A 115343-nucleotide genomic window follows, 5' to 3' on the forward strand; every position below is an offset into this window, starting at 1 on the left:
GGTTAAGCAAGAAGTAAAGAGCTACATGATCTATTACAACCATTATCGAGGTCAATGGAACTTAAACAAGCTGCCGCCTGCACGATACAGACGACAGCTTGAAGCAGCCTAACCTTTTTTAATTTGTCCTTTACAAGGGGTACATTTTACAGGCGCTACGTCCTTTTTCTATCAGTAGGAAAGTAACTCAGATCTTTGAGTACAGATGTCACCTTATATTCTGATCGGCAAAAACAGCCATGGCATGACACATGAATTGTGCTAGCCCCTCCCCAAACTGATCAATATTCCGCGTGAAACGCTCGTCATCGACATACATTTGGCCAAGTCCTTTGAAGGCTTCTGGAGAATAGCTCCCCAATTGATTCAGATACATGTACCACTGTTTAATCTCGGCCTGTGTTTCGGCAGATTCGGGTGCTGTGTGGCGAATGGCTGCCAATCTTCTGAAGATATCATTCATCTGATTAGACAGTTCTTTTTGTTTGTCAGCAGGCTGATCCTTTAATTGCTGGTTTGCCTCATTGACGACATGGTCACCCCAGCGCTGACGGGCTTCCTGTTCGTACGGATTTTGACTAAAATCAAAGCCCTGAAATTGTTCTTTAGGGGTCATTTCAATCTCTCCTCTCAGATATAGTACGGTTTTGTCGATGGTGGCAATCATTTGATCCAGACGCTGGCGTTTCTCCAGCAAAATGAGCTTATGCATATGCAGTGCTTCCTCCGCATCAAAGGCGGGGTCATCTAAAATGGTTTTGATTTCTTTCAGCGAGAAACCGAGTTCTTTGAAAAATAAAATCTGCTGAAGTCGTTCCAGATTGGCATCCGAATACATTCGATATCCGGCAGGAGTGATCTCATCTGGAACAAGCAGCCCGATCTCGTCATAGTGATGCAGTGTGCGCACACTGATCGAAGCAAGTTCGGAGACTTCTTTTACTTTCATGGCCATGGGTGAAACCTCCTTACACCATGAATTGTACAATGTCACGTTACGTGAGAGTCAATAAGTTAATTATGTGAGGAAGGGGGAAGGCAGGCAAGGTGAATGAATATTTTACGTTAAGGTAAAGCCAATTTAATCATACATGGGTGAAAAAGGAGGATCATTGAAATTCAAAGCAAAGCTTGTGAAAAATAAGGTTTTTCTTCGTTAACAAGCTTAAGTACCTTTAATGCTGTATGCAAAACCCCTACTCATTTCTGTAAGCTTATTAAAGATAGTAAGTGTACATTCTAGCTATCCAAAATACAGAATAAAGGGGATTTCATTGTGATTTCAAACGAGATGTATTCCATTAAAAATGATACATATGCCCAAAAACAAAGTCTTCCATGGGCGGCTCTACTGGCGTTAGCTATGGCTGGATTTATCTGCATACTTACTGAAAGCCTGCCTGCTGGACTACTCCCCCAGATTGCCATTGGTCTTGGCATAACGCAGGCAAAAGCCGGACAACTTGTTACGCTGTATGCTGCAGGCTCTCTGGCAGCTGCAATTCCGCTGACTGTGGCAACACGCGGGTGGAGGCGTAGACCTCTTTTGCTGTTATGTATTATAGGCTTTCTTCTATTTAACACGGTAACTGCTTTATCTTCGGTATATGTTATAACGTTAATTGCACGTTTTTGTGCAGGAGTAGCAGCGGGGGTGTTATGGGGAATGACCGCGGGATATGCACGTCGCATGGTGCCCGAGTCATTAAAAGGAAAAGCCATAGCTGTTGCTATGGCAGGTACACCTTTGGCATTAGCGCTTGGTGTTCCGATCGGTACTTTTTTGGGGACGTATGTAGGCTGGCGTTTAATCTTCGGAACGATATCCATATTGACGCTCGCGCTTATCGTATGGGTGTTCTGGAAAGTTCCAGATTATGAAGGCGAGGTCAAGCAGAACCAACTCTCACTGCATAAAATCCTGTTTCTTCCTGGAATCCGGCCTATTTTACTTGTGGTGCTTGCCTGGGTGCTAGCTCACAATATTTTGTATACTTACATTTCTCCTTTTCTGGCAAATACAGCACTGGCCCATAGAGTTGATCTGATTTTGCTCCTATTTGGCGTAACTTCAGTGATGGGCATTTGGATTATTGGGCTGCTGATTGATCGTTACTTAAGGATACTGGTTCTATTAAGTATTGCGATATTTGCTTTTGCCTCAGCGGCGATGGGAATCTGGAGCAATCAGCCGGCTGTTATCATTACAGGAGTGATTGCATGGGGATTGACCTTTGGGGGAGCGGCAACGTTACTCCAAACAGCTATTGCACATGCAGGAGGCCGCAGTGCCGATATTGCCCAATCGATGTTGGTAACGGCATGGAATCTAGGGATCGGCGCGGGAGGTATGGTTGGTGCTATTATGCTTCATTGGATCGGGGCTAGATTCCTGCCGGGTTCATTGGTGCTATTGTTGTTTATTGCTCTTCTTATTACGTTGTGCTCTAAAAAACACGGATTTCCTAGTTCACCTTCAAATGGCGATATCTAAATTAGAAAAGATGAACGGTTAGGATTCCTTAGAGATCAGGAACTGGGGTTCTTCAATTAGGTTTTTGGATGCAATAGGCGAGGACATTGCGATAAGTGTAGTATAGGTTCCGTATTTGTCACATCGATTTCCGAATGCCTCTAAGTCTGCGATAGAATCTGTCATGATTTTTAATAAATAATTGTGTTCTCCACTGACGCGATAACATTCTACAACTTCGGGCGAAACACGGCAGAAATCAAGGAAAGCAGTGCATTCTCTAGTTTGAAATAGGAGATAGGATGTACTTTGTTTTCCTAATTTTTGCGGATTAAGGATGGTGCGATACCCTTCAATAACTCCACTTTCCTCCAGTCGTTTTACACGTTCTGTGACGGCTGGCTGTGAAAGTCCCACCAATTTTCCTAATTCGGTCATAGACAATCTGGCTTGGTTTTCCATATGAAACAAGATGTTTCTATCGATCTGATCCATAAATTCACTCCCTTTTATTGTATAGGTTATTTCGCCAATATAGTTTTATATTCATAGTAATTAAAAGATAATGTTTTGTAAATGTGAAGCTTTATAACAGAAATGATTTATATATTAAATATGTTCGGGATGGAAGGGAGGGGATGAAATGGTTATGTGCGTGATGCAAGGGGAGAAAGGTGAAAGGATATAAAGGATGAAGAAGGATGTAACAGGTGCAACAGGATGCATAGGTCGTGGAAGGATAAGGAAAATAAAAGATGTAAATGCTGCGGAAGGATAAGGCTGAAAAAGGATGCAGGAGGATGTATAGGTTGCAGAAGGAGTCAAAGGAGCTAAAGAATGCGAAGAATAAAATAAGAATGCAAGGGATGCAGAGCAAGTGGCTGCATCCTTTGCATAGCGGGCGGGGAGCATGGCTATGCCTGCTCCCTGCGGGTGATCGCAGCGAGCTGTGCAGTAGCTGCGTGCATATCGGCCGCACCCGCGATGGCGGAGATGACGGCTACGCCGTCGGCTCCAGCCGCCATCACGGCGGCCGCGGTATCGGGCGTAATGCCGCCGATACCAACTACCGGAACTGCGATGCCTGCGGCGCGCAGTTCCGCAACCCCTGCGGGGCCCAGCACAGCGTGGGCATCCGCTTTGGAGCGCGTCGGGTACATCGGCCCGACGCCAAGATAGTCTGCGCCCGCCTGCACCGCACGGCGGGCTTCAAGGGCGGAGTGGGCGGATACGCCAAGCATCCGCCCTTCGCCGATGCGGGCGCGTACCAGCGCCGCGTCCGCATCGTCCTGGCCGACGTGCACACCGTCGGCCTCTACGGCCACAGCCAGCTCCACATCATCGTTCACGATGAACGGTATCCCGTGCTGGCTGCACACCTCGCGAAGCCGCAGCGCAAGCGCTAAGCGGGCTTCGCCTGCAAGGGCACCAGTTCCCTTCTCGCGGAACTGGAACAGCGTGATGCCGCCAGTAATCGCCTGGCGGAGCACCTCCACCGGGTCACGCGTCGTATTGACGCTGCCCATCACCAAATACAACTGCAGCGCGCGGCGCACCGCTTCCGTATCCCATCTACGCATCAGCGTTCACCTCGCTGTCTGCGCTGGTACGCAAAGTGATTCGTTGGCCCGTGCCCGGCCCCGATTCCCAGCTCATCTTCTATGGCTGCCTGAATGAATGCTCGCGCGGTCGTAACGGCAGCCAGAATAGGGGAACCTTTCGCCAATTCCGCCGTAATGGCAGCAGAGAACGTGCAGCCGGTTCCGTGGGTATGACGTGTCATTACTCGAAGATTCTTCAAATATTGAAAGGAATGCCCGTCATACAGGACATCGACAACCATACCGCTTCCCGTATCATGTCCTCCCTTGATCAAGGCATACGTTGAACCCATCTGCACCAATTGCTTGGCGGCTTCCTCACGCTCGCTCAGGTTCCGGATTGATTTCCCGATTAGCAGTTCGGCTTCCGGGATGTTAGGTGTGATAAGCAAGGCATGAGGGAGCAGATCCTGAATGAGTGCTTGCACAGCCTCCTGCTGAAGCAGAGGCGCACCGCCTTTGGCAACCATCACGGGATCAATCACCAGATTAGACCAGCCGTACTGCTTACATTTTGCCGCAACAAGACGAATAATCTCGGCACTATATAACATACCTGTTTTAATGGCACGCGGCTGAAAGTCGGCTCCCGTTGAATCAAGTTGCTGGGCAATACCATCGAAATCAATCGGAAACACGCCTTGAACCCCTGTTGTGTTCTGCGCGGCGATTGCAGTAATGACCGTCATGCCGTATACACCAAGTTCCTGAAAGGTTTTGAGGTCCGCCTGAATTCCTGCACCGCCGCCGTTATCAGACCCGGCAATCGTTAACGCTTGAGCAATATTCATCACACACCTCCACGAATCTGACGGATTTGTGCATGCTCCGAGAACAGTGAAGGTGTGACCTGCGCCAGTTGATTTAACAATTCAATCTGGAAGCTGCCCGGCCCCTGATGAGCCGTTCGTGCTGCAGCCTGTTCAGCGGCTATACCATAGGTTGAGACAGCCTCCACCACACTGTTCAGCAAGTCGCGCCCCGGCTCGGCAATCGCAGTAAAAGCACCAATGACCGAGCTGAGCAGACAGCCTGCCCCGGTAACCTGGGTGAGTAATGCATGTCCGTTGCTTGTGAGGAAAGTATGATATCCGTCTGTAATAATATCGTACTGGCCTGTAATGACAACAATACAGTCAAGCTGTTGCGCTGCCCGCTCGGCAATGCCTATTCGGTCTCCCTCGCCAGCCCCGGCATCTACACCTTTGATATTCCATGGTACACCAATGACATGAGCGACTTCGGCGACATTGCCTCGCAATACCGTAAGGCGAAGCTCACGAACCAGCATCTGTACTGTATCCGTGCGATATGTTGTGGCTCCTGCACCGACAGGATCAAGTACAACAGGCACATGATGTGCATTAGCCGATTGTCCGGCTAGACGTATCGCTTGAACGACCTTTTTATCCAATGTGCCGATGTTCAGAACCACCGCGCCAGCCATTCGAGCGACGTCAGCGACTTCTTCGTGAGCATAGGCCATAAACGGTGAGGCTCCGAGGGCAAGCAGACCATTTGCCGTAAAAGGGGCAACCACAAGATTGGTAATATTATGAACCAAAGGATTGAGTGATCGTACACGTTCCAGATAAGACATCGTCATTTCCTCCTTGATTTCGAATGATCTTGATGGTGATGAGAGTGAATAACACCCAGATATCGACAAGAAGAGCATTTTGCATCATGCTCCAAATAACTGCTTTCTTCTCACGGGATGACAGAGATTGTATATTCGGAACATTTGAATCCATACTCGGAAGAGGAATTTTCCTTGTTTCGAAATTTATATTTTGAACGGCAAGTGTCTCGGTCACCAAGCAACCAGCACACAACTACCACATCGCCAAAAAACAAAAAAGCCCCGCCCATTTCCGGAGAAATGAGCAGAGCTATACGTTTTAATTGAGGTTGATCCCATCAAGGATAGAAATCATCCACTGCCAATAAAAGCCGCTCCACTTCCCTCCGCTGGTATAATCCAGATCAGGTTCAAAGGGTCCGAATCGTCGTATTCGTCTCAGCCGCAAGGCTCCCCCAGTGCAAATGTAAAAGATATGCAGTTATGTCCTCAGCATATATCCAACTTGGCTTAATGTAAATAGGGAGGGGATGTGTGTCTTGAAATTATGGTGAAAATATACTGGACTTTTGTAGGGATCCTCTGATTACGATTTACCTAGGCTCGTTAACCCGATATAATGGGGATTGGCTCATATGGCCGTACTACGAATGAGGGCAGGACTGTTGTTCCTCCCGGCAGAATGGGGACCCTGAGTTGAAAACGTTCAAGAAAGTATATATTGAAATTACAAGCATCTGTAATCTGGCATGCAGTTTTTGCCCGCAAACGAAGCGAGCCAAAGGATTCATCGACCCTGAAGTCTTTAATAATATATTGGATCAGATCAAACCACATACGAAACATATCTACTTGCACGTCAAAGGAGAACCGCTCCTTCATCCCAAAATTGACTTGCTGCTGGATATGGCTCATGCCAAGGGATTTAAAGTTAACATTACGACCAACGGTACGCTGCTGCCGAAGACACAGCATAAATTATTAGGTAAACCTGCCCTGAGACAGATGAATTTTTCGTTGCACAGCTTTGACGGTCATGAAGGTTCTACGGATCGTGACGGATACTTACGTAACATTTTGTCTTTTGTGCGTGAAGCGGTGAAACACAATGTCATTGTCTCGTTCCGATTATGGAATCTGACACAGGATAACTTCACCAATGCTCAGATGAATCGAAATCGGGAGACGCTTGAGGTGCTGGAACGGGAATTTAATCTCGACTTCCGGATTGAGGAAAAAGTCCTTCCAGGTAGCGGTGTGAAAATTGCACCCAACGTATATCTGAATCAGGATCATGAATTCCAGTGGCCAAGTCTGGATGCACCTGAAGATGATGGCAAAGGGTTTTGCCATGCACTGCGCAGTCAGGCAGCTGTGCTTGTCGATGGAACCGTGGTTCCATGCTGTCTGGATGGAGAAGGTGTCATCAACCTTGGGAACATCCATGAGAAGTCTTTTTCCGACATTGTGGATGGAGAGCGTGCAAACAATCTGGTGTACGGTTTTTCCAAACGGGAAGCCGTGGAAGAACTTTGCCGCAAATGCGGATACCGTCAGCGGTTCGGAGCAGGAGCTTGAGAAGGTTGGAGTATCGTAGGAAAAATAGTAACAAAGCAGGACTTGTTTTTTGAGATATAGATTAAGGTTCCTTAAGCCCCTAATGTCTTCATCAGACTATAGGGGCTTTTTTGATGAAATGGGACGGTAAAAGCAGCATATCACGAGTTAATATCGGTACATATCAAAAATACGATATTCAAATAACAAGGCATTACCATCTGAATTTATGCTAAAAAATGTAAATCTGATCTCATGATTATTCCTGTAATCTCTCTTTTTTTGTAGGATGAAGACAGGTTCCGAGCGGTGTTCTCTTCTGCGGTTCTTTTGGACAAGCCAGCGTGCTTGGAGACGAAATCACTCATAATTAAGGGAGGATGTTCATGATGAAAAAAATGTTAACGCTGTTGTTGTCCGCCGGTCTGGTCGCTTCCATATTTGGTGTTATGCCCGTTGCGGCTGCACCAACGGTTGTAAACTCAACAATTGTTGTACCTAAGGGCACGACGTATGATGGACAGGGGAAAACCTTTGTTGCCAATCCGTCCACTTTGGGTGACGGTTCTCAAGCAGAGAATCAGAAGCCGGTCTTCCGGCTGGAAGCAGGCGCTACACTGAAAAATGTCATCATTGGTGCGCCAGCGGCAGACGGTGTGCATTGTTATGGAAACTGTAATATCTCCAATGTTGTATGGCAGGATGTAGGCGAGGACGCGTTGACGCTGAAATCATCAGGAACGGTGAACATTACAGGTGGTGCAGCATACAAAGCGTACGATAAGGTGTTCCAGATCAATGCGGCAGGCACAATTAACATTAAAAACTTCCGTGCCGATGATATCGGCAAGCTGGTGCGGCAAAATGGAGGCACAACATTCACTGTCAACATGACTCTTGATAATTCCAATATCTCGAACGTAAAAGATGCCATTATGCGTACAGACAGCAGTAGCTCCCAAGGCAAAATTACGAATACACGTTATTCCAAAGTGCCAACACTATTCAAAGGATTTGCTTCGGGTAAAACGAGCCAGTCCGGTAATACGCAGTATTAAACTACACTGAGCGAAATGCTCCAAACCATGTGGAGTGGATGCATTAACGTGGATGTAACTGTCGTAGAATAGTCGCTAAAGTCACGAATCTAATCATTCAAGGGTTTAACTATTCATCATTTTAATACGCATGTGGCTTATATAATTAAGTCATATGCACCATACAGGGTGAAGCAGAGGATATCTGCTTCACCCTGTTTTTTTATGCTCATAGCCATACGACAACATGTAGCCAATATGATTTGCATATGGGCAATAGGAAGCATCTTGTGATAACATGTGCACTAACTGTACCAATCGCATGGTTAAGAGGGGATACCTATGTCAATTCGCATCAAAATGCTACTTTCGTTTACAGGTATGCTTGTTATCAGTCTCCTGTTTATTTTGCTTACAGCAAGTCTGTATACTATTGCGGCAACGGGGGATTTGCAAAGTTTTCGGGATATATACAAAGTACATTATCAGATCAATCCACTGACGGAACAGGGAGAGACGATCTTTCAAGAGATGAAGTTTATGGCGAAAAGTAATCCGGACGAGCTGCAGGACAAGGTATTGCTCCGTGACTTTGATATGAAGCTTCGAGCCGAGAAATCCGGGCTCTACGTCAGACGTGAGGATCATCCGATCTTTGAATCACGGACGTTCCACCAACCCGGACTGGCACAGGCGCTGCCTGAATATGATCTAAACAACAACCAGATCCGAAGTACGTTTAATATCGGTGAGCGTTTCTATGCGTACGCCAAGTTTGATTTCCAATATTCAGATGGAGAACGAGGCAGCATCTTTGTTATTCGGGAGAGAAGCCCCTTTGCAGAACTGACGCGCAAGCTGTTACCTGTGATGTCTCTCCTGTTGATTGGTGTCCTGATCATCGCTAACCTACTTTTGTTCCGCTGGATCACACGCAGTTTCATTCAACCGTTACATCAGCTGCGAAGTTCGGCCGAACAGATCAAAAACGGTAATTTGTCTTTCAAGCTTGAGCCTTCCTCCAATGATGAAGTAGGACAGCTTAGTGAGGCATTTGAGAGTATGCGGAATCAGTTGCAACGATCCAATGAGCTAAGGCAGCAAGATGAGATTAACCGCAGAGAGCTGATCTCCAACATCTCGCATGATCTTCGCACGCCGATTACTAACATAAAGGGATACATTGAGGGCATTCGGGATGGGGTAGCGAATACACCGGAGAAAATGGACACTTACGTCAACATCATTCATTCCAAAGCCGTTAGCATGGATAAACTGGTAGATGAATTGTTCTTGTACTCCAAACTGGATTTGAACCAGGAACCCTTTGTATTCAATCCGATAGATCTGGTTGATTTTATAGAGGATAGCATTGAGGAATTGCGATATGATCTGGAGGATAAGGGCGTATCACTCGAATGGCATAACCGAGCATCAGGCGCCGTAGTGTCTGCTGTTGATCTTGATAAATTGCAACGCACAGTGGTTAACATCGTAGAGAATGCACTGAAATACATGAATGATGACGACAAACGACTCCGCATTATTCTTGAAGCCGATCAGGAGTGGAATACCATTACATTCGAGGATAATGGGAAAGGCATATCAGAGGAAGATCTGCCTCATATATTTGAGCGTTTCTACCGAGCCGAGCAGTCACGTAACTCGTCTACGGGCGGAAGCGGTCTTGGGCTGGCTATTGCCCACCAGATTGTAGCTGGACATGATGGTCTAATCTGGGCGGAAAGCAAGCTGGGTGAAGGCACAAGCATCCATATTCAATTGAAACGCCTCATGGAAGAAAGGGGGGAAAGCCATGACTGATATTCTGATCATTGAGGATGAGACGACCATTGCCGAACTGGAGCGGGACTATTTCGAACTCCACGGATTTACGGTAGAGATGTGTCATAACGGGGATGAAGGTTTGCGCCGTGCTCTGGACGAGAACTATCGACTAGTCATCGTAGATTTGATGCTTCCTGGTATGGACGGCTTTGAATTATGCAGACTCATTCGTGAGCAGAAGGAAGTACCGATCCTTGTTGTTTCCGCGAAAAAAGAGGAGATCGATAAAATCCGCACGTTTAATCTCGGTGTCGATGATTTTATTACGAAGCCGTTCAGCCCAAGCGAACTGGTAGCAAGAGCCAAGGCTCACTTGACCCGGTATGAGAGATTGCTCGGCAAGAGCAAACCTGCCGAACAGGATGAGATCCACATTCGCGGACTTCACATCGACAAGGGATCACGCCGTGTATTCATGAACGGAGAAGAGGTGGGTATCACTACCAAAGAATTTGATCTGCTTGTATTTTTGGCAAGTCATCCGAACCGCGTTTTCAGCAAATCCGATCTGTTCGAACGAATCTGGGGCATGGAATCAAATGGCGATATTGCAACGGTGACGGTGCATGTTCGCAAGCTGCGCGGGAAACTGGAGAGTGATCCAAAACATCCCGAGTATATCGAAACGGTCTGGGGTGCGGGTTATCGTTTCACCATATAAGTTTAGAGAAAGATTCGTTGCAGTTTATATTTTGTTAATATATTTGTCCTTCGGAGTTTCTTTTTATCCCCTACGCTATAGATAGATGTAATAACTACCTACAGAGGGGAAGAACATTTCATGAATCTTACAGCTCGTAAACTAGTAGCACTGTTAACCATAACCGCAATGGGAACAGCGGCACTCCCATTCACAGCACCTCAAGCTCAGGCAGCTGGCTTCACAACTTCTCTTTCCGCTACGGCGACGCAACTTACCAATCAGCAGGTACAGGCGGCCATCAAGGAACTGAACCGTCTGGGGATCATGAACGGATACAGCGATCAATCGATGGGTGAGCTTCGGTCGATCACACGTGCAGAGTTAGCTTCATTGATGTATAGAACATTTGATTTGCAGAGCAAGACAGGAGACATTGTAGCAACGATAGCGGATGTCCAGGATAATGCCTGGTATGCACCTTATGCTCTGAAGGTGGTGGAGATGGRGATCATGCAGTCCGTAGATGGCGAGTTTCATCCTCAACGTCTGGTAACCGATGCGGAGCTGGAAGAGGTCGTATCAAAAGCATTAAAACGTGATGTGAAGTCTGTACATCATTGGATGAGTGCGTTCTATGAAGAAACGGGCTCTGTGACACGGGGCGAAACCGCAGTTTTGCTGCAAAAGGCGTATCAAGCCATTCCTTCGGATCAAGCCCGCATTGAGAGTATCAAACCGTTGAATAACATGACGCTTGTGATCACCTTCGACAAGCCGCTTACGGCAGAAGATGAAGTGTTTGCCAAATCCCGAACAGACTTTGCATTCAGCGGGGGAGTGACTCTGACCAATATGCCTCGTTTGAAAACAGGTTCTGTTGCTACATATATCGTGCCGACATCCGTTCAACAAGCTGGAGAAGCGTACACTCTGACATATAAAGGTCAAGATGCCGGTTCATTCAAAGGCAGTGGCGTTAAAGTAAATATGACACAAGTGCGTCAGGTCACGAATGATACGTTTGAGATTGAAGCTTTAAAGGAAAATGGAGTAGTGGATTATGGTTATATTATTTCGGCATACAGCGCCGGTCGGGGAGCTAATGCTTTCATTTTGAACGATCAGGAGCAGGCAGACGGCAAAACATATCAGATTATTTCGTCCATGCAAGCCAGACAAGTTATAATTACGCCGGAAAATGGCGCACCGATCATTGCCAAATATGTTCCGTTTACTCAATCGACAGATGGCAGACAAGAACCCAAATTCCGATTGCCAGAAGGCCAGATTCTGAAACCAAGGGTATCTTACACCGTGACTTCCGAATGGGCTAATATTGAACATGCTTCCTTTAGGGCACAATCATTTGAATCATTAGTCATTGAGAGTGCCAAAGGTGCAAGTGAAACTGCAATTGAGGTGACACTTGCACAAGATCCGGGAGATGAACTGTTTTCTGGACGGAGTGTTACCCTGACAGCGCCAGATGGGCATGTCCTGACAGCGACGTATAAATATTCGAGCCGTAAAGGTGCAACAGGTGTATTTGAACTTACGAATGGAGAAAAGCTGATTTCCGGCACAGTCTATACGCTGAACCCGGTTGGTGAATGGAGTGTCGCATCATCGGTAACGGTGGTACAGCAGTAAGGAGGACCTATGAACAAATCCCTGATGCTGATCATCTTGATCAGCAGTGTGCTGTTCGTTCAAGGCTGTATGCTTAACGAAGAAAATAACTCAAAGGAGGGAAGCCTTATGGCCTCACTAAATCAGCAGTTATTCAGTGCAGCTGAAGCAAAAGATACCGGGAGTATCGAAAAGCTCATTCAGGAGGGAGCCGATGTTCAGGCTCAAGATCAGAGCGGAAGAACGGCCCTGATGATTGCAACGTACAATCAGGATACCGCATCCGTGCAAAAGCTGATTGAAGCAGGTGCGGATGTTAACCAGCAGGATGACATGTTGAATAGTCCGTTTTTATATGCGGGTGCTGAAGGGTATTTGGATATTTTGAAGCTTACTATTCAGGCAGGAGCAGACCCTGCTATCACCAACCGTTACGGTGGAACAGCGCTCATCCCCGCTTCGGAGCATGGATACGTCGATGTGGTTCAAGAGTTGCTAACGAATACCACGGTAGATGTGAACCATGTGAATAAATTAGGATGGACAGCATTGCTAGAGGCGATCATTCTAAATGATGGCAATGAACGGCAACAGGAGACCATTGAATTGCTTATTCATCATGGGGCTGATGTTAATCTGGCTGATGGCGATGGTGTGACTCCCCTCCGTCATGCTAGAGCAAAAGGCTTTAAGGAAATTGAAGCTATTTTGTTGCAAGCAGGTGCAAAGTAGTGAACACGCTAGTGCTACGGGGTAAGCTGGCATCTGCCAGGGAGTAACTGAAGAAACAAGGAAAAACGGGATGGAGCAGCTTTGGCTGCCTCATCCCGTTTTTCTTGTTGTGAATTATATTTTTTAGTGGGAACAGAACATCCCTTTATTAGCCTTCTTTATATGCAAACTACTTTTCCTCAGGCACTTCAACCATAATCTTGCCTTTGGCTGGAGCAGCAGAGCCGCTTGCAATAGAGCCTGACTTGTTTGATATCTCGTAGGTAGTTTCCTCCAGCATGAGGGAGTACTTGAAGGATACGAGTGTTTTACCAGCCACAGAAGGACGGGTCCCTGCTTCGGAAACGGACTTGGTTTTAATAAAGAACAAATCGCCCAGAGTTCCCGCTTGTTTACCCAGATTAGCCTGCCATTTCAGCATGGCATTTCCGTTCGTGATCGTATAATAACTGACCAGATCGTTATCCTCAATCATGAAGAAGCGGTCTTTTTGGCCTTGTTCAAAAATATAAACTGTTGATGAATCTACTGGCCCGAGCGAATTTTTCACCTGTAGGCGCGGTTGGCCGAAATTTGAAAGCCGCGGCAGTTGCAACGCTGCTTCACGGGCTGCCGTCAAATCAGAACCGTTGTAATCCTTCACTACGGAAGCATTGGTGGTGTAAATATAAGCTTCCTTGGCAGCCTGATTCCAGCGCACTTGTGCGCCAAACGTTTCACCAATGGCACGAAGTGGCAGCATCGCTTTTCCTTTTACCAGAATTGGAGCCGAGGATAGGGTGGCATTCTGTCCATTCTTTTTCATCGTTTTACTATTGGGTGTCAGCACGTATTGGTCACTGCCTGTTTTGATACTGATTTGTTTGCTCTTATTATCATAACCGAAGGTATAATCTCCGAGAAATTGCAGTTCAGTCAGGGCAATGTACGTGACTCCCTGGCGGATGACCACATCGTATTCTGCAGGCACATTGTTAATGTAAGCCGTAGGTTTTGTTGTAGCGGCTGCTTCAGCCACCGTAGGCGTGAACAGTGCAGGAGCTGTTCCTGCAGTCAGAATGGAGGCGGCCAGCAGCATTTTCCATTTTTTTTGCGTCCATCGTGCGTTGTGTGTTTGTGTTTTGTTTGTCATGATCATTCTCCTTTCAAGACTCTAGACGGATCAGTTATCCCAAAAGTTGCATATTAATGGAACATCCATAAAATATTAACCTAATTACTGTATATTAAACTACTAAGAAATCTACTAAGTTAGGGCATATAATGGAACGAAAAGAATATAATTTTTTCCAAACCGGTTTGGGAAACAGGTAACTTTTTGAAAGGCAGAGCGTCTTATATGGAAATAACTTCTATTGGGGGATGAATGCATGTGAAGAAGGGGCCTGAACGAAACATATGGGGTTATACTCAATGCGTTACTTTGACAGGAATCACCGCACTGTTACTAACAGGCTGTATGATGACAGAGACACTGACAGATGCATCTGGCGGACAGGCTCAGAATTCAAAGCATCAGATGCTGGATCAGGAGTTTCAGATTCAAATTGCGAATGCGGATTTAAACACATCCACATTATCTCAGCCTCTGACCCCGCTCTCATCGCAACAAACTTCGGTCAAAGTCCCTTATAAGAAGGGAGAAAGTATAACTTTAAGAAAGGGCTTGCCACTTTTCGGTGGACGCAAAGATAACCGCATCGCTGTAGATCAAATGAAGATTACATATCTTACAACATCATCGGATAAGTACACTCTGGCCGCGGTTCAGGGGGAGTGGATAAAGGTCAAGACCAAGGATCCTTATAGCTACTGGCTTCCTGGCTGGTATGCACTCAAACAGAGTAACATCATGACAGAGACTGAACCACGCACGTTCACGATCAAAACCGGTGGCAAGCTGTATCTAACTCCAGATAGTACTGTTACATGGCCCTCCAATGAGGCTCTATCGGACCAGGCACTCATCGTGTCAGAGTGGAAGGATTGGTATGGCGTTTCTATTGCACCGCGCATCTGGAGTAGGGAGTCGACAGGTTATCACCATGTAATACTCTGGATCAAGAAAAAAGATATCGCGAGTCAAACTCCTGTTCCGGATGGATGGTTTACAAATGAATCATCGTTGCCTGCCTCGTTGCTCCGCCATTTGGTGGATACGAAGCTGGATCAGACAACGACCGCCAGACAGACCGTCAATTGGTTAGGGGAGCCGGACTGGAAGGAACAATCCAGAAATATGAATGAAACCGGAGATCCGATGCGGATTGGACAGACGTGGAGATATGAACGGAACGATGCACAGTTGTTGTTAACGTTTGATAAAAATATGAAGCTGACCGAGATTCGCTGGAATCTGCTAGCGGATCAACAGAACGAAGCGGCTAGCGGAAGCTACAGTCGTTTGGATCGGTTTGTTTATACAACGCAAGTTGCTACGGGCAAGTTTATTCCGCAAACGCTACCATGGAAACCTGAATGGGTGAATCAGGGGGACTTGAACTACACCTTTTTGCAAGCTGGCACAGAGGATGTACTCCTGATGAAAGGGGATGATGGCGGCTTTAGCGGTATGCATTATGATGATTCCTTCTACGCACTGGATCGACATACAGGGAAAATGCTCTGGAGAGTGCATACAGGATTTGGGCCTGCTCAAGCCATTTTAAATACGAATCGGGATGCCGTTACGTTATTCACAAGTTATGACACGGATCGCAAACAATATGTGGATCGAGTGCGCCATATCAACCTGAAAGACGGAAAGCTTTTATGGGAATACAGACCTGAGGGACAAGATCAGCGGAATGACAGTACTAACAAGAAGAATGCGGCTAATGACAGAGTACGGTTGAACGGCATTAAGGCTGCCCAAGATGTAGTTATTATAAACACCCCTGTCGCTGAAGGCTCCAGTAATGGGTGGCTTCATGTGCTGAATAGCTCAAACGGTAAACGGTTATGGAGCAAGAAGTTAACGAAAGGATATCAATTAGTTAATCGAAGCGCCGATGAGCCCTATGTTCTGTATCGGGAGAAAAATCAGCTTGTTGCCGCAGATCCTTCAACGGGACGCACGGTTTGGCAGGTTGAATCTGAACCGTCTGCGATAGATCATATCGAGAATGATCCCTATTTTGACGGCATCCATCGTTATGATCCGTTTGCCGCAGCCCCCCTTGGGCGCTGGATGTTGCTGGATGATCAGTGGGTGCTGCTTGATCTGACTTCTGGTAAGAAACGATCTCTAATTCCTGCACGTATAGGTCAGCAAATAGAAGTGCTGAATGATGGTATGGTGTTGATTCGTCAGAATCAAAAAGGAAATATGTACGGTGATTACGACGAATATACAACCTCCTTATTTGATCTAGGTTCAGGAAAAATCCGCTGGACGGTTAATGCGAAAATTGAACGTGGGCTTCTCGAGGCAGATCAACTATATGTCATTAAAAACGGATATCCTGCCTCTGTCGATTACCGAAACGGAGAGACAAGGTGGGATGCCAAGGAATCTGTTGGAGCAAACCAACATTCGACTAATCAGGGCAGTTACCTCATTATCGGAGATCGTTTGCTGCTTCCCCGAAATGAAGACTTGCTTGTGATGGATAAAAAGGATGGGACTCTGCTAGGACGTGTGCATGATGTAGTCATGGGGACGCCAGATCATCGGGATCGGGATGCAAAGAATGGTACGATCAACCGAATTGACGATGAAGTGTATGTCGGATCAGCTAACGGACGTTTCCGTGTCTTCCCAGCTGATCTGCTGGAAGAAGAGATCTCTTTTTAAAAGCTTGTCTGAGTCGCCATGTTGTTTTATTATAAATGAACAGGATTGCTCGCGCTCCGGTTATCGGCTGTGCGGGCTTTCTTCATGTGTTCTTGAAAGATTCTTGAAAGATACTTGAGGGAACCATACACGATCATTCACGGGAGGAATCTCCATGATTTCATTATATGGTGTGGGCAAGCGGTTCAACGAGCGCGGTTCCCGTGCGGATCAGGGATTCGAGGCCTTGCGATCCGTCTCGCTTGAAATAGGTAAAGGTGAGATTCATGGCATTATTGGTTCCAGTGGGGCAGGAAAGTCGACCTTGCTACGGATGATCAACGGTTTGGAACATCCTGATGACGGGGAAGTTACCGTCAATGGTCAGCGCCTAACCGGAATTAACGAGCGAGACTTACGTCAGGCACGCAGGTCTATCGGTATGATCTTCCAGCATTTTAATCTGGTCAGCAATCGTACGGTGTTGAGCAATGTGAGTATGCCGCTGGAACTGGCGGGTAAATCACGTTCACAGCGGCGAGAGCGAGGGCTAGAAGTGCTGCGATTCGTAGGACTGGAGGACAAAGCGAACCAGTATCCGGCACAGCTGAGCGGAGGACAGAAGCAGCGAGTTGCCATCGCCAGAGCGCTTGCCAGTCATCCAGCTGTATTACTCTGCGACGAACCAACATCTTCACTTGATCCGCAGACAACAGACGGAATATTGGATGTGTTGCGCCATGTAAACAAGACAATGGGTGTAACCATTGTTGTTGTTACCCATGAGATGGAAGTGGCTCGTCGATTATGTCACCGTATTACAGTGATGAAAGAGGGACAGATTGTGCGTACCTTATCTGAATCGGAAGTACGCAGTATCCCGGCTCCACAGCCGGATATACTTACTTCACTGCTTGCAGACGACACCTTCGGTGGAACAGGAACGGAAACAGGAACGACAGCCCAGCATCTGGTGGAACGGGAGGACAAGCGATGATGTTACCCGAGTCCGTGCTTAAATACCAGCACGAAATCTGGCAAGCTATCGGAGAGACGTTTGTAATGGTGGGGATTTCTATCGCAGCGGCTGTTCTGGTCGGATTGCCTCTTGGTACACTATTGTACCTGTTCCGCAGAGGGCAAAGATACCAACATCGAGCTTTATTTACGGTGCTGGGTAGTCTTGTGAATATCATTCGCTCCTTTCCATTCCTTTTGCTGGTCGTATTTATGATCCCATTCACTCGGTTGGTAGTAGGTACATCGATTGGTACGCTCGCTGCTACGGTACCTCTATCGGTCATTGCTATCGCTTATTATGCCCGCCTGGTCGAACAGGCTCTGCTTGATGTACCTAAGGGTGTCATCGAGGCGGCCTCTTCTATGGGAGCTTCAACAGTGCAACTTGTCGTTAAATTCCTGTATGTGGAGGCACGATCCAGTCTTGTGCTCGGACTTACTACAGCAACGATCAGTTTTGTTTCCTATTCCACAGTAATGGGGATCGTCGGCGGTGGTGGTGTTGGTGATTTTGCCATTCGCTACGGTTATCAACGCTTCGAAACGGAAATTATGATATTTACGGTTATTATCATGATTGTGCTGGTGCAGATCATTCAATTTACGGGTAGCCGATTATCACGCTGGTTGGATCGGAGATCCTGAAGACGCTAGCAGAGTACAGACAAGTGGAAGCAATACTGGAATCAGAAGGACAGGAAAGACAACTGCAGTAATGAACTGCAAAAAATGACTACAGATTGTACAGAGAAGGGGTAAACATTCAATGAAAGCAAAATTGATGCTCATGCTGCTCGCGGTTATGCTGGTTGTATCCGCCTGCGGGAAAAAAGAAGCAACACCGTCTAGTGAAGGTACGAAGCAAGAATCACAAGCCGGACAGGAAGTCACACTGAAAGTAGCCACATTGATTCCGCCAATGACGGATGTGCTGGATATCGTCAAACCGCTTCTTAAAGAGGATGGCGTAAATCTGGAAATTGTGGTGCTGTCGGATAACGTACAGCCGAATACGGCACTGGCGAACAAAGAAGTGGACGCTAACTTCTTTCAACATGTACCGTATATGAAACAGTATAATGAGGCGAACAATGCCAATCTGGTTCCTGTGCAGCCCATCTACAATGCGATTTATGGCGGATACTCCAAAACCTACAAATCTATCGATGAATTGCCGGAAGGTGCAACGGTTGCAATTGCTAATGATCCTTCCAACATCGGGCGCTCCCTCGTTATGATGGAGCAAAATGGTCTGATCAAACTCAAAGAAGGTGTGGGCTTTAACGCCACGCAAGCGGATATCACTGAGAATAAAAAGAACTTCAAGTTCAAAGAAGTGGACCTGCTGATGCTTGCCCGCATGATGGATGATGCGGATATGGTAGCAATGACACCAGCCTATGCTAGTCCGCTCGGCTTGACACCAAAGAAGGATGCTTTGCTGACTGAGAAGGACGATTCTCATTTTGCAATCACCTTGGTAGCTCGTGAGGACAACAAAGACTCGGATGCCATTCAAAAGTTGGCTAAACATATGGCCGGCCCTGAAGTGAAAGCCTTTTTTGAAAAAAACTATGCAGATATTGCTATCCCGGCATTCTAAGGTATAGCTTTCTGGAGATCCGAGCCAAAGTGCTCGGGTCTTTTTTTGTCCAACTTCTGTTAACAACTGTTTAGAAACTTAATAAACATGATGCTCAATTGATTTAATTTGCTTAATAACTTTTTTGTATGTTAGTGTTAATATCAATTTAATATGGAAGAGGTAGAGTGAATTGTCGTTAAACAACAAAGAATCAGGGTGGTTAGGAAAGATATTAACCGATTTTAAAGTCAAACTGATTATGTCCTTCATTATCTTTTTGGCGGCCCCTTCCATCACAATAGGTGTATTGTCATATAACAATGCCAAAGAAGAAGTAAAGAAACAAATTCTACATAGTGCAGAGGAAAATGTGAATTTAGCTAATAGTACGATTGATTTAATAGTCAATGTGAAACGAAAGCAGGCTGAATATTACGCAAAGGTTTTTAATGCAGACACAATGGAAAATTCAGAAGCGAATATGTTGGAAGAAATAAAGGGATTCATCGGGCAGAACCCGGATGTGGTTCTCGTCAGTGTAGGTGATCAAAATGGCAAATATTTGTCTTCTTCGGATACAGCCACCCCAGAAGATTATGATCCGCGAACCAGACCCTGGTATACAGAAGCGATGAGTCAACCTGATCAGGTTATCGTAACAGACCCGTATATCTCCACAGCTACCAATTCAGTCACGGTTTCCATTGCAAAGGCATTGGAAGACCGCTCTGGTGTGGTCAGTCTTGATCTGGATTTGAACGACATCAGCAGTGCAATAAGCAAGATCAAGGTGGGGGAGCAAGGATATATGGTCTTGCTTGATCGTACCAAAAAGTATATCTATCACCCGAGCAGCCCGGCGGGTTCTGAGGCGAAAGAGTCATTTTGGACAGAGATGTTTGATAACGAATCAGGCACATTTGATTATGTCTATAATGATGAACCCAAGGTTATGTATTATTTAACGAATGGTTCAACCAATTGGAAAATCGCAGGTACGATGTTCTTCACCGAAGTAGATGAAGCAACAGCTTCGATTCTGCATCGTATGATGATTGTGCTGTTATCTTGTCTGGGTATCGGAGCTGTAATCATCTGGCTTGTCATGCGCTCTATTATTAGACCCATCAGAGAATTGAAAAATCAAGCGATACAAGTGAGCGAAGGAGATCTGACACAGACCATTGTAAGTAAAAGTTCGGATGAACTTGGTGAACTTAGTGACGCTTTTGGCAAAATGCAGATCAATCTGCGCTTGCTGATCCAGAATGTAGAGCATAGCGCGGGACAGGTCGTTTCTTCATCAGAAGAGATGACTCAGAGTGCAGAAATGACCAGTGCTGCGAGTGAACAGGTTGCCAGAGCGATTCAGGAAATTACGTTGGGTGCTGAGAAGCAAATGCATGGAATTGAGCATAACCACGAGGCTATGCGCGAAATTACGTCAGGTGTTTCCAATATTGCCGAGAGATCCGTACATGTGTCCGAGTTAGCCAAACAGACTACGTTACAGGCTGAGGAAGGCGGCAACACGGTTAAGCAGACGGTAGATCAGATGAAATCGATTCAAGAGACAGTGACGCAGATGAGTCGTATCATTCAGGCGTTGGATGAACGATCGGAGCAAATCTCGGCAATTACCGAATTGATGGGGAATATGGCGAAACAAACGAATTTACTGGCCCTGAATGCATCGATTGAAGCGGCACGTGCAGGTGCACACGGGAACGGATTTGCCGTAGTGGCAGGAGAAGTTCGCAAGCTCGCAGAGCAATCGCAGCAGTCTGCTCAAGATATTACGACGCTGACGTCTGCCGTCCAGAAAGATACATTGGAATCCGTTGATATGATGAAGAAAGTGGCATTAGAGGTCGAACAGGGGATGGAGATTTCCACTGAAGCTATTCAGAAGTTCGAACGTATTTTGGAGAGTATGCGGGAGACTACACCTCAGATTGAAGAGATTGCAGCTACTTCACAGCAGATTACTGCCGGAGTGCAGGAGGTTGGTGCTGTATCTAGTGAACTGGCAAGCATTGCTTCAGCCAATGCAACAACGTCTGAGGAGGTTGCAGCCTCATCGGAAGAACAGCTTGCTTCGATGGAGGAGGTTTCAGCTTCTGCAAGAAGCTTGTCAAGTATGGCAGAACATCTGCAACGTCTGATCCAGCAGTTCAAATACTAGGGAGCCGAGAGGCTCCTTTTTACATTTAGTGTGGTAACTTCGAGGAAGTTTTTGGAATGTGTATCGAAGGATAAATGTTATAAGAAAGTAGGAGAAGTAGGGGAGAAATAGGGCAATATCCGCAATTGAATAAGGAGGGTTCGCGTAATATGATTTGATTATTGCGGAGATACAATTGGTCAATCCGGCCTGTTTCTTCGTATGTGAAATAACGCAAAAGTCGTAACTTGGATGGTGAACTTTGCTACGCGATCTCGTTTTGAATTTTACATTAATTTTAATTATGGTCTTCCTTGTTCATCACTATCTGAATCAATCGAGTAATCGGCAGAAGCCATCATTTACCTCTCGATTGATCATTGGGATAGCGATGAGCATGTTAGGGACAGCATTATACTACTTCTCCATTATTTTGGATGATGGCACGATGTTAAACTTTAGATCCATCGCTTATCTGCTTGCTGCTTATTATGGCGGAGGCGGAACGGCGTTTATCACCTTTGCAGGTTTGTGGATATTTAGAATCAATGCAGGATTTTGGCCGTCTATTGAAAACCTGGATTATGCACTGTATGAACTTATTTTTGTGCTGGCCATATCCTTGAATTTCAGGTATATTCGCAGATTCGTATACCGATGGTTATCTGGTTCACTGGTGTTGCTTGTTGCTTATCAGTTCACGATGTTTTGGACATATCCAACAACTCTCTTCAATCATGGAATGACCTTGCTTTCTCAAATTATGTGTATGTTGCTAGTTATATTGTTCATCTATTTCCTGAATCAGAATCATCAGTACAGACATCTGGTGATTCAAAAAGAGCGGGAGATGCTGGAGATGCTGCGCAGACAGCCCGGGTTTACGTTTAAACTCCGCAAGCTGAACGGAAAATTTGAATTTCTCTTGCTCGAGGGAGAGATGCTGTCTCATCTGGGGATGGATATGCGAAGCCTGGAGGAGAGCTTCCAGTTGGGAAATATTAAGGCTCTGCCCCCAGATAAAATCCAATTTCTGAAGACACAATTCAATCGGGCCTGGAGGGGCGAATTCTTTTTTTTTGAGATCGAACACAAAGGGAATTATGCGCTGGTCAAGTTGGGGCCTTTTCTGGAAGACGGGGTGGTTAAGTATGTGATAGGATACGGGCTTGATATTACAGAACACCGGGCTGTCAGACGAAGGATTCAGGAAAGTGAAGAGCGCTATCGGTTGCTGGAGCGGGTATCTGCCGATTGGGTAGCAGGATTGGACAGTGATGGAAACATCGTCTCGATTAATCAGAAGTTTCTGAATGTTCTTCAGGCAGACAGGCACCAGGTTATTGGTCGTGCACTTGTAGACTTGCTCGTGATGGAAAAATCAGAGTGTTGGGTTAAGGTTCTACAAGAGGTGATGTCTACCAAAACCATTCATGACACGGAGCTGATCTTTCGGATCGGAGAAAGTGATGAATTGCATGTTCGTGTTCATCTTTATCCGCTCAGATCCTCGGGATCCAGTGAGCAGATTAAAGCTGTCTTTCAAGATGTCACAGACCAGTACAGACGTGTGAAGGCGGATAAAGCCAGTCAGGCGAAGAGTGAGTTCTTGGCCTTGATGAGCCATGAGTTGCGGACGCCACTGAACAGCATTACCAGTTTTAGCTCTTTGCTCCAACGAACACCTCTAACTCCTCAGCAGCAGGATTATATAAGCAAGATCACCGTATCCTCACAATCCTTATTAACGCTGGTCAACGATATTTTAGATTTTTCAAAAATAGAAGCAGGCATGTTTAATGTCGAGAATGTTCCCTTTTCTCTAGAGGATGTATTTAAGCGAGTGGCCGATCAGATCAGTACTACGATTGGGAACAAGGACGTCAAGATCATTTTTCATACCGGTTCCGAGCTGCCTTTAACGATAATCGGTGATCCGTTCCGATTGGAGCAGATTCTGATTAATCTGCTTAATAACGCTATCAAATTTACGGATGAAGGCTATGTCATATTTCACGCAGAAGTACTTACACTTGAGGATCAACGTGTTGAAGTTCGTTTTGAGGTGGAGGATACCGGGATTGGCATCTCCCCTGAACAGATGGAGCGTTTATTTGTGCCTTTCAGTCAGGCCGAACCCTCAACCTATCGGAAGTACGGAGGATCTGGCTTGGGTTTAGTCATTTGTTATCTTCTAATCACCTCTTTGGGCGGCAGTTTGCAAGTGGAAAGTGTACTTGGTGAATACAGCATGTTTACATTTGAACTGGTATATGATTTGACAGAAACGGAGGAACGTTCATTCCTTCCAACCTACCCTTTGTTATATGCTGTAAATAATGTGATGATTGTAGAAAGGGACAGAAGAGTTGCAGAGAATCTGGAACAGATGCTGCGTTCATTCGGTCTCAGGCCTGAACTCTATGATTCTTTACAAGAGGTGCTGGTTGACCAAAAATATAATCATGATGGTGATGAATCGTCTTCTCTTTTGATCATGTTTGATATGGATGCAGAACATGTATACGAAGATCCGGATTGGGATCGTTTAATGGACAGGTTCAAGGATATCCGGATTCAAGTGTTAGGGTATACACGTGCAGTCAGCGAGGATACTCTTGTGAGTGAGCGATACCACAGTGATCCGAGGGCAATCCTGTTTAAGCCGATCACCCGTGTCGGGTTATTTGAAGCACTGCTGGCACTGCAAGATGGAGAAGTACAGAATTTGAACCAGAATTTAAAAAAGCAACCGTCTACTGGCCAGATGTATCAGGGATCCATTTTGGTTGCAGAGGATCATGAGATTAATCAGATTGCGATTCGGGTGCTGCTTCAGCAGCTGGGCTTTGAAGTAACAGTAGTAAATGATGGAAGAGAAGTGCTGGAGAAGCTGCACATAAAGCAGTGGAAGTTAATATTAATGGACTTGTACATGCCTGAAATGAACGGACTGGAGGCCGTTAAACACATCCGCCAGATGAGGCAGTATGATCACTTGCCCGTGATTGCACTTACGGCGAACAATGCGAAGAGAGATCATAAACTCTATTTAGAGTCAGGGATGAATGCCGTTCTGACCAAACCGATAGATGAAGAGCAGCTCAAGGACATATTGACAACCTGGATTGATCTAAGAGGAATGCATCAAATCAGAGGAATTGATACAGACAAGGCGCTGAAACAGATGGATGACAAACTCCACATTTTACAGTATGCGCTGAATAAGTTTTCTCTGGAATACGGTGGGTTTGAGCAAAAAATACTGACCTATCTAGGTCATCAAAAGATGGAGGACATTATAAGAAGTACTCATTCTCTCAAAGGCGTTGCTGCCCATCTGCATGCTGTGAGTCTGCTGCAAACCGTTCTACATTTGGAATCCATTCTGTCTGTTTCATTTTCCGAAGATGAACTGATCTCCAGTCTGCAGAAGGTGCAGCAAGAAATTAATCACATTACGGAATCATTCCCGTGGTAAACGCTATTAGAAGAGCAATCTTGTGATGCTTAAGGTGTAAATTTATATCCGACCCCCCAGATGGTTTGAATATATTGGGGGGTTTTGGGGTTATCTTCGATTTTCTTGCGGAGTTTTGTGATATGCACATCGATGGTGCGATCATTGATATAGGCATCTATTCCGCGTATAGCTTCGATCAGAGCGTAACGACTGAACACTTTTCCAGGATTTAGTACAAACAGCTTCATGATTTCGAATTCGGAAAACGTCGTTTCGACTCTGCGATTATTCAGCAGGATGGTTCGGCGTGCCAGATCAAGGGTTAACCCCGTTTCCGTTTCGCTTACTAAGGAGTTTTCTAATAAAGCATAACGTCGTAGAACAGCCTCCATACGTGCTTTTAATTCCTGCATGCTAAAAGGTTTACAGACAAAATCATCTGCGCCGTCGGTTAATGAACGAATACGTTCGGACACCTCGGTTAACGAAGAAATGACAATCATTGGAAGGGAGGTGTGTTCACGCATGATTGCACATGGATTTTTTCCTCCCGAATCAGGTAACATCAGGTCTATTAGAATGATATCTGGTCTGGTCTCAAGCTGCAAAAGTGCACTCCCGATGGTATCTACACGAGATACTTCGTATCCTTCACCTTGTAAATACAAGGATAAAGTGTCGCCCAGCATGTTGTCGTCCTCGATAATAAGCACTTTGGTCATGGTGTCCCTTTCTGAATCCACGTTATGATAGTATGTTAGGTTATGGATGTCGCTTTCCTCGGCTAGCAGTTCAGGATTCATTCCTTCGTTCAAGCAGTTGCATGAGTTTATGCTCCGTTGCCGTTTCTGGTGCGGGTGTATAAATGCTGCATCGCAAATCGGAATTGCCTTGAACCTGTAATGAGGTGAGGTCAAACAACATTTTGCCTGCTTTGGAATGTCTGAATTCGATCCATACATCAGGAGCACTGCTTACGCTGCTTTGTTTCCATAATGTTTGAAAATCAGGATGGCGATTCATCATGTCATCCAAAAATAAATTATACCATTCATCGTCGACATAACGACCATAATAGCCACGAAAAATGGATAAAAATCCACTGACGAAGTCCTCCCAGTTCACCGCAAGCCGTCGCAACTCTTTTCGATCAAACACCAGACTGATCATATTACGCTGCTCTAAGGGAATCTGCTCAAAGTTCATAAAGACTTGTGCGGCAGCCTCATTCCAACCCACAATGTAACAACGCCGATCGGAAATGATAGTAGGACAATATCGAAGTTCCTGCAAAATCTTCTGTAATGAAGGGTGAAGCTGAAGCGTGTCTGGTTCCGGTACGGGCAGATCTGAATAATGCTCCATCGCCAGTGAAAACAAATATTTGCGTTCATCTGCAGTAAGTCGGAGTGCTGAAGCCACATTATCTAAGACGGAGTGTGATACCTGGATACTGCGCCCTTGTTCCAGCCAGGTGTACCAGGTTGTGCTCACACCGGCCAATTGTGCCACTTCTTCTCTTCTCAAACCAGGTGTTCTTCGCCGCCCAACAGCAGGTAAACCGACCATTTCGGGAGAGAGCCTAGAACGCTGTGTTTTCAAAAAAGCAGACAGGGCTTGTAATCGAATTGTTTCACTCAATGCTTCACCTTCAATCTGTTTATCATGGTAGTCATTATACTATGATAAATGCCAACTTGTAATAGGATATACAGAAATGGCACTATGAATGCATAAGCAACAGGAAACCAAACGAAGAACGTTACAGGGAGGACACACTGGTATGAGTATGGAACGTGTTGTGATTACAGGAATGGGTGTGATCTCTCCACTCGGCAATGATGTAGATACATTCTGGAACGCACTAAAAGAAGGCAGGTCGGGCGTTTCCCCAATTGAATATCTGGACAGCACATTGTATAAAACGAGAATGGGCGGATTGATTCGTGATTTTGATGGTGAAGCAAGATTTGGACGTAAAGAAGCTAGGCGTATGGATCGGTTTGTACAATTTGCTGTTGCGGCAGCAGATCAGGCGTTAGCGGATTCCGGGCTTGTGTTGGAGTCGCTAGACCGGGAGAGGATCGGTGTATATATTGGCTCGGGCATTGGAGGCATTCGAACCTTAATGGATCAGGGTAGCGTTTTATCGGAACGTGGGGCATCGCGAGTTAGTCCAACCCTTGTACCCATGATGATATCCAATATGGCGGCAGCCACTGTTAGTATGAGATTTGGCTGCTGGGGGCCAACGCTCTCTCCGGTAACGGCTTGTTCTATAGGTAACACAGCCATTGGTGAAGCGTTCCGGCTGATTCGTCACGGAGGAGCAGATGTTATTTTTGCTGGAGGAACCGAAGCGGCGGTCACCGAGATATCACTAGCCAGTTTCGGCAATGCAACAGCGTTATCGACCAGGAATGAAGCTTATACAGCGGCAAGCCGACCATTTGATGCAGGCAGAGACGGGTTTGTTATGGCTGAGGGAGCAGGTATTCTGATTGTGGAAGCCCTGTCTCATGCACAGGCAAGAGGTGCGAATATCCTCGCCGAGGTTATCGGATATGGGGCTACTTCCGATGCATATCATATGGTAGCCACTCACCCCGAAGGTCGGGGTGCCTATCTGGCTATGAAGGCAGCGCTGCGAGATGCGCAACTGGAACCAGAAAATATCGATGTGATCAACGCTCATGCCACCAGCACAGAGGCAGGTGATCTTTCTGAAACGAGAGCGATCAAACAGCTTTTTGGCGAAATGGCCTATCGTGTTCCGATTACTGCGAACAAATCCATGACAGGTCATATGCTTGGTGCTGCAGGGGGAGCAGAAGCTATATCTCTTATTCAAACACTGCGGCATGGTATTATTCCGCCAACAATCAATCAGGAGCAGCGCGATCCTGAATGTGATCTGGATTACGTCCCCAATGTAGCAAGAGAAGCCAACTTGCAGATTGGCATGTCCAATTCTTTCGGGTTTGGCGGACATAATGCAGTCATTATTCTTCAAAAATATTTGCCCTGAGTATTACGGCTTGAATAGTTAAGGTTGGAACATAACAGACAGCGCTGCCATATTGGCAGCGCTGTCTGTTATGTAGGTAAGGGATCAGGACGTCAGTGTCGTTGAATCGGCAATCCCCTTGCCACTTCTGTTCAGCCAGCTCACCCGCCAGCGGGATTGCATGAATAGAACAAGACACATGGATACAGCGGCGATAAGACTAAGAATAACAAAGCCTGGCGTGTAAGACTGATACGTACTATACAGTTGTCCCAGAATGAGCGGCAACGTGTAACCACCCAAACCTCCGGCAGCACCTACGATACCTGTCATCAGACCAATTTCGTTGCCAAAACGTTGTGGAACGAGTTGGAATACAGAACCATTCCCGGCTCCAAGGCACATCATGCCGAGGAACAACATTACAATGACGACCGGAAGAGGGGGCAGGAAAGATACACCGAGTAGCATAATACAGGCACCGGAGTAGAGAAAGGTCAACATTCGGGTTCCGCCAATTTTATCTGCCAGGAAACCGCCAACAGGACGGAAGAAGCTACCTGCAATGACACAGAATGTCGTAATGTCAGCGGCATGAACCGCAGACAGGCCATATTGGGTATTAAAGAAAATGGTCAGATAATTACAAAGTCCAACGAAACCGCCAAAGGTAACACAATAGAAAGCACAGAATACCCATGCATCTTTTTGCTTAAGCAATGTTCCGTATTGAGACAGCTTTTTGGGTTCCGGGCGATTCGGACTGTTTTTGGCGAAGATCGAAAAGAGGATAAAGACGATAACAATCGGGATGATCGCAAGCCCAAAAACAACTTCCCAACTGCCAAAATGAGTGGCAAGACGGTTGGCGAACAATGTAGCAAGCACTGTTCCACTATTACCTGCCCCGGCTATACCCATGGCAAGCCCTTGATGTTCTTTAGGATACCACTGACCTGCAAGCGGTAGTGCAGCTGCGAATGAAGCGCCTGCTACGCCGAGTAAAAGTGCTACGACATACAGTTGGCTGAGAGAATCCACCCATAGCCAGCCTAGCAACAATGGAACGAGGGTGAATACCATACCGATCTGAGCGGTTAATTTGGGACCCATATAATCGGACATGAAGCCAAGCACCAGGCGCAGGATAGAACCCCCTAGAATGGGCAGGGCAACCAGATTTGCTTTTTCCAAGGGGGTCATCGGATAATCCATGGCAATAATAACAGCAAGCGGACCGAGCATACCCCAGATCATAAAACTGATGTCAAAATACATAAATGCCCCGAACAGCGTGGGCTTATGCCCGCTTTTCCAAAAACTTTTGCTCTCTACCATTCCTCATCGCTCCTCATCCAAGTAGGTTCTTTGTTATGTCTCTATGTTTGGTTCGGGCAGAAAAAGGCCGCAAGCCGTCCTGAATTAGAACGATTTGCGGCCCCGTTGCCGACAGGCGGTACACGTCTTTGTGTTCCCGCTTCTGAGATGATCACATCGCTGTGATTTTGATTCAAATTATAAAAAGAGAAAAATGTAATGTCAACAAAAATAACATTAAATTTTGAAATAATTATTTTTAACCTGTTTTTCATTATTTAATGTCAATTTAGTTGACATATGTTATGGATTCAATTAATCTGAATTTATTAAGAATCTACACAATGGCGTGTAGAGCTCGGAGGCAATGGTGCCCCTTTTCCCCATAAGGAAAAGGGGTTATTGTGTTTTAAATCAGGAAAAGGCAGTTCTGTTTAGTTTGCAGATGTGAAAGGGATAGGGGGCGGCCCATGAGTAGAAAGAAACTGGTGGTTATCGGCAATGGCATGGCTGGAGTGAAATGTGTAGAAGAAATTGTTAACTTGGCGCCAGATACGTATGAGATTGTCATCTACGGGACTGAACCTCGGCCTAACTACAATCGCATTATGTTATCCAAAGTACTTCAGGGTGAACATTCCATACAGGACATCATCATCAACGACTGGACCTGGTACGCAGAGCGTAATATCCGGTTGTGCACAGGTGAGACCGTGCATCGGATTGATCCTCGTACCAAGTTTATCGAGACGGAATCTGGCAAAAAAGAAACATACGACATATTGATCCTCGCGACAGGTTCTTCTCCGTTCATTCCACCCATTCCGGGAATCGATAAGGAACGTGTCATGTCCTTCCGAACAATTGATGATTGTACCCGTATGGCAGATTACTCGAAAACGTACCGTAAAGCGGCTGTTATCGGGGGAGGTTTGCTTGGGCTGGAGGCAGCACGGGGGCTGCTGCATCTGGGTATGGATGCGGTGGTGGTTCATAATGCGCCTTATATTATGAATCGACAACTCGATTATGAGGCTGCATCGATGCTTCAACGTGAGCTTGAAGATCAGGGCATGTCCTTTCTTTTGAATAAAAATACGCAGAAGATTACCGGACGTTCACAAGCTCAGGGGCTGCTGTTCACAGATGGATCGAAGCTTGAGGCACAGGTGATCATTGTCGCTGTTGGGATTCGGCCAAATGTGGATCTGGCCAGGAGAAGTGGCATTGCCACACAGCGTGCTGTCGTGGTCGACGATCATATGCGTACCAGTGTGCCGGATGTATATGCTGTAGGAGAATGTGCAGAGCATCGGGGGATCAGTTATGGTCTGGTAGCACCGCTGTATGAGCAGGGGAAGGTGCTTGCGCGTACATTGTGCGGACAGGAGGTACCGGGGTATACAGGTTCTGTTCCGTATTCACAGCTGAAAGTGTCGGGGGTGGATGTTTTCTCGGCAGGAGAGATCAGCGGTGATCGAATGCAAACGGCGATTCAGCATTTGGATGGCGTTCGGGGCACGTACAAAAAAGTGCTTATGCAAGCTGGTAGGGTTAGAGGTGCCATTTTGTTTGGCAATACGGCCGAGGGCACAGCCCTGCTTGGTTTGGTGCAGCGTGGAGCAGATGTGGCTGAGCTTGCCCCCAAGGAAGGAGCACCAGATCCAGCAGAGATGGCTGCTGCTGCGCTTCCGAGCCGGGAGACAGTCTGTGCCTGCAATAATGTAACGAAAGCAGCAATCTTAAAAGTCATTCAGGAGCAAGGTCTGGAGACCGAGGAACAAGTGAAACAGCACACGAAAGCTTCAGGTTCATGCGGTGGCTGTAAACCCATGGTGGCTGCACTGCTACAACACGCAAAACGTGTAGAGGTTGATGAAAGTGTCGGTACAAGTACAGAATTTGGCGGTACGGAGAAGAAGGCTGATATCCTGTCTGTATGTCACTGCACGGAAATGAGTCATGAAGAGCTGAAGGATCAGGTGAGCGTAATCCTGGAGAGAAATTCCAAAGAAGTTGGCATCACGAACCTTGGATCTCCAGTCGTTCCATTAGAAGATGCACAGATCACTTCACTGTTGAAGCAGCTGAACTGGCATTCGGAACACGGGTGTCCGGTATGCCTTCCTGCAATTCGCTATTACGTTTATGTTTCAGGATTGATACTGTCCTCTACAGAACAGCACCAGTATCAGGGGATTTACATTTATTCGGGGCAAAACCTATCTCCATTGGCTTCTAGTATTACCGCTAGTGATCTGGAGAATCGGCTACGTGCCGATTGGGAAGCTGCAGCGATGCCTTCCGAAGTGAAAATAGCGATTGCTTCGGGTTCCCGATCCCTAGTGAGTGTGCTGGTTGCAGATTTAGGACTGCAAGCTTCTCCGGCCGGATGGGAAATTTACGTTGGGGGTCATGCTGGGCATCCCGTGAAGGAGAGCTACCTGCTTGGGGCAACTGAATCAGAGGAGCAAGCAGTAAGTCTCGCATCGGCCTGTTTGCAATGGTATCGACAAACGGCTTGGTTTGATGAACCAGTATGGATGTGGACGGAACGACTCGGAATCATGTCGATTCGGGAAACGCTTTTGGATACACAGTTACAGCAGGAACTTACATTTAATCGCACACAGGAGCGCGGAACTGAAGCTGATCGTGGAACGGGGACACTTTCTGAAGTGCCCATTGTCCAGGCGAGAGCATGATCTTAATGATAGGAAGGAGTGGCTGATGATGGAAGTGGTAGATATGGAACAAGCTACGTTTAAGCTATATGTAAAAGAGACCCAATGTCCTTATTGCAGCGTGCAATGCAAGATGTCCGTAGAAGAGCTTACTGCTCCCGTTGCAGGTCAGAGACTGGCTGAGTACGCGGTTCAGGGCTTGCCTAATAAAGCTTCGCAGGGTCGCCTCTGTGTGAAGGGCATGAATGCTCACCAGCAAGTGTTTAGTTCCGAGCGTCTAATGTATCCGCTCATTCGCCGCCAGGGAGAACTGGAGCCATGTTCATGGGATGAAGCGATACAGACGATTGCTGATCGTCTGCAACAGCTCCAAGCGACTTATGGGTCAGATACCGTAGGAGTGTATGGCGGCGGTTCGTTGACCAATGAAACCGCGTATCTGCTTGGGAAATTTACGCGGGTGGCACTCCGTAGTAAATACATCGATTATAACGGTCGCTTCTGCATGTCAGCAGCAGCTTCTGCGGGCAGCAAAGTTTTCGGAATGGATCGCGGCTTAACGTTTCCGCTCCCGGATATTCCCAAAGCCGGATGTATTATTCTGGCAGGGACGAATATAGCGGAGTGCCAGCCAACGTTGTTACCGTATTTCAATGAAGCGAAGGAAAATGGAACGTTTATGATTGTGATCGATCCTCGCAAGACGGCAACAGCAGCCATTGCTGATCTTCACCTTCAGGTAAAGCCAGGTATGGATTCAATTCTGGCTGATGCGATGCTGAAGATCATTATGGATGCTGGGTTGGCTGATCCTAGCTTTATTCAGGAACGGACAACCGGATACGAGGAACTTGTGCGAGAGATGGGGATTTTAGAGCTTGAACAGGCCGCGGAAGCATGCGGAGTTGAACTGGACTTGATTCGTCAGGCAGCCTTGGCTTATGGTAAAGCGCAAACGGGTATGATTATGACGGCACGCGGGGTGGAGCAGCAGACGGATGGACATATGGCTGTTCGGCATTTTTTGAATCTGGTGCTCGCGACTGGCAAAATCGGAAGAACAGGCTGTGGGTATGGTGCCATTACCGGGCAGGGAAACGGACAAGGTGGACGAGAACACGGGCAAAAGGCAGATCAGCTTCCAGGTTATCGTTCCATTGAAAAAGAGGAAGATCGTGCATATGTAGCATCGGTCTGGGGGATAGACCCGGCTCTTTTGCCGGGCAAAGGTGTATCGGCTTATGAGATGATGGAACGAATCTATGAGCAGGAGATTCGCGCATTACTTGTGATGGGCTCTAATCCGGTCGTTTCGAATCCAAATGTACGTTTGGTGGAGGAGGGACTGCGCAAGCTTGATTTTCTGGTCGTAGCCGATATGTTTCTGTCGGAAACGGCCAGAATGGCGGATCTTGTGCTGCCAGTCACAGCGTATATGGAGAATGAAGGCACACTTACCAATCTGGAGGGGCGAGTTCTTCTGCGAGAAAAGGGAAGGGCTGCACCCGGAGAGACATTAGATGATTGGGACATTTTGTGCCGGATTGCTGAGAAACTGGGGAAAGGTTCGTTGTTCCAATATATGAATGCTGAAGATATATTCGACGAATTGCGGATTGCAAGTCGCGGCGGGGTAGCAGATTATCACGGAATCACGTATGAACGTCTCCGTAAGGAACAAGGGGTATACTGGCCTTGTCCTTCCGTGGATGATCCGGGCGAAGGCATGCTGTTTCATGATCGATTTGCTCATGCTGACGGTAAGGCTACGTTTACTTTGGGATCGAGCCAGGGCTGGGATGATGTCTCGGACGCTTTTCCCCTGATTCTAACCAATGGCCGAATTCTTCCTCATTATCTAACCGGTGTGCAGACGCGTAGAAGTCCGGCACTAGCAGCGCGGGAGTTAGAAAACTTCGTTGAGCTTCACCCGTCAACGGCAGCTCGTCATCGTATTCGTGACGGTGAGTGGATAGAGGTTCAGTCGGCTTATGGCAGTTTTACTGTTCGTTCACGAATCAAAACATCCATTCGGGAGGATACGCTATTTGTGCCTATGCACTGGGGTGGAATCCAGAATGTGAACCGGGCGACAAGACCTGATCTGGACCCCTTCTGCCGAATGCCTGGATTCAAGACAGCGGCGGTGAAGATTCAGCCTTTGCGACTGGTCTAATATATTTTATTTACGTACCACTAAAAGATTGAATAGCTGCACATCTCATGATGTTTCGTGTGGTGGAGCGGCTTTTTGCGTTTTATGTGCAAATGGGCTTTAGGGGGTGTCCGAAAACTCTGAAGGGAGCAGATTTTGCCGGATTTTCGTTCCAAGCCAGGAAGTTTACCGCAGGCGTGCCGGGGCACGTCAAGGGAAAGTGACGCAGCAGGGGGCGAAAAGACTGTAAAAGATGCACTTCAGAGGGTTTCGAGACACGCCCTAGTTCGCTGGTTCGATGGAAACATGAATATTGGCCCATGAAAGAGACGAACAATTTAGTTATGATGTTCATGAGGGGTACATATGTACGTATTTGGTTTGTTTTGCAATCTATCGCTTTCGGGTATTAACTCTTGATTGAATGGGATTTAGCCATTTGTAATAAACTGTTTTTTTTGTGATTGAAGTTATGAATGAAGTTCTGAAAAAAGCAATGAAAGGAGGCGCGATGCATTGAAATTATGGATTACGGTGAAAAGTCTGGGCAAACGCAAGCCGGCTCTCGCCAAACAAGCAGTGGAACTTCCGGAAACAACCCGCACGCTTCGACTGCTTATCGAGAATATGGTTGAACAGCAGGTGCAATCTTTTCGAGAGAGGAAAGATGCGGCGGCGATGCTTGTCTATCTTATGCCCGAAGAGATCGATGCGCAGGGGGCTAAGGGGAAAGTGGGTTTTGGCACGGTGCATGGTGAGGGCATTCCCAATCTTGGGGAAGCGAAGGAAGCCGCGATACTTGCCTATGAAGACGGGTTATACAAAGTATTTCTGAATGATGAAGAGTTGGCAGAGCTGGATGAAGAGATAAGCATTAAGGACGGAGCTTATGTGACATTTATCCGCTTCACAATGTTAGCCGGACGTCTGTGGTAGGGAGAAGCAGGATGATGAGGAGGAGAACAGGATGAATCAGGAAGATCAGGTACAAGCTTATATTGAGGGATTACAGGAGAGAGCAGGTGCGCTTACAGGCACTAAGCTGGAAATAGCGAAATACATGGTAACGTTGGCAGAGTCAACTTACTTGCGTGGGGATGAAGGGGACTATTTTAATATAGAAAGACAGCTTATCAGCCTTGCGTTGGAGACGCAGCAGCCATTATTCCAGCCGATCCTTGAGGTGCTTGAGCACCTGACCTCTGAAGGGTTTGTTGCCAGATTCCGTTATATCGCTGAAGGTGCGACGCTGTATCCATATAGTACAAGCTATGAACGCAGACCTTTCCGGACATCCGATCCAAGACAACATGTCGTTCATGTGCTGCGCAAACTGCTCGGATTATTCCGGATGGAGGCTAGAGGATTCAGTTTGATGGAGTATCTGACCGTTCGTGAGCCAAACATGCTTAACCAGCATGAATTCCGCTCGGTACTGCCGGACTGTATTGCCTATGAACTGGATCATTCGAACGTTGAAGTCAAGCAGGCACTGCACGATATTATCTATGGGGATAATCAGGCTGCGTTACTGACAAACGAGATGATTAAAGGCATTTTTATGAGTGAACAGGCGGATGCCTATCAGATGATTGGTGAGCTACTGATTGCAGCAAGATTGCAGGAAGGGCTTCGTCAGAGCATTGTAGAACGAATGGACGAGGGTACGCTTGAAGCGTATATTTACATATTGAAAATTATCCTGGACAACAATCTGATTCGGTTCAGTTCGGTTGTAAGAGCCTTGGGGGTATGGACAGGGATCGGGATTGAAGCGGCTAACCAGCGTGTGGCGACACAATTAATTGAACAGGCCTATGAGGCCCTGGTGAATGAGGATGTTCGTGAGGCGTGGCAACACGAGAAGAATGCCAATAAACTCTACATCAGCCTGTGGGCAACAGCAGTCATTGAAGAAAATGATTTGCAGCATAAGATTGTAGAGATTATGGATCAAGGTGAGTTGTATCAGCAGATCGTAGCCCAGTACGTTCTGGCCAACAGTCAGTATCTGGGGCTTCGTCTTGCTATGGCGCGCAATCATCTGGATGTGCAACATCCGGAACTAATGCACTGGGTTGTGCAAAATTATACGGCGGCGTATTCGCATAATTGGAGCTTTGAAGAGGGAGAGCACCAACGTAGTGTCTATGTGCCTCGCTGGGATGTGCTTGAAGATAAACAGGCACGCCGTCATGACTTTGATCAATTTAAACGGATGTTGGATTACATTCCCAAGGGCGGTTCAGGCGGGCCTTCAGGTGTGCTGGATTTTGTGCATTATCGGATCGACGGTGATGACGTCATCAAAAAAATGTTGTATTTGGCCGCATATGATATGGATGCCGAATGGATTAGTGAAGTAATCGCGTTCAAAGATCGATTAAGCCCGGAGCTGCGCGGGGAGCTATTGTCCCAGTTTGTGCAAGAGCCTGATCACGAGGTACAGCGTCAGTTTGTATTTGAAAGTTTATCCGACAAAAGCATGAGCAACCGTGAAAGTGCTCTGCAAAAAGTAAAGAAGTTGACGTTAACCGCAGATGAGCTGCAACAGATGGAGGTACTGCTGAAACTCAAAACGGGATCGCTCCGGCAAAAGGTAATTCAAGTCTTGTTGTTGCAATCTGTTGAGAAATTGAAGGATTCGGTTCAGCGTTTGCTGAAGTCGAGGAGTGAGCTACAGCGTCTGGGTGCGCTTGAGCTGTTAACGGAGATCAAAACGGATGCAGAACGAGCAGGACAGCTGGAACAGCTCAAGCCATTCGCAGAAGAACTGGAGAAGCCTACGGCCAAGGAACAGAAGCTGCTGGACAAACTGCTGGATGAAGGAAGCCTTTACACTTCCGTTAATGGATATGGTTTATTTGATCCGAATCAACGGCAACCGCTGTTGGATGAGGAACGTGACCTTGCCGGGAACAAGCCAAAGGATATATTCCAGTTAACTCTGGATAAAATCAGTGCTTTTCTGCAAGGATTGAATGAACTGGTTCATGAGCACAGGGATCATGAATATGTTGTGGAGTATTATGCAGGTTACAAAGATACGCTGCTTGTGGGAACAAGCCTTCGTTCCAAAGTTCCTTATGGAGAGCGGTCAAACATGAAACAGCTGGATCAATTTCCACTGGATGAAGTATGGAAGCAATATTTCGAGCAGAGCGGACTTAGCGACGTTGAACTGATGCAGCTGTATGTTGAACTGCAATTAGGCAAGCTGAACGGCAAACTGGACGAACATTACTCTTTTTATCGAGAGCAGTACGAATATGATGAATTAAGAAAGATTCCGTTACTGGAGGGATGGCGCAAAACATTTGCCGAACAGACCTATCCGTTGAAGGACATGGTGAAGCTRCATGAGATGATGCAGGCTCTTCCTTATAAGGATCAGGTTCATGCCTTGATCTCGGCTGCTTTCTTGGATTGTGATTCGGCTGAAATCTTTGAGGTTGCAGAGAAAGCATGGGCTTCGATTATTTTAAGTATGCCAGCAGAGCAGCTGGAGAAGGAAACGGGTATGCTTCAGATTCTGACAGATCCGTGGAAATATGTTGTCCGGAATGCGGTGTATGACAATGAGAGCTTCAAGCGATACTTCCAGACCGCATATCAATTCTCTCATCTTGTAGAGCCTTATCTCCCGCTGTCTCTCCTGTCACTGGATGATTTCTTGCGAGCCTATCAGTTAGACCTGATCGATGATCAAGAGATTTACCGTCAACTGATGGTTGGACAGTATCGTTATCTGTTTATCCGCGATATGACCTCGGCTCGTACAGAGCGAATGAAAGATGACGCAAAGCTGATTCATCTGCGTGACACGGTCGTGGATCGTATTCTGGAGATTGAGCTGACCCGGGGAGAATTGTCCACCGAAGTTAGTACGCTATCCATGAAGCTGGAACGCATTGAGGGCATGGAACATTGGGTACATCTGGTCTCTGCCATGGATCAGGATACTTTTGTACGAGGTTATATCTATAGCTATGGTGAAGGCAATACGACCCGTAAAGAAACGTTTAGCTATCTAATTAAGCATTGTCATCCTCGGGCCAGGGAGGATGAACAGCTGCTGGCAGAGTTGCTCCAGAAGTATCCAGTCAAGGAGAAAAAGCTTCTGGAGGCCGCCATGTATGCGCCGCAATGGATGGAACTTGTGGCGAAGCATCTGGGCTGGGATGGTCTTCGGAGTGCGGCTTGGTACTTCCATGCGCATATCAATGAACAGTTTAGTGCAGAGAAGGAAACCATCGTGGCGCATTACTCCCCAATTACACCGCAGGACTTTAATGATGGAGCCTTCGATATCGCTTGGTTCGAGGAGGCTTATGCTGCGGTTGGAGAAGAACGATTCAACCTGTTGTACGATTGTGCCAAGTACATCTCCGGTGGAGCCAATCATCGCAGATCACAATTGTTTGCTGATGCGGCACTTGGCAAACTCAGCCTGAAGGATATGTATGATTCTGTTGCAGACAAGCGCAACAAGGATCACTTACTGACCTACAGTCTGATTCCACTGTCAGAGGAACGGGATCAGGACGTAAGAGAACGCTACGACTTCATCCAGAAGTTCCAGCTTCAGAGCAAGCAGTTTGGAGCGCAGCGACGTGCTAGTGAAGGACTGGCATCCCAGATTGCACTGGGTAATCTTGCAAGGAACGCAGGGTATGCCGATGTAACACGTCTGATGTGGGACATGGAGGCGCGCAAGCTGGATGAAGTAAAGTCCTACTTCGAACCACATGCTCTGGATGAAGATACGACGGCTCATCTTGTGATTGATGAGGAGGGGCAGTCCAATCTGGTTATTGTCAGCAAAGGCAAAGTGCTGAAATCTGTACCAGCTCGTCTCAAAAAGGACGGATATATTGCAGAGTTGAAAGAGTTGAAATCCGATCTTGTGGATCAGTATCGACGGGCTAGACAGGAATTGGAGCGCTCCATGATCGCAGGCACGTCCTTCACACGTCAGGAGATTGCTAGTCTGATGAACAATCCGGTTATCCGTCCGTTGTTGAACACATTGATTTTCAAATCGGGTGAACAGTTGGGAAGATTCGATGCCGCATCCGGTGGACTTATTGCTCCGGGAGATGAAGAAGTTATTTACGCCTTGAAGGAAGAGGATCAGCTGTTGATTGCACACCCGCTGCATCTGTATCAGAGCAGCAAGTGGAGCGAATTCCAGCGGGATCTGTTCAATCGTCAGGAGCGTCAGCCGTTCAAGCAAGTTTTCCGCGAACTGTATCTGCCTAATGAGGATGAGCTTGCTCAAGGTACGGTATCACGCCGTTACGCAGGCTATCAGATTCAACCGAATAAAACGGTAAGCTTGCTGAAAGGGCGTCAGTGGACAGTAAGTTATGAAGAGGGACTGCAAAAGGTTAGTTATGAACATAACTTAATAGCCAATCTGTATGCGATGGCTGACTGGTTCTCACCGGCAGATACCGAAGCACCTACGCTGGAGACGGTTCAATTCTATGATCGTCGTACCTATAAACCAGTGGAGTTGAAGGATGTACCGGAAGTGTTCTTCTCCGAAGTTATGCGTGATGTTGATCTGGTGGTTAGCATTGCCCACGTTGGCGGAGTTGACCCAGAGGCAAGTCTTACAACCATAGAGATGCGACATGTTATTGTGAATGAGTCACTGCGTTTGCTCAAAATCGATAATGTGCGGCTGGATGGGAATTACGCACGAATTGATGGTGAGCTAGGTGAATATGCCGTTCATTTGGGAAGCGGCAATGTCTTCAAGCAGGCCGCTGGTGCGCTGTATATTGTGCCCGTGCATAGCCAGCATCGTGGACGGATCTTCCTACCGTTTCTGGATGAAGATCCAAGAACCGCCGAGATCCTGTCCAAGATTGCACTGCTTGCTGAGGATAAGAAAATCAAAGATCCACAGATTCTTGCACAGTTGCAGCACTAACCACATATGTACAGATGAATGACAACAGATCGCCTCATTTTTGGAGGCGGTCTGTTGGTTATACCGTTCTTATATACAATAGTGACATGATCTGCGTGTTGGTTTGTTGTGATGCTGTTCGCAGGTGTCGAGGGGAATCGAATATGCTAAGATATACGCAGGAATTGGGTGTAAGCCTACCGGAAAATAAAGCTGTTCGGGTTATATGCCTACATTATTACATCATGTTTTATGACAAAGGAGAGTGAATTGAACATGTTAATGGTACCTTATCGGGAGCAGGATCATGCCAAGTTGGTTAAGATCTGGGAGCGTGCTGTTCGAGCAACACATACCTTTCTGGAGGAGCATCACATTTTATTTTATAAAAAAATGGTGAGTGAAGCTCTGGAACAGAAGCAAGTAGAGGTCTGGGAAGCGCTGGATAATGAGCAGGAACCGATCGCTTTTATCGGTCTGGACAATAGCTTTATTGAGATGTTATTTGTAGACGAATATTTTCAGGGACAAGGGGTAGGACGATTTCTGATTCATCAAACGATGAAAATCAAAGGTACAGAACTTAGAGTAGATGTGAACGAGCAGAATGAGGATGCAGCGAGGTTTTATGAAAAGCTGGGATTTGTGCAGACAGGCCGATCCGAACTGGACAGCTCGGGTAATCCGTTTCCGTTGCTGCATCTGGAGATGAAGCGATCAGGGGCCTAAATTAGGGTGAATCATCTGTTATATCAGTAGATAATCAAGCAATTTGTACAGGGAAATTGGATGATCGAACAACCTGGATCAGCCTTTATCTCTGGATGGATTGCGGGTAAAGTAAGACCCCTGGTGGTATCTCCAGACTAGGAGAGAGAAATACCATCGGGGGTTTTGGGTTTCCCTCTTGCCTTGGGCCGCTGTCGTTAGGCTGGGCAGAAAGGGGAGCTTTTTTTCGAAAATTAATGTGTCTCTTCATCGTCCAGGAATGGTTTGTTGACCGCATAATACATAAAGCCCATCAGCAGCACGCCGCCCACCAGATTGCCCAGCGTCACCGGTACGAGGTTGTGAATCACACCGCCAAAGGAGATCGTGCCCGGGTGGTTTAGCACCAGCGCAATCGCAAACGTACACATATTCGCAATGCTGTGCTCATATCCCGAGATAAAAAAGCAGAATACAAAGAGCATCATGGCAAACATTTTAGCACCATTTTCCTTCATAAACATCGGAACGAAGAACGCCAGGCACACGAGCCAGTTACAGAGAATGCCGCGGAAAAAGAGTTGCATCGCTGGCGCTTCCATCTTATGCTCGACCACACTAAGCAGAAAACCGTTCACTTGTGCCGAATCGAATAGTCCCGTCAGATAAATCAACAGGGCAAATACCGCCGCGCCCATCAAGTTTCCACTGTAGCTCGCAATCCATAGCTTAATCACTTCAAACCAGCGCAGTTTTTTGCGTAATGCCGCATAGGTGTAATAGAACGTATTTCCTGTAAATAGGTCACCGCCGCCATAGGCAATCAGAATAATTGCCGCACCGAACGTAATGGCTGCCATAGGGTATGTAAACGGGGAATCTTCCATGTAGAAGAAATTACCTGTCTTAAATGCCACAATTACGCCGAAGCCAATGAACATGCTGGCCAGCATGGAACGCGCCAGATATCGAATCAGGCTCTGTTTGTAAATCTTATGTTTCTTGAGAGCAAGCTGCTCGACACCACGTAAACCTTCCGTTTCCATAATTCGCCTCCTGTATGTAATGGATCAACTGGAACGTGTCTTGAAATCCGCTGAAGTGCATCTTTTACCGCCTTTTCGCCCCCTGCTGCGTCACTTTCCCTTGACGTGCCCCGGCACGCCTGCGATAAACTTCCTGGCTTGGAACAAAAAATCAGTAAAATCTGCTTCCTTCAGCGTTTTCAGACACGCCCTAACTTTTCTACATTATACCTGTAATTTGCTTCAATAGTTGATCGAAATGAAAGAATTTAAACTATTGCCAATAACGGGGGAAGAACTTTAAATTATTTTGGATCAGAGTCTTGTTTGTAGGGGGTTGCAGGAAAAGGGAACATGCAACTCCGCCAAATTTCATTCAGCTGTGCTTCTGTCCGTTCATGCGGAACATGCTCTTCGGCATAGGAACGCTCTAGCTTATCACGCATAAACGTTTCCGCATGAGGATTAGGGCGAGAGTGGAACTGTTTGGAAAATTTGCTGTGAATGTCTGCTTCTCTCAGCTTGCTAAGAGAACTATTTAATAAGGGACTGCCCGCGTACAACAAAGAGGCGGCCTCTTCACATTCGAATTTGAGAAAAAGCAGTGCCTTCTGGATGGCATGAAGCTCGCCTTGAGTAAGATGCACCACCTGAGTCGTTTCCTCTGTTAAATGTTCACCAGCTTGTTCTGGTGACTGCGGTTTGTCGTTTGAGCTCATTGAGTATCACGTCCCGAGAGAGATTGAAGTTCCCGTGCTGCCGAAGTACCGAACTCGGGATGCGTTTGGAGTGATTCCAGTGCGAGTACAGCATGTGGCAGATGTTTGTTTGCTTTTACAATAGCGAAAGCGGAACTCTGCACCAGTATGTAGGCATCCGATTGAATGACATCCAGAGCCAGCTGAATTTCGGCTTCAGTAACGGGGAGCAGGCTTAGCGCCTGTAAAGCATAAATTTGCACATCCTCGTCTTCCTCCGAATTACGTACAAGTTGTGCTGCTGCTCCAAAAATTTCATTAAGAAGGGGAGAAGTTTCCGCCATACCTAGGGCTCGCCATGCTTCAATACGTACCAAATCGTGCTCCTGTGTATTCATACCAAGAGCAAGGACTTGCGCAGTGAGTTCCGGATCATGTAATTCGATGATCTGACGGAGTGCTTCCTGTTTTTCCTCTGAAGTGGCTGAGGCGAAATCAAGAGTCCCAATTGCATAATCCTTTTCTTCATTAGACATGTATATTATTTACCTCCTGAATAAGTTCAAGGTTGGGGCGGGAGTTGAATTGGGCGGGCTTGAAGTGCTTCTTCTACGATCTGCTCCGCAGTTAACTCACGTTCATCCCAGAAAATCAGATTACTAACCTCTGCATAAGGAAGAGCCTTCTGCACTTCTGTCAGCATATCATCCAGCTCTTGCTCAGTTCCTTCCGCGTTCATGATTTTGCGAACTAATACGACGAGGTGTTCCTGATTGGACATTACTGTACCTCCTGAATATTGAAATGGATTAAATGCATAAGGTGGTGCAGGCCCGTTTAGTCTAAAATAGGCTCACTCCATGGATCATATTTCACGAAAATGGGTAGCATTTTTGGTGCTAATGTGAGATGTAGCGCATCTGACTTTTGAGTCTGATAAGAAATGATATAGTCCCCAAAGTGCGGCTCATATTCAAAGTGTTCAAATGTGATCGTTTGATCTGGATATTTGACAGCTGCGTATAAAGTTGTAGCTCCTCTAGCCAGCAATTCCTTCACCAGAGGGATCTGAGCAGCGAGCAAAAATACAATCAGCACAATGATAGCGCGTTTCATGTGACGTTTAAGAAAACGAGTCAAAAACAAATCCCCCTATCTGATAACCATGCCTAAGCATTAGTCTATCATTGATAAGGGGAAAGTTCATGGTAAAAAAGGTCGTTGTTTATTCCATCGTAATAGCGATATTGCCGAACTGCTCGCCTTTTTCCAACCGTTCAAATGCCTGTGTCGTATTTTGCAGTGGATAGATACTGTCTACGACAGGACGAATCTCATGTTTTTCTACCCACTCCAACATCTGCATAAACTCTTCACGACTACCCATGGAGGTGCCAATCAAGCTGATTTGCGGGAAAAAGATCGAACGAATCGGCACATGCAAGTCATCGCCGGAGCTTGCACCAAACATCACAATTCGCCCGCCAGGTCGGATGACACTTTCGTATTTGGGGAACATCGCTTGTCCAATGCTGTCCAGAATGATATCTACAGGCTCATCACTATTCATCGTACTCTTCCAATCGGCGTGACTGTCCAAAGCTTGATATGCCCCGAGACGTAATGCCTCAGCTCGTTTAACCTCACTTCTGGATGTTACGGTAACCTTCGCTCCTGCAGCTAAAGCCATAAGTAGGGCATACGTAGCGACGCCACCTCCAATGCCAGGAATCAGAAGATGTTCGCCTGCTTTCAGCCCACCACGAGTGAACAGGGCTCGATAAGCCGTTAGCGCGGACAGTGATAACACACCAGCTTCGATCCAGGAGAGATGAGTAGGCTTGGGCAGCACGTTGCTTGCAGGCAGTGCGATATATTGTGCCAGCGTTCCATCCGAAGGACCGCCAACAATGCCCGGAACCACTGGCACATCTGCGGTATGTTCCCAGCCGAGCGTAGGATGGATAATTACCTCGTCACCTACGGAAATATGCTGCACACCTTCCCCAACCTCTACCACAATGCCTGCGCCGTCCGATCCGGGAATGAGAGAAGTGTCTTGAGACGTTCGATCTGACATAATGAAGAGATCACGATGATTAAGCCCGGCGGCGCGAAGCTCTATAACAACGTGGTCTTGTACTGCACCAGGCACCGTACAGGTTGAATATTGAAGACCTTCAAGGCCGCTATGACCCGAATGTATGATGGCGTTCATCGTTTTGGTTACGTTCATGAATGTTACCTCCCTGTATAATATAGGTTAAGTTGTCATCGTAGTGTTCTTGTGAAATAGATAGAAGACTCATTACGGTGTCATTGTACAGGCGAGATGGAAACACGTAAAATAAACAAAAATGAAGGTCAGTATCAAGAATAATGATAGATAAGAATACGTGAAGAAATGAAGAGCGTTTAGCCTGATGTACGACATCTCAATAGGGCGGAATGCTCTGATATAAAGACAAGCAGGTGAGAAGAAATGGATGCAGGGGATTTGAAAATATTCCAGGCGGTTGCCCGCGAAGGCAGTATCAGCAAAGCCGCAACCGCACTTAATTATGTGCAGTCCAACGTAACTACACGAATCAAACAACTGGAAGCCCAGTTGCAGGTGCCTCTGTTTCATCGCTCCAATCGGGGGATGTTACTCACTCCGGCAGGGGAGAATCTGCTAGGATATGCAGATCGAATATTGGAATTATTATCTGAAGCAGAGCAGGCTGCACAGGATGGAAGCCCACCAGCTGGCAATCTTCGTATAGGCTCAATCGAGACCGCAGCCTCCCGTTTCCTGACGCCACTACTGGCGGAGTATTGCGCCAGTTATCCAAATGTACATTATTCCCTTGTGACAGGGGGGACACACGAACTGAACCAGAAGGTTATCGAGCATGAATTACATGGTGCTCTGGTGTATGGCCCGGTCGATCATGCCAAACTCAATTATATGAAAATGTACGATGATGAACTGGTGCTGATCGTTAAACCGGGTGAACATGACATGTCTGTGTTACTCAGCAGACCGATGTTATTTTTTGAGGTTGGATGCACGCATCGAACTCAGGCGGAGGAATTTTTGAAAACCCAAGGGGTGCGTTCATTAAATGTCATGGAATATGGAACATTGGGCACGATTATCGATGGTGTTACTGCGGGTTTAGGCGCGTCCTTGCTGCCCCGTTCTTCGGTGGCTCAAGCAGCAGCCAGGGGTGAGGTAGACATTATATCACTGCCTGATCCGTATTCTCGTCTGGAAGTAGGATTTGTATATGCTCACGGTGAACATGTATCTAACGCGCTTCGGGCGTTGGTGGAGATCATGACCGTACCGGAATAATGAAAGGAGTGATTGATTATGTATAAACGTACAGGCACTCAAAAAGATAATGATGTAGAACAAAATAACAAAGTAACACTTGCGGATGCATTCGGTCAGGCGAAGTACATTGTAAGCGGGCATGGTAGCCGCAAAGTGAAAGTGCTACAGGAGGCGCTGGAGCAGGTGGATGGAGAGACGTTCAGTGACCACTATGGGAATGGCTCAATCATTGATGAGTTTCAGCAGGAAATGGCCACGGTGCTGGGTAAGGAATCAGCGGTGTTTTTCCCAAGTGGTACCATGGCACAGCAGATTGCCCTTCGTATCTGGTGTGACCGGGCAGGCATCAAGCGAGTTGCGTATCATCCGCTGTCTCACCTGGAGATTCATGAAGAAGATGGACTAAAGGAGCTGCATCAGATCGAAAGCATTTTGCTGGGCGAAGCGGATCGTTTGATTACACTTGATGATGTGAGAGGAATTAAGGAAAAATACGCCTGTTTGTTACTTGAGTTACCACAGCGAGAGATAGGTGGGCAATTGCCGGCTTATGAGGAACTGGAGGCGATCTCGGCATACTGCCGTGAGCACGGGATCAAGTTACATCTGGACGGAGCGCGCCTGTTTGAGATCACGCCTTATTACGAGAAAACACCAGCGGAGATCTGCGGTTTGTTTGATAGTGTGTACATCTCTTTTTACAAAGGCATTGGCGGCATTGCAGGTGCGATTCTGGCTGGGAATACGGATATGATGCAGGAATCCAAGGTATGGAAACGGCGGCATGGCGGTGATCTCATAGGGCTGTACCCTTATATTCTCAGCTCCCGGTATTATTACAATGAACGTGTTGGCAAAATGGGACATTATTACGAGCAGGCCAAGGAACTGGCCCCACTGTTTAATGCATGCCACGGGATTTGCACGGTTCCCGAAATTCCCGTGTCCAATATGTTTCACGTTCACTTTGCGCTCGCGGCTTCCGAGGTTGAACCCTTGCTCGTGCAGATGGCGCAGAAGTTTGATATCGCCATTACATCGTATCTGAACAAAACCGGAGGTAACAGTTGCTCATTCGAAGTGTCGACAGGGGATCGATACGATACGGTGCCGCAGGACAAGCTGCGAGCCGCATTAACTTGGCTCAGCGGGGAGTTGCAAAACAGATGAAATCCGTAGAACTAGACCCAATTCGAGATTTGTTGGTGCAGGCATATGGTACAACGATGGGGAGTGGCAGTAAACCTGAAACCGTGCAGGACATCGAGAGTTTCGAGCAAAAATACCAAGTGAAGCTTCCAGCGGTATATCGCGCGCTGCTGCTTGAATTTGGAGCATGTAACTTCGGTGATCCTGCCTTATATTCTGCCAAAGAGCTGGACTGGGCGTATCCTGAGTTTCTGGATGCATATCGAGAGTGCGAGCAAGAATACGACCTGCCCGGCGGGCTTCAGCTTTTTCCCATCGGCGGATTTGGTGAGGGCAGCATAGCCGTTCTGGATGAGATTTCTGGCAAAGTGATGATGCTCATTCATGACAGCGGGGAGGATGTTCCGTTAGTAGAGATCGAGTCTGATTTTTGTGCACTCATGACGATGCATGCAGAGTCTGCAATCTGGGTGGAGGAGCAGATGAAGTAACGGGGAGAGGGGAGGGGTATCAGGTGTAATGGATATTCGAAAGTTACGCTACTTTATCGCCGTGGCGGAGGAACTTCATTTCCATCGTGCGGCCGAAAGATTAAATATGACTCAGCCGCCGCTGAGTCAACAGATCCAAAATCTAGAAGAAGAACTAGGTGTTAAGCTGTTGGAACGTACGAAAAAGATGGTTAGGCTAACACCTGCGGGAGCCGTATTTCTAGATCAGGCAAGACTAATTTTGGCTCAGCTTGAACGATCTATCCATCTCACACAGAAGGTTGACCAAGGCATCGTTGGTCATATAACGGTAGCTTTTGTGGATTCGGCTTCAGGCAGTATGATGGTCGATATGCTAAGGCGATTTCGAGCAGCGTACCCACAGATCGAAATTACACTGCGTGAGATGACATCTTCTGAACAGCTGCAGGCACTGCAAGATGGACAGATCCATATTGGATTTTTACGATATCAGGAGCATACGCCAAATGTGTCTTTCCGGATCTTCCAGGAAGAAACGTTAATGGTGGTGGTTCCAGACGATCATCCTTTGGCAGAGCAGATTCAAGTGTCGATTACTGACTTGGCGGAAGAGGATTTTATTTTGTTCCCTAGCCATCTGGGCTCACCGTTTCATCGTCTCGTTCGGGAGTACTGCAGGGAGCATGGGGTAGAACCGCGAATTACGCAGGAAGCGATCCAGATGTATACGATTGTGAACCTCGTTGCTGCAGGCATGGGAGTTTCCATTGTTCCTTCTTCGGTGGAGGTGTTTCAGCGCAGAGGTGTGGTATTTTTACCTTTAATAGAAAAACCGCCCTCCGTACCCTTATACATGGCATGGCGGACGGACATGAATCAGGGTGTGATCACCCGTTTTATACACATGGACAAGAGCGACTAAACTACATTAACCCGTCAGGACAGGATTTCTCTCAATCCATTTTCCTAATATTTCATCAATTCGAGTGAGGATATCCTGATCCAGTTTTACACCGGAAGCTTTTACATTTTCCAGTACTTGTTCTGGCCCGGATGCCCCAATAATCACTGAGCTGACATAAGGATGATGAAGAACCCAGGCAACAGCGAGTTGAGGAAGAGTCAGACCTAGTTCCTTCGCTAGAGGAAGAAGCTGTTGTACAGCAGACAGCGCATCATCGTGCAACCAACGACCGGCGAGCTTGTTGAAGAATGGTTTCCCTGCTTGGGCTGCTGCCCGTGATCCGGGTGGAACTGCTGAATACGGAAGGTATTTACCCGATAGTATGCCTTGAGCGAGTGGAGACCATGTAATCTGTCCCAGACCTGCCTGTACACTTGCGGGCACAACTTCTTGCTCAATTACACGCCATAACATCGAATACTGCGGCTGACTCGCGATGAAAGGTACACGCAACTCTTTAGCTAGTGCGGAGCCTTGCTCAATCTGAGCAGCTGTCCATTCACTAACCCCAATATAATGAACCTTGCCTTGACGAACAAGATCAGCAAACGCAAGGAATGTCTCTTCCAGTGGGGTGTGTGGATCATAGCGGTGAGCATAATAGACATCGATATATTCCGTCTGCAATCGTTGTAATGAAGCACTGCAGGCTTCCATAATATGTTTGCGGGAAAGTCCTCTGTTATTGTGACCTGGACCGGTTGGATGACAGACTTTGGTGCATAGTTCAATACTCTCTCTTGGTACTCCCTTGAGAGCCTGCCCCAACACGGTTTCCGCCTTGGTATCCGAATATACGTCTGCCGTATCAAATGTCGTAATACCTGCCTCCAATGCAGCTTGGACACAAGCTTGTGCAGTTGGATCATCAACTTGTGATCCATGTGTAATCCAGTTGCCTAGTGAAATCTCACTGACGGTTAAACCGCTGTTTCCCAATTTGCGATATTCCATTTGTCATGCCTCCTTACTCATCTGGACTTCATTGTAGCAAGTGCAGATGATCAGGTGAAATATCTATTAAGCACATGATTGATATGAAAAACATATCACAGGTTAATCAGCTCTCCTGAATATATTTACGATAGAGGGCGGGGGTAATCTCCTCGAACTTTTTAAAAATTTTAATAAAATACCCCGATTCATTAAATCCCAGCTCATCGCTGATCTGTGAGACGGGCATGTCGGTGACCTCCAGCAGCTGCTTGGCCCACTTGACTTTGAGCTTCGCGAGATAGGTGGTGAAGTTTTCACCCGTTTCCTTGGCAAATAATCTGCTGAAGTAGCTTGGACTCAGGTGGCACAGATCTGCTGCTTGTTTTAACGATACTTGTTCACTTTTATGGCTATGGATATATTCAAAAGCAGGTTGGAGTACCGGATTGAGACTCTCCGTATCACTTGGACTATTTTTGAGATAAGCATCAGCAATGGCATTGGTCATTTCCTTTTTGATCGACTCAATATTGCGGATTGAATAACCCGGCAGGATGGTGGACAAGTTAACGGACTCCTGATTGCCAGAAGCCTTCTCGAACATCTCAACCAGCAGATTTTTATTCAAGGCTTCCTCTACAATATAGTTGCAGAGCAGAGACAACATATTCGAAATCTTCACAATCTCCTCATAGGTCATGATAGGCAATTGATCATATTCTGCCTGTAACTCCTTCATTTTTGCATCATGCATAGGTACATTTTTGGATGTCACGATCTGCTCCAGATCGGTTCCCTTTTCGGGATCAGCGAGCTTGACTTGTCCAGCCATGACCGCGCCAATATATTTTCCATCAATTGTAATCGGAATCGCTATATCAATGATATTGAAATGACAGAGATAAACGTAAGGTTCATTAAGGCGAACAGCCTCCAGACCGCCGCGAGAATCACACTTTTGGCAGTAGGGAAGAAGCTCGGGATCTTTGCGAACGTTCTGGCAGAATGCCTGACAGCTGCTATGGCTGGTGACGGGTATACCTTTATAATCAACGGTAAGAATGGCAAGTTTGGTGACGGTGGCAAGGGAATCTTGAAGGCGCTTCCACTTGTCCAGATCCAGTATTTTATTGATGTGCAGATATTCTTTAATCATGTGAAAAACCTCCGTGGCAGACCGAACTTATCGATCGGAGAGTCGTTAAAAAGTTGAAAGTTGTACATATTAAGACGTGAACAGGACGGGTAATGGAAAGTGGGAGGTCAAAATTTAACCATCTCATGACAATAACATACCACGATTATGCGAAAAAGCAAAAAATTACGATTGCAAATTATAATAATTTGTTATCAAAGTCCACTGTAAACCTCTTGTTTCTGCGTTATATTTAGGTCAATTGCAACAATTAAAATTTGATGTAACACGGAGCAAGGCCGCTTCATCTTTGAATTTCAGTTAAAAAGGACGAGTGCTGCCGCGCAAAACATTCTATTAAATCTACTTTTAGGAGGCATATCATATTATGAGAAAAGCATTTATCAGCCCAACCAAGTACGTGCAAGGCGAAGACGAATTGTTGAACCTCGGGTATTTCGTAAAATCCTTCGGAGATTCTGCATTGCTGATTGCACACCCGGACGATGTACAGCGGGTCAAAGCCAAGCTGGATGCAACAGCAGAAAAATTCAATATCACGTTTGTTGAAAGCGGTTTTAGAGGTGAATGTTCACGTGAGGAAGTTGCTCGTTTGCAAGAAATCGCGAAAGAAAAAGGATGCACATGCACGATTGGTCTCGGTGGTGGTAAAGCCATTGATGCCGCGAAATGTGTTGCTGAAGGTGACGCACTGATCATCTGTCCAACAATTGCGGCTACAGACGCACCGACAAGTCACTCGGCAGTATTGTACACACCGGAAGGTTCTTTTGACGATTATGCATATTTCAAACAAAGCCCAAGCGTGGTGCTCGTAGATACAACCGTTATCGCTAATGCACCAACACGTTTCCTCGTATCCGGTATGGGAGATGCACTGTCTACTTACTTCGAGGCAAGAGCAACAGCGAAATCCTATTCCCGTGTGAATGCAAGTCTGCCAATGGGCTCCCGTGAAGGGTACACACCTTCTGCTGTAGGAACGAATGCAGCACTGGCACTTGCCAAATTGTGTTACGAAATGTTGCTTACAGACGGCGCCAAAGCAAAAGTAGCGAGTGATAGCAACGTGGTTACTCAAGCTCTGGAAAACATCGTAGAAACGAACATCCTGTTGTCTGGTCTTGGATTCGAAAGCGGCGGTCTGGCTGCAGCTCACGCGATCCATAATGGTCTGACGGTTCTGGAAGGCACACACCACTATTTCCACGGTGAAAAAGTATCCTTCGGTACGATTGCGCAGCTCGTCCTTGAAAATGCACCAACCGAAGAATTGCACCAAGTGATGGATTTCTGTCTTTCCGTAGGATTGCCTGTAAGTCTGGCAGATATCGGTGTAGAAACAATTACACAAGAAGAACTGCTGAAAGTGGCAGAGATTGCTTGTATCCCGGAAGAATCCATCCACGCGATGCCATTCCCGATTACAGTTCCTGAAGTGGCGGCAGCCATTGCAGCGGCTGACCGAATTGGACGGGAGTACAAAGCTCGCCAGGAGGCAAAATAAATGAAAAAAATTATCAACCAAGCTGAACATGTTGTCATGGAAATGTGCAACGGGATTGCGCTTGCACACCCGGAGCTGGAATTCTTGAAAAAATATAAAGTGATCAAACGCAGAGAGATTCAGGCGGATAAAGTTAGCCTGATCAGCGGCGGAGGTAGCGGTCACGAGCCAGCACATGCAGGTTATGTAGGTAAAGGTATGCTGGATGCGGCTGTGTGCGGAGATGTATTTGCATCGCCTTCCCAAATTCAGGTGTATCAAGCGATCAAAGCCACGGCCAGCAACAAGGGTACACTGCTTATCATCAAGAACTACAGCGGCGACATGATGAACTTCAAAAACGCCGCACATCTGGCTGAAGAAGATGGCATCAACGTGCAATATGTACGTGTGGAAGATGACATTGCTGTGCAAGACAGCTTGTACACGGTGGGACGCCGCGGTGTGGCTGGAACCGTTCTGGTTCATAAAATTGCTGGAGCTGCAGCAGAAGAAGGGCGTAGCTTGGAAGAAGTGAAAGCTGTTGCCGAGAAAGCGGCGCAGAACGTGCGCAGCATCGGTTTTGGATTCACATCTTGTACGGTTCCTGCCAAAGGAACACCAACCTTCGAAATCGCGGAAGACGAGATGGAGTTCGGGGTAGGTATCCATGGTGAGCCAGGTATTCGTCGTGAGAAAATCGTATCTGCAGACGAACTTGCAGGGCGTATGGTTTCCGCTTTGCTTAAGGATATGAAGCTGGATCAGGATGCGTCTGCCGAGATCGCTGTGCTTGTGAACGGTTTTGGGGCGACACCTCTGCAAGAGCTGTACTTGCTGAACAACTCGGTTCAACGTGAGTTGGCAGGACATGCAGGTCTGAATGTGGCTACAACATTTGTAGGCAACTACATGACTAGTATCGACATGGCGGGTGCATCGGTGACGATTCTGAAGCTGGATGATGAGCTGAAAACGTTGTTGTTCAAGGAAAGCGACACGCCAGCATTTAAAGTATCCGGCCCTCCAGTGGCGCAAGTTGCTTATTCCGAAGCGCTCGAAGCAGTTGTGACGGAGGATGTTCCGGTATCCTACGAGGTGCAGACAGATGCGTCAGCGGCTGTTGTTGAAAACAATCAGTTCTCACTGGATAACATGGTTTACTTGATCGATAAAATGGGCGAGATTATCATCAAGAACGAAGTACCGTTCTGTGAACTGGATTCCCATGCAGGCGATGGCGACTTCGGGATGAGTGTAGCCAAAGGCTTCCGTCAATTGAAGCGTGAATGGAACCATATTATTAACGATGAGAAAAAAGATATCGGTTCATTCCTGGACGCATGCTCTCTCGTCATTATGGAATATTGCGGCGGAGCATCCGGCCCAATCTGGGGTTCAGCTTTCCGTGCGGCTGGCAAAGCAGTAGGCGAGAAACAGCACTTGAACGTAGCTGAGTTTGCTGAAATGTTGCAGGCAGCCGTGCAAGGCATTCAATCAACGGGTGAGCGTTCCTTCGGACGTGGTGCTGTTGTAGGTGACAAAACGCTGATCGATGCACTCGTACCATGTGCAGATGCTTGGGTGCAAAGTGCGGAGTCTGGAGAAGACTTCAAAACCGCATTTGCGAAAGGTGCAGCAGCAGCGGTGGAAGGTGCGAAGAAAACGGAAGATATCGTCGCGCGTATGGGTCGTGCGGGTACGGTCGGTGACCGTAGTCTGGGATATCCGGATGCTGGCGCGTATGCGCTGGGTGTTATTTTCACAGAACTGTCCGAGTCTTTGAAGTAAGATAGAATTCATTAAATTAGCTTGAATGACGATATAGATTATACAGAACTATACAGAACCGAATTGACACAGGTGACGGCGCCGAAGTCCGGCGTCGTTATGTGTGCTTTTTTTAGGCCATGTTGAGTCAATATTTACATGTACTCATTTACATCAAATTTGAATATTGAATTTAGATCTATTGTTGGCTTGTATTGTTAACTGCATTATGACATGCTGTTTTGCTCATTATATAAGCGGAAGCGTATGCATAGTGATATCTATTTATCTATATAATTTGAACTATTAAATTACACAATAACGGAGAGGACAGAAAAAACCTGAAGAAGCGAAGCGTTCGCCTTTATCACCGGATTTTCCCTTTATAAAAGGGAATCAAAAAATCTGGGGATAACAGCGATCGGAAGGTTATTCTGTCATCGAAGTGCATGTGTAAATATATGGATTTCAAGTTATATCGCATTTTATATTGCTTAAAGGAGCCAACCAATGAGAACAGTCACATCATTCTTGAAAAAACCACAGGGGTTGCTGGTTTTATCACTCGTTCTGGTCATTTTCGGCAGCTTGTTTGCCGGTATGTTCAACACATCCTTCTATTCCGTCAAGGTTAAAGAGATCAAATTCCAGGCCGACCACGGAACGCTGTCGGGTCTGCTGTACATGCCAAAGGGCGCGGGTGCTGATGACAAAAGACCGGTTATTATTACAACGCATGGTTATTTGAACACCAAAGAAATGCAGGATGCACCTGCCATTGAAATGTCCAGACGTGGTTACATCGTGCTGGCGCTCGATATGTATGATCACGGGGATTCCCGCTGGAATGCACCTATTCCGGTGAAAGATATGTTCGGCACATTCTGGATCTATTCTCAATTCGATGCAGCTAAATATATCTATGATCAGGATTTTACCAAAAAAGATGATAAAGGCAACGCGTATGTTGCTGTGAGCGGTCACTCCATGGGAGGATTCTCAACACTGCTCTCCATGTACATGGATGAGATGACTTCGTTGCAAACAGGACATCGTATGATCTATACAGGAATCTCTGTTGGCGCGGATTATTCGTATGCCGCTGCCGTAGCTCCGCAGGATCAGCTGCAAGCTGCTTTTGGTAGCCGTACAGTAGGTATGATTGCGGGTAAGTATGACGAGTTTTTCTTCAATAAATCCGACGAAGAGAAGACAGCCGCTGAAAAAGAAATCRAAGGTACCGTAATGCGTAAGGATTTTGCTGCAACGATTTCAGGTAAAGCATTCCTCGGACTGGCGGCAGACGCGCCAAGAGCGGAAACGGACAAGTTCACAGAAGTACCGTCCGGTGACCTGATGGTTGATGGCAAAGTAGTACGCCCTTCGCAGACGGGTGAGCACATTATGTTCACACCGAATCAGACTCACCCGTGGAACCATTTCTCGCCAACCACGACAGGACATCTGATCGACTTTTATGCACATGCTTTCAATGGTGTAACGTCACCAAATCAGACGAATGTGGATCTGGGATCGGGTAATCAGATCTGGTGGGCGAAGGAAGCTTTTAACTTCGTAGCATTGATCGGTTTCTTCCTGATGATCGTGCCTTTGATTACGTTGCTGCTCAGACTGCCATTGCTGCGTAAGGCGGTTAGCAACGAGATCGCAACCGTATCCGCAGCCGTAAGTGGCAAGCAAAAAACGATCTACTGGCTCGCGATTGCGTTCAGCACGTTGATCCCGGCTATTCTTTTCCCAACGCTGATGGATAAATCGGCTGACGGACTGAATGTATTGCGTATCATTGCTCTGATCCTGTTGATCGCAAGTGTGCTTGGTGCAGTGATTGGATTTGTCTTGGCTGGAAGCAAAAAGAATGATTATGCGGCAAGCCGCCGGATGAAAAACATGGGCGTAGGCAGCGTATTACTGGTTGTTGTATCCCTGGTGATGTGGATTGTGTTCAACTACGCAAGCAAAATTGTTGTTACAGGCACATATTTCAATGAACCAACCACGAACCAGATTGTATACTGGGCGCTGGTATCGGCGTTGATTATGATTCTGGTGACCTTTGCTTTCCACTATTTCTCCAAAAAAGACGCGGGCACCCGTTTCAGTGATTACGGCATTAGCTTGAATATCGGAACGATCATTGCCAGCCTTGTAACAGCTGTACTCGCTATTGTCATCGGGTATGCACTGTTGTTCGCGGTGCAGGCAATCTTCGGAACGGACTTCCGAATCTGGACGTTTGCGGTTCGTACGTTTGAACAGGAGCATTTCGTGACTGCACTGCGTTATGCACCACTTTTCCTGATCTATTACTTCGTGAGTGCTGTTGCCCTGAATGCAAATACCCGCGGCAAACGCGGAGGTATGTTCCTGGCCATCGTCTTGAACGTTGGTGGCTTGGTATTGTGGATGCTGGCACAGTATGGCAAAGACTTTATGACAGGTGTGGCGCTGTATCCAACTCAAGCACTGAACGGCATCCTGTTGTTCGCGCTGGTACCATGTCTGATCATCGCTGCGGTGTACGCACGCAAATTGTTTGAGAAAACAAACAATGTATGGCTTGCGGCATTTGTAAATACGTTGCTGTTTACGATGGTGACGGTGGCGAATACGGTGCTGTTCTGGAACTTGGTTTAATGTAAAAAAAGATATGGCGCCGCTGGTGGATTACACTGACGACTCCGATGACTGACTATGCTGGTTGTGGTAGACAAATGGGAACGTCACAGTCAGAAAACCTTTCGATCGCCCTTATCCCCGGATTATTGATTGATTCCCTGAAGGGAACAATCCGGTGATAAATGCGAACGCTTTGCTTCTCCAGGTCCTTTCTGTCTGCTTCGTTTTTGTGTCTACAGGCGAGCGTTCGTCTGTTATCTCCGTTCTGGTGTAATCTATCGGGGCGTCCATATCCAACGTTTTCAGATTAAACGTTGGATAAATATAGACCGTTTTGTAGGCTGTGGCTTACAGAACGGTCTTTTTTGTGATACTACAAGTGATTAGAGTTAACCGAAATTGGCTTTAGCTATGGGAAATAGTGTAATCTGAGTGTAGATGTAACTTACTTGAACGAGAAGGGAACGAATCCATTCAATGACTCAAAAAATTTACTATGACGCTGCGTACACGCGCGAGTGGCATACACATATTACCAATCGGGTGACGAAAGAAGATGGCGTATACGTTACGCTGGCCGAGACGGCATTTTATCCGCATGGAGGCGGACAGCCGTGTGATCTGGGGCAGATTGGTGGCATTGCTGTTCTGGATGTGAATCTGGAAGATGGAGAAGTGTGGCACAAGTTAGAGCGTTCCCCGGAACAGGATGAAGTGCAATGTGAGCTGGATTGGGAGCGACGGTTCGACCATATGCAGCAACATACGGGCCAGCATTTGTTATCGGCAATTACACTAAAACTGACGGATGCCATGACACTCAGTTTTCACTTGGGCACGGACTACGCAACAATTGATGTAGCTGCGGAGACCCTCAGTGCGGAACAACTCACGGGGATTGAACAAGAGGTGAATCGGCAGATTGTTCGCAACGCAGCGGTTCGTACTTCATGGGTTACCGCGGAAGAAGCGGCGCGTTTGCCTTTGGTGAAGCAACCGACGGTGACGGAGGACATTCGCATCGTGGAGATTGAAGGTGTGGAGTACAATGCCTGCGGCGGCACACATGTGGCGGCAACGGGCGAGATTGGCATCATTAAGCTGCTGAAAACCGAAAAGGTCAAGGGAGGCACCCGGATTTATTTTAAATGCGGCACAAGAGCCTTGAACGAATTCAAGGAAGCGCAGGAAGTACTGAATGGTATTACGACCAAATTAAAGACAAGCCGCGACGAACTACTGGAGCGTATCGAGAAAATGGAACAAGACCAGAAGCAGCTGCAAAGCGAGCTGAATGCGCTAAAAGTAACGAATGACGCTTACTACGCCGAGGAACTGCTCGCCGCACGGGAAGGGCTGGTCATTGCCCAGATTTTCGAGGACAAATCACTCAAGGACATGCAAAGCCTTGCTACCAAACTTACGGAAGAGCATGAAGGTTTGGTGCTGTTTGCCAGCCTCTCGGAAGCGAAGGTTGTGCTGGCACAGAATGGACAGCCGCCGGAATGGGCGTGCGGGCCGTTTTTCAAAGGAAATCTTGGGGCGTACCAAGGCAAAGGCGGCGGTAGCGAGAAAATAGCTCAGGCAGGGTTTGCGAGCAGTGAGGATGCACTTGCGTTTTACGAATTCACCAAGGAGCAACTTGGATACCATTCCTAAAGGTTGAAGGAGGCGGGAGCATGACAGAACGTATTCCGTGTGTACGCGAAGGATGCGACCATGTGATTTTACCAGCAACAGCAGCTAAAACAGGTGGGTATTGTATGCCTTGTAAGCAGGAGATGGAACGGGAGGCACATCAGCGTTATATTGAAGCGAATCGGCGTGATGTCGATCTGTATGAGGGCATTACGGACGCAGTGCAGATTTTGAAAATCATGTATGAACCCCGCACATACGATGAACTTATTCGGTACGTACCGTATAAAAACTCCATGGAACAGGTGTATCTGTCCCTATCAACAGAGCAGCAGCATGAGATGAAACAATACGCGATGGAACTGATTCGCTCAGATGATGAGGACACGGGTAAGGACATTTTGCTGTACCTTGTATGTTACCATGATCTGCCCCTGACTGCGGAGAACCCAGAGCTTTTGGAGCGGGAGATCGTTTATCCAGGGGTTTTGTTCAAGAGCGCCTCTGGGGATATGCGAGATCATCTGTTACAACGGGTGAATACGGATGAAGAGAATCGAAACCATATCCTGATCATGCTGGCTTATATCGGTGATGAAGTTGTTGTACAACATTTCTGGCAGTGGAAGCAGTCTCCGCCTGACTGGGCTAGCAGGCTGTATGTGGCACCTGAGCGTTATACCTTACAAGCAGGCTGGGAGTTAACTGAAGAAGGTCAACGCAGAGAATTGTTTATCACCCCAAGTTATTCACTATATGAAACAGGAGAGAGCAACGTAGCGGGAAGAGAGAGGGAAAACCTTGATGGTGCTCCGATTTCTTTACTTGTACCAAGCTCCACTCATTGCCCGTGGTGCAGCAATCCATTCATTAGCTTAATGAATTTACAGGTGAAACATCCGGCGCTTCATTCTGTTTACTGGAAGTTTTCACACCTTGATGTGCAGACTTGTCTGGTCTGCAGCAGTTACAGCGTGGTGCACATGGAGATGGATGCAACAGGGAATCCGATCTGGAGTAGATATAATGTGAAGCCGGATGGATTTGATGATATTGATGTGGAAGAGATGAGCGTAGATGTTTTGGGAATAGGCTCAAGCACCTTAGAGGTAGGCAGCCTTGTTGGCGAGGGAGAAAGGGCAGAAGGAGCACGGGAACAGGAACAGCGGCGTTTGTTCCATATTGCGTCTGAACCGCGTCAGCCTTTCCATGGTAGTGAGTGGGCAATGGAACCTTCTATATCACAGGTTGGGGGTCACCCCGGCTGGGTGCAAGATGCAGATTATCCAGTATGTCCAGCCTGCTCTGCTACGATGAAAGCCATCGGACAGTTGGACGGTGAGATGATTCAGGAGAATGGTGAAGGTGTGTATTACATGTTTGCGTGTGAGCCATGCCAGATGACGGCAGTATCGTATCAGCAGTCATGATATAATCCCCCCCACTTTTTTATCGTTTTCCAGTAAGAAACGGCTGTTGTCATAAAACCTGACATCGTTGTAATATATAATCATTGATCAGCTTCGTGGAGAGCGATAAATTACAAAATGTCGGCAGGAGTGGGAACGATGGAAATTAGAGTGGATGATTTGAGTGGGGACCAGGTAAAAGCACTAATCGCGGAACATTTGATGGGCATGGCAGCGGATTCGCCGCCGGAAAGTATACATGCACTGAATCTGGATGGACTGAAGAAACCCGAGATTACGTTCTGGTGTGCATGGGAAGATGATGAACTTCTCGGTTGTGGGGCAATCAAGCAACTGAACGGGGAGCATGCTGAACTGAAATCGATGCGTACAGCTTCGGCCCACTTACGTAAAGGAGTAGCCCGCCGAATTCTGGCTCATATTATTGAAGAGGCTATGTCTCGCGGATATCAGCGTATCAGTCTGGAGACAGGTTCAATGGACTCTTTTATCCCGGCACGCAAGCTATATGAAGACTTTGGCTTTGAATATTGCGAGCCGTTTGCGGATTATATTTTAGACCCGAACAGTACATTTATGACCAAAGTTATTGGATGAAATCATAGATAAATTCCTATGGAAACCAGTTCCCCCAGTGTAGGGAGGCTGGTTTTTTTATATTTAAGCAACTATCTATTCAATTATTTTACTCTCCATTTCGGATATGAATGAAAAATGAAACATTTGATACAGTTCATACAGCGCAAAAAGTGGTAAACTAAAATTCGGGCTTTGAACGCTGTGACGCGCCAAAGAATGGAGAGTGTAGAAGAATGCTCTACTTGTGGTTTGAAGGAATGAACCCGTTATTCCCAGTATTTGTGTTGTGTCCTATGTTGGCTGTAATTATGGGAGCTTGCTGGTATGTTTTGAAGGTTTCGAAATGGTACACTAGGACAATTGCTTTGGGTGTATCATTCTTGCTGCCCTTGCTGTATATAACCAGTGATTGGGCGACGTTCACCGCTAATCTGGATGCATGGCTGATGTACGGGTTGGGATATAGTTTGGTAACATGGGCAACATACCGATTACCTTGTACACTTAAAGGGTATAAATCATAGGCATGTCATATGTTTGGGATGAATTGGCCATACAGAATGGGAATTAAAACCCAGACACATTACCTTTATGGCGATGGGTGGTGTCATTGGGACAGGCATTTTTAAAGGCAGTGCAGGCACGATTGGACTTGCAGGCCCAGGTGTCATTGTAACGTACATTTTTGCCGGATTACTGCTGCTTGTGGTTATGGCTGCTATGGCAGAGATGGCTACGGTGTACAAAAATAGAAATATGAAAGATTTCGTACAGGAAGCGTTCGGAAGCAGAGTTTCGTTTATTATGGGATGGATGTATTGCTTCTTGTGGTTATCCGTATGTGTTATCGAAGTGATCGCTGCGGGCAGTTTCCTGCAATATTGGTTCGCGGACGTACCGCTGTGGATGCTCAGTCTGGCATGTGCGGCATTCATTATACTGGTGAATCTGCTCAGCGTTGGTGTGTTCGGGGAATTCGAGTTTTGGCTGGCCGGGATCAAAATTGCGATGATCATTATTTTTATCGTGCTCGGGGCTGGACTGATCTTTGGGATTATTCCAAGTGACAACACACCATATCTGCAAAACTATACACAAGCTGGCGGGTTCTTTCCGAACGGATTGACATCGATCTTCTCTGCGCTACTTGTGGTTATGTTCTCGTATGGAGGATCGGAGCTAATCGGCTTGACCTTGACGGAAACGGAAAATGCAGAGAAAGTGATGCCCAAGATCGTGGGCAATTTCATGTTCAGAATCATCTTGTTCTTCACGTTGCCGATTCTGATCATCTGTGGTCTGATTCCCTGGAACGAGATTGGGCCGGAAAGCAGTCCGTTTGTACAGGTGCTGGCGTCTACAGGTTTGCCGGGTGCTGCACATATTATGAACTTTATTTTGGTGACAGCGGTGCTGTCAGCGGCGAACTCGGGCATTTATGGGGCATCTCGTATGATGCACTCCATGGCTGTCGGAGGTGAAGCTCCTAAAGGACTTGCCAAAACCAACCGTAACGGAAGCCCGATTAATACGTTGCTGGTGTGTACCGTTGTTCTGCTGGCAGGTTCCATGTTAGGATTGTTTGCCCAAGATCAGCTATTTAGAGTGTTGCTTGCTGTTCCGGGGTTTGTCGTGATTCTGGTCTGGATCTGCATCGCTGCTTCTCAGCTTAAATTGCGTAAAAAGTATCCGGTTCAGCCTACATTCAAGGTGTGGGGATTTCCTTACATCACCGGAGCTGTTGTCTTGATCCTCAGCGTCATTGCTCTGATGTTTGTGTTTGATGAAGGCAACCGATTCAGTATTAGTATCTGTCTCGGTGTACTTGCATTGCTGACGATCTGGTCTTTGATTCGATTCCGCAAGATGGTAGGCCGGGTTTCGGGGCGTTAATAACTTCGATGAATGAAAAGTGATATATGGTATATTTAGGATTAACAAAGATCTATAAACGTCCATCTTTACAGAGAATCTCGGTGCTCGTGCGCCGGGATTTTTTTATGTACATACACTAGGACGCAAAACTTTTTTAACCGAACGATTAACATTCAGTTCATCCGCCCGTTATACCTATGAAAGGTGGTGAAGCATGGACGCCAGACAGATGGCTGAACAGCTGCAGCCTAAACTTAAAGAAATCCGGCATTATCTGATCAGACTTGGCGCTTCCCCATCGGATGCAGAGGATATTTTGCAGGAAACGGTGTACAAGGCTTTTTTATATATCGACTCGATTGAAAAAGGGAAGTTCAGTGCGTGGCTCTATAAAGTTGCGATCAACCGTTATTATGATCTCTGCCGCCGGAAGAAATGGGCGATGGTTCCCATCGAAAGTGTGGAAATACCGGATTCAACGCTACCTGAGGATGCCATTTTGCAACAGGAGAAGAAAGAAAAAGTGGAGGCTGTACTTCGTGAGCTAGCTCCGCTACACAGACAGCTGCTGATTATGAAATATGAGATGGAGCTCTCGTACCAGGAGATTGCGGAGTTACTTGGCATGCGGATGGAGCAAGTTAAAGCATCGTTATATCAGGCCAGACAACAATTTAAGAAAAAGTATGGGAGTGAGTGAGAATGAACCAACCGTTTGAACAGGAAGATGCAGTGGATGTCAGCAAAATGATTAAAAAGGCCAAACGCAAAACTACTATTCGTACCGTATCTATATCATTGGTTGTATCGGTCGCGGCACTATTCGGAGTTATCATCGGCAATCAGTATTTAACAAGCTCCAGTTATGAGCGTGCGATGCACAGCGAGCAGTTGATGAGCCAGATTAGCGGGCCGGATCAAGTGCAGACGGGACAAGTGAACTTCAGCGGTTTATTGAACGGCACCTTGCAGACCTATAAAGCTAAAGTGATTGAGGGTGTACTTGTACCTTGGGCAGATCAAAAGAGGAATTACTACGCGCTACCTATACCTATCTTTTCAAGTATGGGTGGTAGTACTGGGCAACAATCAGTTTCATTACCAGATGAGAATATGCAGAAACAAGGCTATGAGTATACTCGCAGCTACAATGGATTAAGTGGACAGAGAGAGATGATGTTTTACATTCCGGGTGTGAATTATAATGGGAAAATTCTAAATGACCTTCCGTTGCTGAGTGAAATGGACTCGGACAAAAAGGTGGAGATGGCTATTTCTTTCGATAAGGATTATTCGTTGGATGAAGCGAAACAGTTGCTCCCGTCGGAGTTAAATCAAACATGGTACTGGGTAGATACGTATGATAACAGAGCTTTTTACGATCCTAGACAGGATGGAAACGGGAAACAAAGTTATGCGACTCCAGAGCCGGAGAATTGGGTTAAGGGTTTTGGAGTGAATCCATCCGAACCTACAGAAGTGAATGGCAAGTCGTTTCTGGATGCACTGGAACAGGGAAGGCATCTTAAAGGGTTATACCATTATGAGTTCAACCGAATCTTCGATTTTTTGAAAAAAGATAAAAAAGAGCCACAAGAGAGCGATATTCGCATTCTGGGTGTCGTGGTTACAGGAACAGCAAAACAGCTGCAGTCCCTGAGTCGTCAGCCGTATGTCAGAGGGGTAACGTTGGGAGCAGTGGTGGAAAAATATTGAGAAAAAATGAAGGATCTCGGAGCTCACGCCGGGATTTTTTTATGAAGCGGTTGGGGGTACATCTGGGACACAAAGACTGTTACAAATAGGGCGTACTGGGGGTAATAGGAACTAAATATAAATTGATTAATGACTTAGCTAATAACCTTGGTGTAACTAATACGGCTATAAAGGGAAGAATCAAACTGTTTACAGAAAACGATACTTGTATGAGTTGTAATGATATTATATATAATTTTACAAAAGATTATCCTGGGATAAAAGTAGAAGTCATTCATAATAACGATGTCAAGATACCTAAAAAATCATAATAAAGGAGAAAAAAATGACTTGGAATTATAATGAACTAATAGAATCATTTGTTGAAGAGTATGAAGAATACAAGTTAGAGTATCAGAGTCCAAATGAAGCGATAGCTCGAGCTTTTGACGAGCACTACAGTGAGAATTCGGATGATATGGAAAAGGCCGTTTTAATGGTAATTTCAGCGGAATTAAAAGTAAAACAGCCACGGATGTACAAGATTACAAAAGAAAATTACATGAGAGACCTTGAACTAATAGATTTTGAAAGGCTAAAGGACTTTATTCAAAGAGGTCAATTAAATGAAAAAGAGTATGAAGAACTTTATTTGAGAAGAAACAGAGTATTGCAAGAACTTGAAAAAATGCCAGTAGATCTTTGTCCAAAAGCAAGATGGTTTTACGATGATATTGTAGATATAGTTGATCGTTCCTTTTCCGAGAGAGAAAATGATAATAATACGATTGAAAACATCTTAAAAAGATTTGAAAGGGAATTTAGGTACAGAACGTGCGCTAAGAAAATTGTTTACACTACAATAGCAGAAAATTTAATACGACTTAACGATACAATTCCACCCTACATTATTAGTGAACTCAAAAATAGAAATTATGATAATTCCCAGTATGAATTAACCGAAGAAGAAGAGAGGAAGTTATTAAGAAGAATAGATAAGGTTTTGGAGGAAGTAAATAAATAACTTAATTCTATCAGAATAAACAGATCAATTTGGGTTGGTTCCCAAAATTGATCTGTTTTGATATGTTCACATTCTCAACGATCGATAGCGAAAATGTTATGTGATGCTGAAGAAATGCAAGTGTCCGATAATAAATACTCAGAAGTTGTGGAGTTACTAATGGAGATTCTTTTGGATTAGATTATTAGAATATTTAATAGCAAAGATAACACAGTAATAATAGATTTTTGAATCCAATATTTCTACGTCACTTAACATATTCGTATACTTAACTCTGAATATGCGGAGAAAGAAGAACTGGCGAGTGGAGAAATTGTGGTTAGGGAAATTCGTGGAACAGTATCGAACGGTCTAAAATTCACAGGAGATCTTGATGAAAATAGAAAATTAACTAACTTCTTTCTGACGATATCAGAATAATCTATAGGAGGATGATTTGATGTATGCCAAATTAACAGAAAAAGAGTTAATAGATATGTATTATCGACATCTTGAGGGGAGATATTTTTCAGATGCACTAAAAAAATACAGTCTTGGAGAAGGTTTTGGCAGTAGTGAGAGTGTATGGTGTGTTTTTGCTGGTGAGTTAGATGAGTGGGAAGAAGCTTATTTTGGAGATACGGGGGTTTGTTATTTTTTTGACTATCCTGCAGTAGAGAAAGATCAGACAGTTGTATTGGATTACTCCACTTTTTATCATTATCTTAGGGAAGCGAGTGTTAACTATCTAAAGAGCAATCCAGACGATAAGGATGAGGTTGAAGTTCGACTAATAGAAATCAAGCAAAAGTACAATATTGTATAAGCTTGGTAAGCACATACCTACGAAAAGGTGAGTTAGGCAAGTTCATTTCGGATGAACTTAAAATTAAATTGGAAGAAATGAATTCCTACCATTAATTCTTGTAATGGATGTATGCTCTGTATATATTGGAGGGGAAATATGAAGCTATTAGAGATCAAGCAGTTACCTGATGTATTATCAAAAGAAACTTTAGAGAAATATTTAAATGATTACTTAAGCTTTATTGAGAATACAGAGAAGTTAAACAAACTAGAAGTTTTAGAATCACTATCAGAATTTGCAGATAGAAAAGTCTATACTCATCAATTGTTAGATGCCAATCTAAAATTAAAAACAGATCAAATTGTCCAAACCCTCTTGGATATTTCTTCTGTAGACATGGTTGATAGTTATGCTTATGTTGTTGTGGGTCTAAATTTAAAAGAGAGTTATGAATTAATGAAATCAGTCTTAGATTTGGAGTTAAATGAGCAAGTTAGAGAGATTATCGAAGAAACGATTGATGAAGTAGGTGACAACATAAATATTCCTTACCAGTCTAACTAGAAATTCTAACTCTGAGCAGGTTAGTTACAAATAATAACACTAGGGTTTTGGAGGAGTAGATTCATTAAAAGAATTAGGGAGTGTTTAAGTAATGGGGACATCAGCATATTTTTTAGTCCGAGCCAATAGCAAAATAGAGTTAACAAAACTTATTGAAGATGTTAAAAACATTTGTATAGAAAATAACTTATATATGAGTCCGATCTCCGTTAATTATCAAAGTGAAAACATAATAAAACATGTTTCTGTAGAAATTGCTTTAGTAGAACGAGCAGACTTATATGAAGCCCCTACAAATGATGTTTTGGTAGATGTATATGACGAGCCATATAAATACCAATATCATTCTTTTTCTTGGTATGATGAAGAAATTGAGTTTTTTAATATAGCTATTATTGATGAAGTATATAACAATGAAAAATAACGTTGGTGTTATCCTATGAGATTTTAAAGCGATATCCAGAACTAAAACTATGGATAGAAGAAGACTGGCTTTATACCTTTGAAGATATTAAAAAAATATCAAATAAACTCGATAATCAAGATTGGTGCTATAAGAATCCCATAGATTTATAAGAGGACTTGAGTGAGTAATTGGGTGATGAGTGCATTTCCGTTAGAATAACAAATTGTGGTCGGATTGAACGGTTCTTCAATAAATAAACTAGAGGAGGTAAATTGATGAAGTATAAGGAATTTGACGAATGGATAACTGAAATGTCTGGAGAGCATGCTTCAGATGATTATTGGTATGATGTTGGAGTAACCGATGCAACCATGTTGTTAGAAAAGTTTTCTGAATTTGATTGGGAACTATTTAGTAAACATATAATAGATAAGCCGCTGGAGTGGCAGAAAAGAGTAATTTACTGCTTTGAAGAAGAAAATGATATAAGAGAAATTAGTATAGTATTATAACTTGTTGAGACAGTGGATAAAGAACTATTCGAAATGTTTATAGATTCTTTAAGGCTTATGATTAATGATGAGAATAAAGATTACATAATAAATAACAATCAACTTATGGAGAAGTTAATAAGAAAGGCATCACTTGATAATATGTCAGGCAGAATATGTAGGGAGTTTCTTAATAAACTGCAATAGAGATGATAATTGCATTCATCAAGTTGTTTATGAGGACCGGAATTGAACATCGGATAATCCCTAATTTTTTCAGGAATTAAGCCAAAATTTTGAGGTGGGAGAAAATGAATTCTAATTTTGAACAAGCCCGTAAAAGAATAAAAAACATTAACTGGGACAATAAAAGTTTGGATAAACCTTCACATACGATCCTGGTTACAGAATTTATTAGAAGGGGGAATATTTTTTTAGATTTTAACTCTAAGGATGACAATAGACGAGCTGTTTTTAATGCAACAGAGGTAATTGATTATGAAATACCTGCTCATATAAAGGAAGGGTGTAATGGATTAATAGAAGCAAATGTTGACTGGATTACAGAGTACCTATGCACTTTCTATCTTGAGTGGGCATACGTGTTAGACAAACAAATGCCCATCGCTTTGAAGTTTCAAGATTTATATGACCCTATTATTAAGTTGTTTGAAAGAGGTGGCAGGATCAGTTATCACCATAATGAGCTAGTATGTGGGAAACATGCATGGCCGCGTAATTCTGGGTTAATTACTAGAGAACTTCCCCCACAAGATATTAAAGATGACGTTCTTGATGCGATTGATAATGAGAATGTCGAAGAACCGGAGTAAGATTTGGGAAGGAAGCATTCATCTGATATGAGGTGAGAGCATGTCTTTTAAAAAAGCAGTTGCAAGGATCAATAATATTGATTGGAGCCTGGTAGGGAGTGTTGCCTCTAAAGTGGAGGCCGACTTAGCTTGTGAATTTTTGCGGAGATTGGCCTGTTTTTTCAAAGAAGAAGGGATCAGACCCATAAAACCTTTCGTTGCTGACATTGCAGAATTGTTAGGCGATGCTGAGAAAGTAGAAGTATCCTATTATTGCAGCTCTGAGGTTGTTGAGTTTTTAGGAGAAAATAGTTATGTGAAAAATATAATTCAATATTATCTACATCTTGCTAAGTATGCTGAAGCACAACAAGATGCGTATAGGCATTTAAGTGTATATGAACCATTAATCCAGATTCTTGAAAGGAAGGGGATGTTCATTCTTAGAGTTAATGCTTTGGATATAGTGAATGAAGCGCATATCCCGTTAAACAGATGGTATGAGAATTTTGTGGAAATGAATCCGCTATGGAATCTAAACATGGAATAGGGTGGATGATTTTGATCTCTGCCATAATTCAGGAGGAATTATGCGTAAACTAAGTTTAATAAAAGACATTCAAGAAAATACATTATCAGAACATCAATTAATTGAATGCTTAGATATCGACCACAACTATGTATTAAGTAATGCGATTAGAAAGATTGTGGAGCTGAAAATTTCGAACCAAATGGTCATTGATAAATTAGTAATAAGAGGGAAGCTTTGGGGGAATGAACATCGTTTAATGGGTATATATAAACTTGGCCATGTGGCATTAGCTGCATTATCTCTGTTAGATACTACAGAGTCTGTTGAAAAATATGATTTAGAAATGGTTAAGTTGAACAACCGGGATAAGGAAATTATAGAGAAATTGAAACAAAGTGATTTTTTCATTTGAATCATTAGTGTTTTTCAGAAATCCCAGACCAATATGAAAAGAACCGAGTGCGATATTTTTTAAATGGTTTTGGCCCTGTGGGCGAATAAAGGAGTGTTACTACACAGTGAAGCCTTTAAGTCTATCAAAGGAAATAAGAGAAGGTAAATTAAGCGATTCAGAGATTATTAAGTGTTTAGACATACATCATAATCAGGTTTTACTAAGTGCTATTAGTCAAATTGTTAGCAAAAAATTATGTAATGAAGAAATCATCTCAAAACTTGCTTACATTAGTAAATTTAGAGATTCAAATGTGAACAAACTATTTGGAAAAGATACCATTGGACACTACAGCATTGCGGCACTTCTAGCTCTTGATAATCCAGAATCACGAAGTAAATATGAGGAATTAATGTCTTATCTGGATGAGTGGGATCAAGAGATTGTAGTGAGAGTTGCACAAGGGATCAAATGAAAGGATAAATAAAAATGGTCAATCCTTATTTTAAAAAGTGGATTCAACTTGCAAAAACTGTTAAACAAACAATTCCTAACTGTCCTCTGTTAAATTGTCCAAACTGTAACAGTAATAATATTGCCTACGAATATATTGGAGATAGTCAGAAGAGAGAAGGCTATTTTTTGACTTGGTGCAACAACTGCTTGGAAGGGTTGCACATTTCAAGAATTGATATCCCTGAATTAGCCAAAATGATACCATTTTGATCGCCTTCAGAACTAACTTCGCACATTCCAAATTTCAAAAAAGTAAATCCATAAAGACAGAGGGAAGAATGGATGAAGCATGGGAGATATTTTATGATCAGATCGCAGGGAGAATCGGAGGGGACTATAAACAACATTAGGATGGTGATAAATTTTGAATAAGAATTTTCTGTATAGTAAGCCTAGTATTATTGGGGTATTGGATTCAGATAATGATGAATTTAACGATATCACCTCTTGGCTTTTTGATGATTCGCCAGAAGTAATGAGAAAGAAATTTCGGGAAGATTCATTGGACGAATTAATAAAAGAGATCATTGATATTTTTCGAGGAGGTAATCCGAACTTTCAGGAACTGGYAGGGTTGTTTGGAACGGTAAAGATTGAAGAAGGTCAACAGGAAGGATTTAAAATATGGAAAGTTAGAAATATTGAACGACCAGCAGGTGATTTAAACCAAATTGAAATGCACATGGATGATCAAAGTTTAATTATTAATAAGCTATATTTATACATACATGAATCATCTGATTTACAAAAAATTAAACAGAAATTAAAATTCGATAGGGAATTTTATCAGGACATTAGCTGGGGGCTTAGCTTTTCTGAAAATGGGTTTAGTATAACCATTATTAAAGAACCAGAGGGGATTTTGTGAATGAAGTTACGGGATAAAATTGATTGATATGGAAAAGTTAATGGAGGTTGGCGATGTTTTTGAATCCGTTGAAAATGGAACCGTTATTGTTGGAAATGAGCCTGTCCTTACATCTATAGGTAAGATTGGTGACAATATTGTGCTGCAAATATCCGAGCATGAAATACTGAATCTGAGCGTTGTTTCCGTTCAAATATCCAACTCACCGAATGATAAAAAAATGGTAGGCATATGTTTAGGTAACTCGATCCAGCCTGTAGATATACCTATAGGTTCAACAGTATATATTATTTGATCGTTTGAGTAACAAAAACCTCCAGCTACCATGTTGGAGGTTTTCTTTGCCTAAAATCCTCTGAAACACCGCGCTTCATAAGCCTTTTAAAGTTGCCACTACCAAAACTAGCACATCAATGATAGCGTTTTTATATAAATCCAATATTTTCTTGCGTATTTCGACATATTCATATACTATTTTCCCATACTTAGTGCTTCAAACTTATGTTTTTTGGGTATGGCCTAGTCAAAAAGGCTTGGGTCCGTGGGGAGGAAGAGGGAGCAAATGATCGGTTTTTTCAGGAAACGTCTGGTTGTGCGCATTGCGGCTATTGTTACACTGGTCATTACGATTATAGCAGCGGGAAGTATGCTGACGCAGATCGCTAATGTGAAACTTGCTGCGCAGGGGGCTATCACGAGTTACAATATTCAGATTGCCGAGAGTTATGTGAAACAGCTGGATACAGCAGCATATGTGGAGTTTGCCAACGACCCCAAGGAAAATGGGGAGTATCTACGCATTCGGGATGAATTGGACGATTTCCGAGTGCGTATTGGTGCTATGTATGTGTATTTCGTCAAAATTGACGATAAGGGAAGCCCTCTTATGATGGTGGACGGAATGAAGGATGCGGATAAAGCTTCAGCAATTAACGAAGTGACGGACATTCCTGCAGATGCGGTGCAGAAGTTGCTGCAAGGGGAAACAGCAAGTTCGCCGATCATTAACAATCCAGAGTATGGTGATTATATTTCTTCCTATGCTCCGATTCTGAATAGCAACGGTGCTCTTGCGGGTGTGATTGGTATCGATACAGGGATTTCTGTTATCGGAGGTATCGAAACAGATATTTTGAAATCAAGTCTGCCGTTGTATGTGGTTCTGCTGCTGACTACTCTTGTAGGTATTGCTATAGTGATGTGGTTTATCGTTAGGGGACTGCGCCCTCTACATCCACTGAAATCGAGTGTGGAAAAGATGGCACAGGGTGAGCTGGCCGAGGCTAATCGTATTTTGACAGCATATCGTCTGAAGAGCAAAGATGAGATCGGAACAACGTATCAAGCAATGATACATATGTCAGGGAATTTGAACAAAATCGTAAGTGATATGGTTGGAGGAGTGGCTTCAACGACAGAATTATTATCTAAATCCACAAAAGAGTTTAATCGGAGTACTGAAGAAATGCTTGCCATGAGCAAAACAGTGGATCGTACTGTGGAGGAGATCCAACAAGGTGCACACACGCAGAAGCAAAGCGCAAGTGACAGTGCACATGCTATGGAAGAGATTGCAAAAGGCATTAACGATATATCTGAATCCTCCAATGTGGTATCGGATGCAGCAACAACGGCGCTGGCTACTGCGGAATCCGGGCAGCAACGCATGATGGTGATGAAAAAACAGATGGAAAACATCTCGGCAGTATCTGGAGAGGTTACCACGATGGTACAGGTGCTGAACAACTATTCTACTGAAATCGGCGGTGCACTGCATACGGTGCGTGACTTCGCAAGTCAAACCAAACTGCTAGCGCTAAATGCTTCCATTGAAGCCGCACATGCAGGTGAGCATGGGAAGGGTTTTGCCGTTGTAGCGGAAGAAGTGGGGAAATTGGCTGAGGCCTCCAGTACATCTATGGAACGAATTTCGGACTTATTACTTCGCATTGAACAAGAGTCGCAGCAGATTAGTTCGCGAATGGGTGTTACTGCTCAGGAGATTGGTCAGGGTGTTATATATACAACAGAAGCGGAGCAGGCATTCTCACAAGTTGTGGGTGCGTTCCAATTGGTTACCCAGCGTATTCAGGAAGTTTCTGCTGCGGCTGAAGAAATTACAGCTGGTTCGGAAGAGGCGGCAGCTTCCGTCAATACTATTTCACAGATTTCCGCTGGTGTGTCGGATCACTCGGATGAGATATACCGTTTGATGCAGGAGCAATCGGTGATGTTCCGTAAGGTGGCCGAAACGTCTACAATGCTGGAACAGCAGACGCATGAGATGAGTGAAGCAGTGAAAAGGGTGAAGGTGTAAGTAAAACTATAAGAAACGAGAGTCAAATGAAACACAAAGCAGGAATTAAGCCAGAGAAAATGAAAAAGAATCCAGAATATAAGAGGCAACCAAATTAAAAGACAAATGTTTAAAAAAATAAGTAAAGTGCTTCGCCTCTTAGGCGGAGCACTTTTTTGCTAAAGGCATAGAACATATATGCACCAACAACAGATCACAGATGACCTAGTTCAATCGCTTGTTTGAAACGCCGGGCAAATTGTTCTGCTGCAGACACAGCCTCTCTGAATTCTGTCTGCACGAAGCCGATCTGCATTTTGGGCTGCTGGATCTCGGTAATCTCGACCATCTTAATCAATCCTTCTTTCCAAAGTGGGTTCTGGTGAAAGGAGAAGTCGTGCCCGATCGTTGCAGCAATATTATTTTTCAGCACCGTGCTAATGGCTTCCGAATTATTGGTCTTAAATAAGATGGACAGAGGCCCATATTCGTAGGTGAACTCCTGTAGGAAATCCTCAATAAAACCGTCCCGATATAACGCAAGGTTATGTTCTTTCAGTTGATCAGGGGTGACACGTGTATGTTTTGCTAGTTCGGACTGTTGATGGGTGCATACAACAAGCTTGCTCGAATACATCGGTGTAAAGTGTAGCCCATCCAATTCGCGCAGTTGTTTCGCGTAAATGGCGATAAAGCCCAGATGGGTTTTATTATTGCGGATGTCCTCAATGATTTCCATGGAACCTTTCTCTTCAATCGATAATCTCAGTTGTGAATGATCTCGTTTCATATCTGCTGCCGATTGCACCAAGTAAGGCATAACACTCGGGAAAGTAGCCACGTGAAGATCGCCGGTCAGCGTAGAGGTAGTTGCATTTAGCGATTTTAATTCATCAATTCGCTGTAGAATGTCCAGCGCTTTGGCAATGAATTGTTTGCCTTCCGGTGTGGGATGAGTCCCTTGCCTGGATCGCTCGAATAGAACCAGCCCCATCTCTTTTTCCAGGCGATGAACCGATTGGCTGATCGCAGATTGCGTGACATGAAGATGCTCTGATGCGGCGGAGAAGGATTGTGTTTTGGCTATTTCGACGACATATTCCAGTTGTTCCAGGTTCATGCGATCATCCCTTTTAAGTATTAGTATAAGTAATGTTAACATAAGTATCTATAAATATGAATAATGGATGAATAGCGATATAATATATAGACAAGCAGGACATTCTTATATTAACAGTTTAGATAAAAAGGGGATGTACAGGATGAAGGCAGCAGTCTGGTATGGTCATAAAGACGTGCGTGTGGAAGATCGTGAGGTTCCTGTTGCAAAGTCAGGACAGGTTCAGATCAAAGTGGAGTATGCCGGAATTTGCGGTAGTGACTTACACGCGTATCATCATGGTGTAGGTATTCAAGAGGGAGAGAATCATCCGCTTTCAGGACAAAAAGCACCGCTGACACTAGGGCATGAGTTTGCAGGGACAGTAAGTGCTCTAGGCAGTGATGTAAGCGGTATCAATATTGGCGATCGCGTAGTGGTTGAACCTCTATACCATTGCGGAACGTGTGAGTACTGTATTCAAGGTAGATACAATCAGTGTACTCAATTTGGTTTTGTCGGATTGAACGGAGATGGCGGTTTTGCCGAATATGTAGTAGTCGAAGCGTATATGGTGCACCCGATTCCAGATCAAGTTTCCTTTGAAGAAGGGGCACTTGTAGAACCGACAGCGGTTGCTTTTCATGCTGTACGTCACAGTAAGTTGAAAGTGGGAAACAAAGTAGCTGTATATGGTGCTGGGCCGATTGGTTTGCTGACCATCTTGTCTGCCAAAGCAGCGGGGGCATCTGAAGTATACGCTGTTGATGTATTCGAAGATCGTCTGGAACTGGCGGCTAAACTGGGCGCAATTCCGGTCAATAGCAGTAAGGTTGATGCAACACAGGTCATTACGCAGCAATCCGGTGGAATTGATGTTGCATATGAAGCGGCTGGCGTGCAACCGACGATGGACAGTGCGGTGTCAGTGATTAAAAAAGGTGGGGAAGTTGTGGTGATCGCCGCAATTCCGAACCCACTTCACGTAAACTTCTTCGACATGCTGGTAAAAGAAGCGAATCTGACAGCTACACTAGCGTACCGACACATCTTCCCTGAGGTCATCTCACTCATTGCAGAAGGCGCACTCGATGTGAAGCAGGTAATCACCAAAAAAATTAAGCTGCATAATGTTGTGCAGGACGGGCTTGAACTGTTGATGAGCGACAAGAGCCATGCGAAGATTCTGATTGAGATTGGCGGTTAAGCTCAGGTTCAAGATTCTAATCTTGTAACGTTATGATATCAGGTTTAAACGAGAGGGCTGTTCCTCTTGTCATCTACAGATGGCAGGAGAACAGCCCTTTGTTTTATGTTTATGGGATAAAGAGACATAACATTCTCCAGAATGCAAGATTACTTTTGATAAGCCTAGTAATTCTGCACTACTATGTCGTCCTTTAAGCCCTTATCTTATCTCGTAACGATAGCAGATTGCCTGCCCACCGCCCGCTACGGAACTGAACTCCGGATCTTCAATAAAGCCAAAGCGCTCATATAACCTAATGGCATTCACCATCTGACCGCCGGTATAGAGATAAACTGCATTTTTGCCCAGCTCCTTCGTGGATTTTACACACCGCTGAAGCAGCTCACGTGCAATGCCGTGTCCTCTCCATTCGGGGTTAACACCCAGCAGCCGAATAAATGGATAATCGATCGGCAGATCGAAATTGGGATAGGCTTTATGTGCCGTTTCAAATAACTGAACGGTACCGACAATCCGATCTTCGATCTTGGCTACCCATAATTCAGTCAAGTATGGATTGTCCACAGATTCGCGGATATCTTTCAGATAGGCTTCCCAACGGTCCGATTGTTCGAATGAATTCTGGTATTCCGCGTAACTGGCAACCAGAATGTCAACAATCTCAGCATGGTCAGCTGGGGAAGCGGGATGAATCGTTATGGCAGCCGTCGTCATGTTTAAATTCTCCTTTTCTTATGAGTAAAGTGGGAAATGATATTTCTATGCATTATAACACAGTGATTTCAATCCTCTATATTAGAATCTACTATAAGAGATTTCAACATTTCTATATCTCTATACGAGGTATCTAAGAATAAAGAGCTTTGATTTTATTTATAAAAGTAAAAGTGAGGAGGGGAAGTAATGAAAAAAATCTAACGATCTCCACAGACGCTATTTTCCACTTTTTAGGCAGCAAGAAATTGTAACGATCCTCAGAGAGCTTATTTTGGGGAAAGTACCCGTTTATCAGCTGAGAAGACTGTTTTTAGACCAAATAACGTTCCTGGTGATCGTTAGATTTTTAATTGATCTATTTTGGGCTAAATAAGCCTCCTCGTGATCGTTAGAATTTGGCCTAGCATGAACTCAAGTTCTCAACCGTTCATTTTGCCCAAGTATCCACGTACTGGAGTGTTAAAGTGCTTATGTGTGGGAGATTTCACTAAGCCTCATCAAGCATCACTAAGAATCATTCATAGTAACCATTATGCTAGGCTATATAGATCTTCGCTTGTATGGAGTCTATACAGCTATTCATCTCTATACGGAGCCTACAAACGATTCAGCTGTGTGCTGTATAAGTGATTGCGATATTCAGTTGGCGTACTATCCTCGTGTTGCTTAAATGTGCGCAAAAATAGTTTGTAATCTGCGAAGCCGCATTGAGCCGCAATCTCCTTCACGCTGGCATTGGTATTGAGCAACAGTCTTTTGGCACGACGCATGCGTTCGGTGAGGATATACGTTTTGAGACCGATTCCTTTTTCCCGCTTCACCATTTTGGAAATATAGTCCTTGTTGAAATTAAAGTGCTCCGCAATCTCACTCACCGTAATATTTAGATGCAGATGGATATCGACCCATTTACAGATGTGATCCACCACGGCGTTATGCGGGCGATAGTCTGTGCGCAGATTACGTTCTATTTCTTTGAGAAGCAATAACGCAGCAGCATCCGCCTCTTCGGGCGAGAATGAAGATACATGCAATAACTGCTTAAACAGTTGATTTGCCATAGAAGGAACCTGAATGGTTGAGTGGGTTGGAAAATCACCAAATGAGCCTGGCGCTGTCCCGTAATGTATCCAGTAGAAGCTCACAGGTGCATCACTGATCCGGTAACCATAATGCGTTCGGCCCGCCTTTAAAAATAAAATATCATCCGCATGAACAACGTATCGTTTGTCATCCTCCGTAATATACATCTCACCTTCCAGCATCAAAATGATCTCATGAACCGGCATGCTTCGCCGCATATGACTCCAGTTGCCTTCTGATATGAATTTTCCGCATAAATAGTGCTCCACTGGTTTTGACATAGGACGGATTTATCCACCTTTTCTTGGATTCTGAGTCTGCTGTAACTGTAGTTTATTTGATAATATGAGGACATTCAAGGGTGAGATCTAGATGGCAGGGATAAGTTTTGTCCTAAGTGAAACACGGATTTTATCCTTATTGTTGAATCCAGCCCTACTGATAAAGAACCCATATGAAGTTATTACATATGCCAAAGGAGCGAGCCACATGATCGATACGAGAAAAGGATTTCTGGGCCCCGCACATGTTGATTTGCTGGAAGGCCCATTTCAAACGTCACAGCATATCGGAGAACGCTACTTGTTATCACTGGAGATCGACCGCTTTCTGGCTCCATGTTATGAAGCCCACGGGTTAACACCACGCAAGGAACGTTATGCAGGCTGGGAGGCACGATCGATTAGCGGACATTCTCTGGGACATTACATGTCGGCTCTCGCCGTGACGTATCAGGCGACTGGGAATGCCACCTTAAAGCAAACGCTCGATTATGCCGTGAATGAACTGGCGGCAATTCAACAGACGACGGGTAGCGGATATATCGGAGGTTTGTCTGAGGAAGCTTTCCGCATTGCTTTTCGTGCGGAACATATCGGTGGATTCAACATCGGTGAATATTGGGTTCCCTGGTACAGCGTGCATAAAATCTATCGCGGTCTAATTGACGCTTATCAAATGACGGGCAATGAGCAGGCGCTTGAGGTGGTTACACGTTTTGCGGATTGGGCAGTGGAGGGACTGAACTCCATGACCGAAGAGCAGATCCAGACGATGCTGCTATGTGAGCATGGCGGGATGAACGAAGTGTTTGCCCAATTGTACGGAATTACAGGTAACTCAGCTTATCTGAAGGCTGCCCGTAAGTTTACACATCAACTCATTCTGGAACCGCTGGAGCTGGAGCGGGATGAGCTGCAAGGAAGGCATGCCAATACCCAGATTCCCAAAATCATTGGCGCAGCCGAGATCTACAACCAAGATCCTGCACAGACATCATACCGGACAGCGGCACAATTTTTCTGGGAGACGACCGTGAAGCATCGTTCTTATGTGTTTGGCGCAACGAGTATATCCGAGCATTACGAGGCAAAGGGCATGGAGAGCCTTGGGATCAAAACCGGGGAGAGCTGTTGTACCCACAATATGATGCAATTGACGAAGCAGTTATTTGCCTGGAACCCGGACAGTGCCTACATGGACTATTATGAGAATGCAGTCTATAACCACATCCTTGGCACGCAGGACCCGGATACGGGGAACAAAACGTATTTTGCCTCCACCCTGCAAGGGCATTACAAAATCTACGGCACACGCGATACGGCTTGGTGGTGCTGTACCGGATCAGGCATGGAGAACCCCGGAAAGTATGCAGAGGCGATCTATTATGAGGATGAGCAAGATCTTTATGTGAACCTGTACATCGCTTCCGAGCTGGAGTGGGCTTCACAGGGACTGACATTAAAACTGGAAACGGACTTCCCTTATTCGGAAAAAGGTACCCTGACAATCACCGAAGGCAGTACCTCGGCTTGTCTAAGACTACGTGTGCCGTCCTGGCTCCATGAGCCAATGACGGCAATGGTAAACGGAGATTCGGCCCAGTCGTATACACGTCTGGAACCCGGCTACTTGTCTATCGACCGCACATGGTCAGCGGGCGATACGATCACCATTACGCTGCCGATGGCACTGCGTAAATATACAGCCCGCGATGATGCCCACAAGGTGGCATTCCAGTATGGCCCGATTGTGCTTGCTGGTGCGCTAGGTAACGAAGGGCTTCCCGAGGATACCATTATCGACGAAACTGCACTGAATCCGAAGACAGCTCCGGTGCCTGTTATCCGAACGGAAGAAGAAGATGTGAACCAGTGGATCAGGGTTGTCGATACGAGTAAGCTTACGTTTGAACTTAGCGAGGAAGTGACGTCCACGGGGGAAGCTGTGAAGCTGATTCCGTTCTATGATGTGCATCATGAATTCTATACGGTGTATTGGGCATTGAACGATGAAGGGGATGCTGTGGAGAAAGCGCTGAACGATATCACCATCGATAGCGTGCAGCCAGATGGTCAGCAAGATGAGATCGGGCATCAACTGGAGAGCAATTGCCGCGGAGAGCAGTACAATGGCTCCGGTACAGACGGCCGTAACAGGCTGTATATGTGGCGTGATGCATACGGGGTGAATGAAGCGGCATTCAGCTACCGCTTGGCTGTAGAGCCGGACGCTTTGAATCATTTGTGCGTAGCCTATTGGGGCGGGGATTATCTACATTTTGATCGTGAGGGAATCCGGTATGAGCGGCAGTTTAGCATTTTGGTGGAAGATGTTGTTGTAGGGGAACAGCGCATTCATATGAACAAGATTGGCGAAATATTCCGTGTCAGCTATGAAATCCCGGAAGAGATCACGAGAGGTAAAGAGAGTGTAAAGGTAACATTCCAGGCAATCGGGGACAAGGGCTGTGCGGGGAAAGTAACGGAGGTTCGCACAACACGCAGCAGACCGGATTTTCTAGTGTGAGCGTCCAGTAAACAACAATCATCTGTTCGATGATTGATATGAAATGCAGTTACAGTGATATAATGGATGCAGTGCAAGTGCAAACTATAAAATTACGAGACAAATGTACACAAGTAACTAAAAGAGGAGGTGGGGTTGTGTCAAAACCTGATAATACTGGCGTTTACCGCTTTGAGGACTGGTTAACTTGGGATGGAGCGTGGGAATTGATTAATGGAAAGGCATATAATATGTCTCCCGCACCTACCTCCTTACATCAGTTTATTGTGGGCGAGTTGCATTTTGCTTTACGAACGTTTTTTCAAAATCGGCGTTGTTATGTTTTTGTTGCCCCCTTTGACGTTTTTTTTAGCGAAAGTGAGCAATATGACATGCCCGATCATGTCGTGCAACCCGATCTTTCCGTGGTATGTTCCAACGATCAGATTTCCAAAAGTGGTTGCCATGGAGCACCTTCACTTATCATAGAGGTGTTATCTCCTTCAACAGCTCTTAAGGATTTTAATGAAAAATTTAATCTATACCAGAAGTATGGCGTGAATGAATATTGGATTGTTGACCCAGGTAATCGGACGGTTCACGTGTATACACTTGAGGATGGGCGATATCAGACGCGTCACTTGTTCTCTGAAAAAGAAACGATACAATCTGTATTGTATGCTGACCTGAGCATTTCGCTTGATGCTCTCTTCAAACTTGGATAAGTCATTTGGTCAAATTAGACGTCCCAGCACGATGCTAGAAATTCTAACGATCCGTACGGAGCTTATTAGGGCGATTTTCCCCCTTTCGGAAATCTAACGATCACCAGCGACGCTATTTCGGCCAAAATGGCCTCAAATCAAGGAAATCAAATCTCAAATGTGGAAATAGCGTTCCTCATGATCGTTACATTCTGGGCTGCGCTAAAAAACGCCAAATAGCGTCATCTGTGATCGTTAGCCGGATGAGTAGTGAGGCAGACGTTGGAGGAACAGGGTATGTTAGGTTTGGCATACTATACATTCTGACGATATAAACACGGGTACCGTGTACAGTAATGTATGTAACCGTGAACAGAAAAGCGTATGGATAACGGTAGAGCAAAATGAACATAAACCTACACAAGACGAAATGGGAGGTATTCGCCGTTTTGTCTTTTTTTTGGCATGAAACTCCCTCACGAAAGCTACTTCTCACATCCCATCCTACTTCAGCGCTTAAAGACAAGTCTTATATAAAAAATGACACGCAACTCGATTTTCCACGTATTACCGGATAACATTTCATTTACCACTAACGCGCCTCTGTAATTCCTGATTGTCCAGCAGTCCTTCTGATCTACCATGTTGCAAAGCTCGTTCTGTGTTGTCCCTGAAAATGATTATGGGATAAGCTCTATCCACGTATATTACTATGAAGAGTACTGCTCCGACATCATAGCTTATGGAGTACCAACACCAGCGCGAGTTTTCTTTTAAATATCAGGCAAGAATCATTGAAAAATCTTTCGAATTCACTGGAAGATCACTCAAACATCAAGTCAAACATCATACAAACATCAAGTCAAACATCTACTTTATAGCGAGCTAATATTAACGTGAATATCTCTATTTGTTTTCCAATCCTATCCACCTGAGAGCGCTCACATCATGTACAATAAGAAGATGAGAGACAGGGAATATACGACATTTAATCCTAGTATCTAACATGAAAGGAGGCCTTAGGATCGACCATGACCAGATACATACAATTGTTTGGGCTTATCATCGGCATCGTGGCCGTGAATGTTCTGGCCTTCTCCCCGGGTTTTGCTGGACTTGGATTCGGAGAGAATGCATTCCAGACTGCACTTTCCGTGACGCTACTTTTCGGAAGCGTACTTGCACTTTTCTATGGCAGTTACAATTTATTGTTCAAACAGCCGGTGGTTTTACCTGTGAGACAAATCGAAACCCATGAAGATTATTTAGAGGCTTTATCTTTTTACAGACGCATCAAAATCCTTGAAGAAGATATTACGCTGGGGCTGTCCCAACTGAACCGGATGAAAAAGAAAAAAGAAACCCTGATGAACGTGCTTCATCAACGGTTTGATCCCGGCGAACTGAGCTTTAAGAAATTCGCTTCGGTCACGGAAGAGGTAGAGAAGCTGTTATATCTAAACATCCGCAGCATACTGAATCGACTTAATGTTTTTGATGAAGCCGATTATGCCAGCATGATGAAAGYCAAATCCTCCACGATTCCACAGAAGCTTTTTCAGGAAAAAACGAAAGTGTACAACGATTACCTGACCTATGTGAAGGACTCGCTTCACACCAATGAAGAGATTTTATTAAAGCTGGATCAGCTGTTGCTGGAGATTTCGCGTCTGGACAGTTTTGAAGCTGGAGATATTGAGCAGATGCCTTGTATGCAGGAGATTGATCAGTTAATCAAGCACACCAAATTATATAGACAGTGAGGGGTTGCACCTATGGCAAAGAAAGGAAAGTTTTTTCTCATATCGATCATTATGCTGGTACTTGTGTTTGGTCTCGTGTATGCAGGAATCACACTGACGTCGAACTTTGGCAAGTCTACCACACAGGTCACGACTGAAAATGCAGGTAAGGAACTCGGTAAATTGTACGCGGACATTGCACCAGCCACGGCGGAACCGGTAAAGGGACAGATTGATCTTGATCCCGTTGATGTGGCAGAATCCTTGCCGGATATATCGAAGTTTCCTATTGCAGTGGAGAACACCACCAATGATTTCGTCGAAATTTTCTCCTCCACCGAGAAATCAGGTAGCGGAGTGGATGGATGGTTAACCGAGGTCGCAGAGGCATTTAACCAAGCGAACATCACGGCTGGAGGCAAACAGGTATCGGTCAAAATCCGCAACATTGCTTCTGGTACAGCCACGGATTACATCAAGTCCGGCAAATATGTTCCAGATGCTTTCACACCTTCCAATGAACTGTGGGGCGAGATGGTGGAAGCCAGTGGAGTGAAGACGAAGCTTATTTCGAAGCGGCTTGTAGGCAACGTACCTGGAATCGTCATCTCCAAAGCCAAATATGATGCACTGGTGAACACTTACGGCTCTGTGAACGTCAAAACGATAACCGAAGCTATTGCCAATAATGAGCTGACGATGGGGTATACCGATCCGTTTGCCAGCTCCACTGGACTGAACTTCCTGGTTACCGCATTAAATACGTATGACAGCGCGAATCCGCTGGGCGAGAAAGCGATCCAAGGCTTTGAGAAATTCCAGGCGAATGTGCCATTCACAGCGTCCACCACGATTCAAATGCGGGAAGCGGCCAAGTCGGGTAGACTAGATGCCTTTGTACTGGAATATCAGACCTATGTGAATACAGCTGATCTGAAGAGCGGATATGTGTTTACCCCATTCGGTGTAAGACATGACAGCCCGCTATATGCTCTTGGTCAATTGCCGCAGAACAAACAGGAGGTTATCCAGAAGTTTGCCGATTTTGTCACGCAAGAGCAGTATCAGAAAAAGGCAGTGGAATTTGGATTTAACGGTCTGCAAGATTACAAATCCGAACTGGCTACAGTGGATGGCGATACATTACTGTCCGCGCAGAAAGTCTGGAAAGAGAAGAAGAATGGCAGTAATCCAATCGCCGCGGTATTTGTTACAGACGTATCCGGGAGTATGGCGGGAGAACCGCTCAACCGTCTTAAAGAATCTTTGCGCAAAGGCCAGAAGTATCTCGGTACGGATAACAGCATTGGCTTGGTTTCTTACTCCAGCGACGTGACTGTGAACCTGCCAATTGCCAAATATGATACGAACCAGCAATCCATGTTTGTCGGAACGGTGGATAGCCTGCAAGCGAGCGGGGGAACAGCGACATTTGACGGCATTGTGGTTGCGATGAAGATGCTGGAGGATTACAAAGCGGCGAACCCTAACGTGAAACCGCTGATCTTTGTCCTGAGTGATGGCGAGACGAACGAAGGACATTCGCTTAAGGATATTCGAGACTTGGTGGAAACGTACAAAGTACCGATCTACACCATCGGATATAACGCCGACATCAAAGCGCTGGAGAGCATCTCCAGCATTAACGAGGCAGCGAGCATTAATGCGGACACCGACGATGTCGTCTACAAAATCGGAAACCTGTTTAACGTACAGATGTAATTCCATATTAAAGTTCAGATGTAAGCATGTACGGATGTAACTAAAAGGGGGAACTGCGAATGTCGTTTACGATGGAAATACCGAGCCAGAAGGAAATTCAAAAGGTGATTGAAGAAGAGATCAAACCGGTGCCGGCCGAGGTAGCGGAACTGCAACAGGTAGCAACTTCGAATGTGGATATGATCATGAACCTGGACCTCGAATCCCTGGAGAAGCGCAAAGAAATTTTGCAATCCATTGACGGCTTTGGCATGAACACGATGCGATCCTCTTCCGAGAAAAACGCGTTGCTTCAAGTCTCCGTTGGACATCTGTCCAAGACCGGAGACGAGGGCGGTCAGGTCGCCAAAGGGTTGACCGAGCTGCACATGCAACTGAAGGATCTCGACCCGAGTGTGGTCGATTTCGCCAAAACCGGCTTTCTGGGCAAGCTGTTCAACCCGCTGCGCGCGTATTTCCTCAAGTACCAGAAAGCTGACGCCGTCATCGCCGATATTGTCGTTTCACTCGACAAGGGCCGCGCCACGCTGCGCAATGACAACACCACACTTGAGATCGAGCAGCAGAGCCTGCGCGAACTGACCAAGCGGCTGCAGAAGGAGATCCAGCTCGGCATGTTGATGGATGAATCCATCGATACACAGATTGAGACAGCCAAAGTTCGTGGTGAAGACCCTGAGAAGGTTCGTTTTATTACCGAAGAAGTGTTGTTCCCACTGCGTCAGCGAGTCATGGATTTGCAGCAGATGCTGGTCGTAAACCAGCAGGGGATTATGGCGATTGAAGTAGTCATTCGCAACAACAAAGAGTTAATTCGTGGTGTGGATCGGGCGAAAAATGTGACGATCTCTGCGCTCAAGATTGCAGTCACCGTTGCCAGTGCATTATACAATCAGAAGATTGTTTTGCAGAAGATTGAACTGCTCAACCGTACCACCAATGACCTCATTGCTGGTACCTCCAAGATGTTGAAGGATCAGGGAACAGCCATCCAGAAGCAAGCTTACGAGGCAAGTATCTCAGTGGATACGATGAAGCAAGCTTTTACGGATGTGCTATCCGCATTGGACTCGATCTCGGTCTACAAACAGGAGGCCTTGCCAAGAATGCGTGAGACGATCGGTCAGTTCCGTGAACTGGCGGAAACCGGGGAACAGCAGATTCAGCGGCTGGAAAAAGGACAGAAGCTTGGTTTGTAATCAATCCATGAGAATAACTAGAAAAAGCAACCATTCCCTAATGACTAGTTAAGGATGGTTGCTTTTTTTACGATGATTGCATGCAAGTATTACTCGTACCCAATTTTGTCAGCATACGCTAACAATGACGCAGTAACTTGGTCGAGAATAACATCGGCAGTTTTAACTTTAGCATTACCTTGTTGAAGGATCGTGTAGTTCACTTTGTTTTTGGAAACAGCTTGTTTATAAAGCATATAACCTTCAAGCTGCATATAAGTTCCCTTGATGAAGGAGGTATGAATTTTTTTGATTTCTGGGTTGCTGGATTGGATCAGTTTTGCTTTGGAGACAAATTTGGTGTAATTCGGAATTACCGTATTCGTCAGCTTGAGAAACATTGATTTTCGATTCGCTGAAGATACGGTGTTACCGACACTACTCAAGGAATCAATGGCTCTAGACTCATAGGGCTCGATAGCAAAAATCTGATCCAGATATTTTTTTAATTCCGCTTTTTCCTGAATAAACTCATCTACTGTCTCAGGCTCTTCTGTATCGTCTATTAAATCTCCTTCAGACTGATATTCGTCCGCAAACTCGTCCTGACCCCAATATGTAGAGAATTCTTCTTTGGCAGCATTGGCTTGAGGAGCAGGAAAGAGAAGCACCCCACCAAGCAAAATGAAACTGGTCATTAATGATATAATACTTGATCTTTTCATGTGAAATGTCACCTCCTTTTATCCTATTTCTGTACGTCATGTCACACGGTAACTCCTGCCAACCAATGGACAGAGCCTAGATTACTAGGAAGTTTGTTATAGTAATGGCTAATACTTCCTCTATAGTATACATGAAGCCGAGTGGGGTTTCCTAGAACTAAAGGTGAAAAACGGTTGACCCGCAGATTCGGGGTCAACCGTTTTTTGTACGCTGCATATAGACTACGTAGGGGATAACTAGGACAAGAAACAACAGAGCTGCAAGGAGGAGGGATAGGAACAGACCGCCATAGGCAAGTATCAAGGCGCCCAGTGCCGCGCCAATGACAAAAATAAACCAGGACAGTGCCAGTACGGCCCACTCGGACGCCGGAGCTTTGCCGCGTACAGCTTTGGCCAAGGCCTGACCGATACCAAAAAGCGTACCCGAAACAAAGCCTTTGCCTACATCTGCATGGGCAACCATCTGGTGCATTGTATTTTGCATGCCCATCGCCATGGCGATCGGGAATATAATATATTGCGTGTGGAACAGGAGCGACAACATGATTGCGAAAATAAACAATACACACTCCACGCTCAAAATAAGGGTGAGATGCCATTTTCCCCATGACTCTGTAATGAAAGTGCCGACAAACGCCCCTGCAATAAATAAAAGAACGACAGTCCCTGTCGTTGCCCATAACGCATAATCTGCCTCAAAAAGAGCGATGCCCAGCTTGGTGCTGTTGCCGCTCATGAAGGATAAATACACTTTACCCAGCCCCAAATATCCAATGGAATCGATGAAACCGGCAAGCAGTACAAGAACGGAAGATAACAAAAGCCGGGAAAATCCCGGCTCCAAACGTTCTATCGTGTGTCCGATACTCTCGTTGTTAACTTTCGGGGAAGACGAGCCATGTACGGAATGCATAGGCATTTGTCCTCCATTTTCAGGTAACCATCGGGTTCGCTTAATCTTTCTTAAGTTTAAGTTAAAGTTGTCATTCCCTTAACTGAGCTAATCTCCGGGAATGAACCTTGCAATACTTACTTATAGCCTTCTTTGTTATTTTCCCTTGTTCTGATCGGGTGCAATAAACAACGTATCGTCAGGGAGCTGTTCAGCTTCCTCACGGGAAATGCCCAGATTTGTGGAGAGTACGTCTACCGGATTGCCTGCGATCCATTCACTAAGATCAATGGCTTCATAATGTCCACTGTTGAATCCAATGAGTACACGGCAGACATCATCACCCGTATTTTTGATGTAATGGCCCGCACCCATTGGAGCATAACCAACGTCTCCAGCTTCAAACTGCTCGGTTACAGCCTGACCTTCGGCAAGAAATACCGTCATCTCTGCGCTGCCACTAATGTAATACTGCCACTCATCCGCATTGGGATGCCAGTGCAGTTCCCGTAGAGCGCCCGGTTGAAGCTCGATCAGAGAACCCGCCATCGTGGTGGAGATCGGAAAGTCTTCCACGGTTACCGTACGTTGCGTACCGCCGCCTGGGGCCCGCCGCGGCTGTTTGGCATGTAACGGATAACGGTGTGGGGTGGTCAGCTCAGAATTACGGCGATAAGTTGCTGAGGAGGAGCTGTCATCGGGTACCGGTCCTTTGGCAAAATAGGCTTCTCCCTGATTGAGCTTGGCTGCTTGCTCGAGGGAGATATCAAGGTTCTGGGCAACAATAGCGTCTGGCGTCTGAGTCAGAAAGTCGGTAATACTGAACGTATGATCCTCCGAGAAATCCCCATTATCAAAAATCAAAATGAAGTGGCACTCGTCTGGTCCGAGACCCTGAATGGAATGACCATATCCACGCGGGAAATACCATACATCTCCGGGTTCAAAGGTATCGGTATACGAATGTCCGTCCGGATGAATAACGGTTGTGCGGCAGGAACCGCTAATCACATATGCCCACTCGGCCGCATTCGCATGCCAGTGAAGTTCGCGCATGCCGCCTGGCTCAAGGCGCATGGATACTCCCGCAATACCGATGGATGCGGGGAAGTCATGAACCGAGGCTCCGCGAGTGATGCCGCCGGGCCCGGTCCGGGGTTCCTTTTGCTCAAGACGATACTTGAAAGATTTCATCTTCATTCCTCCTGCTTCAAATTTGAATTCACTAGACAATGTGTAAATAATTGAATAATAACTATGATATTATACCCATATTTTGAGAAATTATTCAGTTTTTAAGCGTTGTGCGGGCGTGTAATGAATAATTTTAAATAACTCTTCCGCCATGTACGTAGGACTGTGTTTGAAATCCTGTCTAATCCACTCCATAATCATGCCAAATATGGCGTGAGACTGATAACTTGCGAGTAGTTCCGGGTTAATATGGGGCGGGAAAGTATGAGTCAGATCCTGCAAAGACAGATCCCGTAGCACATCACAGATCATACGCTGAAAGCTGGATGAAGCTTCCGATTGCACAACGAGAGTGTAGAATTGGGCGTGCTGATGCACATGTTCAAAGATCATAATGGCGGAAGAGGGCATCTGCGCCACCTGGAATTCTTCCATCCCCTCGTACGGCTTGCGGAATGAGGACACCAGATCCTGAGTCACATCATGCAGGATTTCGTTGAACAGGTCTTCCTTGTATTGATAATGTCTGTAAAAGGTTCCCCGATTCAGGTCAGCTTGCTGCACAATATCCGAGATGGAGATTTCCTTGAAATTACGTTTCTGCATCAAGTGAAGGAGGGCTTCCTTCAGGGCAACTTTTGATTTGCGGATTCTTCGATCCATCGCGTCTGATGTTTCGGGCATTGTGATTCCTCCCTGATGATATTTATAAAAGATAACGTACAAACAGGTGAGAGCCTGTTGTTTAACGTACATTTCGACAGGTTTTTACTGATTGTATCGAAAAGCTATGACTTATTATACTAAGGATAAGAGATAATAAACATTTGTTTGTTATCTTTATGTAAGCGAATACATCAAAGGAGGCATAAACAAATGAAACTTCAAAATAAAGTGGCCATTGTCACAGGTGCAGGATCGGGAATGGGGAAAGCCATTGCGACATTGTATGCACAAGAAGGAGCCAAAGTCGTTGTTTCCGATATCAACGAGGAAGCTGCTCAAGCTGTTGTTCAAGAGATTCAGTCAAACGGTGGAGAAGCCTTCGTTCTTCTGGCTAATGTAGCGAAAGAGGAAGATGTCCAGCAACTTATTGATCAAACGGTGAGTAAATACGGTACAGTAGACATTCTGGTCAACAATGCGGGGATTATGGATGGGATGGAGCCGGCTGCGGATATTAGCGATGAGCGGTGGGAAAAGGTTTTTGCGGTGAACACAACAAGTGTGATGCGTACCACACGCAAAGTACTGCCAATTTTCCTGGAGAAACAGCAAGGTGTTATTGTCAATATTGCTTCAGCAGGTGGTTTGCACGGTGGACGGGCAGGAGCCGCATATACGGCATCCAAACACGCTGTGGTGGGCTTTACCAAAAATACAGGATACATGTATGCCGAGCAAGGCATTCGCTGTAATGCTATTGCACCAGGAGCTGTTGCAACCAACATCGGTGCATCCATGACAGGTATTAACCCATTCGGTGCAGGACGACAGCAACAGGGGATGGCTATCAACCCACGGGTAGGAACGAGCGAGGAGATTGCCAAAGTGGCTTTGTTCCTTGGATCGGACGAGTCCAGTTTTGTAAATGGCACCGTCATTACGGCTGACGCAGGCTGGAGTTCGTATTAATTTTGTTGGCAGATCGTGCCTTGGAGCAGAAAATAGTTCTGCCGCTTAACAAGGATAGGAAAAGAAAGTGAAGAAAATAAAGTGAAAACAGAAATGTAAGTCATAGAAAGCAAAGGAGAAGCCGCAGAAATGCGGCTTTTTTGACATCCTGTGTTCTGCATATGTTTTGCCCTAAATTAAAGAAAGGACAAACGTTTGCACTTCACAAAAGATGAGGTAGAGCGCTTAACTCAGGAAGGGCTTTGCCTTCATATATAGGGAGGACTCACGTACAATCAGGCGGTGCGGGATAATAACCGGGTTCTGAGCGAGAGGCTCGTTGCCAAGAATTTTGAGTAGAACCTGAACTGCGGTATACCCGAGCTGATAGGTTCCAATATCAATGGAACTGAGCGGAGGCGAAGCGAGTTCGGACAATGCGATATTGTTAAAACTTACTACACTGATATCCTCGGGCACTCGATATCCAAGCTCCGCGAGTGCTCTTAACACACCAAAAGCGACATTGTCATCGATAACTACAATGGCGGTAGGCCTGTCGGGCAGCGACATAAAAAGGGACATCGCCCGGAAGCCGCTTTCCTGCAGGAATTCACCCTCCACGATCCAGTCGTTAGTTGCCGTTAACCCGGATTCCTCAAGAGCTTTCCGATACCCACGCATGCGATCATGCGATAACGTAATATCCGGCGGGCCGCTCACAAAGCCGATGCGTGTGTGTCCCTGCGCAATAAGATGCTGTGTTGCATCATATGCGGTCTGAACATTATCGTTGTCGACCATAGGTGCATTCGGATGAGTCTCACTCCGACCAATCAGCACAAACGGGAATTTTTCCTCTTCGAGAAAAGAGATGATGGGATCGTCCCTCTTGGAACCGAGCAACAGAATGCCGTCGACCCTGCGACCATGCACGAGACGGGAAATGGCCTGTAATTCATCATCGGAGGATGTCTCGGTGGACAGCAGTAATTCATAGTTGTTACGAGTCGCGTAGGTAATAATGCCGCGCAATAACTCTCCAAAGAAATAATTTTGAAAAAGCTCCTCCGCAGGACGCGGTAGCATAATTCCAAGCGTCTGCGTTGTTTTGGATACAAGGCTTTTAGCCATCATATTGGGATGATAGTTAAGCTCTTTCATAATTTGTTTAACTTTAAGAGATGTTTCCGTACTTATTCTGGGATGGCCTGAAATCACCCGTGACACTGTAGAAGGGGAAACACCCGCCAATTTGGCAATATCCTTGATCGTAATCATGTAAAAAACCCCTTCTGATTCAATCATTTCAACATTCTCCTATGGTAATGCAAAGGGTACCAGAAATCAATTGTTAACACGTTAATCCAGAATGCAACTGGAGCAAAATAAAGGAAGAATGAGTTAGGTCAAGGAAACAGGAAATTACTGTGAACAAAATTCAGGATATGGTTAAATTTGAAGAAATACAGCTTGTGCAAACGTTTGTACAAAGAAAGTTTGATATTGTATGATGTGATGTATATTATAAGCGCTTACATCATTAGAATTACATACTTTTAACTTGTTTCCCCCTACATATCGGATACATCAGCGACAATGTATTTCATTTTGGGCAAACGTTTGTACAACGGTTCATATGGAACACAATCCTGACAATCTACGGCGTTTAAAGGGTGAAAAGCGCAAAATATTCTTGAACTACACAGAGGGAAAGGGGACATTTCACATGAAAAAATGGCAAGGCACAGTTCTGTCCATCGGAATGGCTTTTACACTGGCTGCATGCTCTACTGGAGGTGGTGGCAGTTCTTCTCCTGCAACACCAAGTGATAATCCGGAGGAGACGGTTCAGCTTACTGCAGAGAATCTCCAGCCGGAGGAGGGCGCAACACTGGTGATCTGGGAGGATAAAAACCAGAGCAGCTTTATTGAGCAGCGAGTCAAAAAATTCGAAGAGAAATATGGCGTCACGGTCAAAATGGAGGAACTGCCGCCAACGGATCAGGTAACCAAGTTAACGACGGATGGCCCTGCCGGGCTTGCCGCGGATGTCGTTGTGTTCCCGCATGACAAGATTGGCAGTGCCTCGGAAGCAGGACTTATTTTGCCTAATGATATCTTCGAAGCTGAAACTACAGCCAATATCAGCGAGAATGCGCTGAAAGCGGTGACGTTCAAAGACATTTTGTACGGATATCCGTACAGCGTCGAAACGTATGCCCTCTTTTACAACAAAGCCTTGTACCCCGAAGCACCGAAAAACTTTGATGAAATTATCGATTTTGCCAAAACGTTTAACAATACCAAATCCAATCAGTATGCGCTGATGTGGGAATTACAACAATTCTATTATAACTACGCCTTCCTAGCCTCTCAGGGTGGATATATCTTTGGGGACAACGGGATGGATAGCAGTGACCTCGGTTTGAACAATGAAGGAGCGCAGAAAGGGGGAGAGTTCCTCCAAAAGCTAAAGGCTGAAGTACTTCCGCTCAAGATGGGCGATGTGAACTACGATATCAAAAAAGGGCTGTTCTCAAGCGGCAAGCTGGCCATGGATATTAACGGACCTTGGACCATTGCCGACTATCGCAACGCGGGAATTGATTTTGGAGTTGCTCCTCTTCCAGCTATTGATGGCAAGCCAATGACTTCCTTCTCGGGAGTGAAAGCCTATTACGTCAATGCATTTACCCAGTATCCTAATGCTTCCAAGCTGCTGGCCGCATTCCTCTCGAACGAAGAAGCCCAGATGGAGAACTTTGAGATGAACGGTACGCTTCCAGCGAACAAAAATGTGGCGGCTGACGCGAAAGTACAGGAAGATCCGATCAACAAAGCCTTCCTTGAACAATTCAATAACTCGACACCGATGCCTTCCCTTCCAGCCATGGACAGTGTATGGGGACCGATTTCGTCAGCCATTACCGACATTTGGGATAGCGGCAAGGATGTGAAAGCCTCACTCGACAATGCTGTGAAACAGATCAAGGAGAGCCTGGCAACCACACAATAATGACGAAACAGCGACGAAACAGCGATGACACGAATGAACGATGAATGATACCAAACGGAGAGGAGAGAGCATATGCGACAACAGCATGTCCCGGTGTCTGCCCAGTCCAATAGGGAAAAGCAGCACCGGATGACAGCAGCCATATGCTCCATCATACTGCAAGGTCTCGGACAGTTATACAATCGGCAATGGATTAAAGGCATTGTTCTATTGCTACTGGAGGGAGCAGGGCTTGCATACCTGCTTCCTCGGCTGTCCCAAGCGGTATGGGGAATATGGACACTGGGGGAGAATACACAGCGTTTTGTGAAAGTGAATGGTTCAACAGTGCTTCAAAAGGGCGACCATTCCATCTTTTTGCTGCTTGACGGAATTATTGTGCTGCTGGTCTTTTTTGTGTTTGTGCTTGTTTATATCCTGAACATCCGGGATGCGTATATGACCGGACTTGCAAGAGAGCAGGGGAAACCGACGCTGGGAGCCGCGGCGACGATACGTAATGTGATGGACAAAAATTTTCCGTATCTGTTCCTGTCTATTCCGGCACTCGGTATTCTGTTTTTTACCATCATGCCGATTCTGTTCACTGTTACGATTGCGTTTACGAACTATGCTGCACCGGATCATATTCCACCAGCCAAACTGGTGGAATGGGTAGGGTTCAAAACATTTACGGATCTGATCCAGCTCAAATCTTGGAGCCAGACGTTCTATGGGGTGCTCACCTGGACAGTCATCTGGGCTGTCTTGGCAACAGTTACGACGTACTTCGGCGGGGTGCTTGTAGCTTTGTTAATTGAACAGAAAGGCATCCGCTTCAAAAAGTTGTGGCGTACCATTTTTATTTTGCCTTATGCCATTCCACAGATTATCTCGCTGCTACTGATGCGCAACCTGTTCAACGGTCAGTTTGGACCGATCAATACGTATATGCGGGCATTCGGACTGGAAGGGTTGCCTTGGCTGACGGACCCGTTCTGGGCCAAAGTTACTGTCATTGTAGTCAACATGTGGATTGGTATTCCGGTCAGCATGGTGCTCATTTTGGGTGTGCTTACCGCTATTCCGCGTGATCTGTATGAGGCAGCCGAAGTAGACGGCGCTTCTGCGTTCCAGAAGTTCAAGATTATTACGATGCCGTTCATTTTATTTGCCACGACACCGGTGCTGATTATGCAGTTTGCCGGAAACTTCAACAACTTCAACGTCATTTTCCTGTTAACGAATGGTAATCCGCTTCGCGGTGACTATCAGTATGCTGGGGCAACGGATTTGCTGGTGACCTGGCTCTACAAACTCACACTCGACAATAATAAATTCAATATGGCTTCTGCGGTAGGTATTATCATCTTCCTGATTGTCGCTACCTTCTCCATCTGGAATTTCCGCCGCTCCAAATCATTTAAGGAGGAGGACATGATCCAATGAAGAAACGCAACAATCCAATTCGTTTGACGCTCAGTTACGTGCTTTTAGTGATTATTGCCGTCGTATCCGTATATCCGGTTTTATGGATTTTTCTGTCTTCCCTGCGTCCCGGCGCGGCATTGTTCAGTGAACGCTTATGGCCGGAAAGCTTCACTCTTTCTCATTATGGAGAGTTGTTTAACAATCCGTCCTTTATGTACGGCAGATGGTATATGAATACGCTGAAGATCGCCTTCTTCACGATGATTTTCTCTACATTAATGGTGACGCTAGGGATGTACGCGTTGTCCCGGTTCCGTTTTCGGGGGCGCAAAACGATTCTGTCCACCATGCTCATTCTCGGCATGTTCCCAAGCTTCATGAGCATGATTGCCATCTATATTATTTTGCTGCAAATCAAACTGCTCGACACGCATGCTGCGCTTATTCTGGTCTATTCCTCTGGAGCAGTGCTGGGCGGATTTATCGTCAAAGGTTTCTTTGACACCATCCCGCGCAGTCTGGATGAAGCAGCTCGTATCGATGGTGCAAGCCATCTGCGTGTGTTCACGAGCATCATTTTGCCATTATCCAAGCCAATGCTGACATACGTCGCTTTAACCAGCTTTACGGGGGCATGGATGGATTTTATTTTTGCCCGGCTGGTGCTGCGTACCAAGGAAAACTGGACGCTGGCCGTAGGCATGTGGGATCTCGTAAACCGGTATCAGGACAGTAACTTTACGATGTTTGCAGCGGGAGCCGTACTGATTGCTATTCCAATTACCCTGCTGTTTGTATTCCTGCAGCGATTCCTCGTGCAGGGCCTGACGACAGGTGCATCGAAAGGTTAACATCACTTGTGGCATCATTAGAGTATAGTCACTCCGTGCTGTCAACAACATAGCCACTTGCAGTATGCGCAAGATAAGCCGCACATGCGGTAGTTTTAAGCAGGCACTTCCGCAACGTCATGTCTTTGTTGACTGGCAATGCTTCGGAAGTGCCTGCTTGTGCTTACAGGGTTAGGGCCTCTAATGAAGAAAAGGAGGAATGTATTGTAAGGGGATGAACCCTTCCACTGAGCCTGAGGCTGTAGCACATAGCAAAACCCGGAATATACGCTGGATTGCGTACTCCGGGTTAGTTTGTGTATCCATGTTATGAAGCTTTTACTGCCAGTTTACCGTAACGGTGGCTGTTCCGCTTGCCGGTGTGGTGAATGTATGGTTCGAACCGCTTTCCCATGTAATCGTTGATCCGTTTTTCTTGAAAAACTTGAACTCCAGCTGTTTGCCTGCCGGTACGCTGACATCATAGTACCAGGTTGGGTATTGATGAATGACCTGATTGAATGCTGGTCCAATGGCATTGGAACCGGTGCTCCAGTTGCCAAGTTCGGCTACGTTGCCTGTCAGATAGAGGTTCTGTCCAAGCGTTGTGGAAGCATTGTTTACGACGAAGCGAACCGTAACCTGATCGCCAGTCAGGATGGTGAAGTTGTCATATGCATTGCTGTTTACCCCATTTGCAGCGACTTTGACCGTATAGTTGCCAGCGGCAACAGATGGGATGGTTACTTTAATCTGTGTATCTTCCCACGATGTGATCGCTGCTCCAGTAACGGCTGTAGTGTCGAAGTAGACCGTGCCTTTCGTCGAGCCGAATCCACGGCCATCGATTGTCACCACATTACCGGGTTTCCCCATAACCGGCCCAACATGACCGATGGTAGGTGTCGTTTCGGCTGTTGTGTATTGCCATACTGCCGTTGCGCCCGCAGCAAGGGTGAAGTTGTTAATGCTGCCGTTCGTGGATGTGATATTGTTTCCATTCAACACGCCGCCAAGTACATCCGTGTATGAACCTGTAGGCAGCGAAGTGCTCAACCCTGCAATGCTTGCTGATGTGGAAAGATTGCGATTTACAGCAACAACGGCTACGCTCTTGCCGAATTTGCGCTCATAAACATATACATCATTGTTAATCCAGCGCTGCTGTGTGGAACCGTAGGCAATGGCCGGATTGGATTTGCGCAGAGGAGCCAGTTTGCTGATGACGTTAAATGCTGTAGTGGATTTGGAGAACGAAGGCATTTTGGCCCGGTTATCCGGATCGCCATTCCCGGTTAGATACTGTTCGGTACCATAGTAGATGGCAGGTACGCCACGTGAAGTCAGTGTGAAGGCCAAAGCCTGCTCCAGGCGGCGATTGTTAACTGCGTTTGTTTTGAAACGATCCATATCATGGTTGTCGATGAACGTCACCTGATCGCCCACTTGATTGTAATCGGTAGCGGTACTGTTAATCATGGAATCGAGTGCGTACATGTTGGATGTGTTATCGCGGAACACATTACGCACAGCAGAGTTAAAGCGGAAATCAAGCAGACTCATACCAGATTTGTTGGAAAATTCTGTGTTATCTGCATCGGAAGCAGCCGATCCCAGGAACCATTCACCAAAAGTGAATACCGGTTTGTGTGAGTAGATGGAGGACATCCAGCTCTTTTGCCAGCCGAGAGGCATATGTTTCACCGCATCCACCCGAATGCCGTCAACGCCCATATCGAGCCACAGTTTGATCGCATCTTTGAAGTATTTGTCGATGGTCGCATTATTGTGGTTGAAGTCGGCTAGGTCATACAGGTTTTTGTAGATGCCGTTCTCCAGGGAAGAGAAGTCGGAGCCGCCATTGTGATGGAAATACCCGTTGGTATCATTGGTATAACCGCCTACCAGTGTACCGTTATCGTACAGTTTGCCATTTTCGGCAAAAGAGGTGTCCGTTTCCATCGCTGGAGAGGTGTGGTTCGGTGCAAAGTCAATGACAATCTTGATGCCTTTGGCATGGGCCGTCGTAATTAGATTTTGGAAATCGGCCATCGTGCCGAAGTATGGATTGGTCTTTTTGAAGTCCCGAGCCCAGTAGCCGTGGTAGGCTGTATTGGTGACACCACTGTAGTTGATCGTAGCAAAAATATTTTCGACAGGCTGGGAGATCCACAACGCTGTGACACCCAGATCACTGAAATAGTTATCGTTGATTTTGTTGATTAACCCTTGCCAGTCTCCACCACAGTAGAGCTTCAAATTGCTGCATGTGGCATCATAAGCGGCTCCGGTAGGGTTATTTGAGGGATTGCCGTCCAAAAAGCGATCCGTAAACACTTGGTAGATCACATCTGTACTGAAACTCTGCTTGTTGGTTACAGCGGTGTCCGGATCGGCGTATACAGCAGAAGCTGGCAAGAACGGCAGGGCGCTGCCGGCAAGCAAGCCGAGGGTCAGTGTGGTGCTGAGGAATGCGCGTTTGGCCATTTGAAACATGGTAATCCACCCTTCGTGAATGTAGTAGTTTTTGATAAACAACCAACGGACTTTGAATTGTAGCGCTTACAATAGTACAGGTTGATTCACTGAATTGTTTGGATTCCTCCTTCCAGGCGTAAACGCAGGCAACCCCGGTATCTCCTTGGGGAGTTACCGGGGTTGTCCTAAACCGCTGGGGTTTAAAAGCATAGCCCTCGAGTTATGATTACATCGCTATTTTAAGAAAATTTGGGTTGTATGTAAATAACTTTTTTATATGCATTTTATTTCTATTTTTATATTTACAAAAGTATCCCGCTCGATTTAAACTATTTGCAGATTCATTCCAATTACGGGCTATACATTTTGGATCAGCTTGCAATTTCGGCTGACCTATCCGGAACACCCCCGTCTCTTCTGAGGCGGGGGTGTTTATTGTCACCTAAGGTGCACAGCAAGAATAATAACAGACATCGCAAAAGCCCTTTTACCAGGTTAGGCTTCCGCTGGCTGCTTCGCCTCACATTGCAACAAAGAGAAACCGTATGCAGCAAGATCCAGGGTCAACTTGTTCTGTCTTGCTTCCACTGGAGTAGAGGTAAACAAGTCGCGCCAGACGTTATGATCTACCCACCCAAGCTCCAGTTTACGAGGCTCATCACTGGCATTGATCACCAGTAACATGCGTTCTCCCGTCTCCGAATCCACACGTTCCATAGCAAGGCACGGGTCGCCGGCTTTGGCATACATAATCTTTAACTCCGCGCTACGCAAAGCAGGATGTTCCTTACGTAACTCAATGGTGCGGGTGAAAAATTCAAGCAGCTCCCGGTTCTGTTTGCCCACATCCCATTCCATACATTTACGGCAACCCGGGTCATATCCACCGTCTAGTCCAATCTCATCTCCATAATAGACGCAAGGTGCACCGGGATATGAGAAGAGCAACGTGACAGCCAATTTCATTTTGCGCATATCCCCATCACATAACGTCAACAACCTCGGAGTATCGTGGCTGCCCAGCAGATTAAACGCGGCTTCGGTAACCGGTTGGGAGTACGAAGCAAGCAGTTTGCCAATTTCGTTGGCGAATCCGAGTCCATCCAGCTTGCCATGCACCGCATAATCCAGTACGGAGTTGGTAAAAGGGTAGTTCATGACTGCATCGAACTGGTCGCCTTGCAGCCACATCAATGAATCATGCCAGATCTCACCGAGCAGGTAAGCATCAGGCTTGATGGCTTTGACTGTTTGCCGGAACTCACGCCAGAACTGGTGATCCACCTCATTGGCAACATCCAGTCGCCAGCCGTCAATATCCATCTCTTCGATCCAGTAGCGTGCAACCTCAAGCAGATAGGCTTTGACATCCGGGTGCTCCGTGTTGAGCTTCGGCATAAGCGGTTCGAAGGCAAAGGTTTCGTAGGTTGGAATGCCATCTTCAACCCGTGGCGGCCAATCCTTGATGTAGAACCAGTCTGCATAAGGAGAATTAGAGCCATTTTTCATTACGTCGACAAAAGGAGTGAACTCCCTTCCCGAATGGTTAAATACAGCATCCAGAATGACTCGTATACCACGAGCATGACATGCGTCCACTAGCATTCTCAATTGTTCATTCGTACCGAATTGAGGATCAACCTTCAAATAATCCGCGGTATTGTATTTATGGTTGGTCGTGGCCTCGAACAATGGACAGAAATAGATGGCTGTGATCCCGAGTTTACTAAGATGATCCAGATGATCCATCACACCTTGCAGGTCTCCGCCAAAGAAATTGGTAGGTGTAGGCGTACCACCCCAAGGTTCAGCATGTGCTGGCGTCAGAGAGGGGTCACCATTCGCAAAACGTTCGGGGAAAATTTGATAAAATACAGCATCTTTAACCCATGCAGGCGGTTCAAAAATATCGACCGGATTCATGAATGGAAAATCAAACATTTCCAGTGGATGCTCCGGTAGTGCCTGCTCAAATCCTCGCTCTGTCATCCACACGGAATCTTCCCCTTGGATAAGCTGGAAGGCATAACGTAGTCTGCGGTAGGGCGGGGATGTCTCGGCCTCCCAATAATCAAACATTTCGTCCCGGGCGAAAATCCGCATAGGAATATGCGTGATCGTCCGATCCCAGGCATATTTATCCCCTGTAATGGCAATGACGGCATCCAAATCGCCTCGTTTGGAGCGCAGACGTAGATGCATGGTTGTACGATTATACGCGTAAGACCAGTTCAGTTTCGGACGGTGATAAATCGCTTCTAAAATCATGTGAATCACTCCTTGGCACATGGTTAAATGCAAGATAAGGCTAGGGACTGCGTGGAAAACGCCGTAGAAAACGCAAAAAAGGCACAACCTCCAATGTTCACGAGGTTGTACCTTTCGGCAGCATAGCCTTTTGATTATACGGCTATTATACGAATTATCTTTGCAAAAGAAAATACTTTTTTTCCTTAATTATCAATTTTGATGTTCGTATAGGGAGGATTACATCTCGAATCCAAGCGTTTCACCGTAAGTATTTATTTCAGCCTGGTACTCTAGTATAAGTTTCAAGCCCGCTGCAACTTTTTCGTTGCCCTGTTTGAGTAAAGTTTTATTGATCTGAGTTTTGGAAACAGCTTTTTTGAACAATATACTTGCTTCCAGTTGGGTATAGCTGCCTTTGATTAACTTGTTATGAATTTTTTTTAGTTCCGGATTCTCTGGCTTAATCTGTTTCAACATAGAAACATACTTCGTGTAGTTTGGAACAGCAATATTGTTCAATTGTAAAAAGAAAGATTTGCGATTGGAAGGCGTAATATATGTTGTATCGCCTAGAACTTTCAGAGCCTTCTGTTCATAGACACTAGGTGCTTCCAGAGCCTCCAAATAATCGAGGAAGTCTTGATCATCTGCTGTAAGCTCCTGTTCTTCCTGGTTGATTGTCTCTTCCGTGTTTTCCTCATCCGAAATCACAGTGGAGTTGTCTGCCGCCGCAACATAATGCCCCGTTGGAAGAACTACGCCCCCGATCAACACCATACTCATCAGGATCGATAGAATCCAATGTTTTTTCATAATACCTGTCCCCTGTCTTTATATATGTGATTTTATTCCAAGGGATAATCTAACATAAGAAGAGTTTCTTTTACAGGAATAATTTAGGAATAAAATATGAGTTAAATGAGTCGACAGTGACTATGCAAGTACAGAGTATGATCGATATTCATAAATATATATCTATTTTGAATAAATATGAATGTATTTGAATATCGTCTGATCAAGAAATAGAAGAGTAGTTCAAGTAATGTTAGCCCAGAAGAAGCAGGGGGAATTGACATAAGCAGTTACACAACCGTTTGATAATATCGATTTATATTATATGCGTTTACCTCAAATATGCTTATACATCAGTATTTCTAGGATAGATGAAGTTGGATATGGATTGTGAAATTTTTTCCGAATAAGTGCTTGTCTAAATCACCCAACTCCATTACAATACAAATGATAATGAGATTCAATATCATTTAGAACAAAAAGGGGAGACGGTTTCCATGTTTCGATTCAGCAAAAAGTTATATATTTATGCAGCACTTATTCTTATGATTTCGCTGCTGGCTGGCTGTGCTTCAGGGGGAAGTGCGGGTACAACCAATACAGCAAGCTCGGCAACAAGCGGTAAAAGTGCTGAAGGTGGCACGGAAGGAGATAAAGCTGTCAAAGCTACAGACGAGACTCGGGTGATCAAACATGCCATGGGAGAAACCAAAATCACGGGAACTCCGCAACGAATCGTGACACTGTTCCAAGGTGCGAATGATGTTGTAGTAGCACTTGGCGTGAAACCAGCGGGTGTCGTTGAATCATGGGTTCAGCAGCCCGTTTATGAATATCTGCGTAAAGACTTGGACGGTGTACCTCAAGTGGGTCAAGAACCCCAGCCCAATCTGGAAGAAATCAACAAGCTGAAGCCGGACCTCATTATTGCAACCAAAATCAGGCACGAAGAAATCTATGATCAGTTGTCCCAGATCGCACCAACGATCGTGACCGAAACGCTGTTCGATTGGAAAGAAACGTTGAAGCTTGCAGGGGAAGCCATGAACAAAACAGATGAAGCGACTAAACTGCTCTCTGATTGGGAGACTCGTGTGGCGGATTTCAAACAGAAGATGGGTGACCGTCTGCCGATTGAAGCAACCATCACAAACTTTAGAGCGGATCAAGTCCGTATTTTCTACATGGGATATGCAGGTAAAATTCTGAAAGAACTTGGTTTTACAAGACCGGCAGGGCATGATGCAGATAAATGGGGTGTTGAATTGACATCCAAAGAAGCGATTCCAGATATGAATGCAGACATGATCTTTAACTTTAACTCGGGCACGGATACAGCTGCAATTGAGAAAAACTACAAAGATTGGACAAGCAGTCCACTCTGGAAAAACCTAAACGCTGTAAAAAACAACCAGTTGGTTCAGGTAGATGAAGTGGCCTGGAACATGGCAGGCGGATATACCTCAGCCAACATGATGCTGGACGATCTATACAAGCAGTTCAACTTGACTAAATAATAAGAGCAGGATCTGCCGTGTACCAGAACTTTCGTGAGCGAAGTGTATGGGCAGGCAGATCCTATTTCAATTTACAGATGAGAGAGTGAGCGTATGTTTCCCCTTTTTACCAAGGCAAGTGCGAAAATATACGGGTTAGTTGGTTTGTTCATTCTTATGGTGGTTGCTGCAACCGCCAGCATGATTCTGGGACGCACACCTATTACGTTCCATATGTTATGGGATGCTTACCATTCATATGATGAAACGTCGGTAGGACATGTGGTGCTTCTGACAGAACGATTGCCACGCACGGTTATTGCGGCTGTTGTAGGTGCGAGTCTGGCTGTTGCAGGTGGACTGATGCAGGCACTAACACGTAATCCGCTGGCATCCCCAAGTGTGTTCGGGATTAATGCGGGGGCGATTTTCTTTATTGTTATTGCTGTTGTTGTACTATCCGTATCTTCCTTGACTACGATGATGTGGTTTGGATTTGCCGGGGCGGCGATCTCGGCAGCGATTGTATATGGTTTGGGTTCGCTTGGGCGTGATGGTCTGACTCCAATCAAAATTGTACTAGCAGGTACCGCTATTTCGGCCTTGTTTGCTTCCTTTACCCAAGCGATTCTCGTCTTGGATGGAACAGGGTTGCAGGATGTATTGTTCTGGCTTGCCGGTTCGGTAAGTGGACGAACATTGGAGATGCTGTATCCGGTTCTACCTTATATGGCGGCAGCTGCACTGGTATCGCTATTCATGGGGAGAGCGATCAATTTGTTATTAACAGGGGATGACATTGCCAAAGGTATGGGTCAGAACGTGCTCCTGGTCAAAGGAATGATGGGAGTCGTTACGGTGCTACTGGCGGGCGGCTCTGTCGCTGTCGCTGGTTCTATCGGTTTGGTCGGACTCGTTGTACCGCATATCATGCGTGCTTTTGTAGGCAATGACTATCGCTGGCTCATCCCTTATTGCTTCGTGGGTGGGGCGATTCTGCTGGTGTCAGCCGATGTCGTAGCAAGGCTGGTGATTATGCCGCAGGAACTTCCGCTCGGTGTCATGACGGCCCTGATCGGCGGTCCATTCTTCATCTATATCGCCCGCAAGGGGGTGACAAAGATATGAAGAAGATGCTGACCTATCGAAACAAAAAAGACACCGTCTCCATGCAAGTCGAGCGCAAGTCCATGATGGTTATCGCCGTATGTGTCCTTCTGTTTCTGGTAGCAGGGGTAGTCGGAACAAGCTTAGGCAGTGACTTTATATCTCCACTGGATGTCCTTCGAACGATCTTTGGACTGAATGCAGGAGAGCATGATTTCGTTGTGCTGACACTTAGGCTTCCACGTGTGTTGTTATCTCTGCTTGTCGGAGCCGCACTTGGGATGTCGGGTGCACTGTTACAGGGCATTATCCGTAATCCACTTGCCTCACCCGATGTCATCGGCATAACGGGTGGTGCTGCGGTAGCTGCCGTAGGGTTTGTAACGTTGTTGGGTGGAACGGTTAGCATCAAACTGCTGCCACTTTTCGCTGTCATCGGTGCGATGGTAACGGCAATCATCATTTATATTCTTGCTTGGAAAAAAGGAGTCAGTCCAATCCGGCTTGTGCTGATTGGAATCGGCGTCTCGGCTATAACGGGTGCTGGCACTACCTTTATGTTGATTCTAAGCCCGTTCTATACGGCGAGTCAGGCCTATATCTGGCTAACAGGCAGCATTTACGGGGCAACATGGACGGATATCCGAACTATACTCCCCGTCATTGTCATTGTTGTGCCACTCGCCATGGGGTTTGCCCGCAGTCTGAATGCACAGGAGTTCGGAGATGACCTTGCTACAGGGCTTGGTGTTAAGGTGCAGTGGCATCGATCTGCCTTGCTATTATGCAGTGTGCTGCTTGCCGGGATTGCTGTCTCTGTAGCTGGCACAATTGGCTTTGTGGGTCTGATCGCTCCACATATTGCGCRAAAGCTGGTAGGGCGAATGTTCGGCAGCATGTTGCTGGTATCCGGATTCGTTGGTGCGTTACTGGTCTGTGTAGCTGATCTCATTGCCCGAACGGCGTTCCTGCCACTGGATGTACCGGCAGGTGTATTCACCGCAGGCATTGGTGCACCGTTTTTCCTGTATCTACTATTTAAGAATCGAAACCACTATTGAGGAGGAGAGCGCCGTGAGTATTCTGGAAGCCAAGCAGCTTACCGTCTCCTATGGAGCAGATCCGATCATTGAAAACCTGAATCTGACGATTCCCAAAGGAGAGATTACCGTCTTGATCGGCAGTAATGGCTGCGGCAAATCGACGTTGTTGCGTACGATGGCGAGACTGCTGAAGTCCAGTTCAGGCACCGTGTTGCTGGATGGGGAAGAGATTGCAAAGTTGCCCACTAAAGAAATCTCCAGACGCATGTCCATTTTGCCCCAAGGCCCAACGGCACCGGAGGGTTTGACCGTAAATCAACTAGTTCGCCAAGGACGATATCCTCACCAGACATGGCTCAAACAGTGGTCAGGTGAGGATGAACGTATGGTCGAGCTGGCTCTTGCGTCTACACATCTGACAGAACTTGCAGATCGTTCTGTTGATGCGCTATCTGGTGGTCAGCGTCAACGCGCCTGGATCGCCATGACCCTGGCACAAGGCACGGAGACATTGCTGCTCGACGAGCCTACGACGTATCTGGATATGACACATCAGATCGATATTCTGGATCTGTTGTTTGAATTAAATGAACGGGAAGGACGCACAATCGTGATGGTGCTTCACGACCTGAATCTGGCGTGTCGTTATGCACACCATATTGTGGCGGTGCACAACAAGTCGATCTATGCAGAGGGTAAACCAGAGGATATTATCACTCGCGACCTCGTGCGCAACGTCTTTCAGATGGAGTGTGATATTGCTGTAGATCCGTTATTCGGTACGCCGACTTGTATTCCGCACGGAAGAGGCAGGAAGCTGAACGGAGAACAGCAACGTTATACACAACTGGCTTAATGAATGCTTGATGGACGCTTGATGAAAGGTAGCTTTAGACTCCTGTTTGTAAAAGAAAGTAAGTGATCAATCCTCTAATTCACCCCTCAGTTACATTTCCATCTTCATGGGGATAACAAAACAGGCAAGCGGAAGGAGCTTTTGAAGATTCTACAGCTTGCCCGGTTTGTTATGCCTTGTAGTGACCTCTATGTTGATAACTAAAATAACTTACCTTCAGAGAAGAAAACTATTTTTACCTTAAAAGTTTTATATTGACAACAATTGAGTAATTACCATAAAATAGATTTTGTGTGATACTGATAATCATTATCAATAAAATCAACCGATAGGAAGGTCGGATATGAATTTACTTCGTTCCAAATGTTCCGTATTTCCAGAAGGTTTTGAGAATTTACAGAATCGGCTGATTCTAAACAAAGCTAAAGAGATGGGCATCGGTTGCGAGTTGCTGGTGGAGGGTTGTGAAGATTTTCTAAAACTGTCCATGGAGCACAAGCAGATCATCATTAACAAAACGAGAACCCATCGGTTACCGCTGATCGCTGGACTACTTGCCAAGAATAAACAGGCGTGTAATCTGATCCTGCATGAGCAGGGGATGCCAGTTCCGTCGCATATCGTTGTGGCAGCCATGGGAGAAGAGGCAGAAACTTTTCTAAAACAGCATGGCTCCATCGTAGTCAAACCGCTGGATTCCAGCAGCAGTCAGGGGGTTACGCTGGATGTACGCAACATTGCTGAATTGGAAAAAGCGATGGACCTCGCAGCCCAATATGGAAGTAGCATACTGCTGCAGCAATATGTCATTGGAACCGACTACCGGGTACTGGTTATCAATGATCAGGTAGCGGCGGTGAACCAATATCGTCCTGTATATGTGACTGGCGATGGTAGTTCGTCTATATGTGAACTTATTGAGAGGCTGAACGAGAGCCGAATGGAAGACACGGAGATCGGTATGTATGAATCTTTTCCTGCGATTGATCTCAAAAATGTTGATAACACACGTTTGCTGGATACGTTGCGTAAGCAAGGTTTTGGTTGGAGTGATATCCCTCTTGTGAACCAAGAGATTGAGCTGTATGACCTCCGTAATTCGGCAGCCGGGAAGATTAGTGAATTTTACCGGGATTGTACGGATGACATACACCCGGAGAATGCCCGCATGATGATACAGGCAGCCCAATCGCTCCAGATTGACGTCGCAGGTATAGATGTCCGTTGTAAGGACATTCGAGTACCTATTACAGCTGCACAGGGAGGTATTCTGGAAGTTAACGCATTGCCGGATCTGACTCACCACGTTTATCCGCATGGCGGGACGAGAAAGGATGTTGTACGTCAATATCTGGAGTATCTATGGGAGAGTTAATGTTAGCGTGAATAAGCCATTCTTCATAGGAGGTTGGAACACTGGCTTTTTTTCATACAGAGGGGATAAGCCTTTTTTAGGGGATTAAGAATTGCTGATTGTGGTCATTTGGGGAGTTTCAACAATACGAGTAGTTACAGAGTCATTAACGAATGTACAGGCATGATAGGCCTGAATCGAGGATAAGGGGCGTTAGAGAGTTATGTCAGTAGAGGTACAGACGGAATACCTGAAGCTACAGAACGAAAAGGAGTCCAACGCACGATCATACCCACGGCATTTCCCGCTCGTTATCAGCAAAGCTCAGGGTATCAAGATTACGGATACGGAAGGCCGTGAATTTTACGATTGTCTCGCAGGTGCGGGAACACTCGCGCTTGGACATAACCATGAGACGGTCGTTAGCGCCATTCGCGAGGCGCTTGATCAGCAAATTCCGTTACATACCCTGGATTTGGCTACACCGCTTAAGCTTTCGTTTATGCAGGAGCTACTCTCCTTACTGCCCGAAGAGATGCGGGATAGATCCAAAATTCAGTTCTGCGGACCAACCGGAGCCGATGCGGTCGAAGCAGCGATCAAACTGGTAAAACATGCAACAGGCGGCAAATCCATTTTGGCTTTCCAAGGTGGATACCACGGTTCAACCCAAGCGACGATGTCCATGAGTGGCAATCTGAGTAAAAAGGAACAGCTGCAAAGCCTGCTACCGGATGTGCATTTTCTGCCGTTTCCGTATGAATACCGCTGTCCGTTTGGGGTTGGTGAAGGCATGACTGCCCGTTTAAGTTCACAGTACATTGAAAACTTGCTGGATGATTGTGAGAGCGGAATAGCTGCGCCATGCGGTGTGATTGTGGAAACGGTACAAGGCGAGGGTGGTGCGATTCCAGCGGATATGGAGTGGTTGAAGGAGTTGCGCCGAATCACAGCGGAGCGAAACATTCCACTCATTATTGATGAAGTGCAGACGGGTATTGGTCGGACGGGGCGTATGTTTTCGTTTGAACACGCGGGCATTGTGCCCGATGTCATCATTTGCTCCAAAGCCGTAGGCGGCAGTCTTCCCATGTCTGTTGTGATCTATAAGGAAGAGCTGGATCAGTGGAAGCCGGGTGCGCATACAGGAACATTTCGTGGCAATCAACTAGCCATGGCTGCGGGTCTCGCCACGCTCCGTTATATCAAGGAGCATCATGTGATGCATAATGTGCATCTGCGCGGTGAGCAATTCATGACACGGCTCAACGCAATGAAAGAACGTTTTGCCGAAATTGGTGACGTTCGTGGCCGGGGACTGATGATCGGTGTTGAAGTGGTTAATCCGCAGGGAGGCAAGGATCGTCTTGGACATTATCTACAACATGGTGAACTGGCTTCCGTCATTCAGCAGCAATGTTTCCGGAATGGTCTCATTGTGGAAGTCGGTGGACGTCACTCCGCGGTTGTGCGTTTCCTGCCGCCACTGAATATTACGGAGAAGGAAGCGGGCGAAATACTGGCAATTTTTGAACAGTCGGTATCGGAAGCTATTGCATTAACGGAAGCGGTATGCTGAGTGTATCGCTGCTTCGGCGGCATGCGGTTTTACTTGCTATTCTACTGGGAGCCTTCACCCTTGTGCTTACTAACAGTGCGTTTAACCTGCTGCTTCCGTATTTCATCGAATATTATGACATTTCCACTACAGCGGGCGGCTGGATCATTGCCCTCTATATGCTCGCCATGACATTAACGATGCCGCTGGCTTCCCTGATCGTAGACAGGTTGGGACGCAAGCGGACATACATGCTGGGCATCTGCATTTACGGGGTATTTTCTGTGCTCGGTGCCTTGCTCCATTCTTTCATTGAAGTGCTGCTGCTTGTAAGGTTCATGCATGGTGTGGCCGCAGGCCTGATGATTCCTTTATCCCTTGTGCTGCTGTTTGATGTTTACGGTCCGGAGGTTCGGGGACGCATTACGGGCGCCTGGGGTTTGCTGCTGATGCTTGCTCCTGCGGCTGGGCCGACACTCGGCGGGTTTATCATTCAGTATGGACGGCTGGAGATGCTTTTCTGGCTGAACGTGCCGCTGGCTCTTTTTTCGCTAATGGGTTGTGGACGCGTGATTCAAGCCTACACCCCGGCTCGCAGGAAAACGTGGCATCCATCCAGTGTAATACGGCTTGTTGGTGCAGTTGGTGCACTTAGTCTGGGCGTACAGTTGTATGCCAGTCCTACAGTGGCTCCATGGATACCCTGGACCCTGATTGCTCTTGGCGTGGTGTTGCTTATTCGTTTTGTCCAGGTTGAAAATTCACGTGATGAGCCGCTCATCCGTTATTCGTTACTGCGGAGAAAAGGTGTTTTTTCCCTTACCGTTCTGATCTCCACGATTCAGGATTGCGTGATGTTCGGCGTGATTTTTGCGTTGCCACTGCTGTTTCAGGAAGTCTTTCAATGGTCTCCTGCACTTTCCGGTGCCCTGTTCATTCCGCTCTCCATCTCCACCAGTCTGTTCATGTGGATTGGAGGCAACCTGTTAGATCGGGGGCGCTCCCTTCAATTTATCGCTTGGGGAACACTGCTGGTATCGATATCTATTCTGTCCTTTGCATTTCTGCCTATGGGGGCGTCTGTATGGATCATCGGGGTGCTGATGGCGTGCCGGGGCATGGGTGTGGGTCTGTCCGGTATGAGTATTTCTGCTATAGGTCTGCAGGCGTTGCCTGATGAAGATATGCATGAAGGATCGGTACTGTCTACAACAATTGAACGACTGGCTTCATCGTTTGCAGTGATGGGCATGACGCTGTATTACGATATGCGCTGGCAATGGCTGGCTGGGCAAGGCAGCGCGGTTGAACTGGCGAAATGGGGAGCCATCAAAGAAATCTGTGTAGGTCTTGGCTGCGCTATTCTGCTAACGTTACCTCTGGTCTTACTTATAACTCGAAAGAAGGTTGGCTTCATTGTTCAAAATGGAAAACAAACTCCGGTCCAAGGCGGAGCAACAGGCCGATGAACATTCCTGCAAGCTACTGCTGAACTGTTATATCCGTGAGCTTGGGCCGGAGAGAGCAGAACAGATTCAGCTTAACCCGGATACGCTGACCTATACGATTACTTTTCCAACCAGCGGTGTAAGCGTAATGGGGCTGTTGTCTTACTACTCAGCTATGGGTGAGCATGAATATCTCAGTATGAATTATAATGGGCAAACTGTGCATTACCATGATCTGGTGCGCTGGATTTCGTCTGAAATTGGCGGAGATCCAGATCGGGGAGGCGAACGCGTTCGTGATTTTATTCAAAAAGTGGAGAACAGCGTTGCTAATCTCACATTGTATATAGAGCAAGCATCTGATCTAGAAGTGCATGACTATATTACCTCTGAGCAGTCCTTGTTGTATGGTCATCCGTTTCACCCTTTTCCGAAAAACTCCAGCGGTTTCACTGCCCAGGATGTGCAGCGATATAGTCCAGAACTTCGAACCTCGTTCCAGCTCTGTTATATCGCCGTAAGACAAGATGTATATGCAGAGGAATGGGTAGCGCACTCGGACAAAATAGACCTGCACCACCTTCTGGCAAGTCAGGACTGGCCTGTGTCAAAAGAGAAGATCAGCATGTATGGGCTCTTGCCCGTTCATCCATGGCAGTATGCGCACATCTCCCATCTGGATGAGGTGCAGTCGTATATCCGTGAAGAGAAGTTGTTACTGCTGGGCAGCGCAGGGCCGCTTGCCTATCCGACCTCTTCGGTACGCACGGTGTACGTTCCGACCTGGAACTGCAATATCAAGCTGTCGCTGAATATGCAAATTACCAACATGATCCGCACCAACAGTGCCGAGCAGATGAGGCGGACAATGGATGCATCCACGTATGTGTGGGAGCAGGGATGTTTTGATGCAGAGCCAAAGACTCAAATCGCGTATGAGACAGGTGTAGCGACATGTAGATTCGAGAATGAAGAGCTGACAAGCCTGTTCACGATCGCCTATCGGCCCATTGAATTCGACCCTGCGAATACATATGTATTGTCCAGTCTGGTCGAGTCGCCATGGCCTGGGGCACCGTCCCGGTTAGTGACAATGCTGCGAGGCAGACGTGATGGCGCCGAAGATGCAACAGACAAACCTGTGCATATGGTAAGTGGAAAACCCGAACCAGCAAAGGTTACCCGACATGCCTCTGGTGGACGGGAATACGCTAATCATGAACATAGCAAGGGTGCAGCGAATGGTCAGTGGAAGGCAGCTCATCCTGTTGCCATTGCCGAAAATAATATGGTGGATTGTGACAAGGTCAAGCAATGGTTGTCACGGTATCTAACCTGCTCGTTGTTACCGCTTGTGCGAGCAGCGGGAGAAAAAGGCATTCATTTTGAAGCCCATTTGCAGAATACATTGGTGACCTTGGAGCAGGGCATGCCGATAGCTTTTATCGTACGTGATCTGGAAGGGGTCAGTGTAGACGAGCAACTGGTCGATGGACTGTCCGGGTTGTTATTTTATCCGCGTGAGAAGGCATGGGCGCGAACCTCGTATTATTTTATCGTGAATCATCTGGGTTCGTTAATTCATGTACTGGCCCGGGATGTGAACGTGCCGGAGGAGTACTTCTGGGTGCAGGTGCGAGAGGTGCTTGAGGAAGAACGGGCACGAACAGGTAATGCTTATGTGGAGCATTTGCTGACCGCAGATGCTTTTCTGGCCAAACAAAATCTGGTGAGTTGTCTCACGGGCATTAGTCAGACCCCGGTTTATGTGCCGGTAGGTAACGTCATGAAACGTTTAGGGAGTGAAGCACGTGAGATCCGTGGAAATCAGCAATGAGGCAGAAGAAAAAAAGGGAAGTAAAGTAGCAGGCAGAATAGAAACAGACCCAACTGAAATAGGCGGAACAAGTGGAACAAATAAGATTAACAGCATTAGTGAACCAATCGAACAAAACGAACCTAATAATTCACACGAATCACATGAATCACCCCAATCAAACATAGCGGATGAAAGACGTAGAACGCCAAATGACAACGCAGTCCCTGTGTACGTGGAAGTTCAGGAAAGGATCATACGCCAGGTACTGGAAGCGATGTGGTTTGAAGATATTTTGGATCGTCGAGTGAACGGGAGTGAGTGGTCGACCTGCGGTGTTACTGCAAATGGTGAATCCGTGGTGTATACGTGTGACGCAGAGCAGAAGTTTTCGTTTGGAAGGGTGAAGGTGAAGGTTGGATCGATCAAGCGCGAAGGTGTTACCTGCACGGATCTGGATTTATTTTTGGAAGAGATGGTACTGAATCGTTTGCAGGGTGCGAAACTGACGGCATTTGTTCAGGAGTTGCAAGAAACGATGGCCAAAGACAGTCAGTGCCGGGCGTTGCTGCCTCTTCGTATTCCGGTAGAGGATCGTCACTACGATGCGCTCGAAAGTCACATGACGGACGGACATTTATACCATCCGAGTTACAAGTCCAGACTTGGGTTTTCGTTGCAAGACAATCTCGCTTATGGTCCAGAGTTTGATGCAGACGTTCTGCTTATCTGGGTTGCGGTGCGAAAAGAAATGGTTCAAACGGCTGTATCCGGTGGTTATGACTCGGCAGCACTGCTGGAACAGCATCTGACGGAGGAAGATTTGCAGCACTTCCGTCAGGTTATTAGGGACAAAACAACTTCATTGGACATGGATTCCTATGTATTGATCCCGATTCATCCATGGCAGTGGGAGCACTCGGTAGAATCCATATTTGCCAAGCAACTCATGGATGGAGACATCATTTATTTGGGTACTTCATCCTCAGTTTATCGTGCGCAGCAGTCCATTCGTTCCCTCTCGAATCGAAATAATCCTTTGGCTCCATACATCAAGCTGGCTCTGAGCATAACGAACACGTCAAGTACACGCATTCTTGCCCAGCATACGACGCAAAATGCACCTCTGATCAGTGATTGGCTGGATCAACTGGTGCGGGAGGATAAGCTGTTGCAGCGGGAGCAGTTTGTCATTTTAAAAGAAATCATGGGTCTCTCGTTCCGTTACGAACAATTGCCTGTTACGCAGTACGGCCGCGCTTACGGCACCCTGGGTGCAATCTGGCGTGAAAATGTATCCGTTCACCTGAAGGCTGGTGAAACGGCATGGCCGCTGAACGCACTCATGTTAGTGCAGCGGAACGGGGTTCCTTTTATACAAGAGGCCACCGAGCGGCATGGTGTTCAGCCATGGGCAGAGGCGCTGGTGCGTACACTCACGCTGCCCATTATTCATCTCTTGTATGCGCACGGAATCGCACTTGAATCGCATGCCCAGAATATCATTTTGGTGCTGGAAAATGATCTGCCCAAACGCATCATCATCAAAGATTTGCATGATGGCGTCCGTTACGTTCCGGATCAGCTGCTGCACCCCGAACGGGCACCGAAGCTGCACCCTGAACCGGAAACTCATCGCAAATTCAATCGGTATTCCTTCATCTATGCCGGGGATGTATCAGAGGTGCGCGACTATACGTATGATGCATTCTTTTTTATCTGCATGACGGATGTTGCCTTGTCACTGGAGCCGTTTGGCCTGTCCGAAGAAGCATTCTGGCGGCTCTGCGCTGGTGTAATTCTGGATTATCAGCGACAACATCCCGAGTATGCAGAGCGGTTTAAGATGTTTGATCTGCTGGCAGAGGATGCCTTGATCGAAGAGATGACAAAGCGGCGGCTGTATGGGGATGGGGAATTGTATTTCCGCAAGGCAAGCAATCCACTCAAGCTGGCGAAGGATGCGCTTGAACAGGATCATGAATATGAGCATGAATACGAGCATGAATATGAGCAGATAAAAAAACTTGAGCAGAGCGGTGAACACGAGCAGAAAGATGAAGTCGAACAGAAGGAAGCAAACCGATGAGGATGAACACACTGAAGGAAAAAATTGCCCGCAAACAGCAGGTATTTGGCCTATTTGTATCCATTCCGCATCCGATCATCATCGAAATGATTGGTCATGCAGACTATGACTTTGTCATCATTGATCTGGAGCATACCGCAACATCAATGGAGTCCGTAGAAGAGTTGATAAGAGCAGCCGAAGGGGCTGGCCTCACACCACTCGTACGGATTTCGAATATCGAACGGACAGAGATTCTGAAGGTGCTGGACTGCGGAGCACAGGGGATCGTCATTCCCCATGTGGAGACGCTCTCGCAAGTGAAGGAAGCCGCACATCATGCATATTATCATCCGTTAGGCATGCGTAGTTTGAACAGCGGACGACCAGGTGTATTCGGTAAATTCCCGCTGACTGAATACGTCTCGGAAGCCAATGCACAGGTAATGATCGTACCGATGATCGAAAGCATAAAGGGTGTAAGGCAAAGCCCGGAGATTTTATCTCATCCTCAGGTCAGCTTTGTACTTGAAGGTGCGGCGGACTTATCGCAATCGCTGGGTGTGCCTTGGCAGACGGATCACCCGGATGTGAGGGAGGCATTAAACGTATTGCATGAGACCGCGCAGCAGTCCGGTATACCCTATGCGACGGTCACAAGAGGAATTGAAGACATGACCGTCTGGCGTGAGCGTAATGTACACATCTATGTGCTTGGAGATGACCGCAATACGGCATTCCGAGCCTACGCGCAAAAGCGGAATGACTACAGAAATGCAGGTGGATTAATGTGAAAACCAGTGTACAGCTTATGTTAGAAGGGATTCAACGTGAAACACATGATCCGATTTGTGCATACATCTACGATCTCGCAGGGATTCAGGAGCAAGTCCGGGCAATGCTGCAAACGATGCCAGCATATACGCAGTTGTTCTATGCGATCAAAGCCAACCCCGATCCGCGCATTATTGAAGCGTTGCTTCCATTGGTGAAGGGGTTTGAGGTGGCGTCCATCGGCGAGCTGATGAAAGTGCGTGCGGTGAGCCGTGAAGTTCCGATCCTGTTCGGCGGACCGGGCAAGAAGGAAAGCGAGTTGAAGCTGGCAATAGATCATCACGTGAGTTATATCCATGTGGAGAGTCTGCTGGAATTGCGCCGTATCATTGCGATTGCCAAAGAGCGAGAGCAAGGAATAGAGGATGGAAGAGAACAAGGAAAAGTGCAAGGAAAAGTGCAAGGAAGAGGAACAGGGCAAGGTGGAGAGGGAGGGGAACAGGGACAAGCACAAGCGAAATCGCAAGTGGAGCAAGGGCAGTCAAGAGAGCGACAGAAGTCTGAGGTGCGTGTGTTGCTCCGTATCAACTTGCGGAGTAATACCTTGCCACAAACCAAAATTGTGATGGGCGGTGGCCCTAGTCCGTTTGGGATCGATGAGGAGACGGTGGAGGAAGCGATTGAGCTGATTCGTGTGGAAGGCGCGGATTCGGTTCGGTTATGCGGATTCCATTTCCACTCCCTGTCGAACAATATGGATGCCAGACTGCATGCCGAGATGATCGAACTTTATTTGCAAAAGGTGGAGGGCTGGCAACAGCAATATAACTTGCAGGTGGACGTAGTCAATGCAGGCGGAGGCTTTGGGGTGACGTATGACGGGAGTCCGGGCTTCGACTGGTCTTTATTTACCATGCTTTTGCAACAGAGTGAAGCCGTAAAACGCCTTGCTACCCGAGGTGGAGAGTTGTTTTTTGAATCAGGTCGCTTGTTAGTGGCAGATCACGGTTATTATGCAACCGAGGTAACGGATATTAAACGTTCGCACGGACAGATGTTTGTCATTTTAAGGGGAGGTACACATCATCATCGGTTGCCTGCGTCATGGGGACATAATCATCCCTTCCACATTGTATATACGGATCGATGGAAGCATGAGTTTACAAGACCCGAGGTGCGAGGAGAGCAAGCCCATATTGTAGGTGAATTATGTACGCCGAAGGATCGCATGCATTCCGGTGCAGAGATTGCGCGGTTAAGCGTGGGCGATTTGATTGTGTTTGAAAAATCAGGGGCGTACGCCTGGACGATCTCGCATCATGATTTCCTGGGGCATCCGCACCCGGCATTCCACTATTTGACGGAGGGCGATGAACATGTCAACGCTAATGCAACGTTCCAGTCGGCAAACTGCTGAACAGCAGGTGATGTCCGATCTGATGAATAGTCTGCTCGCTGAGCAGTTACTTCCACTGCAAGGTCATTCGTTTGTTGATTTTGCTACTGCACCTGCGGAGCTTCGACAGTTATATCAAGGGTATGAGGCCGGGTGGGAAAAGGGGAGTGCGAAGAAACATACACACAGTCACATTGTCGATGAGCGGAACCATAGTGAGGATAACTCCAATGAGCGTAACTCTACGCTGGATAATATCAGTGAGAGTAACTCTACTGATGAACATTCCGGTGAGAATAGCTTTATTGCGAGCAATGTCAGTGGCAATAATTACTATAACAATATTTTCAGCAACAATAACTTCAATAACAACAACTTTGGTAAGGTTTACTCTGCTCGGGATACGTCCGCAGTTACGCCGCCTTTCCGTTTGGGGTTGCATACCGACGGTATACTTTGTTTGGTAGAAAACGGGGTAAGGCAAGGCATTCAGTGGGTTCAGGGATCACCGATCTATCAGCAACATTCGGACGGGAGCTGGACAATGCTGGA

At 46.1% G+C, this 115343-nt stretch carries 96 protein-coding genes and 1 riboswitch (1 of these 97 running past the window's edge); of the genes, 68 read left to right on the forward strand and 28 right to left on the reverse strand.

Going from position 1 to position 115343, the window contains the following annotated elements; translation table 11 throughout:
• Positions 1-112 (forward strand): IS3 family transposase (locus AB4Z30_RS26565; protein ID WP_441930582.1); only part of this gene is annotated, 112 nt, incomplete at its 5' end.
• A 96-nt stretch (positions 113-208) separates the two neighbouring features.
• Here the strand turns inward: AB4Z30_RS26565 and AB4Z30_RS26570 are convergent.
• Positions 209-955, reverse strand: coding sequence for a MerR family transcriptional regulator (locus AB4Z30_RS26570; RefSeq protein WP_441930439.1), 747 nt, complete (start codon positions 953-955; stop codon positions 209-211).
• 336 nt (positions 956-1291) lie between these two features.
• Between AB4Z30_RS26570 and AB4Z30_RS26575 the strand changes: the two genes are divergently transcribed.
• Positions 1292-2494, forward strand: a complete 1203-nt coding sequence (locus tag AB4Z30_RS26575; RefSeq protein ID WP_441930584.1) for an MFS transporter — start codon at positions 1292-1294, stop codon at positions 2492-2494.
• 18 nt (positions 2495-2512) lie between these two features.
• Here AB4Z30_RS26575 and AB4Z30_RS26580 read toward each other — a convergent pair whose 3' ends face one another.
• From AB4Z30_RS26580 to thiM, 4 genes are all read right to left on the reverse strand, one after another.
• A complete protein-coding gene (locus tag AB4Z30_RS26580) occupies positions 2513-2968 on the reverse strand; it encodes an Lrp/AsnC family transcriptional regulator (protein ID WP_441930440.1) in 456 nt (151 codons plus the stop codon).
• Between the two features lie 419 nt (positions 2969-3387).
• A complete protein-coding gene (thiE, locus tag AB4Z30_RS26585; protein WP_441930441.1) occupies positions 3388-4053 on the reverse strand; it encodes a thiamine phosphate synthase in 666 nt (221 codons plus the stop codon).
• Positions 4053-4865 (reverse strand): bifunctional hydroxymethylpyrimidine kinase/phosphomethylpyrimidine kinase, encoded by an 813-nt coding sequence (gene thiD / locus AB4Z30_RS26590; RefSeq protein WP_441930442.1) that lies wholly within the window; start codon positions 4863-4865, stop codon positions 4053-4055. Before thiD ends, thiE begins: the two co-directional genes overlap by 1 nt.
• Complete coding sequence (gene thiM, locus AB4Z30_RS26595; RefSeq protein ID WP_441930443.1) at positions 4865-5674, reverse strand: hydroxyethylthiazole kinase; 810 nt, start codon at positions 5672-5674, stop codon at positions 4865-4867. Before thiM ends, thiD begins: the two co-directional genes overlap by 1 nt.
• A 346-nt stretch (positions 5675-6020) precedes the next feature.
• A riboswitch (TPP riboswitch) is annotated at positions 6021-6123 on the reverse strand.
• Positions 6124-6352: 229 nt separating this feature from the next.
• Between thiM and AB4Z30_RS26600 the strand changes: the two genes are divergently transcribed.
• The 6 genes from AB4Z30_RS26600 (at position 6353) to AB4Z30_RS26625 (ending at position 13102) form a co-directional block, all read left to right on the forward strand.
• Entirely contained in the window at positions 6353-7234 is an 882-nt protein-coding gene (locus tag AB4Z30_RS26600; RefSeq protein WP_251507479.1) for a radical SAM/SPASM domain-containing protein, read from the forward strand.
• A gap of 368 nt (positions 7235-7602) precedes the next feature.
• Positions 7603-8271 (forward strand): pectate lyase, encoded by a 669-nt coding sequence (locus AB4Z30_RS26605; protein WP_441930586.1) that lies wholly within the window; start codon positions 7603-7605, stop codon positions 8269-8271.
• A gap of 321 nt (positions 8272-8592) precedes the next feature.
• Positions 8593-10074, forward strand: coding sequence for an ATP-binding protein (locus tag AB4Z30_RS26610; protein WP_441930444.1), 1482 nt, complete (start codon positions 8593-8595; stop codon positions 10072-10074).
• The gene (locus AB4Z30_RS26615) at positions 10067-10759 is read left to right on the forward strand and encodes a response regulator transcription factor (protein ID WP_441930445.1); all 693 of its coding nucleotides are present in this window, start codon (positions 10067-10069) and stop codon (positions 10757-10759) included. The genes AB4Z30_RS26610 and AB4Z30_RS26615 overlap by 8 nt, the downstream gene beginning before the upstream one ends.
• 120 nt (positions 10760-10879) lie before the next feature.
• Positions 10880-12391 carry an S-layer homology domain-containing protein gene (locus AB4Z30_RS26620; RefSeq protein ID WP_441930446.1) on the forward strand — a complete coding sequence of 504 codons (1512 nt, stop codon included), beginning with the start codon at positions 10880-10882 and terminating at the stop codon, positions 12389-12391.
• A gap of 9 nt (positions 12392-12400) precedes the next feature.
• Positions 12401-13102: an ankyrin repeat domain-containing protein gene (locus AB4Z30_RS26625; protein ID WP_441930447.1), complete on the forward strand. Its 702-nt coding sequence runs from the start codon at positions 12401-12403 to the stop codon at positions 13100-13102.
• Between the two features lie 169 nt (positions 13103-13271).
• Here AB4Z30_RS26625 and AB4Z30_RS26630 read toward each other — a convergent pair whose 3' ends face one another.
• A complete protein-coding gene (locus AB4Z30_RS26630; RefSeq protein ID WP_441930448.1) occupies positions 13272-14234 on the reverse strand; it encodes a copper amine oxidase N-terminal domain-containing protein in 963 nt (320 codons plus the stop codon).
• A 240-nt stretch (positions 14235-14474) separates the two neighbouring features.
• Between AB4Z30_RS26630 and AB4Z30_RS26635 the strand changes: the two genes are divergently transcribed.
• From AB4Z30_RS26635 to AB4Z30_RS26660, 6 genes are all read left to right on the forward strand, one after another.
• A complete protein-coding gene (locus tag AB4Z30_RS26635) occupies positions 14475-16898 on the forward strand; it encodes an outer membrane protein assembly factor BamB family protein (protein ID WP_441930449.1) in 2424 nt (807 codons plus the stop codon).
• A 154-nt stretch (positions 16899-17052) separates the two neighbouring features.
• Entirely contained in the window at positions 17053-17874 is an 822-nt protein-coding gene (locus AB4Z30_RS26640) for a methionine ABC transporter ATP-binding protein (protein ID WP_441930450.1), read from the forward strand.
• On the forward strand, positions 17871-18542 hold the full coding sequence (locus AB4Z30_RS26645; RefSeq protein WP_441930451.1) for a methionine ABC transporter permease: 672 nt from the start codon (positions 17871-17873) through the stop codon (positions 18540-18542). Before AB4Z30_RS26640 ends, AB4Z30_RS26645 begins: the two co-directional genes overlap by 4 nt.
• A gap of 121 nt (positions 18543-18663) precedes the next feature.
• Entirely contained in the window at positions 18664-19500 is an 837-nt protein-coding gene (locus AB4Z30_RS26650; protein WP_441930452.1) for a MetQ/NlpA family ABC transporter substrate-binding protein, read from the forward strand.
• 172 nt (positions 19501-19672) lie between these two features.
• Positions 19673-21667 (forward strand): methyl-accepting chemotaxis protein, encoded by a 1995-nt coding sequence (locus AB4Z30_RS26655; protein ID WP_441930453.1) that lies wholly within the window; start codon positions 19673-19675, stop codon positions 21665-21667.
• A 376-nt stretch (positions 21668-22043) separates the two neighbouring features.
• A complete protein-coding gene (locus AB4Z30_RS26660) occupies positions 22044-25127 on the forward strand; it encodes a response regulator (RefSeq protein ID WP_441930454.1) in 3084 nt (1027 codons plus the stop codon).
• Between the two features lie 29 nt (positions 25128-25156).
• Here the strand turns inward: AB4Z30_RS26660 and AB4Z30_RS26665 are convergent, their stop codons facing one another.
• The gene (locus AB4Z30_RS26665) at positions 25157-25831 is read right to left on the reverse strand and encodes a response regulator transcription factor (protein ID WP_441930455.1); all 675 of its coding nucleotides are present in this window, start codon (positions 25829-25831) and stop codon (positions 25157-25159) included.
• 70 nt (positions 25832-25901) lie between these two features.
• Positions 25902-26750, reverse strand: coding sequence for a helix-turn-helix transcriptional regulator (locus AB4Z30_RS26670; protein WP_441930456.1), 849 nt, complete (start codon positions 26748-26750; stop codon positions 25902-25904).
• 148 nt (positions 26751-26898) lie between these two features.
• Between AB4Z30_RS26670 and fabF the strand changes: the two genes are divergently transcribed.
• Positions 26899-28137: a beta-ketoacyl-ACP synthase II gene (gene fabF / locus AB4Z30_RS26675; RefSeq protein ID WP_441930588.1), complete on the forward strand. Its 1239-nt coding sequence runs from the start codon at positions 26899-26901 to the stop codon at positions 28135-28137.
• Positions 28138-28221: 84 nt separating this feature from the next.
• Here fabF and AB4Z30_RS26680 read toward each other — a convergent pair whose 3' ends face one another.
• Complete coding sequence (locus AB4Z30_RS26680) at positions 28222-29454, reverse strand: nitrate/nitrite transporter (RefSeq protein WP_441930457.1); 1233 nt, start codon at positions 29452-29454, stop codon at positions 28222-28224.
• Between the two features lie 449 nt (positions 29455-29903).
• Here AB4Z30_RS26680 and AB4Z30_RS26685 point away from each other — a divergent pair, with 449 nt between their 5' ends.
• From AB4Z30_RS26685 to AB4Z30_RS26705, 5 genes are all read left to right on the forward strand, one after another.
• Positions 29904-32138 carry an FAD-dependent oxidoreductase gene (locus tag AB4Z30_RS26685; protein ID WP_441930458.1) on the forward strand — a complete coding sequence of 745 codons (2235 nt, stop codon included), beginning with the start codon at positions 29904-29906 and terminating at the stop codon, positions 32136-32138.
• Between the two features lie 25 nt (positions 32139-32163).
• On the forward strand, positions 32164-34293 hold the full coding sequence (nasC, locus tag AB4Z30_RS26690) for an assimilatory nitrate reductase catalytic subunit NasC (protein ID WP_441930459.1): 2130 nt from the start codon (positions 32164-32166) through the stop codon (positions 34291-34293).
• A 495-nt stretch (positions 34294-34788) separates the two neighbouring features.
• Positions 34789-35208 (forward strand): hypothetical protein, encoded by a 420-nt coding sequence (locus AB4Z30_RS26695; protein ID WP_441930460.1) that lies wholly within the window; start codon positions 34789-34791, stop codon positions 35206-35208.
• Between the two features lie 31 nt (positions 35209-35239).
• Entirely contained in the window at positions 35240-40213 is a 4974-nt protein-coding gene (locus AB4Z30_RS26700) for a DUF4132 domain-containing protein (protein WP_441930461.1), read from the forward strand.
• A gap of 255 nt (positions 40214-40468) precedes the next feature.
• Entirely contained in the window at positions 40469-40921 is a 453-nt protein-coding gene (locus AB4Z30_RS26705) for an acetyltransferase (RefSeq protein WP_441930462.1), read from the forward strand.
• Between the two features lie 233 nt (positions 40922-41154).
• Here the strand turns inward: AB4Z30_RS26705 and AB4Z30_RS26710 are convergent, their stop codons facing one another.
• The 6 genes from AB4Z30_RS26710 to AB4Z30_RS26735 form a co-directional block, all read right to left on the reverse strand.
• A complete protein-coding gene (locus tag AB4Z30_RS26710; RefSeq protein WP_441930463.1) occupies positions 41155-41946 on the reverse strand; it encodes a formate/nitrite transporter family protein in 792 nt (263 codons plus the stop codon).
• Positions 41947-42230: 284 nt separating this feature from the next.
• Positions 42231-42644: a hypothetical protein gene (locus AB4Z30_RS26715; protein ID WP_441930464.1), complete on the reverse strand. Its 414-nt coding sequence runs from the start codon at positions 42642-42644 to the stop codon at positions 42231-42233.
• Positions 42641-43159, reverse strand: coding sequence for a hypothetical protein (locus AB4Z30_RS26720; protein WP_441930465.1), 519 nt, complete (start codon positions 43157-43159; stop codon positions 42641-42643). The genes AB4Z30_RS26715 and AB4Z30_RS26720 overlap by 4 nt, the downstream gene beginning before the upstream one ends.
• A gap of 26 nt (positions 43160-43185) precedes the next feature.
• On the reverse strand, positions 43186-43404 hold the full coding sequence (locus AB4Z30_RS26725; protein ID WP_441930466.1) for a bacteriocin immunity protein: 219 nt from the start codon (positions 43402-43404) through the stop codon (positions 43186-43188).
• 56 nt (positions 43405-43460) lie between these two features.
• Positions 43461-43763, reverse strand: a complete 303-nt coding sequence (locus tag AB4Z30_RS26730; RefSeq protein WP_441930467.1) for a hypothetical protein — start codon at positions 43761-43763, stop codon at positions 43461-43463.
• Between the two features lie 85 nt (positions 43764-43848).
• On the reverse strand, positions 43849-44841 hold the full coding sequence (locus tag AB4Z30_RS26735; protein WP_441930590.1) for a zinc-binding dehydrogenase: 993 nt from the start codon (positions 44839-44841) through the stop codon (positions 43849-43851).
• Positions 44842-45105: 264 nt separating this feature from the next.
• On the opposite strand from AB4Z30_RS26735, the gene AB4Z30_RS26740 reads away from it, so the two are divergent.
• The 4 genes from AB4Z30_RS26740 to AB4Z30_RS26755 are packed head-to-tail and all read left to right on the forward strand — an operon-like array spanning position 45106 to position 48489.
• Positions 45106-45963: a LysR family transcriptional regulator gene (locus AB4Z30_RS26740; protein WP_441930468.1), complete on the forward strand. Its 858-nt coding sequence runs from the start codon at positions 45106-45108 to the stop codon at positions 45961-45963.
• Between the two features lie 18 nt (positions 45964-45981).
• Entirely contained in the window at positions 45982-47115 is a 1134-nt protein-coding gene (locus AB4Z30_RS26745; protein ID WP_441930469.1) for a threonine aldolase family protein, read from the forward strand.
• Complete coding sequence (locus tag AB4Z30_RS26750; protein WP_441930470.1) at positions 47112-47585, forward strand: SMI1/KNR4 family protein; 474 nt, start codon at positions 47112-47114, stop codon at positions 47583-47585. Before AB4Z30_RS26745 ends, AB4Z30_RS26750 begins: the two co-directional genes overlap by 4 nt.
• A 28-nt stretch (positions 47586-47613) precedes the next feature.
• On the forward strand, positions 47614-48489 hold the full coding sequence (locus AB4Z30_RS26755) for a LysR family transcriptional regulator (protein WP_441930471.1): 876 nt from the start codon (positions 47614-47616) through the stop codon (positions 48487-48489).
• Between the two features lie 6 nt (positions 48490-48495).
• Here the strand turns inward: AB4Z30_RS26755 and AB4Z30_RS26760 are convergent, their stop codons facing one another.
• Complete coding sequence (locus AB4Z30_RS26760; RefSeq protein WP_441930473.1) at positions 48496-49485, reverse strand: aldo/keto reductase family protein; 990 nt, start codon at positions 49483-49485, stop codon at positions 48496-48498.
• A gap of 106 nt (positions 49486-49591) precedes the next feature.
• Positions 49592-50623: a PocR ligand-binding domain-containing protein gene (locus tag AB4Z30_RS26765; RefSeq protein WP_441930475.1), complete on the reverse strand. Its 1032-nt coding sequence runs from the start codon at positions 50621-50623 to the stop codon at positions 49592-49594.
• Positions 50624-50990: 367 nt separating this feature from the next.
• Here AB4Z30_RS26765 and AB4Z30_RS26770 point away from each other — a divergent pair, with 367 nt between their 5' ends.
• The 22 genes from AB4Z30_RS26770 to AB4Z30_RS26875 all read left to right on the forward strand — a co-directional run bounded on the left by AB4Z30_RS26770 (position 50991) and on the right by AB4Z30_RS26875 (position 72447).
• Positions 50991-52130, forward strand: coding sequence for a glycerol dehydrogenase (locus AB4Z30_RS26770; protein ID WP_090917434.1), 1140 nt, complete (start codon positions 50991-50993; stop codon positions 52128-52130).
• Positions 52131-53900, forward strand: coding sequence for a dihydroxyacetone kinase subunit DhaK (gene dhaK / locus AB4Z30_RS26775; protein ID WP_441930477.1), 1770 nt, complete (start codon positions 52131-52133; stop codon positions 53898-53900). It abuts the gene before it with no gap.
• 489 nt (positions 53901-54389) lie between these two features.
• Positions 54390-56537 carry an alpha/beta hydrolase family protein gene (locus tag AB4Z30_RS26780; protein WP_441930479.1) on the forward strand — a complete coding sequence of 716 codons (2148 nt, stop codon included), beginning with the start codon at positions 54390-54392 and terminating at the stop codon, positions 56535-56537.
• A gap of 459 nt (positions 56538-56996) precedes the next feature.
• Positions 56997-58178: an alanyl-tRNA editing protein gene (locus tag AB4Z30_RS26785; RefSeq protein WP_441930481.1), complete on the forward strand. Its 1182-nt coding sequence runs from the start codon at positions 56997-56999 to the stop codon at positions 58176-58178.
• Between the two features lie 20 nt (positions 58179-58198).
• Positions 58199-59587 (forward strand): DUF1963 domain-containing protein, encoded by a 1389-nt coding sequence (locus AB4Z30_RS26790; RefSeq protein ID WP_441930483.1) that lies wholly within the window; start codon positions 58199-58201, stop codon positions 59585-59587.
• A 138-nt stretch (positions 59588-59725) separates the two neighbouring features.
• Positions 59726-60184 carry a GNAT family N-acetyltransferase gene (locus AB4Z30_RS26795; RefSeq protein WP_441930485.1) on the forward strand — a complete coding sequence of 153 codons (459 nt, stop codon included), beginning with the start codon at positions 59726-59728 and terminating at the stop codon, positions 60182-60184.
• 528 nt (positions 60185-60712) lie between these two features.
• Positions 60713-62059, forward strand: coding sequence for an amino acid permease (locus AB4Z30_RS26800; protein WP_441930592.1), 1347 nt, complete (start codon positions 60713-60715; stop codon positions 62057-62059).
• 196 nt (positions 62060-62255) lie between these two features.
• Positions 62256-62741, forward strand: a complete 486-nt coding sequence (locus tag AB4Z30_RS26805) for an RNA polymerase sigma factor (protein ID WP_441930487.1) — start codon at positions 62256-62258, stop codon at positions 62739-62741.
• 2 nt (positions 62742-62743) lie between these two features.
• Positions 62744-63757, forward strand: coding sequence for an anti sigma factor C-terminal domain-containing protein (locus tag AB4Z30_RS26810; protein WP_441930489.1), 1014 nt, complete (start codon positions 62744-62746; stop codon positions 63755-63757).
• A gap of 122 nt (positions 63758-63879) precedes the next feature.
• Complete coding sequence (locus AB4Z30_RS26815; RefSeq protein ID WP_441930491.1) at positions 63880-64068, forward strand: deaminase domain-containing protein; 189 nt, start codon at positions 63880-63882, stop codon at positions 64066-64068.
• Positions 64069-64082: 14 nt separating this feature from the next.
• Positions 64083-64760 carry an Imm3 family immunity protein gene (locus AB4Z30_RS26820; protein WP_441930493.1) on the forward strand — a complete coding sequence of 226 codons (678 nt, stop codon included), beginning with the start codon at positions 64083-64085 and terminating at the stop codon, positions 64758-64760.
• A 439-nt stretch (positions 64761-65199) separates the two neighbouring features.
• Positions 65200-65565, forward strand: coding sequence for a ribonuclease toxin immunity protein CdiI (gene cdiI, locus AB4Z30_RS26825; RefSeq protein WP_441930495.1), 366 nt, complete (start codon positions 65200-65202; stop codon positions 65563-65565).
• Between the two features lie 138 nt (positions 65566-65703).
• A complete protein-coding gene (locus AB4Z30_RS26830; protein WP_441930497.1) occupies positions 65704-66111 on the forward strand; it encodes a hypothetical protein in 408 nt (135 codons plus the stop codon).
• Positions 66112-66202: 91 nt separating this feature from the next.
• On the forward strand, positions 66203-66535 hold the full coding sequence (locus tag AB4Z30_RS26835) for a hypothetical protein (protein ID WP_441930499.1): 333 nt from the start codon (positions 66203-66205) through the stop codon (positions 66533-66535).
• Positions 66536-66792: 257 nt separating this feature from the next.
• Positions 66793-67029 (forward strand): hypothetical protein, encoded by a 237-nt coding sequence (locus AB4Z30_RS26840; RefSeq protein ID WP_441930501.1) that lies wholly within the window; start codon positions 66793-66795, stop codon positions 67027-67029.
• Positions 67030-67319: 290 nt separating this feature from the next.
• Positions 67320-67841 (forward strand): hypothetical protein, encoded by a 522-nt coding sequence (locus tag AB4Z30_RS26845; protein WP_441930503.1) that lies wholly within the window; start codon positions 67320-67322, stop codon positions 67839-67841.
• Between the two features lie 40 nt (positions 67842-67881).
• Complete coding sequence (locus tag AB4Z30_RS26850; protein ID WP_441930505.1) at positions 67882-68370, forward strand: hypothetical protein; 489 nt, start codon at positions 67882-67884, stop codon at positions 68368-68370.
• 40 nt (positions 68371-68410) lie between these two features.
• The gene (locus AB4Z30_RS26855; RefSeq protein WP_441930507.1) at positions 68411-68764 is read left to right on the forward strand and encodes a hypothetical protein; all 354 of its coding nucleotides are present in this window, start codon (positions 68411-68413) and stop codon (positions 68762-68764) included.
• A 106-nt stretch (positions 68765-68870) separates the two neighbouring features.
• On the forward strand, positions 68871-69221 hold the full coding sequence (locus AB4Z30_RS26860; protein WP_441930509.1) for a hypothetical protein: 351 nt from the start codon (positions 68871-68873) through the stop codon (positions 69219-69221).
• Between the two features lie 405 nt (positions 69222-69626).
• The gene (locus tag AB4Z30_RS26865) at positions 69627-70130 is read left to right on the forward strand and encodes a hypothetical protein (RefSeq protein WP_441930511.1); all 504 of its coding nucleotides are present in this window, start codon (positions 69627-69629) and stop codon (positions 70128-70130) included.
• Between the two features lie 28 nt (positions 70131-70158).
• Positions 70159-70425: a hypothetical protein gene (locus AB4Z30_RS26870; RefSeq protein ID WP_441930513.1), complete on the forward strand. Its 267-nt coding sequence runs from the start codon at positions 70159-70161 to the stop codon at positions 70423-70425.
• A 267-nt stretch (positions 70426-70692) separates the two neighbouring features.
• Positions 70693-72447 carry a methyl-accepting chemotaxis protein gene (locus AB4Z30_RS26875; RefSeq protein WP_441930515.1) on the forward strand — a complete coding sequence of 585 codons (1755 nt, stop codon included), beginning with the start codon at positions 70693-70695 and terminating at the stop codon, positions 72445-72447.
• Positions 72448-72640: 193 nt separating this feature from the next.
• On the opposite strand, the gene AB4Z30_RS26880 is transcribed toward AB4Z30_RS26875, so the two are convergent.
• Positions 72641-73546: a LysR family transcriptional regulator gene (locus AB4Z30_RS26880; RefSeq protein ID WP_441930517.1), complete on the reverse strand. Its 906-nt coding sequence runs from the start codon at positions 73544-73546 to the stop codon at positions 72641-72643.
• Positions 73547-73688: 142 nt separating this feature from the next.
• Here AB4Z30_RS26880 and AB4Z30_RS26885 point away from each other — a divergent pair, with 142 nt between their 5' ends.
• The gene (locus tag AB4Z30_RS26885) at positions 73689-74732 is read left to right on the forward strand and encodes a 2,3-butanediol dehydrogenase (RefSeq protein ID WP_441930519.1); all 1044 of its coding nucleotides are present in this window, start codon (positions 73689-73691) and stop codon (positions 74730-74732) included.
• 201 nt (positions 74733-74933) lie between these two features.
• Here AB4Z30_RS26885 and AB4Z30_RS26890 read toward each other — a convergent pair whose 3' ends face one another.
• Complete coding sequence (locus AB4Z30_RS26890; protein WP_441930521.1) at positions 74934-75449, reverse strand: GNAT family N-acetyltransferase; 516 nt, start codon at positions 75447-75449, stop codon at positions 74934-74936.
• A 599-nt stretch (positions 75450-76048) separates the two neighbouring features.
• The gene (locus tag AB4Z30_RS26895) at positions 76049-76816 is read right to left on the reverse strand and encodes an AraC family transcriptional regulator (protein WP_441930523.1); all 768 of its coding nucleotides are present in this window, start codon (positions 76814-76816) and stop codon (positions 76049-76051) included.
• A gap of 208 nt (positions 76817-77024) precedes the next feature.
• Between AB4Z30_RS26895 and AB4Z30_RS26900 the strand changes: the two genes are divergently transcribed.
• The 5 genes from AB4Z30_RS26900 (at position 77025) to AB4Z30_RS26920 (ending at position 84689) form a co-directional block, all read left to right on the forward strand.
• Positions 77025-79343, forward strand: coding sequence for a beta-L-arabinofuranosidase domain-containing protein (locus AB4Z30_RS26900; protein ID WP_441930525.1), 2319 nt, complete (start codon positions 77025-77027; stop codon positions 79341-79343).
• 137 nt (positions 79344-79480) lie between these two features.
• Positions 79481-80047, forward strand: a complete 567-nt coding sequence (locus AB4Z30_RS26905) for a Uma2 family endonuclease (RefSeq protein ID WP_441930527.1) — start codon at positions 79481-79483, stop codon at positions 80045-80047.
• 1010 nt (positions 80048-81057) lie between these two features.
• Positions 81058-81789 (forward strand): hypothetical protein, encoded by a 732-nt coding sequence (locus tag AB4Z30_RS26910; RefSeq protein ID WP_441930529.1) that lies wholly within the window; start codon positions 81058-81060, stop codon positions 81787-81789.
• A 12-nt stretch (positions 81790-81801) separates the two neighbouring features.
• Positions 81802-83490, forward strand: a complete 1689-nt coding sequence (locus AB4Z30_RS26915; protein ID WP_441930531.1) for a VWA domain-containing protein — start codon at positions 81802-81804, stop codon at positions 83488-83490.
• 59 nt (positions 83491-83549) lie between these two features.
• Positions 83550-84689 carry a toxic anion resistance protein gene (locus tag AB4Z30_RS26920; RefSeq protein ID WP_145332981.1) on the forward strand — a complete coding sequence of 380 codons (1140 nt, stop codon included), beginning with the start codon at positions 83550-83552 and terminating at the stop codon, positions 84687-84689.
• An 89-nt stretch (positions 84690-84778) separates the two neighbouring features.
• On the opposite strand, the gene AB4Z30_RS26925 is transcribed toward AB4Z30_RS26920, so the two are convergent.
• The 4 genes from AB4Z30_RS26925 to AB4Z30_RS26940 form a co-directional block, all read right to left on the reverse strand.
• A complete protein-coding gene (locus tag AB4Z30_RS26925; RefSeq protein ID WP_441930533.1) occupies positions 84779-85393 on the reverse strand; it encodes a hypothetical protein in 615 nt (204 codons plus the stop codon).
• Positions 85394-85586: 193 nt separating this feature from the next.
• On the reverse strand, positions 85587-86309 hold the full coding sequence (locus AB4Z30_RS26930; protein ID WP_441930535.1) for a YoaK family protein: 723 nt from the start codon (positions 86307-86309) through the stop codon (positions 85587-85589).
• 135 nt (positions 86310-86444) lie between these two features.
• On the reverse strand, positions 86445-87482 hold the full coding sequence (locus tag AB4Z30_RS26935) for a cupin domain-containing protein (protein WP_441930537.1): 1038 nt from the start codon (positions 87480-87482) through the stop codon (positions 86445-86447).
• A gap of 90 nt (positions 87483-87572) precedes the next feature.
• Entirely contained in the window at positions 87573-88166 is a 594-nt protein-coding gene (locus AB4Z30_RS26940; protein ID WP_441930539.1) for a TetR/AcrR family transcriptional regulator, read from the reverse strand.
• A gap of 192 nt (positions 88167-88358) precedes the next feature.
• Here AB4Z30_RS26940 and AB4Z30_RS26945 point away from each other — a divergent pair, with 192 nt between their 5' ends.
• Entirely contained in the window at positions 88359-89117 is a 759-nt protein-coding gene (locus tag AB4Z30_RS26945) for an SDR family oxidoreductase (protein WP_441930541.1), read from the forward strand.
• Positions 89118-89342: 225 nt separating this feature from the next.
• Here the strand turns inward: AB4Z30_RS26945 and AB4Z30_RS26950 are convergent, their stop codons facing one another.
• Positions 89343-90377, reverse strand: coding sequence for a LacI family DNA-binding transcriptional regulator (locus tag AB4Z30_RS26950; RefSeq protein ID WP_441930594.1), 1035 nt, complete (start codon positions 90375-90377; stop codon positions 89343-89345).
• 448 nt (positions 90378-90825) lie between these two features.
• Here AB4Z30_RS26950 and AB4Z30_RS26955 point away from each other — a divergent pair, with 448 nt between their 5' ends.
• The 3 genes from AB4Z30_RS26955 (at position 90826) to AB4Z30_RS26965 (ending at position 94376) form a co-directional block, all read left to right on the forward strand.
• Positions 90826-92115 (forward strand): sugar ABC transporter substrate-binding protein, encoded by a 1290-nt coding sequence (locus AB4Z30_RS26955; RefSeq protein WP_441930543.1) that lies wholly within the window; start codon positions 90826-90828, stop codon positions 92113-92115.
• Positions 92116-92187: 72 nt separating this feature from the next.
• Positions 92188-93543, forward strand: a complete 1356-nt coding sequence (locus AB4Z30_RS26960; protein ID WP_441930545.1) for a carbohydrate ABC transporter permease — start codon at positions 92188-92190, stop codon at positions 93541-93543.
• Positions 93540-94376 carry a sugar ABC transporter permease gene (locus tag AB4Z30_RS26965; RefSeq protein WP_221789281.1) on the forward strand — a complete coding sequence of 279 codons (837 nt, stop codon included), beginning with the start codon at positions 93540-93542 and terminating at the stop codon, positions 94374-94376. The genes AB4Z30_RS26960 and AB4Z30_RS26965 overlap by 4 nt, the downstream gene beginning before the upstream one ends.
• 318 nt (positions 94377-94694) lie before the next feature.
• Here the strand turns inward: AB4Z30_RS26965 and AB4Z30_RS26970 are convergent, their stop codons facing one another.
• The 3 genes from AB4Z30_RS26970 to AB4Z30_RS26980 all read right to left on the reverse strand — a co-directional run bounded on the left by AB4Z30_RS26970 (position 94695) and on the right by AB4Z30_RS26980 (position 99896).
• Positions 94695-96851, reverse strand: coding sequence for an alpha-amylase family glycosyl hydrolase (locus AB4Z30_RS26970; protein ID WP_441930547.1), 2157 nt, complete (start codon positions 96849-96851; stop codon positions 94695-94697).
• 477 nt (positions 96852-97328) lie between these two features.
• Positions 97329-99101: an alpha-glycosidase gene (locus AB4Z30_RS26975; RefSeq protein WP_441930549.1), complete on the reverse strand. Its 1773-nt coding sequence runs from the start codon at positions 99099-99101 to the stop codon at positions 97329-97331.
• Between the two features lie 219 nt (positions 99102-99320).
• Complete coding sequence (locus tag AB4Z30_RS26980; protein ID WP_441930551.1) at positions 99321-99896, reverse strand: hypothetical protein; 576 nt, start codon at positions 99894-99896, stop codon at positions 99321-99323.
• A gap of 476 nt (positions 99897-100372) precedes the next feature.
• Here AB4Z30_RS26980 and AB4Z30_RS26985 point away from each other — a divergent pair, with 476 nt between their 5' ends.
• The 12 genes from AB4Z30_RS26985 to AB4Z30_RS27040 all read left to right on the forward strand — a co-directional run.
• The gene (locus AB4Z30_RS26985) at positions 100373-101392 is read left to right on the forward strand and encodes an ABC transporter substrate-binding protein (RefSeq protein WP_441930553.1); all 1020 of its coding nucleotides are present in this window, start codon (positions 100373-100375) and stop codon (positions 101390-101392) included.
• 93 nt (positions 101393-101485) lie between these two features.
• A complete protein-coding gene (locus AB4Z30_RS26990; protein WP_441930555.1) occupies positions 101486-102499 on the forward strand; it encodes a FecCD family ABC transporter permease in 1014 nt (337 codons plus the stop codon).
• Positions 102496-103539 carry a FecCD family ABC transporter permease gene (locus AB4Z30_RS26995; protein WP_441930557.1) on the forward strand — a complete coding sequence of 348 codons (1044 nt, stop codon included), beginning with the start codon at positions 102496-102498 and terminating at the stop codon, positions 103537-103539. The genes AB4Z30_RS26990 and AB4Z30_RS26995 overlap by 4 nt, the downstream gene beginning before the upstream one ends.
• Before the next feature lie 13 nt (positions 103540-103552).
• Positions 103553-104377, forward strand: coding sequence for an ABC transporter ATP-binding protein (locus AB4Z30_RS27000; protein WP_441930559.1), 825 nt, complete (start codon positions 103553-103555; stop codon positions 104375-104377).
• 343 nt (positions 104378-104720) lie between these two features.
• Positions 104721-105752: a hypothetical protein gene (locus tag AB4Z30_RS27005; RefSeq protein WP_441930561.1), complete on the forward strand. Its 1032-nt coding sequence runs from the start codon at positions 104721-104723 to the stop codon at positions 105750-105752.
• 202 nt (positions 105753-105954) lie between these two features.
• Positions 105955-107310: a diaminobutyrate--2-oxoglutarate transaminase gene (locus tag AB4Z30_RS27010; RefSeq protein WP_441930563.1), complete on the forward strand. Its 1356-nt coding sequence runs from the start codon at positions 105955-105957 to the stop codon at positions 107308-107310.
• A complete protein-coding gene (locus AB4Z30_RS27015) occupies positions 107304-108758 on the forward strand; it encodes an MFS transporter (RefSeq protein WP_441930564.1) in 1455 nt (484 codons plus the stop codon). The genes AB4Z30_RS27010 and AB4Z30_RS27015 overlap by 7 nt, the downstream gene beginning before the upstream one ends.
• Complete coding sequence (locus tag AB4Z30_RS27020) at positions 108715-110574, forward strand: IucA/IucC family protein (RefSeq protein WP_441930596.1); 1860 nt, start codon at positions 108715-108717, stop codon at positions 110572-110574. Before AB4Z30_RS27015 ends, AB4Z30_RS27020 begins: the two co-directional genes overlap by 44 nt.
• A complete protein-coding gene (locus AB4Z30_RS27025) occupies positions 110549-112642 on the forward strand; it encodes an IucA/IucC family protein (protein ID WP_441930566.1) in 2094 nt (697 codons plus the stop codon). Before AB4Z30_RS27020 ends, AB4Z30_RS27025 begins: the two co-directional genes overlap by 26 nt.
• On the forward strand, positions 112639-113415 hold the full coding sequence (locus tag AB4Z30_RS27030; protein WP_441930568.1) for an HpcH/HpaI aldolase family protein: 777 nt from the start codon (positions 112639-112641) through the stop codon (positions 113413-113415). The genes AB4Z30_RS27025 and AB4Z30_RS27030 overlap by 4 nt, the downstream gene beginning before the upstream one ends.
• Positions 113412-114812 carry a type III PLP-dependent enzyme gene (locus AB4Z30_RS27035; protein WP_441930570.1) on the forward strand — a complete coding sequence of 467 codons (1401 nt, stop codon included), beginning with the start codon at positions 113412-113414 and terminating at the stop codon, positions 114810-114812. Before AB4Z30_RS27030 ends, AB4Z30_RS27035 begins: the two co-directional genes overlap by 4 nt.
• A protein-coding gene (locus AB4Z30_RS27040) for an IucA/IucC family protein (RefSeq protein WP_441930572.1) crosses the window boundary here: on the forward strand, positions 114772-115343 show its start. 1525 nt of this gene lie beyond the right edge of the window; only the first 572 of its 2097 coding nucleotides appear in the window; it begins with the start codon at positions 114772-114774; its stop codon lies beyond the right edge, outside the window. The genes AB4Z30_RS27035 and AB4Z30_RS27040 overlap by 41 nt, the downstream gene beginning before the upstream one ends.

The sequence above is a fragment of the Paenibacillus sp. 2TAF8 genome (genome assembly GCF_052114825.1).
Taxonomy (GTDB): domain Bacteria; phylum Bacillota; class Bacilli; order Paenibacillales; family Paenibacillaceae; genus Paenibacillus.

Coding starts and splice junctions, on each gene's coding strand:
- AB4Z30_RS26570 (WP_441930439.1), bottom strand. CDS start 955: ATGGCCATGAAAGTAAAAGAAGTCTCCGAACTTGCTTCGATCAGTGTG.
- AB4Z30_RS26575 (WP_441930584.1), top strand. CDS start 1,292: ATGTATTCCATTAAAAATGATACATATGCCCAAAAACAAAGTCTTCCA.
- AB4Z30_RS26580 (WP_441930440.1), bottom strand. CDS start 2,968: ATGGATCAGATCGATAGAAACATCTTGTTTCATATGGAAAACCAAGCC.
- thiE (WP_441930441.1), bottom strand. CDS start 4,053: ATGCGTAGATGGGATACGGAAGCGGTGCGCCGCGCGCTGCAGTTGTAT.
- thiD (WP_441930442.1), bottom strand. CDS start 4,865: ATGAATATTGCTCAAGCGTTAACGATTGCCGGGTCTGATAACGGCGGC.
- thiM (WP_441930443.1), bottom strand. CDS start 5,674: ATGTCTTATCTGGAACGTGTACGATCACTCAATCCTTTGGTTCATAAT.
- AB4Z30_RS26605 (WP_441930586.1), top strand. CDS start 7,603: ATGAAAAAAATGTTAACGCTGTTGTTGTCCGCCGGTCTGGTCGCTTCC.
- AB4Z30_RS26610 (WP_441930444.1), top strand. CDS start 8,593: ATGTCAATTCGCATCAAAATGCTACTTTCGTTTACAGGTATGCTTGTT.
- AB4Z30_RS26615 (WP_441930445.1), top strand. CDS start 10,067: ATGACTGATATTCTGATCATTGAGGATGAGACGACCATTGCCGAACTG.
- AB4Z30_RS26625 (WP_441930447.1), top strand. CDS start 12,401: ATGAACAAATCCCTGATGCTGATCATCTTGATCAGCAGTGTGCTGTTC.
- AB4Z30_RS26630 (WP_441930448.1), bottom strand. CDS start 14,234: ATGACAAACAAAACACAAACACACAACGCACGATGGACGCAAAAAAAA.
- AB4Z30_RS26640 (WP_441930450.1), top strand. CDS start 17,053: ATGATTTCATTATATGGTGTGGGCAAGCGGTTCAACGAGCGCGGTTCC.
- AB4Z30_RS26645 (WP_441930451.1), top strand. CDS start 17,871: ATGATGTTACCCGAGTCCGTGCTTAAATACCAGCACGAAATCTGGCAA.
- AB4Z30_RS26650 (WP_441930452.1), top strand. CDS start 18,664: ATGAAAGCAAAATTGATGCTCATGCTGCTCGCGGTTATGCTGGTTGTA.
- AB4Z30_RS26660 (WP_441930454.1), top strand. CDS start 22,044: ATGTTAGGGACAGCATTATACTACTTCTCCATTATTTTGGATGATGGC.
- AB4Z30_RS26665 (WP_441930455.1), bottom strand. CDS start 25,831: ATGACCAAAGTGCTTATTATCGAGGACGACAACATGCTGGGCGACACT.
- fabF (WP_441930588.1), top strand. CDS start 26,899: ATGGAACGTGTTGTGATTACAGGAATGGGTGTGATCTCTCCACTCGGC.
- AB4Z30_RS26680 (WP_441930457.1), bottom strand. CDS start 29,454: ATGGTAGAGAGCAAAAGTTTTTGGAAAAGCGGGCATAAGCCCACGCTG.
- AB4Z30_RS26685 (WP_441930458.1), top strand. CDS start 29,904: ATGAGTAGAAAGAAACTGGTGGTTATCGGCAATGGCATGGCTGGAGTG.
- nasC (WP_441930459.1), top strand. CDS start 32,164: ATGATGGAAGTGGTAGATATGGAACAAGCTACGTTTAAGCTATATGTA.
- AB4Z30_RS26705 (WP_441930462.1), top strand. CDS start 40,469: ATGTTAATGGTACCTTATCGGGAGCAGGATCATGCCAAGTTGGTTAAG.
- AB4Z30_RS26710 (WP_441930463.1), bottom strand. CDS start 41,946: ATGGAAACGGAAGGTTTACGTGGTGTCGAGCAGCTTGCTCTCAAGAAA.
- AB4Z30_RS26715 (WP_441930464.1), bottom strand. CDS start 42,644: ATGAGCTCAAACGACAAACCGCAGTCACCAGAACAAGCTGGTGAACAT.
- AB4Z30_RS26720 (WP_441930465.1), bottom strand. CDS start 43,159: ATGTCTAATGAAGAAAAGGATTATGCAATTGGGACTCTTGATTTCGCC.
- AB4Z30_RS26725 (WP_441930466.1), bottom strand. CDS start 43,404: ATGTCCAATCAGGAACACCTCGTCGTATTAGTTCGCAAAATCATGAAC.
- AB4Z30_RS26735 (WP_441930590.1), bottom strand. CDS start 44,841: ATGAACGCCATCATACATTCGGGTCATAGCGGCCTTGAAGGTCTTCAA.
- AB4Z30_RS26740 (WP_441930468.1), top strand. CDS start 45,106: ATGGATGCAGGGGATTTGAAAATATTCCAGGCGGTTGCCCGCGAAGGC.
- AB4Z30_RS26745 (WP_441930469.1), top strand. CDS start 45,982: ATGTATAAACGTACAGGCACTCAAAAAGATAATGATGTAGAACAAAAT.
- AB4Z30_RS26750 (WP_441930470.1), top strand. CDS start 47,112: ATGAAATCCGTAGAACTAGACCCAATTCGAGATTTGTTGGTGCAGGCA.
- AB4Z30_RS26755 (WP_441930471.1), top strand. CDS start 47,614: ATGGATATTCGAAAGTTACGCTACTTTATCGCCGTGGCGGAGGAACTT.
- AB4Z30_RS26760 (WP_441930473.1), bottom strand. CDS start 49,485: ATGGAATATCGCAAATTGGGAAACAGCGGTTTAACCGTCAGTGAGATT.
- AB4Z30_RS26765 (WP_441930475.1), bottom strand. CDS start 50,623: ATGATTAAAGAATATCTGCACATCAATAAAATACTGGATCTGGACAAG.
- AB4Z30_RS26770 (WP_090917434.1), top strand. CDS start 50,991: ATGAGAAAAGCATTTATCAGCCCAACCAAGTACGTGCAAGGCGAAGAC.
- dhaK (WP_441930477.1), top strand. CDS start 52,131: ATGAAAAAAATTATCAACCAAGCTGAACATGTTGTCATGGAAATGTGC.
- AB4Z30_RS26785 (WP_441930481.1), top strand. CDS start 56,997: ATGACTCAAAAAATTTACTATGACGCTGCGTACACGCGCGAGTGGCAT.
- AB4Z30_RS26790 (WP_441930483.1), top strand. CDS start 58,199: ATGACAGAACGTATTCCGTGTGTACGCGAAGGATGCGACCATGTGATT.
- AB4Z30_RS26795 (WP_441930485.1), top strand. CDS start 59,726: ATGGAAATTAGAGTGGATGATTTGAGTGGGGACCAGGTAAAAGCACTA.
- AB4Z30_RS26805 (WP_441930487.1), top strand. CDS start 62,256: ATGGACGCCAGACAGATGGCTGAACAGCTGCAGCCTAAACTTAAAGAA.
- AB4Z30_RS26810 (WP_441930489.1), top strand. CDS start 62,744: ATGAACCAACCGTTTGAACAGGAAGATGCAGTGGATGTCAGCAAAATG.
- AB4Z30_RS26820 (WP_441930493.1), top strand. CDS start 64,083: ATGACTTGGAATTATAATGAACTAATAGAATCATTTGTTGAAGAGTAT.
- cdiI (WP_441930495.1), top strand. CDS start 65,200: ATGTATGCCAAATTAACAGAAAAAGAGTTAATAGATATGTATTATCGA.
- AB4Z30_RS26830 (WP_441930497.1), top strand. CDS start 65,704: ATGAAGCTATTAGAGATCAAGCAGTTACCTGATGTATTATCAAAAGAA.
- AB4Z30_RS26835 (WP_441930499.1), top strand. CDS start 66,203: ATGGGGACATCAGCATATTTTTTAGTCCGAGCCAATAGCAAAATAGAG.
- AB4Z30_RS26840 (WP_441930501.1), top strand. CDS start 66,793: ATGAAGTATAAGGAATTTGACGAATGGATAACTGAAATGTCTGGAGAG.
- AB4Z30_RS26845 (WP_441930503.1), top strand. CDS start 67,320: ATGAATTCTAATTTTGAACAAGCCCGTAAAAGAATAAAAAACATTAAC.
- AB4Z30_RS26850 (WP_441930505.1), top strand. CDS start 67,882: ATGTCTTTTAAAAAAGCAGTTGCAAGGATCAATAATATTGATTGGAGC.
- AB4Z30_RS26855 (WP_441930507.1), top strand. CDS start 68,411: ATGCGTAAACTAAGTTTAATAAAAGACATTCAAGAAAATACATTATCA.
- AB4Z30_RS26870 (WP_441930513.1), top strand. CDS start 70,159: ATGGAAAAGTTAATGGAGGTTGGCGATGTTTTTGAATCCGTTGAAAAT.
- AB4Z30_RS26875 (WP_441930515.1), top strand. CDS start 70,693: ATGATCGGTTTTTTCAGGAAACGTCTGGTTGTGCGCATTGCGGCTATT.
- AB4Z30_RS26880 (WP_441930517.1), bottom strand. CDS start 73,546: ATGAACCTGGAACAACTGGAATATGTCGTCGAAATAGCCAAAACACAA.
- AB4Z30_RS26885 (WP_441930519.1), top strand. CDS start 73,689: ATGAAGGCAGCAGTCTGGTATGGTCATAAAGACGTGCGTGTGGAAGAT.
- AB4Z30_RS26890 (WP_441930521.1), bottom strand. CDS start 75,449: ATGACGACGGCTGCCATAACGATTCATCCCGCTTCCCCAGCTGACCAT.
- AB4Z30_RS26895 (WP_441930523.1), bottom strand. CDS start 76,816: ATGTCAAAACCAGTGGAGCACTATTTATGCGGAAAATTCATATCAGAA.
- AB4Z30_RS26900 (WP_441930525.1), top strand. CDS start 77,025: ATGATCGATACGAGAAAAGGATTTCTGGGCCCCGCACATGTTGATTTG.
- AB4Z30_RS26915 (WP_441930531.1), top strand. CDS start 81,802: ATGGCAAAGAAAGGAAAGTTTTTTCTCATATCGATCATTATGCTGGTA.
- AB4Z30_RS26920 (WP_145332981.1), top strand. CDS start 83,550: ATGTCGTTTACGATGGAAATACCGAGCCAGAAGGAAATTCAAAAGGTG.
- AB4Z30_RS26925 (WP_441930533.1), bottom strand. CDS start 85,393: ATGAAAAGATCAAGTATTATATCATTAATGACCAGTTTCATTTTGCTT.
- AB4Z30_RS26930 (WP_441930535.1), bottom strand. CDS start 86,309: ATGCATTCCGTACATGGCTCGTCTTCCCCGAAAGTTAACAACGAGAGT.
- AB4Z30_RS26935 (WP_441930537.1), bottom strand. CDS start 87,482: ATGAAATCTTTCAAGTATCGTCTTGAGCAAAAGGAACCCCGGACCGGG.
- AB4Z30_RS26940 (WP_441930539.1), bottom strand. CDS start 88,166: ATGCCCGAAACATCAGACGCGATGGATCGAAGAATCCGCAAATCAAAA.
- AB4Z30_RS26945 (WP_441930541.1), top strand. CDS start 88,359: ATGAAACTTCAAAATAAAGTGGCCATTGTCACAGGTGCAGGATCGGGA.
- AB4Z30_RS26950 (WP_441930594.1), bottom strand. CDS start 90,377: ATGATTACGATCAAGGATATTGCCAAATTGGCGGGTGTTTCCCCTTCT.
- AB4Z30_RS26955 (WP_441930543.1), top strand. CDS start 90,826: ATGAAAAAATGGCAAGGCACAGTTCTGTCCATCGGAATGGCTTTTACA.
- AB4Z30_RS26960 (WP_441930545.1), top strand. CDS start 92,188: ATGCGACAACAGCATGTCCCGGTGTCTGCCCAGTCCAATAGGGAAAAG.
- AB4Z30_RS26965 (WP_221789281.1), top strand. CDS start 93,540: ATGAAGAAACGCAACAATCCAATTCGTTTGACGCTCAGTTACGTGCTT.
- AB4Z30_RS26970 (WP_441930547.1), bottom strand. CDS start 96,851: ATGTTTCAAATGGCCAAACGCGCATTCCTCAGCACCACACTGACCCTC.
- AB4Z30_RS26975 (WP_441930549.1), bottom strand. CDS start 99,101: ATGATTTTAGAAGCGATTTATCACCGTCCGAAACTGAACTGGTCTTAC.
- AB4Z30_RS26980 (WP_441930551.1), bottom strand. CDS start 99,896: ATGAAAAAACATTGGATTCTATCGATCCTGATGAGTATGGTGTTGATC.
- AB4Z30_RS26985 (WP_441930553.1), top strand. CDS start 100,373: ATGTTTCGATTCAGCAAAAAGTTATATATTTATGCAGCACTTATTCTT.
- AB4Z30_RS26990 (WP_441930555.1), top strand. CDS start 101,486: ATGTTTCCCCTTTTTACCAAGGCAAGTGCGAAAATATACGGGTTAGTT.
- AB4Z30_RS27005 (WP_441930561.1), top strand. CDS start 104,721: ATGAATTTACTTCGTTCCAAATGTTCCGTATTTCCAGAAGGTTTTGAG.
- AB4Z30_RS27010 (WP_441930563.1), top strand. CDS start 105,955: ATGTCAGTAGAGGTACAGACGGAATACCTGAAGCTACAGAACGAAAAG.
- AB4Z30_RS27015 (WP_441930564.1), top strand. CDS start 107,304: ATGCTGAGTGTATCGCTGCTTCGGCGGCATGCGGTTTTACTTGCTATT.
- AB4Z30_RS27020 (WP_441930596.1), top strand. CDS start 108,715: ATGGAAAACAAACTCCGGTCCAAGGCGGAGCAACAGGCCGATGAACAT.
- AB4Z30_RS27030 (WP_441930568.1), top strand. CDS start 112,639: ATGAGGATGAACACACTGAAGGAAAAAATTGCCCGCAAACAGCAGGTA.